Annotated in this window: 105 protein-coding genes and 1 pseudogene (2 of these 106 running past the window's edge); 66 read left to right on the plus strand and 40 right to left on the minus strand. The window is 60.3% G+C overall.

Annotated elements, in window-relative coordinates; translation table 11 throughout:
* The 8 genes from ACP0KA_RS19035 to ACP0KA_RS19070 form a co-directional block, all read left to right on the plus strand.
* A protein-coding gene (locus ACP0KA_RS19035) for an alpha/beta fold hydrolase (protein WP_424630291.1) crosses the window boundary here: on the plus strand, positions 1–596 show its 3' portion. Its footprint begins 232 nt before the window's first position; only the last 596 of its 828 coding nucleotides appear in the window; its start codon lies beyond the left edge, outside the window; it ends in the stop codon at positions 594–596.
* Positions 597–728: 132 nt separating this feature from the next.
* Entirely contained in the window at positions 729–1331 is a 603-nt protein-coding gene (locus tag ACP0KA_RS19040; RefSeq protein ID WP_424630292.1) for a 5'-methylthioadenosine nucleosidase, read from the plus strand.
* A gap of 20 nt (positions 1332–1351) precedes the next feature.
* Positions 1352–2221, plus strand: coding sequence for an alpha/beta fold hydrolase (locus ACP0KA_RS19045; RefSeq protein ID WP_424630293.1), 870 nt, complete (start codon positions 1352–1354; stop codon positions 2219–2221).
* Between the two features lie 185 nt (positions 2222–2406).
* The gene (locus tag ACP0KA_RS19050) at positions 2407–3258 is read left to right on the plus strand and encodes an alpha/beta fold hydrolase (RefSeq protein ID WP_424630294.1); all 852 of its coding nucleotides are present in this window, start codon (positions 2407–2409) and stop codon (positions 3256–3258) included.
* A 7-nt stretch (positions 3259–3265) separates the two neighbouring features.
* Positions 3266–4081: an alpha/beta fold hydrolase gene (locus ACP0KA_RS19055; protein ID WP_424630295.1), complete on the plus strand. Its 816-nt coding sequence runs from the start codon at positions 3266–3268 to the stop codon at positions 4079–4081.
* Between the two features lie 137 nt (positions 4082–4218).
* Complete coding sequence (locus tag ACP0KA_RS19060; protein WP_424630296.1) at positions 4219–4674, plus strand: carboxymuconolactone decarboxylase family protein; 456 nt, start codon at positions 4219–4221, stop codon at positions 4672–4674.
* Between the two features lie 127 nt (positions 4675–4801).
* The gene (locus tag ACP0KA_RS19065; protein ID WP_424630297.1) at positions 4802–5122 is read left to right on the plus strand and encodes a DMT family transporter; all 321 of its coding nucleotides are present in this window, start codon (positions 4802–4804) and stop codon (positions 5120–5122) included.
* A 199-nt stretch (positions 5123–5321) separates the two neighbouring features.
* Positions 5322–6359 carry a DUF1214 domain-containing protein gene (locus tag ACP0KA_RS19070; RefSeq protein ID WP_424630298.1) on the plus strand — a complete coding sequence of 346 codons (1038 nt, stop codon included), beginning with the start codon at positions 5322–5324 and terminating at the stop codon, positions 6357–6359.
* Positions 6360–6370: 11 nt separating this feature from the next.
* Here ACP0KA_RS19070 and ACP0KA_RS19075 read toward each other — a convergent pair whose 3' ends face one another.
* The 4 genes from ACP0KA_RS19075 to ACP0KA_RS19090 all read right to left on the minus strand — a co-directional run bounded on the left by ACP0KA_RS19075 (position 6371) and on the right by ACP0KA_RS19090 (position 8984).
* Positions 6371–6541: a hypothetical protein gene (locus ACP0KA_RS19075; protein WP_424630299.1), complete on the minus strand. Its 171-nt coding sequence runs from the start codon at positions 6539–6541 to the stop codon at positions 6371–6373.
* Between the two features lie 154 nt (positions 6542–6695).
* Positions 6696–7394, minus strand: a complete 699-nt coding sequence (locus tag ACP0KA_RS19080; RefSeq protein ID WP_424630300.1) for a hypothetical protein — start codon at positions 7392–7394, stop codon at positions 6696–6698.
* Positions 7395–7528: 134 nt separating this feature from the next.
* A complete protein-coding gene (gene dmeF, locus ACP0KA_RS19085; protein ID WP_424630301.1) occupies positions 7529–8542 on the minus strand; it encodes a CDF family Co(II)/Ni(II) efflux transporter DmeF in 1014 nt (337 codons plus the stop codon).
* Between the two features lie 226 nt (positions 8543–8768).
* Positions 8769–8984 carry a hypothetical protein gene (locus ACP0KA_RS19090; protein ID WP_424630302.1) on the minus strand — a complete coding sequence of 72 codons (216 nt, stop codon included), beginning with the start codon at positions 8982–8984 and terminating at the stop codon, positions 8769–8771.
* Between ACP0KA_RS19090 and ACP0KA_RS19095 the strand changes: the two genes are divergently transcribed.
* Positions 8983–9456, plus strand: coding sequence for a hypothetical protein (locus ACP0KA_RS19095; RefSeq protein ID WP_424630303.1), 474 nt, complete (start codon positions 8983–8985; stop codon positions 9454–9456). The genes ACP0KA_RS19090 and ACP0KA_RS19095 overlap by 2 nt on opposite strands.
* A gap of 35 nt (positions 9457–9491) precedes the next feature.
* Here ACP0KA_RS19095 and ACP0KA_RS19100 read toward each other — a convergent pair whose 3' ends face one another.
* Positions 9492–9809: a hypothetical protein gene (locus tag ACP0KA_RS19100; protein ID WP_424630304.1), complete on the minus strand. Its 318-nt coding sequence runs from the start codon at positions 9807–9809 to the stop codon at positions 9492–9494.
* A gap of 196 nt (positions 9810–10005) precedes the next feature.
* Here ACP0KA_RS19100 and ACP0KA_RS19105 point away from each other — a divergent pair, with 196 nt between their 5' ends.
* The 6 genes from ACP0KA_RS19105 (at position 10006) to ACP0KA_RS19130 (ending at position 13858) form a co-directional block, all read left to right on the plus strand.
* The gene (locus tag ACP0KA_RS19105; RefSeq protein ID WP_424630305.1) at positions 10006–10329 is read left to right on the plus strand and encodes an ArsR/SmtB family transcription factor; all 324 of its coding nucleotides are present in this window, start codon (positions 10006–10008) and stop codon (positions 10327–10329) included.
* Between the two features lie 68 nt (positions 10330–10397).
* Positions 10398–10625: a hypothetical protein gene (locus ACP0KA_RS19110; protein ID WP_424630306.1), complete on the plus strand. Its 228-nt coding sequence runs from the start codon at positions 10398–10400 to the stop codon at positions 10623–10625.
* A complete protein-coding gene (locus ACP0KA_RS19115; RefSeq protein ID WP_424630307.1) occupies positions 10622–11050 on the plus strand; it encodes a DUF1801 domain-containing protein in 429 nt (142 codons plus the stop codon). The genes ACP0KA_RS19110 and ACP0KA_RS19115 overlap by 4 nt, the downstream gene beginning before the upstream one ends.
* Positions 11047–11490, plus strand: coding sequence for an SRPBCC family protein (locus ACP0KA_RS19120; protein WP_424630308.1), 444 nt, complete (start codon positions 11047–11049; stop codon positions 11488–11490). The genes ACP0KA_RS19115 and ACP0KA_RS19120 overlap by 4 nt, the downstream gene beginning before the upstream one ends.
* Positions 11491–11612: 122 nt before the next feature.
* Positions 11613–11882 (plus strand): hypothetical protein, encoded by a 270-nt coding sequence (locus ACP0KA_RS19125; RefSeq protein WP_424630309.1) that lies wholly within the window; start codon positions 11613–11615, stop codon positions 11880–11882.
* Between the two features lie 116 nt (positions 11883–11998).
* Positions 11999–13858, plus strand: coding sequence for an acyltransferase family protein (locus ACP0KA_RS19130; RefSeq protein WP_424630310.1), 1860 nt, complete (start codon positions 11999–12001; stop codon positions 13856–13858).
* Between the two features lie 65 nt (positions 13859–13923).
* On the opposite strand, the gene ACP0KA_RS19135 is transcribed toward ACP0KA_RS19130, so the two are convergent.
* Both ACP0KA_RS19135 and ACP0KA_RS19140 read right to left on the minus strand, forming a co-directional pair.
* Positions 13924–14376, minus strand: a complete 453-nt coding sequence (locus tag ACP0KA_RS19135; protein WP_424630311.1) for a DUF805 domain-containing protein — start codon at positions 14374–14376, stop codon at positions 13924–13926.
* A gap of 239 nt (positions 14377–14615) precedes the next feature.
* Positions 14616–15011 (minus strand): YybH family protein, encoded by a 396-nt coding sequence (locus ACP0KA_RS19140; protein ID WP_424630312.1) that lies wholly within the window; start codon positions 15009–15011, stop codon positions 14616–14618.
* Positions 15012–15490: 479 nt separating this feature from the next.
* Between ACP0KA_RS19140 and ACP0KA_RS19145 the strand changes: the two genes are divergently transcribed.
* Entirely contained in the window at positions 15491–16267 is a 777-nt protein-coding gene (locus ACP0KA_RS19145) for an HpcH/HpaI aldolase family protein (RefSeq protein WP_424630313.1), read from the plus strand.
* A 101-nt stretch (positions 16268–16368) separates the two neighbouring features.
* Here ACP0KA_RS19145 and ACP0KA_RS19150 read toward each other — a convergent pair whose 3' ends face one another.
* The gene (locus ACP0KA_RS19150) at positions 16369–17325 is read right to left on the minus strand and encodes a LysR family transcriptional regulator (protein WP_424630314.1); all 957 of its coding nucleotides are present in this window, start codon (positions 17323–17325) and stop codon (positions 16369–16371) included.
* A 221-nt stretch (positions 17326–17546) separates the two neighbouring features.
* On the opposite strand from ACP0KA_RS19150, the gene ACP0KA_RS19155 reads away from it, so the two are divergent.
* The 7 genes from ACP0KA_RS19155 to ACP0KA_RS19185 all read left to right on the plus strand — a co-directional run bounded on the left by ACP0KA_RS19155 (position 17547) and on the right by ACP0KA_RS19185 (position 24081).
* The gene (locus ACP0KA_RS19155) at positions 17547–18083 is read left to right on the plus strand and encodes an OsmC family protein (RefSeq protein WP_424630315.1); all 537 of its coding nucleotides are present in this window, start codon (positions 17547–17549) and stop codon (positions 18081–18083) included.
* 690 nt (positions 18084–18773) lie between these two features.
* Complete coding sequence (locus ACP0KA_RS19160; protein WP_424630316.1) at positions 18774–20339, plus strand: amidase; 1566 nt, start codon at positions 18774–18776, stop codon at positions 20337–20339.
* Positions 20340–20420: 81 nt separating this feature from the next.
* Positions 20421–20618 carry a DUF3311 domain-containing protein gene (locus ACP0KA_RS19165; protein WP_424630317.1) on the plus strand — a complete coding sequence of 66 codons (198 nt, stop codon included), beginning with the start codon at positions 20421–20423 and terminating at the stop codon, positions 20616–20618.
* A gap of 21 nt (positions 20619–20639) precedes the next feature.
* Positions 20640–22091: a sodium:solute symporter family protein gene (locus tag ACP0KA_RS19170; protein WP_424630318.1), complete on the plus strand. Its 1452-nt coding sequence runs from the start codon at positions 20640–20642 to the stop codon at positions 22089–22091.
* 420 nt (positions 22092–22511) lie between these two features.
* Positions 22512–23438, plus strand: coding sequence for a LysR family transcriptional regulator (locus tag ACP0KA_RS19175; protein ID WP_424630319.1), 927 nt, complete (start codon positions 22512–22514; stop codon positions 23436–23438).
* Positions 23439–23625: 187 nt separating this feature from the next.
* Positions 23626–23835, plus strand: a complete 210-nt coding sequence (locus ACP0KA_RS19180; RefSeq protein ID WP_424630320.1) for a hypothetical protein — start codon at positions 23626–23628, stop codon at positions 23833–23835.
* Between the two features lie 12 nt (positions 23836–23847).
* Positions 23848–24081 carry a hypothetical protein gene (locus ACP0KA_RS19185; RefSeq protein ID WP_424630321.1) on the plus strand — a complete coding sequence of 78 codons (234 nt, stop codon included), beginning with the start codon at positions 23848–23850 and terminating at the stop codon, positions 24079–24081.
* Between the two features lie 74 nt (positions 24082–24155).
* On the opposite strand, the gene ACP0KA_RS19190 is transcribed toward ACP0KA_RS19185, so the two are convergent.
* Both ACP0KA_RS19190 and ACP0KA_RS19195 read right to left on the minus strand, forming a co-directional pair.
* The gene (locus ACP0KA_RS19190) at positions 24156–24749 is read right to left on the minus strand and encodes a thiamine pyrophosphate-dependent enzyme (RefSeq protein ID WP_424630322.1); all 594 of its coding nucleotides are present in this window, start codon (positions 24747–24749) and stop codon (positions 24156–24158) included.
* Positions 24749–25291, minus strand: a complete 543-nt coding sequence (locus ACP0KA_RS19195; RefSeq protein ID WP_424630323.1) for a phosphonopyruvate decarboxylase — start codon at positions 25289–25291, stop codon at positions 24749–24751. The genes ACP0KA_RS19190 and ACP0KA_RS19195 overlap by 1 nt, the downstream gene beginning before the upstream one ends.
* 276 nt (positions 25292–25567) lie before the next feature.
* Here ACP0KA_RS19195 and ACP0KA_RS19200 point away from each other — a divergent pair, with 276 nt between their 5' ends.
* The 12 genes from ACP0KA_RS19200 (at position 25568) to ACP0KA_RS19255 (ending at position 38275) form a co-directional block, all read left to right on the plus strand.
* The gene (locus tag ACP0KA_RS19200; protein ID WP_424630324.1) at positions 25568–26995 is read left to right on the plus strand and encodes an aldehyde dehydrogenase family protein; all 1428 of its coding nucleotides are present in this window, start codon (positions 25568–25570) and stop codon (positions 26993–26995) included.
* A 70-nt stretch (positions 26996–27065) separates the two neighbouring features.
* Positions 27066–27968, plus strand: coding sequence for an NAD(P)-dependent oxidoreductase (locus ACP0KA_RS19205; protein WP_424630325.1), 903 nt, complete (start codon positions 27066–27068; stop codon positions 27966–27968).
* A gap of 212 nt (positions 27969–28180) precedes the next feature.
* Complete coding sequence (locus ACP0KA_RS19210; RefSeq protein ID WP_424630326.1) at positions 28181–29407, plus strand: ABC transporter substrate-binding protein; 1227 nt, start codon at positions 28181–28183, stop codon at positions 29405–29407.
* Between the two features lie 502 nt (positions 29408–29909).
* A complete protein-coding gene (locus tag ACP0KA_RS19215) occupies positions 29910–31079 on the plus strand; it encodes a branched-chain amino acid ABC transporter substrate-binding protein (protein WP_424630327.1) in 1170 nt (389 codons plus the stop codon).
* Between the two features lie 67 nt (positions 31080–31146).
* Positions 31147–32067: a branched-chain amino acid ABC transporter permease gene (locus ACP0KA_RS19220; protein ID WP_424630328.1), complete on the plus strand. Its 921-nt coding sequence runs from the start codon at positions 31147–31149 to the stop codon at positions 32065–32067.
* The gene (locus ACP0KA_RS19225; protein WP_424630329.1) at positions 32054–33229 is read left to right on the plus strand and encodes a branched-chain amino acid ABC transporter permease; all 1176 of its coding nucleotides are present in this window, start codon (positions 32054–32056) and stop codon (positions 33227–33229) included. Before ACP0KA_RS19220 ends, ACP0KA_RS19225 begins: the two co-directional genes overlap by 14 nt.
* A gap of 80 nt (positions 33230–33309) precedes the next feature.
* Complete coding sequence (locus ACP0KA_RS19230) at positions 33310–34038, plus strand: ABC transporter ATP-binding protein (RefSeq protein ID WP_424630330.1); 729 nt, start codon at positions 33310–33312, stop codon at positions 34036–34038.
* Positions 34035–34745, plus strand: coding sequence for an ABC transporter ATP-binding protein (locus ACP0KA_RS19235; RefSeq protein ID WP_424630331.1), 711 nt, complete (start codon positions 34035–34037; stop codon positions 34743–34745). The genes ACP0KA_RS19230 and ACP0KA_RS19235 overlap by 4 nt, the downstream gene beginning before the upstream one ends.
* A 231-nt stretch (positions 34746–34976) precedes the next feature.
* The gene (locus tag ACP0KA_RS19240) at positions 34977–36365 is read left to right on the plus strand and encodes a hypothetical protein (RefSeq protein ID WP_424630332.1); all 1389 of its coding nucleotides are present in this window, start codon (positions 34977–34979) and stop codon (positions 36363–36365) included.
* Positions 36366–36386: 21 nt separating this feature from the next.
* Positions 36387–36971, plus strand: coding sequence for a protein-S-isoprenylcysteine O-methyltransferase (locus tag ACP0KA_RS19245; RefSeq protein ID WP_424630333.1), 585 nt, complete (start codon positions 36387–36389; stop codon positions 36969–36971).
* Between the two features lie 279 nt (positions 36972–37250).
* Complete coding sequence (locus ACP0KA_RS19250; RefSeq protein WP_424630334.1) at positions 37251–37445, plus strand: hypothetical protein; 195 nt, start codon at positions 37251–37253, stop codon at positions 37443–37445.
* 173 nt (positions 37446–37618) lie between these two features.
* On the plus strand, positions 37619–38275 hold the full coding sequence (locus tag ACP0KA_RS19255; RefSeq protein ID WP_424630335.1) for a hypothetical protein: 657 nt from the start codon (positions 37619–37621) through the stop codon (positions 38273–38275).
* A gap of 126 nt (positions 38276–38401) precedes the next feature.
* Here the strand turns inward: ACP0KA_RS19255 and ACP0KA_RS19260 are convergent, their stop codons facing one another.
* The 5 genes and pseudogenes from ACP0KA_RS19260 to ACP0KA_RS19280 all read right to left on the minus strand — a co-directional run bounded on the left by ACP0KA_RS19260 (position 38402) and on the right by ACP0KA_RS19280 (position 43724).
* Positions 38402–39271: an amidohydrolase family protein gene (locus ACP0KA_RS19260; protein WP_424630336.1), complete on the minus strand. Its 870-nt coding sequence runs from the start codon at positions 39269–39271 to the stop codon at positions 38402–38404.
* 11 nt (positions 39272–39282) lie between these two features.
* Complete coding sequence (locus ACP0KA_RS19265; RefSeq protein WP_424630337.1) at positions 39283–41259, minus strand: TRAP transporter large permease subunit; 1977 nt, start codon at positions 41257–41259, stop codon at positions 39283–39285.
* Positions 41252–42262, minus strand: a complete 1011-nt coding sequence (locus tag ACP0KA_RS19270; protein ID WP_424630338.1) for a TRAP transporter substrate-binding protein — start codon at positions 42260–42262, stop codon at positions 41252–41254. Before ACP0KA_RS19270 ends, ACP0KA_RS19265 begins: the two co-directional genes overlap by 8 nt.
* 278 nt (positions 42263–42540) lie before the next feature.
* Positions 42541–42922 (minus strand): annotated as a pseudogene (locus tag ACP0KA_RS19275) (nuclear transport factor 2 family protein).
* A 145-nt stretch (positions 42923–43067) separates the two neighbouring features.
* Positions 43068–43724 (minus strand): TetR/AcrR family transcriptional regulator, encoded by a 657-nt coding sequence (locus ACP0KA_RS19280; protein WP_424630339.1) that lies wholly within the window; start codon positions 43722–43724, stop codon positions 43068–43070.
* Between the two features lie 396 nt (positions 43725–44120).
* On the opposite strand from ACP0KA_RS19280, the gene ACP0KA_RS19285 reads away from it, so the two are divergent.
* From ACP0KA_RS19285 to ACP0KA_RS19295, 3 genes are read left to right on the plus strand one after another with little or no spacing between them, the layout of a single operon-like run.
* Positions 44121–45164 carry an HlyD family secretion protein gene (locus ACP0KA_RS19285; RefSeq protein WP_424631658.1) on the plus strand — a complete coding sequence of 348 codons (1044 nt, stop codon included), beginning with the start codon at positions 44121–44123 and terminating at the stop codon, positions 45162–45164.
* A complete protein-coding gene (locus ACP0KA_RS19290; protein ID WP_424630340.1) occupies positions 45161–46654 on the plus strand; it encodes an MFS transporter in 1494 nt (497 codons plus the stop codon). The genes ACP0KA_RS19285 and ACP0KA_RS19290 overlap by 4 nt, the downstream gene beginning before the upstream one ends.
* Before the next feature lie 11 nt (positions 46655–46665).
* On the plus strand, positions 46666–47613 hold the full coding sequence (locus ACP0KA_RS19295; RefSeq protein WP_424630341.1) for an aldo/keto reductase: 948 nt from the start codon (positions 46666–46668) through the stop codon (positions 47611–47613).
* Between the two features lie 274 nt (positions 47614–47887).
* Here ACP0KA_RS19295 and ACP0KA_RS19300 read toward each other — a convergent pair whose 3' ends face one another.
* Positions 47888–48694 carry a helix-turn-helix transcriptional regulator gene (locus ACP0KA_RS19300; protein ID WP_424630342.1) on the minus strand — a complete coding sequence of 269 codons (807 nt, stop codon included), beginning with the start codon at positions 48692–48694 and terminating at the stop codon, positions 47888–47890.
* A gap of 99 nt (positions 48695–48793) precedes the next feature.
* Between ACP0KA_RS19300 and ACP0KA_RS19305 the strand changes: the two genes are divergently transcribed.
* Both ACP0KA_RS19305 and ACP0KA_RS19310 read left to right on the plus strand, forming a co-directional pair.
* Entirely contained in the window at positions 48794–49867 is a 1074-nt protein-coding gene (locus ACP0KA_RS19305; RefSeq protein ID WP_424630343.1) for a zinc-binding dehydrogenase, read from the plus strand.
* 24 nt (positions 49868–49891) lie between these two features.
* Positions 49892–50254 (plus strand): VOC family protein, encoded by a 363-nt coding sequence (locus ACP0KA_RS19310; protein WP_424630344.1) that lies wholly within the window; start codon positions 49892–49894, stop codon positions 50252–50254.
* Positions 50255–51061: 807 nt separating this feature from the next.
* Here the strand turns inward: ACP0KA_RS19310 and ACP0KA_RS19315 are convergent.
* Together ACP0KA_RS19315 and ACP0KA_RS19320 are read right to left on the minus strand one after the other, a co-directional pair.
* A complete protein-coding gene (locus ACP0KA_RS19315) occupies positions 51062–51661 on the minus strand; it encodes an inner membrane-spanning protein YciB (RefSeq protein ID WP_424630345.1) in 600 nt (199 codons plus the stop codon).
* A gap of 88 nt (positions 51662–51749) precedes the next feature.
* Positions 51750–52445, minus strand: coding sequence for a cupin domain-containing protein (locus ACP0KA_RS19320; protein WP_424630346.1), 696 nt, complete (start codon positions 52443–52445; stop codon positions 51750–51752).
* Positions 52446–52746: 301 nt separating this feature from the next.
* Here ACP0KA_RS19320 and ACP0KA_RS19325 point away from each other — a divergent pair, with 301 nt between their 5' ends.
* Together ACP0KA_RS19325 and ACP0KA_RS19330 are read left to right on the plus strand one after the other, a co-directional pair.
* The gene (locus ACP0KA_RS19325; protein ID WP_424630347.1) at positions 52747–55929 is read left to right on the plus strand and encodes an efflux RND transporter permease subunit; all 3183 of its coding nucleotides are present in this window, start codon (positions 52747–52749) and stop codon (positions 55927–55929) included.
* Positions 55926–57203 carry an efflux RND transporter periplasmic adaptor subunit gene (locus tag ACP0KA_RS19330; protein ID WP_424630348.1) on the plus strand — a complete coding sequence of 426 codons (1278 nt, stop codon included), beginning with the start codon at positions 55926–55928 and terminating at the stop codon, positions 57201–57203. Before ACP0KA_RS19325 ends, ACP0KA_RS19330 begins: the two co-directional genes overlap by 4 nt.
* A gap of 29 nt (positions 57204–57232) precedes the next feature.
* On the opposite strand, the gene ACP0KA_RS19335 is transcribed toward ACP0KA_RS19330, so the two are convergent.
* Both ACP0KA_RS19335 and ACP0KA_RS19340 read right to left on the minus strand, forming a co-directional pair.
* Positions 57233–58990, minus strand: a complete 1758-nt coding sequence (locus ACP0KA_RS19335) for an MOSC domain-containing protein (protein ID WP_424630349.1) — start codon at positions 58988–58990, stop codon at positions 57233–57235.
* A 42-nt stretch (positions 58991–59032) separates the two neighbouring features.
* The gene (locus tag ACP0KA_RS19340) at positions 59033–59944 is read right to left on the minus strand and encodes a DUF427 domain-containing protein (RefSeq protein WP_424630350.1); all 912 of its coding nucleotides are present in this window, start codon (positions 59942–59944) and stop codon (positions 59033–59035) included.
* A 790-nt stretch (positions 59945–60734) separates the two neighbouring features.
* Here ACP0KA_RS19340 and ACP0KA_RS19345 point away from each other — a divergent pair.
* The 5 genes from ACP0KA_RS19345 to ACP0KA_RS19365 all read left to right on the plus strand — a co-directional run bounded on the left by ACP0KA_RS19345 (position 60735) and on the right by ACP0KA_RS19365 (position 65489).
* A complete protein-coding gene (locus ACP0KA_RS19345) occupies positions 60735–61202 on the plus strand; it encodes a hypothetical protein (RefSeq protein WP_424630351.1) in 468 nt (155 codons plus the stop codon).
* Positions 61203–61289: 87 nt separating this feature from the next.
* Entirely contained in the window at positions 61290–62837 is a 1548-nt protein-coding gene (locus ACP0KA_RS19350) for an ABC transporter substrate-binding protein (protein WP_424630352.1), read from the plus strand.
* 147 nt (positions 62838–62984) lie between these two features.
* Complete coding sequence (locus ACP0KA_RS19355) at positions 62985–63725, plus strand: DUF1127 domain-containing protein (protein WP_424630353.1); 741 nt, start codon at positions 62985–62987, stop codon at positions 63723–63725.
* On the plus strand, positions 63722–63901 hold the full coding sequence (locus tag ACP0KA_RS19360; protein ID WP_424630354.1) for a hypothetical protein: 180 nt from the start codon (positions 63722–63724) through the stop codon (positions 63899–63901). Before ACP0KA_RS19355 ends, ACP0KA_RS19360 begins: the two co-directional genes overlap by 4 nt.
* Before the next feature lie 238 nt (positions 63902–64139).
* Positions 64140–65489, plus strand: a complete 1350-nt coding sequence (locus ACP0KA_RS19365) for an NAD(P)/FAD-dependent oxidoreductase (RefSeq protein WP_424630355.1) — start codon at positions 64140–64142, stop codon at positions 65487–65489.
* A gap of 557 nt (positions 65490–66046) precedes the next feature.
* On the opposite strand, the gene ACP0KA_RS19370 is transcribed toward ACP0KA_RS19365, so the two are convergent.
* Positions 66047–68023, minus strand: a complete 1977-nt coding sequence (locus ACP0KA_RS19370) for an alkyl/aryl-sulfatase (protein ID WP_424630356.1) — start codon at positions 68021–68023, stop codon at positions 66047–66049.
* Between the two features lie 448 nt (positions 68024–68471).
* The gene (locus tag ACP0KA_RS19375) at positions 68472–68921 is read right to left on the minus strand and encodes a DUF488 domain-containing protein (RefSeq protein ID WP_424630357.1); all 450 of its coding nucleotides are present in this window, start codon (positions 68919–68921) and stop codon (positions 68472–68474) included.
* Between the two features lie 335 nt (positions 68922–69256).
* On the opposite strand from ACP0KA_RS19375, the gene ACP0KA_RS19380 reads away from it, so the two are divergent.
* Together ACP0KA_RS19380 and ACP0KA_RS19385 are read left to right on the plus strand one after the other, a co-directional pair.
* A complete protein-coding gene (locus ACP0KA_RS19380) occupies positions 69257–70249 on the plus strand; it encodes an alpha/beta hydrolase (RefSeq protein ID WP_424630358.1) in 993 nt (330 codons plus the stop codon).
* A gap of 35 nt (positions 70250–70284) precedes the next feature.
* Positions 70285–71016, plus strand: coding sequence for an antibiotic biosynthesis monooxygenase family protein (locus ACP0KA_RS19385; RefSeq protein ID WP_424630359.1), 732 nt, complete (start codon positions 70285–70287; stop codon positions 71014–71016).
* A 48-nt stretch (positions 71017–71064) separates the two neighbouring features.
* Here the strand turns inward: ACP0KA_RS19385 and ACP0KA_RS19390 are convergent, their stop codons facing one another.
* Positions 71065–71325 (minus strand): hypothetical protein, encoded by a 261-nt coding sequence (locus ACP0KA_RS19390; protein ID WP_424630360.1) that lies wholly within the window; start codon positions 71323–71325, stop codon positions 71065–71067.
* Between the two features lie 292 nt (positions 71326–71617).
* Here ACP0KA_RS19390 and ACP0KA_RS19395 point away from each other — a divergent pair, with 292 nt between their 5' ends.
* Positions 71618–73693: a hypothetical protein gene (locus ACP0KA_RS19395; protein ID WP_424631659.1), complete on the plus strand. Its 2076-nt coding sequence runs from the start codon at positions 71618–71620 to the stop codon at positions 73691–73693.
* 108 nt (positions 73694–73801) lie between these two features.
* On the opposite strand, the gene ACP0KA_RS19400 is transcribed toward ACP0KA_RS19395, so the two are convergent.
* The gene (locus ACP0KA_RS19400) at positions 73802–74212 is read right to left on the minus strand and encodes a flagellar basal body rod protein FlgC (RefSeq protein WP_424630361.1); all 411 of its coding nucleotides are present in this window, start codon (positions 74210–74212) and stop codon (positions 73802–73804) included.
* 531 nt (positions 74213–74743) lie between these two features.
* Here ACP0KA_RS19400 and ACP0KA_RS19405 point away from each other — a divergent pair.
* Positions 74744–75406 (plus strand): hypothetical protein, encoded by a 663-nt coding sequence (locus ACP0KA_RS19405; protein ID WP_424630362.1) that lies wholly within the window; start codon positions 74744–74746, stop codon positions 75404–75406.
* Between the two features lie 244 nt (positions 75407–75650).
* Here the strand turns inward: ACP0KA_RS19405 and ACP0KA_RS19410 are convergent, their stop codons facing one another.
* The 3 genes from ACP0KA_RS19410 to ACP0KA_RS19420 all read right to left on the minus strand — a co-directional run bounded on the left by ACP0KA_RS19410 (position 75651) and on the right by ACP0KA_RS19420 (position 78753).
* Positions 75651–75878 (minus strand): hypothetical protein, encoded by a 228-nt coding sequence (locus ACP0KA_RS19410; RefSeq protein ID WP_424630363.1) that lies wholly within the window; start codon positions 75876–75878, stop codon positions 75651–75653.
* A 221-nt stretch (positions 75879–76099) separates the two neighbouring features.
* The gene (locus ACP0KA_RS19415) at positions 76100–78166 is read right to left on the minus strand and encodes an ATP-dependent helicase (protein WP_424631660.1); all 2067 of its coding nucleotides are present in this window, start codon (positions 78164–78166) and stop codon (positions 76100–76102) included.
* Between the two features lie 137 nt (positions 78167–78303).
* A complete protein-coding gene (locus tag ACP0KA_RS19420; RefSeq protein WP_424630364.1) occupies positions 78304–78753 on the minus strand; it encodes a winged helix-turn-helix transcriptional regulator in 450 nt (149 codons plus the stop codon).
* 88 nt (positions 78754–78841) lie between these two features.
* Here ACP0KA_RS19420 and ACP0KA_RS19425 point away from each other — a divergent pair, with 88 nt between their 5' ends.
* On the plus strand, positions 78842–80017 hold the full coding sequence (locus ACP0KA_RS19425) for an alkene reductase (protein WP_424630365.1): 1176 nt from the start codon (positions 78842–78844) through the stop codon (positions 80015–80017).
* Between the two features lie 85 nt (positions 80018–80102).
* On the opposite strand, the gene ACP0KA_RS19430 is transcribed toward ACP0KA_RS19425, so the two are convergent.
* A complete protein-coding gene (locus ACP0KA_RS19430) occupies positions 80103–80294 on the minus strand; it encodes a hypothetical protein (RefSeq protein WP_424630366.1) in 192 nt (63 codons plus the stop codon).
* 239 nt (positions 80295–80533) lie between these two features.
* Between ACP0KA_RS19430 and ACP0KA_RS19435 the strand changes: the two genes are divergently transcribed.
* The 6 genes from ACP0KA_RS19435 to ACP0KA_RS19460 all read left to right on the plus strand — a co-directional run bounded on the left by ACP0KA_RS19435 (position 80534) and on the right by ACP0KA_RS19460 (position 86371).
* Complete coding sequence (locus ACP0KA_RS19435) at positions 80534–81370, plus strand: SDR family NAD(P)-dependent oxidoreductase (RefSeq protein WP_424630367.1); 837 nt, start codon at positions 80534–80536, stop codon at positions 81368–81370.
* Between the two features lie 183 nt (positions 81371–81553).
* The gene (locus ACP0KA_RS19440; protein ID WP_424631661.1) at positions 81554–82237 is read left to right on the plus strand and encodes a site-2 protease family protein; all 684 of its coding nucleotides are present in this window, start codon (positions 81554–81556) and stop codon (positions 82235–82237) included.
* A gap of 206 nt (positions 82238–82443) precedes the next feature.
* Positions 82444–82758: a hypothetical protein gene (locus tag ACP0KA_RS19445; protein WP_424630368.1), complete on the plus strand. Its 315-nt coding sequence runs from the start codon at positions 82444–82446 to the stop codon at positions 82756–82758.
* Between the two features lie 468 nt (positions 82759–83226).
* Positions 83227–84738, plus strand: coding sequence for a sensor histidine kinase (locus ACP0KA_RS19450; protein ID WP_424630369.1), 1512 nt, complete (start codon positions 83227–83229; stop codon positions 84736–84738).
* Positions 84735–85124: a response regulator gene (locus ACP0KA_RS19455; RefSeq protein WP_424630370.1), complete on the plus strand. Its 390-nt coding sequence runs from the start codon at positions 84735–84737 to the stop codon at positions 85122–85124. Before ACP0KA_RS19450 ends, ACP0KA_RS19455 begins: the two co-directional genes overlap by 4 nt.
* The gene (locus ACP0KA_RS19460) at positions 85121–86371 is read left to right on the plus strand and encodes an adenylate/guanylate cyclase domain-containing protein (protein WP_424630371.1); all 1251 of its coding nucleotides are present in this window, start codon (positions 85121–85123) and stop codon (positions 86369–86371) included. The genes ACP0KA_RS19455 and ACP0KA_RS19460 overlap by 4 nt, the downstream gene beginning before the upstream one ends.
* A gap of 284 nt (positions 86372–86655) precedes the next feature.
* On the opposite strand, the gene ACP0KA_RS19465 is transcribed toward ACP0KA_RS19460, so the two are convergent.
* The 4 genes from ACP0KA_RS19465 to ACP0KA_RS19480 all read right to left on the minus strand — a co-directional run bounded on the left by ACP0KA_RS19465 (position 86656) and on the right by ACP0KA_RS19480 (position 90294).
* Positions 86656–86916 (minus strand): hypothetical protein, encoded by a 261-nt coding sequence (locus ACP0KA_RS19465; protein WP_424630372.1) that lies wholly within the window; start codon positions 86914–86916, stop codon positions 86656–86658.
* Positions 86917–87085: 169 nt separating this feature from the next.
* A complete protein-coding gene (locus ACP0KA_RS19470; RefSeq protein WP_424630373.1) occupies positions 87086–88834 on the minus strand; it encodes an adenylate/guanylate cyclase domain-containing protein in 1749 nt (582 codons plus the stop codon).
* Between the two features lie 114 nt (positions 88835–88948).
* A complete protein-coding gene (locus ACP0KA_RS19475) occupies positions 88949–89920 on the minus strand; it encodes an ABC transporter substrate-binding protein (RefSeq protein WP_424631662.1) in 972 nt (323 codons plus the stop codon).
* 200 nt (positions 89921–90120) lie between these two features.
* Positions 90121–90294: a hypothetical protein gene (locus tag ACP0KA_RS19480; RefSeq protein ID WP_424630374.1), complete on the minus strand. Its 174-nt coding sequence runs from the start codon at positions 90292–90294 to the stop codon at positions 90121–90123.
* Between the two features lie 311 nt (positions 90295–90605).
* Between ACP0KA_RS19480 and ACP0KA_RS19485 the strand changes: the two genes are divergently transcribed.
* Positions 90606–91556, plus strand: a complete 951-nt coding sequence (locus tag ACP0KA_RS19485) for an oxygenase MpaB family protein (RefSeq protein WP_424630375.1) — start codon at positions 90606–90608, stop codon at positions 91554–91556.
* Positions 91557–91625: 69 nt separating this feature from the next.
* On the opposite strand, the gene ACP0KA_RS19490 is transcribed toward ACP0KA_RS19485, so the two are convergent.
* Positions 91626–91916 (minus strand): hypothetical protein, encoded by a 291-nt coding sequence (locus tag ACP0KA_RS19490; protein ID WP_424630376.1) that lies wholly within the window; start codon positions 91914–91916, stop codon positions 91626–91628.
* A gap of 209 nt (positions 91917–92125) precedes the next feature.
* Between ACP0KA_RS19490 and ACP0KA_RS19495 the strand changes: the two genes are divergently transcribed.
* The 3 genes from ACP0KA_RS19495 to ACP0KA_RS19505 all read left to right on the plus strand — a co-directional run bounded on the left by ACP0KA_RS19495 (position 92126) and on the right by ACP0KA_RS19505 (position 96341).
* Positions 92126–93682 (plus strand): S10 family peptidase, encoded by a 1557-nt coding sequence (locus ACP0KA_RS19495; RefSeq protein ID WP_424630377.1) that lies wholly within the window; start codon positions 92126–92128, stop codon positions 93680–93682.
* A gap of 234 nt (positions 93683–93916) precedes the next feature.
* Positions 93917–94966, plus strand: coding sequence for an SAM-dependent methyltransferase (locus ACP0KA_RS19500; RefSeq protein WP_424630378.1), 1050 nt, complete (start codon positions 93917–93919; stop codon positions 94964–94966).
* A gap of 175 nt (positions 94967–95141) precedes the next feature.
* Positions 95142–96341 (plus strand): adenylate/guanylate cyclase domain-containing protein, encoded by a 1200-nt coding sequence (locus tag ACP0KA_RS19505; protein ID WP_424630379.1) that lies wholly within the window; start codon positions 95142–95144, stop codon positions 96339–96341.
* Positions 96342–96482: 141 nt separating this feature from the next.
* Here the strand turns inward: ACP0KA_RS19505 and ACP0KA_RS19510 are convergent, their stop codons facing one another.
* The 6 genes from ACP0KA_RS19510 to ACP0KA_RS19535 all read right to left on the minus strand — a co-directional run bounded on the left by ACP0KA_RS19510 (position 96483) and on the right by ACP0KA_RS19535 (position 102453).
* Complete coding sequence (locus tag ACP0KA_RS19510; protein ID WP_424630380.1) at positions 96483–96965, minus strand: PaaI family thioesterase; 483 nt, start codon at positions 96963–96965, stop codon at positions 96483–96485.
* A 130-nt stretch (positions 96966–97095) separates the two neighbouring features.
* The gene (locus tag ACP0KA_RS19515; RefSeq protein WP_424630381.1) at positions 97096–97851 is read right to left on the minus strand and encodes a F0F1 ATP synthase subunit A; all 756 of its coding nucleotides are present in this window, start codon (positions 97849–97851) and stop codon (positions 97096–97098) included.
* A gap of 130 nt (positions 97852–97981) precedes the next feature.
* Entirely contained in the window at positions 97982–98848 is an 867-nt protein-coding gene (locus ACP0KA_RS19520) for an MBL fold metallo-hydrolase (protein WP_424630382.1), read from the minus strand.
* A gap of 92 nt (positions 98849–98940) precedes the next feature.
* Positions 98941–100137 carry a CaiB/BaiF CoA transferase family protein gene (locus ACP0KA_RS19525; protein WP_424630383.1) on the minus strand — a complete coding sequence of 399 codons (1197 nt, stop codon included), beginning with the start codon at positions 100135–100137 and terminating at the stop codon, positions 98941–98943.
* A 52-nt stretch (positions 100138–100189) separates the two neighbouring features.
* Entirely contained in the window at positions 100190–101410 is a 1221-nt protein-coding gene (locus ACP0KA_RS19530) for an FAD-dependent monooxygenase (RefSeq protein WP_424630384.1), read from the minus strand.
* 53 nt (positions 101411–101463) lie between these two features.
* Positions 101464–102453, minus strand: coding sequence for a Bug family tripartite tricarboxylate transporter substrate binding protein (locus tag ACP0KA_RS19535; protein ID WP_424630385.1), 990 nt, complete (start codon positions 102451–102453; stop codon positions 101464–101466).
* A gap of 129 nt (positions 102454–102582) precedes the next feature.
* Here ACP0KA_RS19535 and ACP0KA_RS19540 point away from each other — a divergent pair, with 129 nt between their 5' ends.
* On the plus strand, positions 102583–103482 hold the full coding sequence (locus tag ACP0KA_RS19540) for a LysR family transcriptional regulator (RefSeq protein ID WP_424630386.1): 900 nt from the start codon (positions 102583–102585) through the stop codon (positions 103480–103482).
* A gap of 9 nt (positions 103483–103491) precedes the next feature.
* On the opposite strand, the gene ACP0KA_RS19545 is transcribed toward ACP0KA_RS19540, so the two are convergent.
* Positions 103492–105216, minus strand: a complete 1725-nt coding sequence (locus tag ACP0KA_RS19545) for a winged helix-turn-helix domain-containing protein (protein ID WP_424630387.1) — start codon at positions 105214–105216, stop codon at positions 103492–103494.
* A 354-nt stretch (positions 105217–105570) separates the two neighbouring features.
* Between ACP0KA_RS19545 and ACP0KA_RS19550 the strand changes: the two genes are divergently transcribed.
* The 3 genes from ACP0KA_RS19550 to ACP0KA_RS19560 form a co-directional block, all read left to right on the plus strand.
* Complete coding sequence (locus ACP0KA_RS19550; protein ID WP_424630388.1) at positions 105571–110004, plus strand: autotransporter domain-containing protein; 4434 nt, start codon at positions 105571–105573, stop codon at positions 110002–110004.
* Between the two features lie 17 nt (positions 110005–110021).
* Positions 110022–115070 carry an autotransporter domain-containing protein gene (locus ACP0KA_RS19555; RefSeq protein ID WP_424630389.1) on the plus strand — a complete coding sequence of 1683 codons (5049 nt, stop codon included), beginning with the start codon at positions 110022–110024 and terminating at the stop codon, positions 115068–115070.
* A gap of 221 nt (positions 115071–115291) precedes the next feature.
* A protein-coding gene (locus tag ACP0KA_RS19560) for a DUF1330 domain-containing protein (protein ID WP_424630390.1) crosses the window boundary here: on the plus strand, positions 115292–115343 show its 5' end (the start). Its footprint extends 350 nt past the window's final position; 52 of the gene's 402 nt are visible here — the first part of the coding sequence; its start codon is at positions 115292–115294; the stop codon falls past the right edge of the window.

Raw genomic sequence — 115343 nt, forward strand, 5'->3', positions numbered from 1 at the left:
CGCTTCCGGGACTGGCTGATGCTGCGATCGAGCTCCTCGGCAAGCTCGGCATCGATGAGGTCATTCTGTTTGGCTGGTCGCTCGGCGGACATATCGCAATTGAGATGGCGTCGCGCTTTCCAGGTGTGAAGGGTATGATGGTGGTCGGCGCGCCGCCCGTGGGGCGCGACAATTTCGCCGAGGGTTTCACGGGTTCTCCGCAAACGGGCGCTGCCGGCCGCGAACATCTCACGCAGGAGGAGATCAAGGGTTACATCGGCGCGATCTTCGGCGCCTCCGCTGAGCCTTTCCTGATCGAGGCTGTCAAACGCTGTGATGGCCGCTTCCGCAAGCGCTTGTTCGAAGGGCTCCGCGAGGGATTGGGGATAGATCCGCGTCGTGCGGTCGAGACCAAGTCGATCCCGCTCGCGGTGATCAACGGCGGCGCGGACAGGATCATCAATCTCGATTACTTCGACACAATCCCCTATGCCAATCTGTGGGAAGGCCGTTGTCATCGCCTCGGCGCGTGCGGCCACGCGCCGTTCTGGGAAGCACCGGATGATTTCAATCCCTATCTCGAACGCTTTCTGAACGACGTTGGCGTGAAGTCATAAATTCAAAGCCGCGGCCGACCTTCGCCTTGAAGACGTTACCGCTGTAACGCAGAACCCAAAAACCGCAATCGGGGCGCAATGTGCGTCATGTGTATTTGCCCGCTCGATTACCTTTGCAGCGGGACGTACATCATGAATTTTGGGGACAACGCAGTGCGGAAGCGCCCGATCCTGATCGTGACCGCACTGACGAGCGAGCTGGACGCCGGGCGCGCCATCGATGGCGTGGAAGTTGCGTTTATCGGCGTTGGAAAAGTCAACGCGGCGCTGGCGACGGCGCAGGCGCTTCTCAGCGAAAAGCGAGCCCTTGTCGTCAACTATGGCACCTGCGGCAAGATCAGCAAGAACCTCCACGGCCTGATTGAAATCTCGCGGGTGATCCAGCGCGACATGATGGCAATGCCGCTCGCGCCGCGCGGTGTCACACCGTTCTGTGAAGACAGTCTGAACAGCCACATCCTGGACTCGGGCCACGTCGGCTGGGTCTGCGGCACCGGCGACAGTTTCGTGATGTCGGACGATCCGTGGCTGACCGAAAACAAAGTCGATGTCGTCGATATGGAGCTGTTTGCCATCGCCAGCGCCTGCAAGCGCTTCGGCGTGCCGTGGCGTGCGTTCAAGCATGTCACCGACTCTGCGGATGACGATGCCCACGATGAGTGGGAGGCGAATTGCGGGATCGGGGCAGAACTCTTTTGGGAGCGGCTGAACGCAATGCTTGTTTGCGATGCTTGAGTCAATCAGCGGAGAAAGCAATGAATGAATTGATCCAGCTGCGGCGGCCGATGAACGATAACGGGCCAGACAACATCGTGGCCTTGCACGGTTCGCTGAGTTCAGGGCAACAATGGGCCAAATTGATCGAGGCTTGCGGCAGGAAATATCACGTTGTTGCTCCCGACCTCGAGGGTTACGGCAGCAATTCACTTTGCCTTGAGCCTGCACCCTCACGGCTGGACACAGAGGCCGAGTATCTCTCGGAAAAACTGGAGGCCCTTGCAGGCCCGATCCATCTCGTTGGACATTCGTTCGGTGGTTCGATCGCATTCAAGCTTGCGACCAGCGGACGTTATGCGCACCGGGTGCGGAGCCTGACACTTATCGAGCCCGTATTGCCGTCGATCCTGTTCGAATTGGACGCCGATCGTCCTTACTACGAACTCTTTGCCCATGAGTGCGTTCGCGTCTGCACGCCGCTATGGCGCGGGCAAAAGCGGCTCGCTTTGCAGAGGTTCTTGACGTTCTGGAATGGGCGTCGATCCTGGGACATCCTGCCGCCCAACACCAGGGTGGCGATGCTGGAGCGCGTCAACAAGGTTGGCGGCGATTTCTCGGCGGCCTTCGAGGAAATGGGAGTAGGCGAGGCGGCCCGGCGATTGACGGTGCCGACATTGCTGCTTTCAGGAGGGAATTCCCCACTGCCGGCGCAGCAGATCGTGAAGCGTCTGACATCGGCAATTCCGAACGCGCGGCACGTCCATATGCCGGAAGCAGGCCACATGCTGTGCGTCACACACGCTGCCAAACTCAACCCGACGATCCTGCAACATGTCGATATGGCTCAGGCGCAATCTGGAACCGCGTTGCATTTGATGGCCGCGTTGGGGACGGCATTCGCTCAGTAAGGCCAATATCGACGGTTGAGTTCTCGCCGTCGCAGCTCAGCAAGGACACCTGCCAACATGGTTGCATCGCGTACTGCGGATGACGATACGCGTGAGGAGTGGAGCGCCAGCGGCGCCTACCTCTTTTGGAATCGGTTGAACGCAATGCTTGTTTGCGACGCGTAAATGGACCAGCGGAGAAAGCAATGACTGTGATATACCTGCAACCGCCCGTGATCGACAACTCAACGGACAACATCGTGGCCTTGCACTGCTCGCTGAGCTCCGGGCAGCAATGGGCCAAACTTTTTGACGCGAGCGGGGGCAGATATCACGCTGTCGCTCCCGATATCTCGGGCTACGGCAGGGATGCGCCTTGTTCTGATCCCGCGCCGTCAAGACTGGATATGGAGGTCGAGCATCTCTCCGAGGAGTTGAGCGCGCTCACAGGCCCGATTCATCTCGTAGGACATTCGTTCGGTGGCGCGGTCGCATTCAAGCTCGCGACCCGTGGGCGTTATACGCACCGGATTCGAAGCCTGACATTGATCGAGCCCGTATTGCCGGCGATTTTGCTCGAACAAGATGATGATCGCCCCTTGTACGAACTCTTTGCCCGGGGGGCTGCACATATCTGTGCGCCGCTATGGTCCGGCGATAGAGAGCTTTCCCTGGAGAGATTCCTTACGTTCTGGAACGGGCCGCGATCTTGGGACAGCCTATCACCGAACAGGAAGGTGGCCTTGCTGGAGCGGGTCACCAAGCTTGCCGGCGATTTCTCGGCGATCTTCGACGAAACGGGCGTATGCGTGGCTGCCCGGCGTCTCATGGTGCCGACATTGCTATTCTCAGGGGGGAAGTCGCCGCTCCCCACGCAGCAGATCGTGAAGCGGCTCGCATCTATGATGCCGCACTCCCGGCACGTTCATCTCCCGGAAGCAGGCCATATGTTGTCGGTCACGCATGCTTCCGAGATCAACCCGCAGATCCTGCAATTCATCGATGTCGCGCAGTCGAAGTCCGCAGGGGCTTCGTTAGGGGCGAAGGCAGGAGCGTAACGCCTCGATGACTGCGTTGAAAGATGTACAGCTGCCGGTAAACGACAATGTACCGGATAACGTCGTGGCCTTGCACTGCTCGCTGGGCTCCGGGCAGCAATGGGCCGAACTCATTGAAGCGTGCGGCACCAGATACAACGCCGTAGCGCCTGACATCCGGGGGTACGGCGGGAACACGCCTTGGCTTGATCCCGCGCCGTCCACGCTGGAGATCGAGGCCGAGCATGTTTCCGAGAAACTGGACGCGCTTACCGGCCCGATTCATCTTTTGGGACATTCGTTCGGTGGTGCTGTCGCGTTCAAGCTCGCGACCAGCGGACGTCATGCGCACCGGGTTCGGAGCTTGACACTTATCGAGCCGGTATTGCCGTTGATCTTGCTTGAACAAGATACCGATCGCGCCATGTACGAACTCTTTATTCGAGAGTGCGAGTATATTTGTTCGCCGATATGGTCAGGCGAGAAGGAGCTCGCTGTAAAAAGGTTCCTCAGATATTGGCACGGGGCGGGATATTGGGAACGGCTGTCATCGCACAAGAAGGTGGCCTTCCTCGAACGTGCCAACAAGCTTGCCGGAGATTTTGCGGCAGTCTTTGGTGAAGCGGGGATTGGCGAGGCAGCCCGGCGGCTGACGGTGCCGACATTGCTGTTTTCAGGAGGTGCGTCACCGCTGGCGATGCAGCAGTTTGTGAAGCGTCTTGCGTCAATCATGCCGCAGGCCCGGCACATACACCTTCCAGCGGCGGATCACCTGTTGCCAATCACGTATGCGTCCGAAATCAACCCGAGTATCCTGGAGCTTATCGAGGTTGCTCACGTGTAGTTCAGGGGCGATCTCTCGGTAAGATCGAAGCAACCAGAATCATGGTCTAGTCCATATGGCGCATCATGGTCCTTCCTGAGTGGGCCAAGATGCCGCATGATCGAATCCTGAAACGAACCAATTTCAAGGATTCAATCATGAGCAATCGTATCGATTACGCCAAGGCGGCGCCTGAGGGTTACAAGGCTTTTGGAGGCGTCTACGTCGCGGTTCAGAAAAGCGGCCTGCCGAAAGAGCTGATCAATCTTGTCTATCTGCGGGTGTCGCAGATCAACGGCTGCGCCTACTGCATCGACATGCATTCCCGCGATCTGCTGAAGGACGGCCTCGCGGTGGACAAGCTAGTGCTGGTGCCGGTGTGGCACGAATCCCGCGACGTCTTTACGCAACGCGAACGTGCAGCGCTCGCGTGGGCTGAGACCGTCACGCGTGTGTCCGAGACTGGCGTTCCCGATGCGGACTACGACGCGGCCAAAGCCGAGTTCAGCGACAAGGAGCTTGCCGATCTCACCTATGCGATCGGTTTGATGAACGCCTTCAATCGCCTTGGCGTGTCGTTCCGCGTGCCGCCCGCCGCCGCCGTGAAAGCTTGAAGCATGATACGCGAGCGCTGCGCGGGTGGTGATCCAGTCGCCCTCGCTCGCGCCTTGAAGCCATGGCCGGTGTCAAAGCTGCGCCGGGTGAGGGCGCTCGGTTGCATAACGAAGGACACTTTCACAGATGGCATGGACATTGCTGAGCATCGCCGGCCTTTTCGAAATCGCATTTGCGCTCGGCATGAAGTGGTCGGCGGGTTTCACGCAACTGATCCCCGGGCTGTTCACCGTCGTCACCGGCCTGTCGAGCGTCTATCTTCTGTCGCTCGCGCTCCGAACCTTGCCGGTGGGAACAGCCTACGCTGTCTGGACCGGCATCGGCGCGGCAGGCACCGCGATTCTGGGAATGGTGATATTGGGCGACTCCGCTGCGCCCACCCGGATCTTTTGCATCGCGCTCATTCTGGCAGGCGTGATCGGACTGAAGCTGATCACGGGAAACTGAGGGTGATGCACGCACCGGAAGGCCTATCGGCATCACGGCCGGTGGACTATCTTGGTTGAGTTTTGTCGCGTCCATCCGGCATGCGGACATCGCCAGCCGGACGGGGGTGGGTTGCGGAGTTGTCGCGGACGAATTTGCGTGCATTGAATTCGTGCCGTGACCAGCGAAAGCTTCCGCGTTGTGACGCAAGGAGGCGGATGTGCGTAACATCATCCGGAATGCCTCTTCTGTGCTGCTGGCGTTGGTTTGCCTGCCTATGCTTGTCACGGGCGCAGCGGCGCAATTCAAGAACAGGCCGGTCCCTGTCAACGTGCACAACTTCATCCGTGCCGAGACCGATCTTTATTTCAGCCGCCTCGCGGTGGCCGGCTTCGGCAAGTTCAACCATCGCCGCACGCCTGTGCCGATCGACGATCAGACCGTGGTACGGATGAACCGCGACACGCTCTATTCCTCCGGGATATTCGATCTCGATGCTGCGCCGGTGACCGTTACGCTGCCCGATGCGGGCGGGCGCTTCATGTCGCTGCAGGTGATTTCGCAGGATCATTATTCGCCCGACGTGATCTATGCACCGGGCCGTTTCACCTTTGACCGCGCCAAAGTCGGCACGCGTTACATGGCTCTGATCATCCGCACCTTCGTCAACGCTGATGATGCGAAGGATGTTGCCATCGCCAACCGGCTGCAGGATGCGGTGATGGTGGGGCAGGACACCGTCGGCGTGTTCGAAGTCCCGCTATGGGATGCTCCCTCGCAGGACAGGGTGCGCGGCGCGCTGTTTGCGCTGGCGATGCTCGGCAATGTGGTGAATCGGTTCGGCAAGAAAGGCGAGGTCGATCCGTTCGATCACCTGATCGGCACCGCGACCGGATGGGGCGGCAATCCGCGTACGGCGGCGGAATATCAGAACGTCTATCCGTTCCGTGGCGACGGTGAGAGCGCGTACCGACTGACCTTGAAGGACGTGCCGGTGGACGGCTTCTGGTCGGTCAGCGTCTACAATGCGCAAGGCTTTTTCGAGAAGAACGACCTCAATGCCTATTCGCTCAACAACCTCACCGCGAAGAGAAATAGCGATGGTGCGGTGACGATCCAGTTCGGTGACTGTACGAAGGACACGCCCAACTGCCTGCCTGTCATGCCTGGATGGAGTTTCACCATGCGCTTCTACCGCCCGGGAAAGGGAATCCTCGACGGCAGCTGGAAGGTGCCAACGTTGCAGCCGGTGGAGTGAGGAGTTTCACGTCAAACAGGCGGCGCGCGCTCGGGGGGCGGTTCAGGCTCGTTGTTTTCGCGATCGACGTAATGCAGCACGTCACTCCTGCGGTCGAGCGCTGTGGCGATGACCCAGCCAACCGCGACGAGAAAGCCCACAACAATGACGGCAACTAGCAAGTCCGACACTCCGAAAGGCATTGCCTTCACTCCTGCCGGTCAAATGTTCAATCGCGTCCTCTAGTTTAACCTCACCGGGCAACCTTAACAGAGGTGGCGGAATGTCGCTGGAATTTTTAAACCGTAAGGTTGTTGCGGGGGCATAATCCAGGTGGCGTGCAGGGCATCCTCAGCGTCAGTGATCGTTCACTTTCGACGAAGCCGGAGGCCAGTTCGGTTCCTCAAAATCGATGGGTTCAAACGTTGTGCTGATCGATTGAAAGGTAACGTCTGGACTTGGATTGCCGACCAACAATCTCAAGTCGGGGAAATACCATGAAAATATTGTGTGTGCTTGGCCGGTTTTTCTCTCCGTAAGGGTTGTCTCTCCCATATGCGCGATAAAGGAACAGGGGCTCACGAGGATATTGTCCGTCTTCCGGTATTTATAAAAGACATCGTAAGAGCGGACGAGATCTAATTCTTTACCACCGATACGCTCGAATTTTTCTTTGAAGACGAAACTAAGATCGATGCGATAGTCCACCTGTTTGGGATCGATGCCCTCAATCTCGTTTGTCCAGCGATCGATGTACGAGTGGGAATCTCTTTTAAAGTATTGACGTTCAACTGCCACAAGAGAGCCGTTCAGCGAGATTCCTTTGCGAATGAAGGATGTGGTTGAATTTACGCGGCCGGATATCGCATCTGACCCCGATGGGTCTCTGACTAGCTGAACAGTGTGCAACTCGCGCCAGACCGAATGATCCTTTGTGAACCTGATCTGATACGGGATCAGCGTCGTCCTGATGGCGTCGCAATCCAGAGAGTCAGCCCGAACTTCAGTCGCGCCGGCAAGATACCCTGCGGCGCAGAAAAGAATAAAGTAACGCACGGCTTAGCGCCTCCAACAATGCTACGCAAAGTAGCATGGAGGCTTATGTCGTTGCCACAAGCTGCATGCGCCTGATGAAAGTTATCCGCGATATCGTGCGCGCCTCGATAGCTCTATCGCATGCTGCATACGCTTCACGCCGCTTCATCATGATGATGCGGGCAGGAATGTACCTCCACGGTGACGTGCGACAGGCCCTCTAAGCCGCGCAGGCGTTCCTTGTAGATGGCAGGCGGCTGCGGGCGGTCTGAGACGAGGGCTGCGATCACGCCGGTGTGGCCGGGGCCGAGACGCCACAGATGCAGGTCCGACACCTTGTCACCGTTCACTTCCAGCCGCGTGCGGATGGTCTTGGACAGCGAGGCGTTCGGCACGGTGTCGAGCAGCACCGCACCTGACGAGCGGATCAGGCTGGCGGCCCATGAAATGATAACGATCGCACCGACGAGACCCATGGCCGGGTCCATCCATGTCAGTCCGTAATACTTGCCGGCCAGCAACGCGACGATGGCGAGTACCGATGTCAGCGCGTCCGCCAGCACATGGACATAAGCCGCGCGCATGTTGCTGTCGTGATGGCTATGATGCGCGTGGTGATCATCATGATCGTGCGCGTCGTGATGATGATCGTCGTGGGCATGATCATGATGATCGTGGTGATGATGACCGTGATCATGACCATGATGATGCCCGCCGTCGTGCAGCAGTGCGGCGCTGGCGATGTTGACCACAAGGCCGAGTACGGCGATGGGCAGTGCCTCGGAGAAGGCAATCGTCACAGGTGTGAACAGCCGTGTCACGCTTTCATAGCCGATCAGCAGCGCGATCATTGCCAGGATCAGCGCGCTGGCGAAACCTGCCAGCTCACCGAGCTTGCCGGTGCCGAAGGAAAAGCGTGGATCATGCGCGTGCGCGCGGGCAAAGCGATAGGCGAGTGCGGCAATGGTCAGCGCGGCGGCATGGGTCGACATATGCCAGCCGTCTGCCATCAGCGCCATGGAGCCGAATAGCGTGCCGCCGACGATTTCCGCCACCATCATTGCTGCGGTCAGGATCACAACGGCCCATGTGCGTCGCTCGTTGCGGTCGTGCGACTGCCCAAGAAACACGTGATCGTGGGTCCAGGTTTCCATGGAGTGGCTGTGCATCAGGCTGTTCCTTGCAAATGCTTCGCATGCGCGCACGGCAAAGGCCGCGCGGCTTTCTCAACACTTTATATAGCGCACGTTTGTGGCGTTGCGTGTGCGTCAACCGCATCGCCCCGCCGCCTCACGACATGTCTGCCGGAAGGCGGCGGGACAGCGGAACGCGCGGGGGTGCGGGTGGGGGTTCGCAGCGCGTTCAACCGTTGTCACTTTCAGCCGTTGCAAATCTTCAGCCGTTATAAGCCTTCAGCCGTCCGTGCCGCAGGCCGCGCGTATAGCCTTGCGATACTTTCGTCTCCAGCTCGTACTCGAGATATTCGTTCACAAGGATCAGCATGCGGACGGTGGCACGCAGATCACCTCCCGCCATGGCGATGGCTTCATCAGCGGCCGCATCAAGGCGATCCAATTCCGATGGGGGATTTGGCTCAGGGGAAGCCGACATGGCGCTGGTCCGATATTGGAATGGTATGCGCCAATGTTCTCCTTTTGTTCTTATGGAGTCAAGCGGAGTCTTGGCCTGTTTTTTCCCGCTCGTAGCCCAGCCTCAATCCTGGTCATGGGCTCTTCTGAACGTCATCAAGCCATGCCAGAACCGCGACATCATGATGGGATGGCTGCGATTCCTCAAACCGGTGGGCGCTTACGTTGCCAGCGTGGCCGTCAGCGTGTTTGTCGCCTGGCACGGATTCGCCGAACTATATCGCTGGTACACAACTGGCCAGTTGCTCACCCGTTTTGACAGCGGGACGCGCTGGGCGCACTGGCAGCTCATCACCTTCGAAAGTCACCCGTTCAACTTCGTCATGACGTTCGGCATCGATGCGGTGATCGCTGCAATCGGATTGGCGGCCTGTGTGGCGCACTGTCTGATCATCCGCCGGTGGTGGATGAACAAGCCGAAGCCGGCTGAGTAAGGCAGCCTCGTAGCTCGATTTGTCTGAGTCGCGGCTTAAGTTTCTTTCGTCGCCTTCGAGATCACGAAGAGATGCGACAGCGCGACGATGATGGAAAAGAGAAGCAGCCCAAGTTCTGCGCCGTGCATCTTTTCGGGCGTGTAAGTCATCGAGGCCCAGATGAAGCCCCGGACAATGACCATCAACGCTACCGTTCCCCATAGCGCCCATCGTTTGGGGGCGGACCATGTCGGCTTGCCATCGAGACCCCACTGCATGGCAATGCGATCACCCTTGATGCGCGGTTCGAAATAGAGATTGCACGCGATGACAAAGCCAACGGCAATCAAAAACACGAAATCTGCGGCGAGCATCGGCGGAGCTTTCTTTAGGCGAAGCCGCTTCAGGTGGCAGCGTCTTATCTCTCCCGGAACATGTCGCCAGTAACCTCGTCGTCCGCAACATGCCGCGCCCGAGGTGGTTAGGCGTTTGCTAACATCCGCCACTTGACTCACCCATAACCACTCAGTTATACGTAAACCCATAACCACTGAGTTATTGATTGACCCGATGTCCGACGCCCAAGACACCCTGTTCAGAACCCTGGCGGATCCGACCCGGCGGGCGATTTTTGAGCGCTTGTGCCGCGACGGCGAGCAGACGGTCGGCGCGCTGACGGCGCGGGCGGGGGTGTCTCAGCCGGCAGTCTCGAAACATCTCGGCGTGCTGAAGCAGGCCGGGCTCGTGCGCGATCGTCATGAAGGCCGACAGACGCATTACAGCGCGCAGCTGAATGCGCTGACGCCGCTGATCGACTGGGCCAGACAATTGCCCGGCTTCTGGGAGAACAAGCTCGACGGCCTCGAAGATCTGCTCAAGAGGATGGACCAATAAGCCAGCAAGCGATTGCCCGGCGAAAAGATGTGAGTGCGCAACGAGCCGCGCGAAACAAGTAGGGAGAGTTGAATATGAGTCTGTGGATTCGGCAGAGCCATCGCTGGCTGTCCATCATCTTCACGCTGACGGTCGTTGCCAATTTCGCCGCGCGCGCCTTCGGTGAACCGCCGGCGTGGATCACCTATTCGCCGCTGCTGCCGCTGTTCCTGCTGCTGTTCAGCGGGCTCTATATGTTTGTGCTGCCTTACGTCACGAAGCCTCGTAGCGCCGCCGCGGGGGAGCACGCGCGATGAGCGAGTCTTCATCGAAAATGATCGACGGACGGATCAAGGAACTGGGCGACTGGCGCGGCGAGACGCTCGCGCGTGTCCGCGCCATCATCAAGCAGGCCGATCCCGACGTGATCGAGGAATGGAAGTGGCGCGGCGTGCCGGTGTGGGAGCACGACGGCATCATCTGCACCGGCGAGACCTACAAGGCTGCCGTAAAGCTGACGTTTGCCAAGGGCGCGTCGCTGGACGATCCTTTGAGGCTGTTCAATTCAAGCCTCGAGGGCAACACGCGGCGCGCCATTGACATCCATGAAGGCGAAAAGATCAACGAGAAGGCGCTGAAGGCGCTCATCCGTGCAGCGGTGGATCTGAACACGTCATCTCGGGCCAAGAAGACAACGGCCAAAAAAGCAGTGAAGACACCAGCGACGAAGAAGGACACGTGATGACCACTGCCACTGAAACGCTCTCCGTCGTTATCGAGCGCGACATTCCGCATCCCCCGGAAAAGATCTGGCGCGCGCTCACGCAGCCGCATCTGATCTCGGAGTGGCTGATGAAGAACGACTTCGTGCCGGCGGTGGGTCACCGCTTCAACCTGAGCATGGACCCGCAACCTGCCATGCCCATCGTGCTTGATTGCGAAGTCCTGACCATCGAGCCGAACAGGACACTGTCCTACACTTGGGATTTTGCCAACGAGAACCCGGCCTTCGCGCTGAAGAGCGTGGTGACCTTCACGCTCACGCCGACGGAGCAGGGTACGCACCTGCGCGTGGAGCAGGCGGGCTTCCGGCCCGATCAGAAGCAGGCCTATGGCGGCGCCAAATTTGGCTGGCAGAAATACCTCGCCAGCCTGGAGGAGATTTCGGCGCGACAAGATTGAACCGGCCGGATCGATCGGCGAGAACTGACACCTACCGGTCATCATTCGGTTGCTGCGGATCGAACATCCATCTGCTATGAGAGCCCCGCCTTGTGGCGGGGTTTTCATTTGCGGACGCACGAATGAGCAGGCTGGTCATCGCGATCATCATGGCGGTTGTTGCCGGGACGGCGCAGGCCGAAAGGCTCGTGCAGTCGCCGCTCTCGCCGCGCGCGACCGGCATCTTCATGCCGTCTTTCGCGCCACCCGAGGCCGTGACCTGCGCGGAGCGATATCAGTCGGTCTGCGCGCGTCCGTGCACCACCTGGGCCGGCGCGCAGCCGGACTTCCAGTTCTCCTACGACGTTTGCGTCGCCAAGTGTCCGCGCCCGATCCGTGGCACATGCAGGTGAGGAGTTAGATTCAGCACGCCGTATTACCTGTTGCATTGGGGTCTCGCCGCGCAAAGAAAAGTTCTGCGGAACCGCGCCTGAGTGGCCAAAACGGGCATGGTGTGCATAGTGGCGGGATGCGATCCGTCTCGGGACATCGTCGCGACATCGATTGGCTGAGAGCCGTCGCCGTTATTACGGTGATCGGGTTTCATTTTGAAATTCCCGGTTTTCGGGGCGGCTTCGTTGGCGTCGACATCTTCTTTGTGATTTCGGGTCTGTTGATCGGCCGGATCATCCAGTCGGAAATGGCGGCCGGAACGTTCTCGTTCCTGGCGTTTTACGAGCGCCGCATTCGCCGGCTTATTCCCGCGCTCTACGTCATGCTGATCATTGTCGCGGTGGTGGGTGGCGGTGTGCTGTTCGGGGCCGAGCGGTCGGATTTCCTGCGCTCCATTCTCGGCGTCGCCACCTTCACGTCGAACATCATGTTCTGGTCGCAGAGCGGATATTTCGCTCGCGCAGCCGCGGAGAAACCGCTGCTTCACACCTGGTCGCTCGGTATCGAGGAGCAGTTTTACATTCTGCTGCCGCTCGTGCTGTGGCTGCTGTTTCGCATTCAGAACATCGTCGTTCGCCGCGCATGCATCGCCGCCACGGCTGTCTGTTCGCTCATTCTCAGCCAATGGCTTTTGCAGCGGGACACCGCCGGCGCTTTCTTTCTCCTTCAGTCCCGTGCGTGGGAATTGCTCGCAGGCGTGATGCTGACATGGCTGCCCGCGATGCGGCTTGGCTGGATCGCGCATGCCTTGCGCGTCATGGGCCTGATGCTCGTTGTCGTTGCGGTGTTGTCCTACACGCCGCGTAGTCCATTCCCCGGCCTCAATGCTCTGCTGCCGGTTGCGGGCGCGGCCTTGTTCCTTTCGGCAGGGCCCACGTCCTTGCGCGCGCGCCCTGTCGAACTCATCGGCCAGATGTCCTATTCACTCTATCTCTGGCATTGGCCGATCTTCACGCTCGCAAAGCTTTCTTCCGTCACGCAGACCGTAGCCGCAGCAGAAAAGCTGGCTCTGTTCGCGCTGCTCGCTGCAGCGGCCTCCGCATCCTACTTCCTGATCGAGCGCCGCTTTCGCTACGCGCGCGTTCGGCAGCGGACCGTTTTCGTCGGCTCCGCTGCAGCGACCGCGCTGCTCGTGGCAGTCGCCGTTCTCGGAACAAGCAGTGCGATTGTGTCCGGCACACGGACTGCGCTCAAGTACGATGCGCCTTTGGGACCGATCGACGTGGGTTCCTGTTTTGCGCAGGATTGGGTGAACAACAAGCACCCTGAATGCTTTTCCTTCGACAAGGAGAAGCAGGTCGTCTTGCTGTGGGGCGACAGCTTTGCGGCTCAATACTACCCTGGGCTGAAAGGCGAAATCACCGACAACACGGCTCTGCTGCAAGCGACGGCCGGCGCATGCTTTCCGACGTTCCAGCCGGTGTTCAAGCAAAGAGATTTCTGCGACGCCCTCGCGAGCCAAGTCGGGAGCTTTCTGGAAGTCACTCCAGCGCGATTACTGATCATGTCGGCGGATTGGTGGGGCTACAGCCGGCAAGTCGGAACTGCGAAGTTCATCGCGAGTCTCAAAGCGACGATCGCGGCGGCAAGGGGGCCTGTCGTGCTCATTGGTCCGTCTGCTCAGTTCAGAGGTTGGCTACCGTCCATCCTCGGCCGCGCGTATGCGCGCACTAGAAAACTGCCGGCGTCACAAGACATTCTGGTGGATGATCTCGCGAAACTGGATCGCGAGATGAAATCGGCATTCTCGTCAATCGAGGGCGTCACTTACGTCTCGGCACTGGATATCATTTGTCCGCACGAGGATTGCCCTCTCGTTATCGGGAACGACGTTCCTCTGACTTGGGACCACGCCCACTTGACGCTGGAGGGCTCAAAGTACACGGCCCATCTCATGGCGCCGCTGATTTTTTCGCGCAAAGTCGCGGAGCCGTAGGTGCTGCGTTTCGATGATTTCGCAGGATAGCTGATCGCCACGACGCGACAGGTGAAGACCGCGTGTCATCGCATCGCGGTTTGCATCGATGGTGAATGGTCGCCGCTGGGCCAAAACAAAAGTACGGCGCTGCCGGTGATCTTAAGCAGCCCGCCAACAATGGTCCCGGAGAAACGTTCATGTCCGATTGACCACTCAGGAAAGTAGGTCGCGACAGCGCAATCAACGAGGATGGCGGCGATCCATGCCGGGACAACACAGACCGGATCCCATCCGATGTCCCGAATTCGCATGCAGTTGAGTGAAAGATTGATCAGGAAGAACGTGATGAACGCGACCATCATCGGCCATGTCTGGATATGCGCGAACGAGGCGGTTTTTGCTGTCATTATCGGGTGAAGGCCGGCCATGATCAGGATCGTGAAAGCGATCCATGCAACGATGAACAAGGCCACATTGGCCTTGAAATAAGCCAGCCGGCCCATCCGCGCGTTGAAACCGAAAATGTAATCCAACATGTTTCGATCGCCCTCACATGATGAAATGTTCGGGAGATCAGGCGGTCTCTCCAAAATGGATCGACCACAAGTCGCCCTCGCGCAATATTCAACCATCGAGTGCCTTAATGTCGGATGCGGCGATCGTCTCAAATTTTAAGTATTGAGGCAGAAGGCTCAGGATCGTTGCGAGAAGACACAGCCGCACATTCCGACGCGCGACTGCGTCGGCTCTTGGTGCCAAGCTCTGACACCGCGTGTCACGCGTCGAGCAGGGCGGTGCCATAAAAGTTGTCGATGACGCAAAGCCATTTGCCATGGCCACTTTTACGAAAAACATGCGTCGCACGTCCCACGATGGAGGTACTGACGCCGTCGGCATCCACCGTGTCAACGATGCTCTCCATGATGACGAGCGCGGTGTTGCCGCTTTCGATCACCTTCATGTTGCCTTGCCTGATTGTCATCTGGCGCTTGAAGTGATCGGCGATGGCGACAAGCGTCTTCTGGATCCGCTCTTTGCCGGTGACACTCTGTCCCGGCCTTACCACCATCGTGGCGTCCTCAGCGTAGAACGCCATCACCGCCTCGAAATCTTCGGCCATGATGGCGCGATCCGCGGCTTCGATCACTTGTCTCAGTTCATGCTCTGACATGTCCGTCTCTCGTTGGGCCTTTCGAGACGGACAACAAAAAACCCGCCTCGGGGCGGGTTGCTCATCTTAGGAAAGGACGCGCGATCACCCACCATTCAATGAATGGTGCGAATAATCCGCAAGGCGCTGGTGCGACGTTTGTCCATGCGGGCCATGTATCACATTCGGGCACGCAGTCCAATCGCCCGGACATATAATGTTGTCGACTTCATTCACGTGGGCTGTCTAAGCGGCAAAAGATGATATGTTGCACGCCGATTACCGTCCGCTGGGCAGTCTGGTGTCCCGAATCCAAAGTTCGCTTTATCGTGCAGCGCGCTCCGTAGCGAACTTTGGATTCGAGAGGACACCAGTAGATTTATAATACCAGTGTGGTTTAGGTTCAGAAGTTCGCCGGAAGGACTCGCAAGGAAAATTGAGCGAACTTCTGAACCACCACACTGGCGGTCCGGTTTGTCTGAACGAAAGGTCCCCGCACGATGGAAATGCCGCGTAACCGCTTCAAGTCCGCGATCAAGCAGGGCAAGTTGCAGATCGGCCTGTGGAATAGCCTCTGCAGCCCGTTTGCGACTGACGTGATCGCCGACAGCGGATTCGACTGGATCCTGCTCGACACCGAGCATGCGCCGAACGAAATTCCGAACGTGCTGGGGCAATTGCAAGCGCTCTCCACCAGCACCGCGACGCCCATCGTGCGGCCGGCGTGGAATGACACAGTCCTGCTGAAACGCGTGCTCGACATCGGCGCACAAGCGGTGCTGGTGCCGTTCGTGCAGAATGCGGAAGAGGCGAAGCGCGCGGTTGCGGCGTGTCAGTATCCGCCATCGGGCGTGCGCGGTGTCACCGGCTCGGGCCGGGCCAGCCGCTTCGGCCGCGTGAAGGATTACCTGAAGCACGCCAACGATGAAATCTGCGTGCTGGTGCAGGTCGAGACCTCGGAAGCGATCAGCCACCTTGAAGAGATCGCGGCGGTGCCGGGCATCGACGGTATCTTCGTGGGGCCTGCAGACCTCGCAGCCTCCATGGGCCACATCGGCAATTCTGCGCATCCGGATGTGCAGGCCGCTATTCAAGACGTGGTGACGCGCCTGAAGAAAGTCGGCAAGCCCGCCGGCATCCTCACGCCGAACGAGGCGGAAGCTGATCGCTACATCGATTGGGGTTACACTTTTGTGGCTGTCGGCAGCGACTTGGGCCTCTTGTCAAAGAACGCCGACGCACTGGCCAAGCGCTTTGCTGCGGCCAAGAAGGGTTGAGAAAATACCGACGTGAACGCGTAGTGCGGTTTCGGATCCGGCGGGGTGTGAGCTCCGCCGGATTTGTTAAGGCACCGCGCGCGTCGTGCGAAATCGCACGGCTACCGAGCCCGCCGTTTGGCATCATTCGAGCCGGCTCCGGCTTGCAGACTGGCTCTCCATTTTCCGGCTTTGATCTGCTTGAGCGTGAGCGCCTCGATGCATTTGATCAGCTCCTGAATCGCGGGCGTGTGCTCACGGTCGCGGGAAATGGCGAGCATCCATTTGACTGACATGCCCCGAATGGGAATAGCTGTCAGCAGGCCTAACGACACATCGTGTTGAACTGCCGCTCTTGGCAGGATGGCGGATCCAACGCCTCGCCTGGCAAGCTCAAGCAGCATCAAGAGGGTATTGGTTTCCGCGGCGATGTTTGGCTGAAGATCGAGTTGCTGAAAGGCGACATCGACCCGCCAGCGAATGTAATTGGGAAGTCTATACAGGACGAGCGGCAGTGCTGAGATGTCGGACATCGTCAGCCGCGATTTGGACGGCGAACAGGCCGGAGCACTTGCAAGCACCATTTCCTCGATCGCCAGGATTTTAACCGACGTGTTTCTCAGGTGCGATCGCGTCGAAAACATCAACGCCATGTCAAGTTCGCCGTCGATGAGCTTCTCGCCGACGAGATTGCTGATCCCTTCGTGAATGAAGAGATTCACCCGCGGAAACTTCCTGCAGTACATTTCGATGAGCGGCCCGTTGATGACGGCCACCAGGGAAGGCGGTAACCCGATCGCCACGCTCCCGCTCGGTTCACGATCGAGCGCTGCAACATCCTCTTGCAACTCATCAAGCTGCCGAACCACGCTCAGCGCCCTGGTGCTCAGCGTGAGCCCTGCGGGCGTAAGGCTGATTCCGCGCTGATGTCGGACGAACAGCTGCGCGTGGAGCTCGCGCTCTAATAGAGCGATGCGTCTGCTGAGCGTTGGCTGGGTCAGGTTCAATACCTGTGCAGCTCTCCCGAAACTTCCGAGTTCGGCGATCCTCAGAAAGCAGCGTAGCGACTGGGCATCCATCAATCACCCCGGAAGCGCGTAAGCAACACCGATACAGAAGTGCCGGAAGTCGCCGTTCAACTGCATTGTCCAGGCGTGAGTGCGCCTGGAAACGCGCGTTGATCATACAGAAAATGCATCACAGCGATAGCTGGTTTGTCGGATTTCAATGGGCACCTGATCCCTATAGTGGCCTCGCTTGTCGATACCGCGGCGATGCTGCAATTGATGGAGGGCGTCTCATGAATGTGACTGTGAAGCCAGAATACATCGAGGCCGATGGCACAACATTGACCGGAAGGTTTCCGGTCAGCTTCGAGTTGGAGGGATATTCCTCGGGAAAAAGAAGAAACGATGTCAAGGTCGGGATGGTGGAACCGGCGCGTCTGCAACTCTGGGATCTTGCAAGCGATGAAGGAAGGTTTCATGGAGGCGACGAAACCGCGCCCAAACCGCTCGCACTCTTCACGGCCGGAGTAGTCACCTGTTTCATGACTCAGATGCGTACTTTCGCGCGACAGTGCGGCGTGCAGGTTCGTGGGTTGAACACGAAGGCCAGGTTTGAATGGTACGCGCAACGTAACGGTCAGGACCCTTACGTCGCGCACCCCAACAAATTCGTGCTCGATATTGAATTCGATACTGACTCTTCGCTGGAAGCACAGAAGCATCTGATCAGAACCGCTGCAAAAGGCTGCTTCGCGGAACAGATCCTGTCAGTTGACCTGGTGCACCGCCTCAAGCATGGCGATGAATGGGTTGTGTGCGAACTCGATTAGCTCTTTGGCCGTCGAGGACAAGCGCCCGCTTAGGTCGCGAGAGCAGTCTATGCCTGTTCGCGGGTCGGCATCAGTGAGTTGTGTTGGTGCCGGCAGCGAACCCGCTCAAAAACAAAAAACAAAAAAATCTAAGGAAGAGCATCCATATTGTCCGCGCCCGATCGGCACGCGAACCTGATAAGCGAAGCCTTATCACCTGAAGCTTGCCTCGGTCGGATTGCTGCGACGTGGGTTTGCGCGCAAGCGTCCCAGATATCGATACAGCAGCACAATCCATTGTTGATCTCGCTGATTGAGACAATTGCCGTTGGTGAGTGGGATCGCGATTCATCTCGCGAGAGCTCAGCGAACATTCGTAAAAGAAATCGGGTGGCGTTTGTGAGGTCAGATGCATGAGTCGCATCGCGATCGTGCGCATCACACTGGTTCATTCATTTCAGTTTCTGAAATTTTCAGCGCGCGCATTCCATGAATTGAAATTTCGATTGCGATGAGCAGCAAAGTCAGCAGAAAAAAATCGTTCTTTCTTTATCGATGATTGACTCGCGATGCGCTCTTCCTAGAGTGATCGCACGCAATCTCTTATCTGAAAATTTCACTGCTTATGTAGCGCTGACAATGACGTTCCCATTGTGGAGCGGCTGCCCGTTCGCTCGTCGAAATTCATCCGGTTGTCGAAGGAATATCGTCATGGCTGGCAATGATTTGAAGCAAGATAAAACTGCAGTTGAAAATGAGCTGACGCGACGCGATTTCATCGACCGCTCTCTCGCGGTGGGCGCCTCGGCGGCAGCCGCGACAGCTTTCCCTGAAAGCGTATTCGCGGCGAAAGCAAATGAACCGATGCCGATGTCGATCAGCGAAGCCGGCAAGCGGATGCGGGATGGCTCACTGTCGTGCGTCGATCTGACGAAAGCCTATTACCACTACATCGAGATGTATCAGCCGAAGCTGAACATGTTCATCTCGCAGCTCAAAGACGAGGCATTGAAGACAGCGGCCGAGCGCGATGCCGAGCTTAAGCGGGGCAAAGATCGTGGCCCGCTGCACGGCATTCCGATCCTGGTGAAGGATCTCTACGATATGGCGGGGACGATCACCACGGTCGGATCCAAAGCCTTTGTCGATCGCCGTTCCACCGAGGATGCGACGTCAGTGCACCACCTGTTGGAGGCGGGCGTCGTTGTCCTCGGCAAGACCAACATGAATGAATTCGCCGCGGGCGTGTCCGGCACCAACGCCTATTTCGGCGACTGCCATAATCCCTGGGCGCTCGATCGTTCGCCGGGAGGATCGTCAAGCGGCAATGGTGCGGCGTTGGCCGCAGGCATCGGCTTCGGCGGCACATCCAGCGACACCGGAGGTTCGATCCGCGTGCCCGCGAGCTGGTGTGGCATCGCCGGCATCCGCCCGACCTATGGCCTCGTCAGCCTGCACGGACTTTTCCCGCGTGCTTATAGTCTGGACTGTGCAGGTCCGCTGGCCCGCAACGTGTTCGATCTCGCGCTGCTGTTGGACGCGATGGCAGGCTATGACCCTCTCGACAAGTCTTCCGCGCTGGCACAGCGGACGAAATCCTATACCGAGGATATCAGGGGTGGCGTGAAGGGCGTCACCTTCGCGACGGTGAAGAACTATACATACAAGAATGTCGACAAGCCGGTGGCCGACGCCGTGGCGGCCGCGGCCGAGAAGCTCAAAGGTCTTGGCGCCAAGGTGACCGAGATCGAGATCAAACCGCTGGAAGGCGAGCTCGACTACAACAAGCTATTCACTAACATCCTTCTCTATGAGTTCAACCAGATCCTCGGTGAAAAATATAACAGCACGCCGAATGCGGCTGAACTCTACGGCCCGATCGTGACCAACAATATCGCGGTTGGATCGAAGGTCTCGCGCGAAACCTATGAACGCACCATGGCCGAGCGGCCTGCGATCATCGCGCAGTTGAAAGAGGCCTTTAGTCATGTCGATGCACTGTTGATGCCGGCACTCCCAACCACGGCTCCGCTGTTGAAAGCCTCTGCGCAGGATTACGGGCGCGGGCGGCAATTCACGATTCCCTTCAGTTACGCGGCGCTTCCCTCAGCGGTGGTGCCGTGCGGATTTGATCCTGAGGGATTGCCGATCGGGCTCCAGATCGTCGGCAATCACTTCAGCGAGGCCGCGCTGTTGCGGATGGCTTACGCCTATGAACAGGCGACGGACTTTCACACCAAGTGTCCGCCGCTCTTCGCAAAGACCGTTCCTGCTTAAGGGGGCCGCCAACGTGCTGCACCAACTTGCAGCTCAAATCAGCCGTTCATAAAAAACGAAAAACAACGCGGGAGAAAATCCATGTTGAGGGCCGCAATAGGCTTGGGAATTCCCTTTACGGCAGTTGTTCTGCTGCTTCCTTACATCAATACGTTTGACTTCACGTTTCTCAACATCCCGTTCCTTTATCTCTGGATGTTCTCCTGGTTGATCCTGACAAGCGTGTGTCTGTGCAGCTGCTGGTGGTTTTTTGACCGGCATAGGCCCGAAGAACATTGAACGGACGGCGGGGAGTTCACCATGGCAACAATTGTTTTTGCAGCTTTGATTGTCCTGTCGCTTGCGCTCGCCCTTGCTTCAAAAGGCGGCCACCATCCCAATAGCGCGAAGGATTTCTTTATCGCGTCCAGGCAATTCGGAAGCTGGCTGGTTTTCTTTCTTGTCGTTGGCGAAGTCTACAGCATCGGGACAATCATCGGCTTCCCCGGAGGGATTTATGCCAAGGGAGGAACATACGGCATCTGGTTTCTGGGCTACATTCTGCTGGCTTATCCAGTCGGCTATTTTCTCAATCCCTGGATATGGCGGGCCGGCAAGCGCTATGACGCAGTGACTTTGCCGGATGTGTTCAAGGGCCACTTTGCTGGCCAATATGGACGCCGCGCGCTGGAGCTGACTGCAACGATTGCGGCGATTACGTTTCTTGTTCCTTGGGGGCAGATCCAGTTCGGCGGCATCATTGTCGCATTGCATGGCCTTGGCTGGGATATCGACTCCCGCGCCTTGGCCGTTGTGGCCGCCATTCTCGCATTTTGTTATGTGGCCATCTCCGGCATTCGCGCGCCGGCCTACGTCGCCATTCTCAAAGACATTCTGATGATGGCGGCGATCGTCATCACGGGGATGGCCGCGGTCACGGCCGTCGGCGGCGTCAGTCCCATTTTTGAGGCGGCCAAATCCGCTGCAAACAACCATCTGGACCAGCAAGAGTTGCGATTCACGATGTCGACCATCCTTTTTCAAGCTCTCGGATTTTGGCTCCTGCCTTTCAATGTCCAGGGGATTTTCACGGCCAGATCGGAGCAAACGGTCCGCCGCACGCAAATGGTCATGCCGCTCTACATGCTCATGTTTCCGTTTTTGGTGGTCACGGCCTACTACGCTTTAGAACATCATGTTGTCGGCGGTGGAGCGGCGAACAATGCGTTCATTGCGGCGGCTGTTCATCTGTTGCCGGGATGGGCGATCGGCATCATCGCCGCGGGGGCGTCGCTGTCCGGATTGCTCGTGCTTGCCGGAATCTGCCTGGCGATCGGACCGTTGGTCTCGCGCAATCTGTTCAGTCACATTCCCGAGCAGAAGCAGCGCGGCGTCACGAAAGTGATCGTCGCCGGCTATCTGCTTGTTTCGATTGCTCTCACGCTGTTCGCGCCAACCTTGCTCCTGACGGTCAACAACACGGCGTTCTTTGGCATGACTCAGTTCTTCCCGGGAGTGCTTTGTGTGCTTTTCTTCAAACGCGCCAATCCGATTGCCATCGCTGTGGGGATGGTCGTGGCCGATGTGCTGTGCATCGCGTTTTACGTGATGCAGACGCCGCTCTATGGGATCAACATTGGCCTGGTAGGCCTCATCATCAATATCTGTATCGTGGCGGCGGGCAGTTTTGCAGCGCTGATCTTGAAAGGTGAAATGCCCAATCCGATACCTGTGGCGTATCAACCGGCGAAAGTGCTGCAACCTTCAGAGTGACGGATAACGAGTCGTGCGGCGGCAGCCAAGGAGCGGGGCCGCTCGCGGCGCATGGTTCAATCTCGATTGAGCAGGATGTGTTCAGCAGCTCAGGCGATTGTTCGCCCTGACGCGCGTGGCTACGTCAGGGAGAGCCAAAGTACCGTAATTGCGGCCGCTGCGCCGCCAAGCCCGAGGACCCAGTCCAGGGGTTCGAGGAGGCGCGGAGGCTCTTGTAACTCATTGTCATTCATCAGATGCGAACGGGCGGGGGCTTGAATTGTTCCCCGATCCCTTCCGCTGCACTGCACACATGGAAGGCGCACGCCCAGAGAATTCCGCGCATGAGCCATGAGACGGTGAGGCTCAAAATCGCATCGTCACCAAGAGCAAAATGTTATAACGCTGGCCGCTGATTTACCAGTTGGGCAAGGCGTCTTCGTGGATCTCCGTCAACTTCGAACGTTCCGGTCAGTGGCGGAGCTCGGAAGCCTCAGCAAGGCTGCGGACAGGCTTCGCGTCGCGCAGCCCGCACTCAGCCGCCAGATCAAATTGCTCGAGCACGAACTGCGGGTCGAGCTGTTCACCCGCAATGGGCGCGGCATGGTGCTCACCAGCGCGGGGCAGCTTCTGCTCGACCGCACCGCGGGTCTTGTCCGTCAGATCGAGCAGGTGCGCGACGATCTGCAATCCGCCGGCGGTACGCCGTCGGGCAGGGTGGTGCTGGGCCTTGTGCCGACCGTGAGCCGCGTGCTCTCTGCGCGCTTCGCACGCCGCGTCATCGAGACGCTGCCGGATATCTCGCTGCTCGTGGTCGAGAGCTATGGCGGTCATCTGGTCGAATGGATTCATCGCGGCGAGATGGATCTCGCCATTACTTATGGTCCGTCGGTCGATTTGCATCTGACGGTCGAGACGCTTGGCCGCGAGGATATCGTTGCCGTCGGTCCGCCCGGCAGCGGCTTGAAGGAGCGCGGCGAGGTCAATATCGGCTGGATCGCCGAACAAAAACTGGTGTTGCCGAGTCATTCCCATGGCCTGCGCACGTTGATCGAGCGCGCTGCGGCACGCAAGAACTTGCAGCTTCAAATCTTGATGGAGGCGGATTCGTTTCGCGTGCTGACCAGCATTGTGGAAGAGGGCATCGGTTTCACGTTGCTGCCGCCGTCGGCCGTGCGCACCGAAGTGGCGGAGGGCAGGCTTGAGGCCGCGACCATCGCAAAGCCCAGCATCACGCGCGAACTCATCCTCGCGTCGCCCGCCGACCGGCCGGCGTCGGTGGCGACGACGACGATCTCCGCGTTGATCCGCAGCGAAATCGAAAGCATTGCTGCGGAAGGGTTGTGGAATATCCGGATGGACAACTAGTGCGGCGGTTCTAACGTTCGCATCCCGCCCCGGCGGGCACTCTGGCGAACGTTAATGTCGGCGTGTCGCAACACGATATGACAAACTCGCGGAGACAGCGCCCTAGCAAAGTTACGTTCTCATGCGATAAAGTCCTCGCATAATGATCGGGACGGAATTGCCAATCAAAATCCATTAGGAGAGCGCTTTGCGTAAATTTCAGCAATCGGTGCGCGCGTTGGGCGCGTTCTTCGCTTTCTGTGGCCTCGCGGGGCAACCGGCCTTTGCCGATGGATCCGTGTCGTCCTTGCGCATGGGCTATGGTGCGCGCAATCCGGCCGAATTTGCGCAATTCCAGTCGGTGATACAGCAGTATAATGCGTCCGGTGAGCGCTTTCGCATTGACAGTCACTGTTAATCCGCCTGCACCATGTTTCTTTCGATACGCAATGTCTGCGTCTCGCCGGGGGCGACGCTATTGTTTCACGCTGGCGGCAACAGGCAAAAGGGCATCAGCCCCGGCTACACGCAACAAATGCTCAGCACCTACAATGCCGCCTTGCAGCAGTATGTCACTGCCAACCATTTTATGGATACGTTCGACTTTCATTCGATTTCAGGTCGCGACATCATCAAGCGCTTCGGCTACCGAGCCTGCCGGTAGGCAAGCTGGCGGAGAACCCAACTTCTAGATCACCACACGAGTGCAGGGACTCCGCCTGATGAGGTCGCGCCCGATCACGTCACCGCAAAGCCGAGGTGCTGGCGCATCCGGTTCTTGACGTAGGTGCCGTCACGCGGCGGCAGCACACGTTCAGGATTGCCCGGTGCGATCATGATTCGCGCGAAGCGCGTGCCGTTGCCCCTGTCGTACATTTTCGGACGGAAATCGGCGACGCCTTTCATGTCCGTGATCTGCGTCACGGAGGCGAAGCCTGCGCCTTGCGCAATCAGATCGAGACGTGCGCCGAGGCCTGAATGGCTGAGCTGCATGCCGGTCTCGCCGAAGTGTCCGTTGTCGAGCACGACAATCGAGAGGTTGGCGGGCTTCTTTGCGGCCGCGGTGAGCAGACCGCCGATGCCCATCAGGGCTTCGCCGTCGCCGGTAATCACCGCCACCGGACGCTGCGGTCGTGCCAGCGCAAGGCCGAGGCCGACCATCGCCGCGCCACCCATCGCGCCCCAGAGATAGAAGTTGCCGTCATGCTCGCCCGCGGCGAACACGTCGTAGGAGGGCGAGCCCAATCCGGTGACGACCAGCAGATCTTTCCGATCGGCGAGGAGAGTCTTGACGGCCTCGCGGCGATCCAGCGTTCCGAATGTTGCAGTCATCACTTGCTCGTCCACTTCTTGCGGCCAATCATACGCTGCGAAATCAGCACCGCGACCTGTTGATCGCCCTCAAAAGCCAGGCTGGCAGCGTTGGAGACCACGTCGCCCGCTTCTTCGGCATTGTGAATGCGAAACACGGTCACGCCCATCAGCTCGAATGCGCCTTGCGTCGCGCTGCCCATGGGGATCTGCCACGGATTGAACTCGGCCCATTCGCCGCGCATGGTGACGATGGTCAGCAGCGGCAAGCGGCAGGAGTTCATCAGCGACAGCATGTTGACGCAATTGCCGACGCCGCTCGATTGCATCAGCAGCGCGGAGCGGTTGCCGCCGAGCCAGGCTCCGGCGCACAGCGCCACGCCTTCTTCCTCGGTGGTGAGCACCGTGGTCTGAATGTCTTTGTCCTGATGCGACAGGTTGATCAGCCGCGAGTGGCCGGCATCAGGCACGTAGCAGACCTGACGGACGTCAAAACTCTTCAAGGTGTTGTAAATATCGAGTGGCCAGTCGCGGCCCGTCGTCGTCTCAGCAACAGCGTCCATCACATCCTCGTGGAACCTGAGCACTCGCGGTGCCCGACCTTAACGTCCGATTCGGCCGTCAAGCTATCTGTGGGAAGCGAACTTCTGAACCACCACACTGGTATGGCATCGTTTCCGGCCACGCACCTTCGCATCTCATTCGAGCTGTCATGCCGATCTTTTATAGGTGGCCAAGGCATCCGGCGGGGTACGACTGGCTGCAAATGACGGCCTGCGGCTTTGAATCCTTAAGCGAATTCCCGGCCAGGTTGAGTTTCCAAAAGCGGAGAGGCGAGAATGACGATCCAAGGACATCTGATTGCAGGCGAGTGGGTCGGCGGGTCATCAGCGATGGATAACGTCAATCCGTCCGATACCAACGACATCATCGGTGCGTTTGCGCTGGGAACGGCAACGGATGTCAAGAACGCCATCGCTGCGGCCCGCGCTGCAGCGCCCGCATGGGCGCGCTCGACCACGCAGGTGCGGTCGGACATCCTGTACAAGGTCTCATCGGAATTGCTCGATCGGCGGGAAGAGCTCGGCGAACTGCTGGCGCGCGAGGAAGGCAAGACCCGCGCGGAGGGCATTGGCGAAGTGACCCGCGCGGCGCAGGTGTTTCGCTTTTTTGCCGGAGAAACCGTGCGTATCGCCGGTGAGAAGGTGGCGTCGGTGCGCCCCGGTATCGATGTCGAGATCACCCGCGAGCCGGCCGGCGTCATCGGCATCATCACGCCGTGGAATTTCCCCATCGCCATTCCGGCCTGGAAGATCGCGCCGGCGCTCGCTTACGGCAACACGGTGGTGTTCAAGCCGGCCGAACTGACGCCGGCCAGCGGTCGCATGCTGGTGGACATTATTCAGAAGGCTGGCGCGCCTGCGGGCGTCGTGAATCTGGTGATGGGCACCGGCCCGGTCGTCGGTCAGGCCATTATCGATGGCGTCGATGCCGTGACGTTCACGGGTTCGGTGGCCACCGGCCGCAAGGTGGTGCAGGCCGCCGCCGCGCGGATGATCCGCGTGCAGTGCGAAATGGGCGGCAAGAATCCACTGGTCGTGCTCGACGACGCCGACTTCGACACCGCTGTCAATTGTGCGGTGGATGGATCGTTCTTCCAGACCGGCCAGCGCTGCACCGCCTCGAGCCGCCTGATCGTGACCGAGGGCATTCACGATCGCTTCGTTGCGGCGGTCGCCGAGCGGCTCGACAAGCTGGTGATCGACCACAGCCTGAAGCCGACAACCCAGGTCGGCCCGGTGGTGGACCAGCGCCAGCTCGATCAGGACCTGAAATACATCGACATCGGTGAAAAGGAAGGCGCGAAGAAGCGCGTCAGCGGTCAGCGCCTCAACCGCGAAACGCCGGGCTTCTATCTGTCGCCGACGCTGTTCACCGAGACCAACAACGCGATGCGGATCAACCGCGAGGAAATCTTCGGACCGGTCGCCTCCGTGATCCGCGTCAAGAACTACGACGAGGCGCTGCATGTCGCCAACGACACTGATTTCGGCCTGTCCGCCGGCATCGTCACCACATCGCAGAAGCATGCCCGCCACTTCCAGGCCAACATCCAGTCCGGCCTGACCATGGTCAACCTCGCCACCGCCGGCCTCGACTATCACGTGCCGTTTGGCGGCCGGAAGGGATCGAGCTACGGTCCGCGCGAGCAGGGCCGCTATGCAGCAGAGTTTTACACCATCGTCAAAACGTCCTACGTCGCTTAAAGAGCGGCGATGATGATGACGCGTGTGGCAACCGCTGCCTGCAAGACAAAATAAAAAGGAGAGAGACGAAATGGAACAGATCGGGTTTATCGGATTGGGCCGCATGGGCCGCCCCATGGCCTCCAATCTTGTCCGGAAGGGCTTCCGCCTCACGGTCAACGATATCAACCTGGACGCCGTGAAGGAGCTTGAACTGCTTCAGGCCAGCAGCGCCCCCACCGTCGCCGAAGTCACGAAGAAGTCCGACATTATCGTCACCATGCTGCCGAACTCCGCCGTCGTGGAAGACGTGATCACGCGCATGGACGGCATCATCGCCAATGCGAAGCCCGGCTCGCTGATCCTTGATATGAGCACCATCGATCCGAACACCACGGATCGCCTGGCACAGGCAGCGGCAGCCAAGGGCATCGGCTTTGTCGATGCGCCGGTGGGCCGTCTCGCCAGCCATGCTGACCGCGGTGAATCACTCTTTATGGTTGGCGGCTCGGTGAAGGATTTCGAGCGCGTGAAGCCGCTGCTCGAGGCCATGGGCACCACGATCTATCACTGCGGCGACGTCGGCACCGGCACCCGCACCAAGATCGTCAACAACTTCCTCGCGGTCTCCTCCTGCCAGATGAACGCGGAAGCGCTCGCGCTGTCGCAGCGCTTCGGCCTCAACCTCGAACGCACACTCGACGTGCTGTACGGCACCACCGCGGTGAACGGCCAATTGAAGATTGCGTGGCCGACCAAGGTGCTGGTGGACGATATCGAACCGGGCTTCACCATCGATCTCGCGCACAAGGACCTGACGCTGGTGATCGATTCCGCCAACGCGGCCAAGGTGCCGATGCCGATGGCGGCTGCCGCACGCGAAGCCTTCAGCACCGCACGCTCCCGTGGCTTCGGCGGCAAGGACTTCTCCGCCATGGTGGACGCGCTGTGCGATCTCGCCGGGATCAAGAAGCCAAGATTGCCCAAGAAGTAACGGACTATCCACGAGATAAGCTGTTGCCCTCCTGAAAAAGCCTCCGGCCGAAAGCCGGAGGCTTTTTTGTTTTCGGCATTCCGCGGCAGGCATCGCAGGAATGAATAGCAGTTATCACGGCTCGGCATTTTGAGATCGTCGGCAGACATCCACAAAGTGCGAGCAAAGGCGAACCAACCGCCCAACAAAAGTCATCGTGAGGAAACGTCCCTATGAACCTGTCCCGCCGCAGCCTGATGCTGGGCTCCGCCGCTGTTGCCGCCGGCGCGTTCGCTCGCCCGGCCTTCTCGCAGACGCCGACCATCAAGATCGGCGTGCTTGCCGACTTCTCCGGTCTTTACACGGATCTGTTAGGCCCTCCGGGCGTCGAATGCGCCAAGCAGGCGGTGGAAGAATTTACCGCCAAGGAAAAAGGCTTCGGGGTCGAGGTCGTTTTCGGCGATCACCAGAACAAGGCCGATGTCGGCTCCGCCATCGTGCGCCGCTGGCTCGATAACGAAAGTGTCGACATGGTCATCGCCGGGCCGAATTCCTCGGTCGGTCTGGCGGCATCGTTCATCTGCAAGGAACGTGACAAGGCGTGTCTGGGCGTCGCGGTCACCTCGACCGATTTCACCGGCAAGCAATGCACGCCGGTCACCGTCAACTGGACCTATGACGGCTATATGTTCTCGAAGGGCGTCGCGCTCGAGATCGTCAAGGGCGGCGGCAAGAAGTGGTTCTTCCTCTCCACCGACAACGCGTTCGGCCTGTCGCTGACCGAGGAAACCAGCCGCTTTGTCGAACAGGCCGGCGGCAAGGTGCTCGGCAATGCCAAGGTGCCGCTCAACGCATCGGACTTCTCGTCATTCCTGCTGGCGGCGCAGAACAGCGGTGCCGACACCCTCGGCCTGTCGATCGGCGGATCGGATCTCGCAACCTGTTTGAAGCAGGGCGGCGAGTTCGGCATCACCAACAAGATGAAAGTCGCGGCGCTGGTGACCTTCCTCAACGACATTCACTCCGTCGGCCTCAACACCATGCAGGGCTTGTTGTTCTCCAACAGCTTCTATTGGGACCTGAACGATCGCACCCGCGCGTTCACCAAGCGCGTGCTGCCGCGCATGAACGGAACCTATCCGGGCATGACGCATGCCGGCTGCTACGGTGTGACGCTGCATTATCTCAAGGCGGTGGCGGCGCTGGGCGCTGCGGCGGCCAAGAAGAGCGGGGCGGCGACGGTGGCCAAGATGAAAGAGCTGCCATCGGATGACGACGCGTTCGGCCCCGGTTCGATCCGCGCCGACGGCCGCGCCGTGCTGCCGGCTTACCTGTTGCAGGTGAAGAAGCCCACCGAGAGTAAAGGCCCGTGGGATTACTGCAAGGTGGTTTCGACCACCTCCGCGGTCGAAGCCACCAAGCCGCTCAATGAGGTCGGCTGTCCGCTGGTGAAGACCTGACGCGTTTTGGCGAGCATGACCGGCATAATGCCGGTCATGGTTTAATTCGGCTGTTCAGTCTTCGCCGCACGCAATCCTGATTTGCGCCACGCCCCCGTCGGTAGCGGTCCGGGTGAGCAGACCTGTCGATTTAACGCGAAAAATCAGCTTTTCCTCCGATGCCCGCGTTGCGGACGCTCTGCTGCTGCGGCTCCGTGCCACGTATCGGCCAGCCCGCCCAGCGCAGTTCGCGGCGATGGTGAGTTGCGTAAGCCGTTCAAACCATTAATACTCCGCGCCTCGCGAACCAAGGCTGGGATACTCTCGTGTCCCGGTTTTGGCATTCGTATGAATTTGGGGCTAGCTCGTTTACGAGTGTCAGAACCTAAGAGACACTGGAAGAATATAAATCTAGTGCGGTTTTGGATCTGACGTTCGTATGACGGACCAGCGGTGAATACTGATACGAACGTCAGATCCACCGCACTGGCCGCTCGCGCACTCAGGTGGGAGGATAAGCGAAATGATGAAGAAGACCGGCGGCCTGATCGCCATGATGGTAGCTGCTTTGCTTGCGGGAGTTGGCACTCCGGCCGAAGCGAAGGACAAGGTCAAGGTCGGTTTCATCGGCCCGCTGACCGGCGGCAATTCGGTGGTCGGCATCGGCGGCCGCAATTCGGCGGATCTCGCCGTTCGCCTGCACAACGCCGATCCGAAGAGCAAATACGACTACGAACTCGTCGTTCTCGATGACGAGTGCAAGCCCAACGTGGCGGTGCAGGTGGCCACCAAGATGGCGACCGATCGCAGCGTGATCGCAGCCGCGACGCATTACTGCTCCGCCACGGCCATCGCCACGGTTGATGTCTACGGGAAATTCAACCTGCCGATCATCGTCTGGGGCGCCGTGCTGCCCGACATTACCTACCGCAAGAAGATCGCGGAGGTGCATCGCGTCAATGGCACGATGATCAACCAGAACGAAGCGAATGCCGAACTGCTGACCAAGCTCGGCTACAAGAACTTTGCCGTCATTCACGACACCACCGACTACGGCAAGGGGCACGAAAAGTATTTCAGGGAGTCCCTGGAGAAGCGTGGCGGCAAGATTGTCGGTACGTTTGGCGTCACTGCCGACCAGCAGGATTTCACCGCCGAACTTACCCAGATCAAGGCGCTCAATCCCGAAGTGATCTATTTCGGCGGTTTGACGCCGATCGGCGTGCGCATCCGTTCGCAGATGGACAAGCTCGGCATCAAGGCGGTGTTCGACGGCACCTCCGGCATTGTTTCCGATGCCTATATCCAGGGCCTGGGCCCGCTCGCCGAAGGCACGCTGGCGTTCCGCGAGGGCGCGCCGACCGAGAAGCTGCCTGGCGGCAAGATGTTCCTCGAGAAATACGCCGAGCAGAAGTATGACGGCGCGCCGGAAGCCTACGGACCCTTCGCATTCGCTGCGATGGACCTGATCATCGACACGATCGAAAAGGTCGGGCCGGATCGCAAGAAGGTCGTGGCCGAATTGGCGAAGGTGGACAACCGCGACTCCATCGTCGGCAAGGTCACCTTCGACGATCACGGCCAGAACACCGTTCCTGTCGTCACCAAATATGTGGTGCAGGACGGCAAGTTCATCGAGTGGGACGACAGCGAATACGCCTCCGGCAAGCGCAAGCTCCCCGGACAGAAGTAAATCCATCTTGAGCGGAGCGGAGTCGTCAGATTCCGTTCCGCTTTTTTCTTTTATCGGGAGTGACGACATGGATGCCGGGCTGATTGCCCAATACATCATGAACGGGCTGATGCTCGGCACGATGTATGCGCTGGTTGCGGTCGGGTTCACGTTGTTTTTCGGCGTGCTCGATGTCATCAAGTTCTCGCATGGTGACGTGCTCACCGTCGGCGCCTTTGTTGCGCTGGCGACCTTCGGCGGGCTGAAGGCCGTCGGTCTGGATTCCAACCCGATCCTGCTGATCGTCATGCTTGTCGTTGCGGTGTTCGCAACCGCGCTGCTCGGCATGGTCATTGCCCGCACCATGGTGCTGCCGCTGCGATCGGCGCCGCCGCTCAACACGCTGCTGATCACGCTGATGCTCGGCACGGTGCTGCGCGAGATGGTGCGGCTGTTCTATCCGGAAGGCGCGAATCCGAAGCCGTTTCCGGCGCTGCTGCCATCCGGCTCGATCAATATCGGTAGCTTCAACCTGCGTTACGACAACCTCATCATGCTGGCCGCCGGCCTCGGCGTGATCGTCGGATTGCAGCTGCTGCTCAACCGGACGCGGCTTGGGCTCGCCATCCGCGCCGTCGCGCAGGACGATGAGACCGCACGCACCATGGGGATCAATTTCACGGTGGTGGTCCTGATCACGTTCGCCATCGGTTCGGGACTGGCGGCCTTCGCCGGCATCATGAACGGGCTCTATTATAACGAGATCAATTTCGGCATCGGTCTTCTGCTCGGCGTCATCGGCTTTGCCGCGGCCATTCTCGGCGGGCTCGGCAGCATTTATGGCGCGATTCTCGGCGGCTTCCTGTTCGCCGCGCTGCAGACCATCGGCGCGGTGGCGCTGCCGTTTGCCAGTGCCTACAAGGATGTGTTCGCCTTCACCGTCGTCATCATCTTCATGGCTTGGCGTCCGACCGGCCTGATCCAGGAAAAGATCAGTGAGCGGGTCTGACATGACTGAAACGAAACTATCCCAAGCGCCGTTGTGGCCGAGCCTCGCCGCACTGGTCCTTGCCACCGGCTATCTCATCGCGCTGCTGGCGGTCGAGGAACAGAACCTGATCATCGGCCTGTTGGCTGCAGCGATTGTCGCGGTTCTCGCGGCAAACTATTTCGGTGCGTTCGGCGCCATTGGCCGCAGCTTCGCGGATCATGAAGGCACTTTCAGCCTGTTCGCGGTGGTCGCGGCCTTCGCGCTTGCCGCTTATTTTCACGACAACCACTTCGTTTTGCTGCTGGTCGTCACCGTGATCCTCACCATCGTGGCGACGCTCGGCCTGAACGTGCAGTTTGGCTATTCGGGCATCGTCAATTTCGCCGGGGCATCGTTCTTCGGCATCGGCGCTTATACGGCGGCCGTGCTCAACGCTCATACGGCGGTACCGACACTGCTGGTGGTGCTGATCGGCGGGGTATGCGCGGCGCTGATCGGCTCGCTGCTGCTGCTGCCGGTGCTGCGCACCCGCGGCCACTATGCGGCACTGGTGACCATCGCTTTCGCACTGCTGTTTAAGACCTTCCTTGAAGTCAACGACGTGCTCGGTGGTCCGCAGGGCCTGCAGGTCGGCGGCATGAGCATCTTCGGCTGGTCGTTCAACGACAACATCTCGATTGGTAGTATCGATCTGTCGTTCTATCTGAACTATTTCCTGATCAGCATGCTGTTGCTGATCGGCGCCTTCGTGCTGGTGCAGCGGCTGGAGCGGAGCTGGATCGGTCTCAACCTCGATGCGCTGCGGCTCGATGAGACCGCGGCCGGCTGCTTCGGCCTCAATATCGCGCGCTGGAAGATCGTCGCGTTCACGCTTGGCAATCTGTTGATCGGCATGGCGGGCGCGCTGTTCGGCATGGTCGGGAGCTTCATTGCACCGAACAACTACACCTTCGCGGATTCGCTGATCCTGGTGTCGATCTTGCTGCTTGGCGGAATCGGCAACGTCTGGGGGATGATCGTGGCGACGATCATCGTCGTGATCGTGCCGGAAAAACTGCAGACCATTCAGGAATATCGCTTCCTGATCTACGCCGTGCTGGTCATTGCGGTGCTGCTGTTCCGGCCGGATGGGTTGCTGCCGCGTCCGGTGCGGCGCTACTTTCCGGGAGCGCAGCCATGAGTGAAGCCATGACGGCCGCGGCCCCGACCACAAACCCGGCCATTCTTGAAGCGCGCGGGCTGACCCGCAGGTTCGGGGGCGTGGTCGCGCTCGACAGTCTCGACCTGAGCGTCAACGCCAACGAAATTCTCGGCCTGATCGGGCCGAACGGCTCCGGCAAAACCACCTTCTTCAATGTCATCACCGGCATCTATCGGCCGAATGGCGGCACGGTGACCTTCGAGGACGCTGATGTCACCGGCGCGTCGTCGCAGAAGATGTATCACGCCGGCGTCGCGCGCACCTTCCAGCGCTCGCGCCTGTCGCTGCCGCTGTCGCTGTTCGACAACATCATGATCGGCAACCACAAGCGGCTCAATCAGGGACTCTGGTTCAACCTGATGCAGCGAAGCGCCTTCAAGGACGAGTTCGAGACAAACTATCAAGCGGCGAGGGCGCTGCTGGAAATCTTCTCGCCGCCGCTGGTGAAGCGGATGTTCGATCCGGTCGGCGCGTTGCCGATGATCGACCGTCGCCGAATCGAGATATGCCGCGCGCTGATCAGCGCGCCGCGGCTGCTGCTGCTCGACGAGCCGTCCGCCGGCATGACCCATGACGAGACCGCCGAACTGATGAACGACATCCTGCTGGTGCGTGACCAGAACCGCAACCTGACCATCGTCATCGTCGAGCACGAAATGGGCGTGATCGAGCGGATCACCAACCGCTGCGTCGTGCTGAATTTCGGACGCAAGATCGCGGACGGACCCTATCGCAGCGTCGCCGCCGACCCGCTGGTGCAGGAAGCCTATCTGGGGGCGTCGGTATGAGCGGCAAATTGATGATCGAGAACGTCTACTCGGCCTACGACAAGGCCGATGTCCTCGAAGGGGTCTCCCTGACCATCGAGCCCGGCAGGGTCACCTGTCTGCTCGGCTCCAACGGCTCGGGCAAGACCACGCTGATCCGCTCGATCCTTGGTCTCACGCCGGCGCGCTCCGGCCGCATCATGTTCGACGGGGTGGATATCGCAGCGTTGCCGACCCACAAGGTGGTGGCCGCCGGCATCGCCTGCATTCCGGAAGGCCGCCGGGTATTTCCGAAATTCACCGTCGAGGAAAACCTGCGCCTCGGCGCTTATCAGGAGACCTCGGCATCACTCATTCGGTCGCGCATGGATGAAGTCTACTCCCTGTTTCCGCGGCTGGCCGAACGGCGGACCCAGTTGGCCGGCACAATGTCGGGCGGCGAGCAGGCGATGGTCTCGATCGGTCGCGGGCTGATGCGCGCGCCGAAGCTGTTGTTGATCGACGAGCCGTCGCTCGGGCTGTCGCCGCGGTTCGTGAAGGAGAACTTTAATATCGTCCGGCAAATCAACGAGCGGGGCATCACCGTCTTTCTCGTCGAGCAGAACGTGCATCAGACGCTGGCGATCTCTCACTATGGTTATGTGTTGTCCAAGGGACGGGTCGTCGCCGGCGGCACGCCGGAGGAACTGGCGAGCCGGGACGAGGTGAAGGAAGCCTATTTCGGGTAGGGCTGCGGATGGCCTTGAGGTGCGGAAACGTGCGTGGCAGTGTGCTCCCTCCGGCGGATTTTGATTTGCCGCAAAGCTTGTTTCGAGGAGGGGCTCAGTCTGCTCGAGGGTCGACCTGCTGACTGTAATCGAGATCACGGCCACGATGTTTAAGGCGACCGCAGACTAGGCGTGCAAGCAGGTCGCTAAAGTACCTAATAACGCTCTTCATAACGACGCTTCGTCAAGCACTTGGACAATTCTCAATATTTACCGGTGCGGCACGTTTGCCTTCTGCTGATGCCAGTGCGCAGCGCTTTGATTGAATCGCCTGGATTAAGTTTTCGATTTGAAGTTACCGGATTGAAGGAAGCTCGCTACGATTCATTTTTAAGTTCGACATTGAGGGGCGCGATGACAGACGACCCGCTTATCCGAACGAGACTGGTCTTTCATCTTGGCGGTTATGATCCGCATATGTTGCCGGAGAAATCATATCGCCGGTTTATCCGTGAGCTGAAACGATTTGAGAAAACCTGGTGCGCGGCCGCCGCAGTTTCGCCACTGAGCGTCGCGGCTGATGAGGCGACATGGCAGATCACGACAACGGGCCCCAATTGGCGTGTTGAGACACGTTATTGTCTGGTGCGCTGGGATGACATCATCAAGGCTGTTGCGCGTCGGCCCTGGTGGCAGCGCTTTCCCCTCAGTCAGGTGGCGTTTCTTGATTTTACCGCGGCAGGCGCGCTGTGGGGTTACATACGTACCAATTGGCGCTATGCGCTCTTCTTTCTTTATCCATTCCTGCTTTTCGATATTTTCATCATCATTGCCTGGTTTACGGGGGATTTTCTTACCAAAGTGAGCGGTTCAATTTGGATCGGGGTGATCGCGGGGCTCTTGATGCTCGTTGCCCTGGTGCGAGGACCGTCCCGGTGGCTCGGCATTGTCACGTTGTTCGACGATTGGATATTCTCCACTAACTACATCCATGCAGGCTATCCTGTCCTTGAAAAAAGATTCGACTTTATTGCGAAGGATATTGATACCGCTGCTCGCAGCGCTCACGTGGATGAGATCCTCGTCGTTGGCCACAGCCTCGGCGCGGTGCTCGCGATCGACCTTCTGGACCGCGTGCTGAAGGGCAATCCTTCCATTGGCGTAAGCTTGCCACGCGTGGCATTTCTGTCCGTGGGCTCGTCGATCCTTAAGATCGGACTGCACCGGGGAGCTAGACGTTTCCGTGGTTCGCTTCAGCGTGTGGCCGCGGCCTCCGGAATATTCTGGGCCGAGTATCAGGCGTTGACGGACGTGATGAATTTCTACAAGACCAATCCGGTATCTGAGGTGGGGCTGACGGCCATTGACCGTCCTGCGGTGCGGATCGTGAAAATCAGAAACATGCTGGATCCAGCTTCCTATCGTCGTATCCGCCGCAATTTCTACCGGGTGCATAATCAGTTCATCAGCGGCAACGAGCGCCGCACACCGTACGATTATTTCATGCTGGTCTGCGGTCCGTTATCAGCAAGGCAGCAGGTCGAATCGCCGGATGGCGCAGCTTCGGCATTCGACGCGAACGGCGCATTGATCGGCTCCGATCCGGATCATCACGAGCCAAATCATCATGCCGCTGCCTGAGCAAGCAGGGATGGACTGACGTTGACGCCATCAATTGCAAAGGTGATTTTCGCGCTTCTCGCCTTGGGCTGGTACGTGATCCGCTTCCCCTACGAGCGAAGATCCCGTCGCACGCCTGTGGTGCGCAACGCGCGTGGTCCGCGCGAGATTGCGTTGTTATTGGTTTCACTCACGGGCTTGGGCATTCTGCCCTTTGTCTACATTGCGACCGGCTTTCCGCGCTTTGCGGGCTATTCCTTCCGGCCGGCCCAGGCGTGGCTTGGCCTTGTCGTGGCGATCGCCGCGCTCGTGATGTTTCGCTTGACCCACAAAGCGCTTGGGCGGAATTGGTCCGTCAGTCTTGAAGTTCGCGAAAGTCACACGCTGATTTCGGACGGTGTTTATCGCTACCTACGGCACCCGATGTATACGGCCTTCTGGCTGTGGGCCATTGCGCAAGCCTTGCTGCTTCCGAACTGGTTCGCCGGCTGCGCTGGTCTCGTTGGCTTCGGCATTCTGTTCTTTGGCCGCGTGGCGAAAGAGGAAGCGTTGATGCTGGAGAGTTTCGGCGAGGATTATCGGAAATATATGTCCCGGACCTGCCGCGTGATTCCGTGGATTTACTAGCGCCGCGGTCGGCGCATTGCACCTTCACTGTGCATCGCAGGCAAAAGTGCGGCAAATGATTGTCCGCGAAGCGGTACGATCATCCTGAAGGCGTGCAGGATTTCGAATGGGCGTGTCATTTCGGGCACATGCCTCAGAAAACGCGCGTAGGGTCGTCCAATCGGGACGCTTTTAGTTGTCTGGAAACCATGCTGTGGCAAGCTTTCCGAGCGTAAATCGCCGCAAATGGGGTTTTCGAACACTGCTGAAGTTCTCCGTCCTTATCTAAGGAGATAGTTCATGCTGAAAGCTCTCATCGCAACGGGCGCAGTGCTCGCGATGGTAACTGCCGCTACCGCTGCCGATCTTCCACGCGCTCAACCTGTGTACTCACAGGCGCCCGTTGGAAAAATGCCAATCGGCAAATATCCGGTTGGGAAGTATCCAGTCGGAAAGTATCCGACTGCTGCTGCTCCCGTCGTAACCAAGGGGTAATCGATATCCACGCTCCGGATGGCGTGCCTCCTAGGTACGTCTCCGGGCGGGGATGCGAGTCTTTTGGGGATTCCAGTCCTTTGGACTCGGGTTCTTCTGATTCATGTCTCTGGAATTCCTTCTGAAAAGCGGTCCTCTCGGACGGCTTTGAAATTGGGGAGCTGACAGTGCAGATGACTTCAAGGAAAGGGAGCCGTAGAGGCTTTTCCCTGACAGGTATTTGTGTGCTCGCGGCTTCGATCTGTGCGGGCACAGGAATCGCTTCCGCGCAGCAACTCGCGGCGCGCGGCGAGCCTGAAAGAGGTAGCCAGGCCGCGACGACGTCGGAGACGTTCGACAGACAGGCCCACAAGCCGCGGCAGCAATATCCGTACTACGTCGATTTCCGTGCGCGGACTGCGGCGAGTTATGGTCATGCGTTTGTCTGGTATGGCCGCAGGACTGACCGGATGGTTGAAGTGGCCGGGCTGCATCCGCGCGGAGAAAGCACGGTGCCTTACGTTCTCGGCCATGTGCTGCCGGTGCCGTCGGAAACGGGCGCAAGTTACGGTGATCTGGATGCTCAATATCTGACGAGCAGCTATCGCGTCTATCTCAGCGAGGCGGACGGAAAACGGGTCTTCGCATACATCAAGAAGCTGCAGAACAGTTCGCCGGTGTGGAATGCTGTGACGTACAACTGCACGGCGTTTATCGGCGACATTGCGAAGTATATGGGTTTGAAGACGCCATACACGCACCTGCTGTACCCGGAGGAGTGGGTCGACAATCTCCGCAAGATCAACGGCAACCGCAAGGTGGTGCAGCTCGCCCCCGAGCGCGGGTCATGATCTGGCTCGCTGACGCGATTGTTTAACGGGGAGGCGAAAGTAGCAACGGAGGGGGACAAACGATCGGTGGGCGGTAAGCCCGCCGGTCGTTTGTGTATGCAATAACTGGAAAAAAAGCAGGCCAGGCTACGCCTTGTCGAACCCGTAAAACACCGTCGCATTGTCGACCAGGATCTTGCGGCGGAGTTCATCGCTCGGCGCCCAGTCCTGCAGCAGGTTAAGCAGCGGCGTGGTCTTGGGCATCTGCTTCATCTGACCGACATGCGGCCAGTCGCTCCCCCACACGATCCTGTCCGGGTTCACCTCGACCATTACCCGCGCCATCGGAAGCAGTCCGTCATAGTGCTCGGCCTGACCGGCAGCGCGATAGGCGCCGGAAAATTTCGCCCATGAATTGCCGTTGCTCAGCAGCCGCAACAGCGCCTGAAACGCCGGGTGCTGGACGCCGTCGCTCGGATTGATGAAGGCGAAGTGATCGACCGACACCGGACAGGAGAGTTTGGCAAGGCGATCTTCCAGCTCGATCAATTGCGGCCCTTTGAGCAGAAACTCCAGATGCCATCCGCGCGCGCGGCAGCGATCCGCGTCGTGCTCAAGACCGCTTAAATCGAGGCCGCCGGGGTGGGCGAGAATGTAGCGGATGCCGCGCACGCCTTGCTGGTGCAGTCTGTCGAGATCACTGTCGGTCAGATCAGGCGCCGGCACGATGATGGCGCGAAACGGCATTCCCAAGGCGGCGCCGAATTCGAGCTGGCAGCGGTTGTCCGTGCCATAAACGCTAGGCTGGATGCCGACGACGCGTTGGATGCCGAGGGCCTTGTAGAGCTTGCGGACGGCGTCGACGTTCGCCTCCGGCGGCGTGTAGTCCCGATCGTCGACATACGGATACTGCGGTGCGGTGCCGAACATATGCATATGGCAGTCGGTGGCATTAGCCGGCATCGCAAAGGACGGCGCAGTTGGATTGGCGTCGGGGGCCAGGCAGAGTTGGGTCATCCTACGTTTCTCTATTTGCTTTGTAGAAGGGAGGGAATGACGTGGGTGAACCACGGCACGAAGGCCACGACCAGCACGCCGATTATCAGGACAATGAAGTAGGGCAGCATCGCCTTGCTGGTCGCCTCCAGCCGGCTCTCCGAGACTGAGCAGGAGACGTAGAATCCGATGCCGATCGGCGGAATGAAGATGCCGACGCCCATCGCGAGGATCATGATCATGCTGTAGTGGATGATGTCGATGCCGTACTGCGTGGCGATCGGCATCAACAGCGGGCCTAAGATGATCAGCGCGGGCAGGCCTTCCAGCAATGACCCGACCACCATCAGGAGCACGATCGAGCCGAGAATGAAGACGATGCGGTTGTCGCCGAGCGAATGCAGGATCGCGGCGAGATTGGCTGGAAGATTCGCCGCCGTCAGCGTCCAGCCGAACGAGAAGGCAGCCGCAATGATGAAAAGCACCATGCCGGCGAGCAGGCACGATTCCACGGCGATGGTGTACAGCGTCTTCAGATCGACCGCGCGATAGATCACGTACGCCAGCACCAGACCGTACAGCACGGCGACGGCGGAGACTTCCGTAGGCGTGGCGATGCCGAAGCGGATGCCGACCACCATGATCACCGGCATCACCAATGGCAGGACCGCGCCGCCGCTGGCGCGGAGCAGTTCTGGCCATGTCGCGCGAGGGATCGACGTGACACCGTTGTTGCGCGACAGAACGTAGTTGAGGATCATCAGCAACGTGGCGATGACGGCGGCGGGCAGCAGGCCTGCGATGAACAGCGTTCCGATCGAGATCGGCGCCACTGAGCCCAGCACCAGCATGGCAAGACTCGGCGGGATCGTCTCGGACATCGCAGCCGAAGACGCCAGCACGGCGGCGCCTTGCTCAGGTCTGTAGCCTTGCTTCTTCAACTCGCGCCGCAGCACCGAACCGACCGCCACCACGTCGGCGATCTTCGAGCCCGAGATGCCGGAGATCATGTAGATCGTCAGCACCACCACCTGCAGCAGGCCGCCGCGCATGTGGCCCACCAGCGTCATAGCAAAGCGCACCAGGCGGAGGCTGATGCCGCCTTTTTCCATGATGAGACCGGCCCAGATGAAGAACGGCAGGGTGAGCAGAATGAAGTTCGTGGTGCCGTCGAATGTATTTTGGGCTGCGGCAATCAGCGGGGCAACGCCGCTGATCAACAGGAACATCACCGATCCGAGCAGCATGGCGAAGGAGACCGGGAGGCCCAGCAGCACGGCGAGCAGGAAGGCAATCAGCATGACGCCCAGCGCCGTGCCATTGCTGAGCCGCAGCGCGGGCACGATGCTGGCGGCGTAGACAATGCCAATCAGCACCGCGACCCCGATTGCGGCGGGAAACACCTGCCGTGGCGCGTATTCGAGGGTGAGGCGTTCGAGCGCGAAGATCACGCACAGCGCCAAGCCGATGGTCAACGGCAGCATCAGCCACGCCGAATTGATGTCGAGGATCGGTGTGTTCGACATCGACGCGATCGACAGCAGATTGAGCGACACGTAACCGACCACGGCGGCCACCACGAGCACCAGAAGGTCGATCCCGATGGCAACGGATAGACGCAGCGAGGCCGGCATCTTGGCCGTCAGGAATTCCACGGTGGAGTGATGCCGCGCGCGATAGGCCAGTGCGCCGCCGATGAAGGCGATCAGCGACAGAAACATCTTCGCGGCTTCATCGGACCACAGCAGCGACTGATGAAACCAGAACCGCGAGCCGATCTCGGTCAGAACGATACCAAGCTCGATCACCAGCGCAGCGACCAGCACGGCCCGGCAGACCGCATCGAGGCCGTTGAGTGTGCGCCGGACGGAGGATGCGATCGGGCCATCCCGCACTGAATGCGCGGCGGGATCGACCGATCCCGCCGCCAACTCGTGATGCACTGAGTCTTGATGCACTAAGTCTTGCACTAAGTCCTGCCCCGCTGAGAGCGCGGCCTGATCAGCCATGCCCGACTTCCTTGAGCACCGCGTCGTAGATATCGGCGCCGATGATATCCTTGAACTGCGGATAAACGCTCTCGGTGGCCTTGCGATAGGCGGCCTGATCGATGTCGACGAGCGTCATGCCCTTGGCTTTGAACTTGCCGGCGATTTCATCGCTCTTCGCCGCAATGGTCGTGCGCCAGTCCTTGGTCAGTCCGACAGAAGCCTCGCGAATCGCCTTCTGCGCGGAAGCGGGCAGGGTGTCGAACTTGGCTTTGCTCGCCATCATCACGCCGGCATTATAGACCTGATTGGTCAGGTTGACCGTGTTGACGATCTCGTCCTGCTTGGTCGCCGCGACCGAAATCATCGGCGTCTCGACGGCATCGATGACGTGTTGCGACAGCGCGAGATAAACTTCCGTGAGATCGATAGCGACCGGGCTTGCACCGAGCGCCTTGAATGTGCCGGCGAAGATCGCGCCGGGCTGCACGCGGATCTTGAGGCCTTTGATCCCGTCAGGCGTTGCGGCCTTCTTGTCCCGCGTGGAGATGACGCGCCAGGCCCAGTGACCGTAGCCGAGGCCGTAGATGCCCTTTGAGGGCATCATGTCGAGCAGCTTGGTGCCGATGGGGCCGTCCAGCACGCGCTCGGCGGAAGCCGAGTTGGGGAACAGGAAAGGCAGGTCCACCACCTGGAATTTCGGAAACACGGTGTCGATGAAGCCGGAGGTGTGGGCGCAGAAATCGATGATGCCGGTCTGCAGTCCGGTCATGATGTTGGTGCCGCTGCCCAACTGGCCGATGCTGAACACCTGGATCTCGATCTCACCGTCCGTGCGTTTGGAGACGTCCCCGGCAAAACGCTTCAACACGTCATAGAGCGGGTGGGCCTGGGTATCCGCGAAGGTCAGTTTGAGCGTGTGGGTCGGCGTTTTGGCCCAGCCGGTGCGGCCGACAAAAGGCATTGTGATGGATGCGGCAGCACCCGTCGCGCCGATCTGCAAGAATTTGCGCCGTTCAATCATGGTCGTTCGTCTCCCTGAAAATGCCTCCGATCTTTCGCCGGTCGGCATGTGTGAATGTCGTTAGTCGATAGACGTTATTCCTTGAAACCGTGCGACGGCGGGCGGAGGCCTGCACCGGCAGATGGATGGCAATGTTGTGGGTTGAAGGATTGACTGCTGAAGCGATTTTGCTTTCGTCGTTGGAGTCTTGTGGCCAGCTTATCGGCGATGTTGGAAAAAGCTAGTCCCCTCACAAAGGGGGCATATCACTTCGCATCGCTTGGCGATCTTTCGCGAACTTAGCCGGCATGCTCGACGAGGTGTCCACGTGAGGGAGCAGGGTCAAATGGATCGGCAAAGTATTGCGTTTCGCGCGCCACCATCCCGTCGCGGAATTCCATGATGCTGACCGTGTAAGATGGTTTGCCGTCATAGCTCAGGATGAACTCCGTCACCCAGAGATTGCCGCTGCCGACCATTCGCTGAACTGTGAAGTGTTTTGTGTTGGGCTGGAGGCGTCGGCTCTCCTGAATGTTGCGCCGGCCGCGGATTCGTTCACCTGATTGCGGATAATTAAGTACGGCATCGTCACAGTAGATGTCGTGTTCCAGCCTCAAAGTCGCTGGCGTCCGAAGCTTCCCAGTGGTGCTGCAGTGCAAGGCGAACGGTTTGATCATCCATCTCACTCTCCCACGTGGGAAACCAATCGCAACGATGGCGTTGCGTCCAGCGCTTGTCCTGCACAGCTTCGACGATATGCCTGCGAAGCGCTAGCGCCAACGCGCCGGACTCACGCCCTAGTGATGCCATCGACCTCGCATGAGTTTTAGGCAGGAGCCGGATCAGGCGGCCGCGTCATGCATCCGCCGATGACACTCACCGCCTTGCGTGCAATCTCTCGCAGTTCGTCCCGTGGCGTTCCGGCGCGGGCGCGAATTGCGATGGTGTGCATCGTAGCCGATGCCAACACAGCGAGCGCCGCCGGATCGGCGTCCTTCTTCAATTCGCCTTGTTCTCGGGCCCTGCGGAAACGCGCCTCAAAATCCGCATCCATCGCATGAAGCCCGGCGGCGACGCTCTTGCGGATCTGAGGATCCTCGACAGCCTCGGTGACCGCGGTTCCGACGACGAAGCAGCCGCGCCGGGCGCCCTTCACCGGCAAATAGAGCGACAGGGCCGCTTCATACGCTTGCATCAGCGCTTTACGTAGGGGCGCATCACCTGCGAGAGCGTCGCGCGTCTCGGTCAAGGTGGCCTCCCAATAACGCGCCAGGGCTTCGAGATAGAGGGCGTGCTTGTTGCCGAAGGCCGCGTAGAGACTGGGCGGATTCATGCCGGTCGCGGACGAGATGCTCTCGAGCGACGTGCCGGAATAGCCCGTCTTCCAGAACGCGTCCGTTGCGTGTTGGAGCGCGGCCTGCCGGTCGTAGTCACGCGGGCGCCCGCGGCGCTTGAGCCCAGTATCGCTTTTCTTTTGAGCCATGTTCCGAACCACCCCACAAATGCATGCCACATATTTGTAGCGAATAATACAAAATCAAGGCTTGAATGCCAAGCCCCGCCGCAATAATTGTAGCGTACGTTACAAAAATGGATTGAGACGAGGTTCGCCATGAGTTTGATTTTTTCGCCTTTCGGGTGGTGGATGAGCTTGGGTACGAAACCCCATGGCGGCGGCGACGTACTGGTGTTTCCTGTTCCCGATCCACGTCAGACTGCTGAGCCTGAGTCTGAGACCGTGAACACCAGTGCCACGCCCGCGCAGATGCCAAATCCTGCAAAGGAGGCGCCGCGCCAGAGGGTCGCCGACGGCTCGGTGTCGCCCCGAGCGGCCCCGACGGATCGCCGAGGAATGCGCGAGCGATTGCGTCGTCCTCTGATGCTCGCATTGCCGATCGCGCTGGCCGTGTTCGGCGGCGCTTATTATCTTGCCGAAGAACCCTATGTATCGACCGACAACGCTTTCGTCCGCGCGGCCAAGGTCTCTATCAATGCCCGAGTCGCGGGGCAGGCCGTCGCAATCGCCGTGCGCGACAATCAGCGGGTCCGGCAGGGGCAGGTCTTGTTCCGGATCGATCCGGAGCCGTACCAGATGGCGGTGGATCAAGCCGAAGCCCGCCTCGTCAGCACGCGTCTGCAGATCGATGCGCTGAAAGCAACGCTGCGCCAGCAACGCGCCGAACTGCAATCGGCCCGGGATTCGGCCGCGTTTAGCGAACGCGAATTCGATCGTAAGAAAGCCCTGGTTGCTTCCGATTTCACGCCGAAGGCTGCGTTCGATCGCGCCGATACCGATCTCAAGGTGGCCCGTCAGCGGATCGTATCGATAGAGCAGCAGATTGCGAGCACGGTGGTCGCGCTGGCCGGTGATCCGGACATCGAGATCGACCGCCACCCGACGGTCCGCGCCGCCAAATCGCAACTCGATCGCGCCCGGCTCGATCTCTCTTATTCGGTCGTGCGGGCACCTGACGACGGGATCGTCACGAAGGTGGATAATTTGCAGGTGGGTGACTTCGTCAATCCGGGCGCCGCCGTGTTCACGCTGCTGTCGAGCCGGGAAATCTGGATCGAGGCGAATTTCCGCGAGACCGGACTGACCCACATGCGTCCGGGGCAAGACGCAACAATCGATGTTGATGTGTATCCGGGGCGGACCTTCAAGGCGCACGTGGTCAGCATGAGCCCCGGCACGGGATCCGATTTCGCCGTGCTGCCGCCGGAGAATGCAACCGGCAATTGGGTCAAGGTTGTCCAGCGCTTGCCGGTGCGCCTCGAACTTGATGAGGCCGACCCGAACCGCCCGCTGTTCTCGGGGATCAGCGTCACCGCGCGAGTGGACACGCGTCAGCGCAGTTCCTGGCTTGGCCTGCTTGTGTTCAGTCTGCTTCAGCCCGCGGTCGCGATGGAGTCAAAAAAGTGAGCTCGCACATACCAGGCGTTCCGGTCGATGGACATCGCGCCATTACTGTGGCGGCGCTGACGGCGACCTATATGGAGGCGGTGAACGTCTCGCTGCCGAATGCAGCGTTGCCGCATATGCAGGGCACGCTCTCCATGGCCAATGACGAAGTCGGCTGGGTGTTTACCTCTTATATCGTGGCGGGCGCTGTCACGATGCCGATGGCGCGCTGGTTGGCAGGGCGTTTCGGTCGGAGGCTGGTCCTTCAATCCGCGCTTGGCGTCTTCGCGCTTGGCCTTGTGCTCGACACGTGGGCAACGACGACCCTCCAGTTCGTGCTCGCGCGGATCGTGCAGGGGGCGGCGAGCGGCGCGCTCGCGCCAGTATCGATGGCGATCCTGCTTGATGTGTTCCCGCCGCAGCGCCATGCCCGGATCGGCCTCACGGCAACAGTGTGCTTCCTGCTCGGGATCAGCAGCGGCGCGAGCATCGGCGGCTGGATCAGCGAGTATTGGGGCTGGCACTCGATCTTCTATATCAGCCTGCCGGTGGTGGCCTTCATTTTCCTCGTGATGACCCTTGCACTCCCCGAGAAGAGAGCGGAGCGCAGTCCGCCGTTCGATTTCTTCGGTTTGGCGATGCTCCTGCTCGGGTTGATCGGCCTGCAGATGGTGCTCGACCGGGGGGAACGGCTGGAGTGGTTCAACTCGGCGGAGATCTGGGTCGAAGCGATTACCTCGGTCTCCGGATTCTATCTTTTCATCGTGCACGTGCTGACGCGCGAGGTGCATTTTCTCGACAAGGCGCTGTTCAAGAACCGCAACTTTCTTCTGTCGGCAATCATGGTGTTCGCTGTCGGCTTCGTTCTGCTGCCGACATTGGCTTTAACTTCGCCGATGCTGGAGGAATTGCTCGACTATCCGGTCGACACCACGGGCTACATGACGCTGGCGCGCGGCGTGACGCTTGTCGGCGGCGTGGCGCTGATGAGCTTCGCGCCACCATGGATCGACAGCCGGCTGTTCATGATCGGCGGCATGGCGATGGTCATCTATGCCAACTGGATGATGCTTGGCTATTCGCCCGAAATGGACTGGCGGTTCGTGTTCGTTGCTGGCCTGCTCCAGGGCGGCGGTCTCGGCATGTTGCTGCCGGCGCTCACCAAGATGGCGTTCAGCACGCTTGATCCGAAGTTCAGACCGGAGGCGACTGCGCTCTTCGGCATGTCGCGCGTCTATGGAAGCGCGATCGGCATCGCGATCGTCCAGATCTTTTTCTACAACAACACCCAGGCCATGCATCTTGCGCTCGCAAAGCACCTGACGCCCTACAGCGCCGCCGTCCATGTCGTGGGTTCGATCACCAAGCCGGGGCTTGCCGCGTTTAATGGCATGGTCACCCACCAGGCGGCCTTCGTTGCGGTGGTCGATCAATTCAAGATCCTGATGCTCGTGATGCTGGTCGTGAGCCCGCTCGTGCTGCTTCTCAATAAACCTCAGCCTGCCAAATAGAGGAGTGCCCTATGACAATGACTGACACGCTTCGCGATACGCGTATTCGCCTCAATCATGGATCCGTCCTCATGCCTGCCGCAGGGTTCGGCACGTTGATCCCCGATCCGGTTGCGACGAAGCAAGCGGTCAAGACGGCGCTGCAAGTGGGATACCGGCATTTCGACACGGCCGAGCGATACCGCAACGAAGCCGTCGTCGGCGAGGCGATGCGCGAGATCTTCGCGGCCGGAGCAATCCAGCGCGAGGATGTGTTCGTGACCGCCAAGATTTGGAACACCAATCATCGTCCCGAACGCGTCAAACCTGCTTTCGACGCAAGCCGTAAGCGGCTCCAGGTCGGGACGGTCGATTGCTATATCATCCATACGCCCTTTGCCTTCAAACCGGGCGATGATCAGGATCCGCGGGATGAGAAGGGCCTCGTCATCTACGATCGCGGCGTGACGTTGCTCGAAACCTGGCAGGCGCTCGAGCGCCTGGTGGATGAGGGGCACTGCCGATCGATCGGCTTGTCGGATGTGACGCTGGAGAAACTGCGGGAGATCGTGTCAGTTGCGCGGATTAAGCCGTCCGTCGTGCAGGTGGAATCACACCCTTATCTTCCTGAATGGGAGCTGCTCGACTTCTGCAAGGAGCACGGCATCGTCCTGCAGGCATTTGCGCCGCTGGGGCATGCCATGCAGCCAAATGTCCTCACCGATCCGATCATTGAGCGCATCGCCCAGCGTCTGCACAAGACGCCCGCCCAGGTGGCACTGGCCTGGGCTTTGCAGCGCGGCACGGCATTTCTGACGACGTCGAAGACGCCTCATCGCATCGAGGAGAATTTCGACGTATCGCTCCTGCCAGACGATGCGATGCGCGAGATTCGGGAAGAGATCACAACAACCATTCGGTTCAACCCCGTCGTGGAGACCGGCGTGCCTGGATTTATTCCACGGCCGACCGAGGCTTGACCCAACGAAGTGAGGCGCACGGGCCTGGCGAGAAAGCAACGTTGCGATCGCCTTCATCCAGTGCGCCGCTGCCCTCGATACGCATGTGCCCCTCGGGTGCCGGGCCGGGCACGACGAACTCAGCATGATGGGACGCGAGATGTTGGACTTGTTTCTGCTTGTGAGTTGTCACCGTGTGATGCGCGCGGAGCTGAGATATGGTTTTCGCCGGCTGCGTTTTGTCTGGAAGAAGCTGCGTATCTCGATGGACGCATAAGCGAATTTATACACGCGCTCAGCTCCTCCGCTTGGTGCTGCGGCCTTTCGGCTGGCCATAGATCACAAGCGTCAGGCGCGGATCGTCGTTGGTCTGAAATGTTGCATAGGTTGTCTTGATGGTTCCGAAGGTGGGGTGTCGCATCACCTTCTCACCGGACGATCGGATGCGGATGCCATGTTCTTTCCACCAGCGCCGAAACTCGGGACTTAGCGATTTCAGTTCTTCCACCAGTTCGACGAACTCCGGCGCATCGGACCAGAAATCGTAATTCACGCGGAAGCTTTCCAGCATGCCGCGCGCTTCTTGCTCCCAGTGAGGATAGCGTTCCCGCATCTCGGGGGCGGTGAACATCTGGTAGAGGGAGTTGCGCTGCTTGGCCGGAAGCTTCGCGTAGTCGCGGAACAGTTTGACCGCATGGCGATTCCAGCACAGCACATCGAAGCGCGCGCCGATGACATAGGCCGGCACGTTCATGCCGTTGACCATCTCGATGAGATGGGCTGGCACGGTTTCTTTCGTGAACTTCCGGCGCGCCGGGCCGAAGGCCAGGCTGTTGAGATGAATCTTATCGGCGGGGGTGAGGCGAAGCGCCTTGGCGAGGGCATCCACCGTGGCACGCGAGGGAAGTGAATCGCGCCCTTGTTCGAGCCGTACATACCAGTCCACGGAAATACCTGCGAGTTCGGCGACTTCTTCGCGGCGCAGTCCCGGCGTCCGCCGCCGCGCAGTGACGGAAAGGCCGCAGTCGGCCGGGTTCAGCCGCTCGCGGCGCTGACGCAGCAATTCGCCGATTTGCCGGCTGGTGGTCTGGGTTTGGGTCATCGTTCTAGCCTAGCACTATCCTAGGATAAATCTCCCCCTGAATATCACCTGGGGCGGTCGCTACGTTTCCTTCGACTATTGCATTAAAGGACCGACGATATGAAAGCATGGCAGATCGAACGCCTTGGCGGGGCGACCGCGTTCAACGAGGTGCCGATGCCCGAGCCGCGTGCCGGGAGTGTCGTCGTCCGGATCGAAGCATCGGCTCTGATGTCCTATCTGAAGGACTATGTGGACGGCAAACTGCCGGTGTACGATCCACCGGAAGGCTGGTTCACCCCTGGCGGAAACGCGGTCGGCACCGTTCATGCGGTCGGCCGGGATGTCTGGCACATTCATCCGGGCCAGCGGGTTTTCGTGTCGTCGCACGTCGTTGCCGACGAGTGTGTCAGCGAGCCTGCGCAGATTCTGCAGGGCGTGACCGCCATGGGAGCACCCGGCAAACCCCTGCGGCAGGACTGGCGCGACGGCACACTTGCGCAATATGTGCTCGTTCCCAAATTGTCGGTGACGCCGCTGGATGGCCTCGATGGATTTGACGCTGCGCAACTCGCGGTGCTGACGCGATTTGCCGTGCCCTATGGCGGGCTGCTGCGTGGACGGTTGACCGCGGGCGAAACTCTGATTGTCACCGGTGCCACCGGCGCCTATGGCGGCGCCGCCATCCTGTTGGCGCTGGCGTTAGGGGCAGGGTGCGTGGTCGCCGCCGGACGGAATCAACGCAAGCTCGAGAGCATCACGCGAGCCGGAGGATCGCGCGTCGTCCCGGTCATCCTGTCGGGCGACATCGACAACGACGCGGAGAGACTGCGCGCGGCCGCGGGCGGTGGTGCGGACATCGCCTTTGACATGGTCGGCGGTGCCCGCGATCCGAATGCGACATTGGCCGCGCTGCGCGCCTTGAGGCGCGAGGGCCGGCTTGTGTTAATGGGCAGCATGTCGGTGCCGCTGCCGATTTCCTACATGGACGTGATGATGAACAGCCTCGAAGTCATCGGACAATTCATGTACCCGCACGATGTCTATCGCAAGCTCGTCACACTCGTTCGTTCCGGGCAGCTCGATATCAGGGCCATCCGGCCGCGCACGTTCTTGCTCGACGACATCGCCAAAGCGATGGACGCGGCAGCCGAGGCAAGCGCCCTCGAATGCGCCGTCGTCACCCCGACCTGACGTTCCCACGAAGGAGTTTATCTCATGCGCATTCTGCAGCACGCCTTCCGCACCTATGTCGAGCCCGCCATGCTCGACCAGACCATCGCTTTCTATGAACAGGCTCAGGGCATGGCCTGCGAGCGGCGCGTCAAGATTGTCGAGACCGGTGTGGAGGCGGCGAAGGTCGGCGGATTTCTCATTCTGTCCGGCACGAAGGAGCAGCTCGCGCCTGCGCGGCATGTGCACGCGATTTTCTATGTCGACTCGCTGGATGCCTTCATCCCGTGGCTGGGCGACAACGGCGCTGAAATTCTGGATGGCCCGCGTCACGTCACGCGCGGCAGGAATCTCACGGCAAGGAATCCGGATGGCCTTGTTGTCGAGTATTTCGAGGCTGCGTCCTGACGTACCGCAGCTTTCGTGTGGTCATTGGGAGCCCGACGATCACCACGGGCATCGCGATGGGCGTGGTGCGCCGGAGCTAAGCAGCGCGGGCTTTGGTTAAGGAACTATCGTTCACGGAAGTGTCATCAGGAGCCCGCACCAAGGATTCCGAAATCTTTAATAAATTCGTCCGCACTATTCTCGCGACGAGGCGATCTCGGGAGGATTGTCATGCGTATCGCGAGAGAGATGGTTGCGGAAGGCTTCCTGGCTATTGCGTTGACAGGCTATGCCGGGCTTTGCGCCGCGTTGCTGGAATTAGCCTTTACGCACTGAGGTCACAGGGCTTGCGGCCATGATGGGCACCAGAGACAAGCGGCCCGTCATGCGCTTGGGTATATTTTATCGATCTGGAAAGTTCTGCTGCTTTCGCAGTTCGTATTCAGCCCAAATTTTTGCATATCTTTCCTTGCGGTAGGAATAGGAGACGTATCCGATTGCTCCAGTCAGCGATATAAAGAGTATAAGGGCCACACAGACGAATATCGTTGAAGACACGATTTTTGTGTAAAGGCTTCTCACACGAAGCCTCAACGGCTTCTTTCTGTTCATGCGTGCTGGCAGCGAGCCTCGTGCTTTCATTCGAGAACAGGTCTCCGCTTGCAAGTTCTGGAAGGGGTGTCTCGTACTTCTCCCGGAGGCAGGTGTGCCATAGCAACTTTTAGTCCCCATTAGCAGGTTGATTAAAATCTAAAGCAGTGCTCGTGGGACCTGGAAGCCCGCTGATGGCGAGCGTATTCCAATTGCAGTGATGAAAAGATTGACATGTCACTGCCGTCCCGTCGCCGCGAGCAAAGCGTCACGTTCGACCGCCGGCATGGCGCGCACACGACGCCTTGCGATCAGGCGTAACGCGGCAAATCCGCCAAGGAACACCACCACCTTGCTGACGATGCCATAGACCGGCATGAACCAGGCCCATGTCTCGAGGCTGCAGGTCAGCGCGACGAACGCATTCACGGCGGCGGAGACGAACATCAGGCCCGCCCACACGAAGCCGACCACCACGGCAACATCGGGCACGACCGTCCGTGCGATCTGAGGCAGGTAGCGATTGAGCCAGCCCGGCTTGAGCATCACAATGCCGATGATCGCGTAGATCACGCTCGGCTTGAACAGCACGAAGCGGGGATCGTTGGTCAGCAGCGTCGCAGTACCGGCCGCCACGACCAGAAACAGGCTCAGCCATTCCATGGCCTCGATCGGCCTTTGGCGGATGAGCTGGAATCCGATCTGCGAAAGACCGAACACGATGCCGAGGCCGACCGAGAGGACGGTATTGTGCGTCAGCAGAAACAGGACGAGAAAGACCAGGGTCGACGCCAGGTCGAGGAGCAGCGTTCGGGCGGCGTTCAGGAAATCCTTCATCGGGTGTTGGCCCCTTGTCGCGCGACAGACGCGTCTCGCTCACGATGCCATAGATGATTTGTCGCCTGCGGAAAAGCGGTCGTTGCACTTACTGCGGCGGATGAATTATGACGCCGTATTGCGCGGCGATGACCGTGATCGCGGCGAGTGAGGGCATGTGTTCGCTGCCGGCGGCGTCGAAGGCTGCGAACATGCTGTCGAGGTTGGCACCGGGGATCGCGAGCACCAGCAGACGCGCTTCATGCGTCCCGATATTGCGATAGGCGTGCCGGAGGTTGCGCGGGGCAAAGACAAATCCTCCGGCATGAAGGTGCAATGGCTCATCCGCGCCTTCGATTTCGAACAACACGTCACCCCTCAGTACATAGAAGGCTTCGTCCTCGAGGGTATGGGTGTGCGGCGGGGCGCCGGCACCGGGCGGCACGATCGATTCCCACAGCGAGAATTGTTGACCGGTCTCGCCGGCCAGTGCCTTGTAGATGTGTGTCACGCCGAGCACGTCGAGCGTGGGCCCGGTATCGCGTTCCCGAAAGAGTGGGCCTAATTGCGTCGCGTGTGGAGCACTGGTCATGGCAGTCCCTCCGCGGATCGGGTTGCAAGGTCTGGCAGGATAGACCGGCGCAACGTTGCCGGTGAGACGGAAGCGGGCTTGGTCCCGCTCCATGGTGTCGCAGCGTGCGCGGGCGTGGTGAAAGGTGGAAGCTTTCGGCGGACGCTCGGCGTCGACGCGAACAGTGAATGCCGCTCGCGTCTTCCATGCAACTTGCGGTGCCCAATCGGTCAATCGTCGCTCTCACATGGCGCGATAAGAATCCCGCTCAACGCTCCGTGAATTGTCGTGAGATGTCGCGCTTAAACTCGATGTGAGAATCCTAAACTGTCTTTTACTTGAGCCTTTGCACTGCACTCCCCATGTTGCAATGCACGGTGCGCGTGACGATACCGATTCGCAAAGTCGACCTCTCGAAGTCGAATGATGGTACGCGCGCTCCGTCAGGGTGAGGAAGCTTGTTCTGATGAGGTGATGACATTCGCCGGGGCCGGCCGTGCTGTGCGGCCGGATCTCGTCAGAATAGGCGTGCACTATGGGTATTGTCCGCTTCGCGTTACGCTTCCCTTACACGTTTTATGTGGTGGCCGCGCTCATTCTGTTTCTCGGTGTCGTCGCTAGCCGCGCAATGCCGACGGATATCTTTCCCGAGATCCGAATTCCCGTCGTCACTGTGATCTGGACTGAAACCGGGCTCAGCACGCCGGAGATGGAACAGCGCGTCACCACCTACAGCCAGTATGCCATCAGCGCCAACGTGAACGGCATCAAGGACATCGAGGCGCAGACGTTCAACGGCATCTCGGTTCAGAAAATTTACTTCCAGTCTGATGTCAATCTCGACCTTGCCATTTCGCAGATCGTCGCCGCAACCAATTCGATCCGTGCGCTGCTGCCGCCTGGAATCCAGCCGCCTATCGTGGTGCAGTTCAACGCATCGAGCGTGCCGGTGCTGCAGATCAGCCTGACTTCCAACAAGCTCAGCGAACAACAGCTCTACGACTACGGCATCTACCGCATAAGGCAGCAATTGGCACCGATCCCAGGCATCACGCTCCCGACGCCGTCGGGCGGCAAATACCGCCAGATCATGGTCGACATCGATCCAACGAAACTCGTCGCCAAAGGCCTGACACCGCTGGACGTCGTGAACGCCGTCAACGCGCAGAACCTGACGCTGCCCGCCGGCACAGCGAAAATTGGTGACAGGCAATATACCGTGCGCACCAACGCGACGCCCGCGACCATCGAGGATCTCAACGACATTCCGATCAAGGTGGTGGATGGTGCGACGGTGTTCGTGAAGGACGTCGGCCAGGTGCATGACGGCTGGCTGGTGCAGCAGAACGTGGTGCGCCAGAATGGCCGCCGATCGGTGCTGCTCAGCATCATCAAGAACGGCAACGCCTCGACGCTGAAGGTCGTCAACGCGGTGAAGGATGCGCTGGTGTCGGCACGGGCCGCGGCACCTCCCGGCCTCAACATCAGCGAATTGTTCGACCAGTCGGTCTTTGTCAAGGACTCCATTGCGGGCGTGCTGCGCGAAGGCGCGATCGCGGCAGGCCTCACCGCACTGATGATCCTGTTGTTCCTCGGCTCGTGGCGCTCGACGCTGGTGGTGATGATCTCGATTCCGTTGTCGATCCTGACGTCGATCGTGGTGCTGTGGGCGATGGGCGAAACGCTCAACACCATGACGCTGGGCGGCCTTGCCCTGGCGGTGGGTATTCTCGTGGATGACTCCACGGTGACGATCGAGAACACGCACCGTCTGCTCACGGAAGACCATCAGCCGTTGCCGCTGGCGACATTGCACGGCGCAGCAGGCATTGCCATTCCCACGCTGGTGTCGACGCTGGCGATTAGTTGCGTCTTCACCTCGGTGATCTTCCTTCATGGCCCTGCGAAATATCTGTTTACGCCGCTTGGACTTGCCGTGGTGTTCGCCATGCTGGCGTCCTACGGCCTGTCGCGCACGCTGACGCCCATCACCATCGGCCTGTTGCTGAAGAACGAGCGCCACGATGCCACGTCGCGCAACTGGTTCGCGCGAGCGCATCATGCGTTTGAGCACGGATTCGAACACATGCGGCAGGGCTATGTCGCGCTGCTCAATATGCTGCTGCATCGGCGCGTGATCATTCCAATCATCAGCGTTCTGGTCCTTGGGCTTGGGGGCACCATGCTCACACTGGTCGGTCGCGATTTCTTCCCGGCAATCGACGGTGGACAGATCCAGTTGCACGTCCGCGCACCGGCCGGTACGCGCATCGAGAGAACCGAGAAGATCTTCCAGGCTGTCGAAGACAAAATCCGTCAAGTCATTCCAGCGAAGGACCGACAGCTGATCGTCGACAACATCGGCCTTCCGGCCCGCAGTTATAATCTGGCCTTCACCGACGGTTCGACCATCGGCGTCAATGACGGCGTCATTCTTGTGTCCCTTAAAGAGGGACATGCGCCGACCGCGGGCTATGTGCGCAAGCTACGCGAGGTGCTGCCGGCCGCGTTTCCCGAGGACCAGTTCTATTTCCAGGCGGCCGATATCGTGACCCAGATTCTGAATTTCGGTCTTCCGGCGCAGATCGATGTCCGCACCGTCGGCTATGACCGCGCCAACAATCTGAAAGTGGCGGACGAGCTGCGCCAGCGCATCGCTGCGATCCCGGGCATTGCGGACGCGCATTTGCAACAGGAGGTCGATGGGCCGGCGTTTTACGCCAACATCGACCGCGCCCGCGCCGCGCAGCTTGGACTGAATGCACAGACCATCGCCAACAATGTCAATGTGAGCCTGAGTTCGTCCGAGCAGGTAGCGCCGAATTTCTGGACCGATCCCAAGTCCGGCATTCCGTATTATCTCGCAGTGCAGACGCCGGAACGCGACGTCAGCTCCCTGAACGATTTGCGCAACACCCCGGTGTCAACATCGCTGTCGTCGACGGTCAGCGGCGGCCCGGTGCCTGGATTGCTCAGCAATGTCGCTACGCTGAAGCGTGACACTGTGCCGACGAATTCCAATCAGGCCAATATTCAGCCGGTCTACGAAGTCTATGCCAGCGCGCAGGGGAAAGACCTCGGCAGCATCTCGGCGCAGATCAACCACATCGTCAGCGATCTGCAGAAGCAGATGAAGCCCGGCAACAGCATTCAGGTCATCGGCCAGATCCAGAGCATGAATGACGCCTTTATGGATCTCGGCATTGGACTCCTGTTCGCGGCGGTGTTCGTCTACATGCTGATGGTGGTGAACTACCAGAATTTCGGCGATCCGTTCGTCGTCATTCTTGCGCTGCCGGCCACGCTGTGCGGCATTCTCACCATGCTGTTCATCACCGGCACCACGTTGAACGTGCCGTCCTTGATGGGTGCCATCATGGCAACCGGCGTGGCCTCCGCAAATTCCATCCTGCTGGTGACGTTCGCGCGCGAGCAGCAGCTCGCGGGCCGGACGTCGTTCGAGGCTGCCATCGATGCCGGGCACACCCGTATCCGTCCCGTGTTGATGACGGCGGCTGCAATGATTGTCGGCATGATCCCGATGGCCATCGGCGGCGCAGGTGAGGAGCAGAATGCGGCGTTGGCACGCGCCGTGATCGGCGGACTGTTGTTCGCAACACCAACGACATTGCTGGTCGTGCCGTATCTGTTCGCCTGGTTGCGAAGAGGCAATGACGGACAGACCGCGCATGGCGTGTTCGAGGAGGGCACGATATGAATTCGATGGATCCACTGACACCACCTTATATCCCTGTCCCCGAGGAGAGCCGCGAGATAAACCGGGAGACCAGGCCGGACTCGGCGCCCGCGCAGCACAAAGGGCGCGGCGCGCGGGTGTTCGGCCTCGGTGTTCTCGGCCTGCTTGTGGTCGGGCTCGCCTTCGGTGCGCGAAATCACTACGAGCAGAACCTTGCGGTGGCGGCGGCTGCTGAAGCGCAGCGCGATCTCACCCCTCAAGTGCGTGTCGCAACCGTGAAGCCGAGCGGCTACGATGCTGTCGTGAGCCTGCCCGCCACGACATCAGCGTTCGCGGTGGCCAATATCTTCGCGCGGGCCAGCGGCTACATTGATAAACGAGAAGTCGACATCGGCGATCATGTCAAGAAAGGCCAACTGCTCGCCGACATTGTCGCGCCGGAGCTCGATCACCAGATCGCCCAGGCGGAAGCGACATTGGGCCAGCTCAAGGCGGCGCTGCAGCAGGCGCAGGCCAATATGGAGCTTGCGAACGTGACGTGGAAGCGCGACGAGCCGCTGGTGAAGCAAGGCTGGGTGACTCCGCAACAGGGCACGACCGACGTGCAGACGCTGAAGGCCGATCAGGCCGCGGTCGGCGTCGCGCAGGCCAATGTGAACGCCCAGGATGCGCAATTGCTGGTGCTGCATCAGCAGAAGCTGTATCAGCAGGTGGTGGCGCCGTTTGACGGCGTGATCACGCAACGCAATGTGGATGTCGGCAGCCTGGTGCAGGCCGATGCCACCAGCGGCACATTCATGTTCACGCTGATGCAAGGCAATGTGATCCGCACACAGGTGTATGTGCCGCAAGATCAGGCGTTCGGTCTGCATCCGGGCGCGGATGCCGTGATCCGCGTTCCTGAAATTCCGAACCGCACGTTCCCCGGCAAGGTGACGCGCATTGCTGATGCCTTGCAGCCGGGCTCGCGCACGCTGCTCACCGAAATCGATATCCCGAATCCCGATGGCGTACTGACGCCGGGGATTTACTGCACGGTCGAATTGCACATCCCGCAGGCGGCCGCCAGTGTCACTGTGCCCGCGGACTCGATCATCTTCAACGCGAGCGGCGTGCATGTGGCCGTGGTGCAGAATGGGGTCGCGCATCTGCGCAAGGTCAACGTGGCGCGTGATCTCGGCACCGAGGTCGAACTGCGCGACGGCGTGAAGCAGGGCGAGAGCGTCATCCTCAATCCATCGGTCGATCTCGCCGAAGGAGCGAAGGTGAAGACGGCGGTGGACAGGAATACGTAAGGGGCGGGTTCTCTCGGCGGCCCATCTCCTTACAAATCGATCACCACATCGCCCTGCGGCCGTGAGCAGCAGATTAGCACGTTGCCGGCGGCCGGGGCATCGATGGGATCGGGCTGGTAGGCGACGGTCCCGGCCACGAGTCCTGACTCACAGTTGTGACAGACGCCGGTACGGCACGACCATCGCACGGGAACGTCGCACGCTTCCGCAAGCTCAAGCAGACTCTGAAATTGCGGACTCCAGTTGACGTTCAGGCCGCTGCGCGCGAACGATACCAGCGGTCCGGTGCCCGCAGGTGCAGCGGGCGGATGAGGCGGCTTGGCGGGCGTAGCCGCGATGCCCGGCGTGCTGGAAGGGCCCGCGCCGAACAGCTCGGTATGGATGCGGTCCGCCGCGATGCCCCACGCGGCAAGGCCGGCGGTGAGATCGCTCATGAAAGCCGACGGTCCGCAGATGAAAAAATCCGCATCGTGCGGCACGCCGAGCTCTTGCAGCATCGCGATGTTCAGGCGGCCACGCGCATCGAAACCGACGCCCGGTTGATCTTCCGCGTCGGGTGCGCTGTAGCGGATGTGGCTGTGGCCGTTGGCCAGGTCCTCGATGAGCGTGCGGGCTTCCGTGGCGAACGGATGCTCGCGGCCGTTGCGGGCGCCGTAGATCCACCACACCTCCCGCGGTGACGCTTCCACCACCAGCGTGTGAAGCATCGCGATGACAGGTGTTGCGCCGATCCCTGCGCTCAGCAGCACAACGGGTGAGTTCCCCGAGCGAAGTGTGAAGCTGCCGCGCGGCGCGCTCACATCGAGCACGTCGCCGACCTTGACCGTCGCGTTGATGTAGGCGCCGGCCACGCCATGCGGCTCCTGTTTCACGCTGATGCGATAGCTGCGCACATTGGGTTCTGCCGAGAGGGAGTAGCTGCGCAGGATCGCGGGCGTATCCGGCGAGCGTATGAGCCGCAGCACGACGAACTGGCCGGGATTGGCCGCCGCGAGCGGGAGCCCATCCGTGGGCTCAAGCTCCAGCGACACCACATCGCTGCTTTCGCGTATTTTGTTCGACACCCGGAGCGAGCGGAAGCCAGCCCATGCCGGTGGCGGCGAGAGGGCAGGGCCCAGTCCCGCGTTTCCTGTGATGCCGGCTTGCTCCTGGTCGCGCAGCGCCTGAAAAGACGCACGCCAGCCTGCGCTCAGGGATGAAATCCGCAACGCGCGTTCAAGCTGATCACGCGGGTGACCGGGCTTGTAGAGCAGCGCATTGACCTCGGACACGCTCATGCGCTCCGGCCCTGTCGAGACCTTTATGATCTCGTCACCGGCCGTGACGTCGCCTTCTTCCACGACGCGAAAATAGAAGCCGGGCCGGTTGTGCGCCACCAGGAGTGCCGCCATGCGCGGCTCGTTCATGCGGATGCCGACGCGGTAGCAGGTGACGCGCGGCTGCGAGACCTCGAACAGCGCCTTGCCGATGCGATAGCGATCGCCGATGCACACCTCCTGGTCGGAGGGGCCGTCGATGGTGAAATTCTCGCCGAATTGTCCGAAAGCGAAGTCGTTGCGGCCCAACTCGCGTTGCCAGTAACGATAAGAGTCGATCTGATAGACGAAGACGGCGCGGTGCTCGCCGCCATGTCCGGCGAGGTCGCCTTGCCCGTCGCCATCGACGTTAAGCCGCCGCACCATCCGCGGGCCCTGAACCGCGGTCTTCCACACGCTGGTGAAGACGGTGCGGCCTTGCCAATCCATATTCCGCGGCATGCCGACATTCACGGAGAGCAGTGACGGCATCTGACGTCCTTTCGTGCTGACCCGCAGTTCGCCCGATTGGCTTCAAGCCCAGGGAGTCTCTGTGATATCCGAACCTTCGGTTACGGGCGAAGCGGCGCGTCCGGCGATTTCCTCCACGGTAAGACTGCGGTCGATGCCGTGCTCGACCACGGTCTGGCCCGGCTCCTGTTTGAGCTGAACGCCATCGAGATGCACCCGCACTTTATCCGGCTCGAAAGAGATCAGGCCGGAGATGCGCGCGACTTCAGTCCACGCGTTCGGATAGCACCATGCGGCGCGGCGTGCGTCGCCGATGTCGTAATAACTGGCAATGCCTTTGTAGGGGCAGAAGGTCTGTCCTTCCACGGGCTTGATCTGAGCCTCCTCGATGTCGGCGCGCGGGACATACCAGCGCGGCGCGAAACCGGATTCGAACAGCACCAATGGGCGTTTGCTATCCGCCACGAGGTGGTCGCCGCTGCGGACCTGCAAATGGCGCGAGGTCTGGCGAATGTCGATGCGATGATAGGCGTCGGCGGCATGGCCGACGATGCGCTCGTCTTCCTCAAAAAATGCGTCCATGGCGGGCCACGCGAACGCGACGCGTCCTTGCAGCTCGCGGGCGTGGGCGGGCAGCTGTGCGAATTGCCATGCTGCGCGCTGTTTTCGGTGTTCGCCTGCGCGCACGGTAAACCACGAGGTCGGCCCAAGGTCGCGATGTTGCGAGGTGAATGTGTCGGGCTCCAGCGTGCCGGCAACAATGCTGTCTTGCGGGAAGTAAGCCACGGGATAACGACCGGGCTCGTGAAGCAGAACGACGTCCTCGCTGTCGGCGATCCAGGCTCCGTTGAAGCGCACGCGCATGCGCCGCCGCAACGGCTCGGCGTAGAGCAGCCGTTCCGGCAAAGGATCCGGAACGAGAAAGCGGCCGACGCGTCCCAGTGAAAGAGGCCCTTGCTGCCAGGACAATCCCATTGCTGTTTCCTTACAATGCCTCCGGCTCATGTCGCGGAGAGGTGAGGGGAAATATGGAAGTCAATTGATGGCGTATCGATGATGCCAGCACTGGCGACGAGTTACTTCTTCCGATTGAGGGCGTGAACACATCCATCGCACGTTTGATCGATACCAAATCCTCGTTGCAGCGAGATCGCGCGACAAGTTTATGCTGGGAATGTTGGCCGTCGCGACCACACGTATGTGAAGTTGTGCAATCGACGGCTGCGTGAACGGCATCAACACAGCCGACAATTGCCGTCGGAAAAAGCACGATCTCAGTTTGGCCCGGTTTCCGACTTATTAATGTCTGTTCATAGTTCCATCACATCTCGGTGACTCCCCGTCGCGTTCGAGGCGGCATCTGCTGAGGGATGGAGACGGCAGAGTCACATACAGGTGCGCGCGGCCTCGCGACAGTTTTGCCAGCCGCGTGATTAGTTCTTGGAATGCAAATTTAACATCCAACGCTTCGCTTTAAATTCCACGACAATGACAACCAGCATCACCTGCGGACAGGTGCTTTCCCGTGCGGCGCAATTCGTCGCTTGGAGGAAGGTCTCTCTCGCGTTCAAGGAAACGTTCAACGGCCACATGGCTGCGTCGCCGATCGGCGACTGCGGAGCAATGGTCATGCGTTATTGAGGAGTAGCGTATGAGTACCCTGAGTTCAGACGACCATCTCACCCCCCACAATCCGTTATATTATGCGCCGCGCCGGTTGCGTGAAAAACCGCAGCGGTCGTCAGCTTCGTCTGCAGAAGCAAGATTGGAACGTCTTCGGCGGCTCAATTCCCCACCACCTGTGCATGACGTTTTGCTTGAACAAGCGGTCGCCGAAGCGTTGAGCCGTCCGCACGAGCCCGAGGTCCGTCGCGAGGCGCCTGGATTTGAACGGCAACGGCGAAGCGGCTGGCTTCGCGTCGTCGTTCGCTCCGCTGCCGCCGTCGGCATCGCAGCCGTCGTTGCATTTCTCATCGTCGTCATGGTTCCTGTCGCGCAAGACCATGCAGGGCAGGCCGACGGCTCCAGCCTTTCCATGTCCGGGATATTGAATTCGGTCAAAGCTGCTTTTGATCCGCCTCGGCAAAAAGCCGCTGACGTGAAACCTGCTCGGTCTGAAGTTGAGACACTCCTTGCGTCAAGCCGGAGCACGCCTGTTGCGACGAAGGAGCAATCCGACACGCTGCTTCAGCAGTTTTTGCAATGGCAGGGAAAGCCGGCCGAAGTGCACTGATGACTTCTTGCTGACAATTGAGACAGGGGAACAATTGACGATGCGTCACGACAGGTCCAGTCTGAGTTCGGTCTCGTGGAGGCAGCGATGACCTCTCGTTGGATTGCTTTCGCATTTGGCGTTGTGCTCGCAGGCTCCGCGAGTGCGGCGCCGGGTGACAAGGTCGATGTCGTCCGCGAGCTTGCGGGGCGCGTCGGGCCGGTTGTCGGCGCGGCGTTGGCCTGTCCGGACATCGCGCGGCCCCGCATACGGGCTATCGTCAATAAATTCGCGTCGGTAATCAGGGAAGCCTCGGCCAACGAGACTGAACGCACGGACCTGACGCAGCAGCTCGATCGCACGGTCGCGGACGGCCGCAACGCCGTCACCGCGGGACAAATGGATTGCGGATCGGCGGACCGCCGGCTCGCCGATCTCGAACGGTCACTGGGGGGACCAGCTTCGCCCGCGGCAAACGCGCCGGCTGTGCCTTCGCCGTCCATTGCGGCAGCCGCACCGGCTGCAACCGGCTCACCGGTTCGTGGTGTAACCGATCGGGAAATCAAGTTCGGAATTTCCGCACCATTCTCCGGCCCCGCCAAGGAATTGGGCCGTCAGATGAAACTCGGCATCGACACGGCGTTCAGCCGCGTCAATGACGCCGGGGGCGTGGACGGCAGGATGCTGCGGCTCGTTGCGGCGGATGACGGCTATGAGCCGACGCGCACCGCGGAAACGATGAAGCAGCTCTACGAGAAAGAGCAGGTTTTCGGCATCATCGGCAATGTCGGCACACCCACCGCGGCTGTCGCGGTGCCATATGCGCTCGAACGAAAGTTATTGTTCTTCGGCGCGTTCTCAGGTTCGAACGTGCTGCGGCGCGATCCACCCGACCGCTACGTATTCAACTATCGTGCAAGCTACGCGGAGGAAACCGACGCTGTGGTGCACTATCTCGTGAAGGTGCGCCGGCTACAGCCCAGGCAGATCGCGGTTTTCGCCCAGCAGGATGCGTATGGCGATTCAGGATTCGCCGGCGTCGCCAAGGCGATGCGCGCGCTCAATCCGCGTGACAGCACGGTGCTGCGGCTGAACTACAAGCGAAATACCGTGGATGTGGATGATGCGATCAATCAACTGAAGGCGCAGAAGACGCCCATCAAGGCGGTCGTGATGGTGGCGACCTATCGGGCGGCTGCAAAATTTATCGAGAAAACGCACAGCCTCATACCCGGACTGATCTACACCAATGTGTCGTTCGTGGGCAGCACGGCGTTGGCGGATGAATTGATGCTGTTGGGTTCGCGTTACGCCAACGGGGTGATCGTGACGCAGGTGGTGCCGGCGGTGTCGGGCTATTCATCTTCGATTCTCGAATACAAAACCGCACTCGCCAAGTATTTCCCCGGGGAGGCGCCGGATTACGTCTCCCTCGAGGGCTACATTGCGGCAAACCTGCTGGTGGAGGCTCTCAAGCGTAACGGTCCCCAACTCGATACCGAGAAGCTGGTCAATACTCTGGAGAGTATGACCAATGTCGATATGGGGCTCGGCACACCGCTCAGCTTTGGCCGTTCGGAGCATCAGGCCTCTCACAAAGTGTGGGGGACGGCGTTGGATGAGACCGGGAAGTACCAGGCCATCGAACTGGAGTAGTTCAAGATCACCTCGCATCGTCGCCCCGTCCGTCATGGCGAAAACATGGCGGTGAGGTTGCGGGCGTAGTCTTATTGTTCCGGCCCGTGACGACCCCGTAACAGCAACCCGCGAGATTTCTCCCCGACAGAGCGATGGGAGAATCTGATGTCGAACGAATGCTCGCCGATGGCGGACAGGGTTGTGGCGCTTCACAAGACGACGAATCGCGAAGCGGGCGGCGTTGCTGCTGCCGGGCCGTGCGCTACGGTGCGCGGAGGCGTGTCGCGGGCTGCGCTTTATCTCGCGCATATTAATGGGCATCCTCAAGGATTGCCGCCGCCGCAACCAGTACCGGAGCGATCGGAGAAATCCTTCTGGTCTTCAGCGTTGGACTTCCTCGTAGAAGGCTTTGCGAACTGCGGCACACCGCTGTACCCCGTCGCGTATCTCGACGCCGGTGGGGCTCTGATCGAGGCGGACATCCCGGTGCGTGAGGCGAGCGCTGCGAATGAGCGGCGCAGAGCGTTGTTCCTTGTGCCGAATGGCGTGCAAAGGGCTGAAGACGGCAACCACGCGGTGAATGTCCTTGCGATGGCGGCGCAGACCTTTCTCGAATCCCCGTATCGCAATCCCACCAATCGAGGCCCTTCGAGTCGAGGTGTTGCTGATGGAACGCTGACCAGTTCGGACGCGCTCTCGCCGCGGGAGATCGAACGGCCAGCGCCATGGAATTGGCTGAGATCGTGCTGGGAGACCGTGATGAGCCTTCACGCGCATATGCGGCGCGAGCGGGAGATCAGGAAGGCGATCGATGAATTGGCTGAACTCGACGACTTCAGCCTGAAGGACATCGGCATTCATCACCGGGACCAGATCGAACACGCCGTGAGGAACAGTGAACCATGATGGCTGATGTGATCAGCATTGCGGTCGTCGGAATGCATTTTAGCCGCGCTGCCGTCTCCAGCGGGGCGATGTGGCGGATGATTTACCCCATTGGCAGGCATCTGTCGGTCGTGGGGTTCTGCGTTCTGCTGCAGATCAAGGCGCAGAACTTTCTGCTGAGCGCGTGCTGGACCTGACAGGCGCGCGCTCATGTACGGAGAGGGATGTCGCCTCCGATGGACAGCATCGGGGGCGACGTCGCCGTTTTGGCATATGACTTTTGTGAATTCTTTTTCGTATTTTTGCATTGGATGAACTGTGCGCCGTCGCGGCCGACGTGTGTTACCGCCGTAGCTGTTCTGCCCTCAAACTGAAATTCGCCCGCAATCCGGTTCGGTTGATTTGCTTGCTCCGAAATGAGGGAGCTTAAGCAAGATGAGCAATATCTTTGGCCGGCGGGCCGTTGTGATCGGCGCGGGGTTCAGTGGTCTGCCGGTGGCAGCGGTCCTGGCAAAGTATTTCGAGCAGGTCGTCATCCTGGAGCGCGACCAGCTGGACAATCATCCGGCATCGCGAGTGGGCACGCCGCAAGACCGGCATCCGCATCTTCTGCTCGCGGGCGGGCTCAATGCGCTCGACGAGATTTGTCCCGGCTACAGCAATGAACTGGAGTCCGCGGGGGCCGTAGCGATCAGCCTCTGGCGGGACGCGCATTTCGAACGCGCGGATATCGGTGTGTTGCCGAAGCGCGATTTCGGCACTCCGGTTCTCCTGGCATCGCGGCCGCTGTTCGAGTTCGTCCTGCGGCGCAAAGTGCTGGCGATCGGCAATATCGAATTGCGCACGCAATGCAGGGTCATGTCCGTGCTGTCGTTCGATGGAGCGGTGCGGGGTGTCAGATTCGAGTCTGAATCGCACGCAGTGGAAACGCTCGAGGCTGATCTCGTCGTGGACGCCTCCGGTCGCGCGCGGCCTACGCTGGAGCTGCTCGACGAACTGGACTACGACCGCCCGGACAACTCCGAGGTCGGGCCCGATATCACGTATTCGACTGTGGTCGTAAAGATTCCACCGCAAGCGGCGCCGCATGCGCAAATCGTGCGGACGTTCGCAAATCTGCCGGAGTCGGGCGTCAACGCCGCGATCGGACCGATCGAAGGCGGGGAGTCGATTGCATTCATTGTCACGCCCGTTGACGTTCCGCGTCCGAATACGTGGGAGGCGTATCTAGACTTGCTGCGCGGACTGATCACGCCGACGCTCTTTAACATTCTGCGTCAGGCCAAGACGCCGAAATGCATCGATCATTTCGGTTTCCCCACCAGCGTGTGGCGGCACTTCGAACAAATGTCGCGGTTGCCGCGCGGCATTCTTCCCGTTGGCGACTCGATCTGCCGGTTCAATCCGACCTACGGCCAGGGCATGTCCGTCGCAGCTCAGGAAGCAAGACTGCTGCAGGACGTTTTGGCGAGCGCGACCGCCGAGCCGGATCCGGTGGGCGCTATGCAGGCCGAATTCCTGGCACGCGTTGCCGCGATCTTGCAGACGCCCTGGGATATGTCGACGAACACCGACTTTGCTTTCCCCAAGACGCGCGGACAACGGCCGGAGAATTTCGCAGACATGCAGGAATTCGATGCCGCGCTCTTCCGCGCGGCGGTTGTCGATCCGGTCGTCCAGCGTGCATTCGTGGATGTCGCGCAGCTTCTGCAGCCGGGCAGCATCCTGCAGGAGCCGGATATCAAGGAACGTATTGCGGCGGCGTCTGCCCGCGTATTTGCGTGAATGGTTCAAACAAGCACGCACGCCGGTGACCGCCGGCGTGCTCAATCCCGCTGCTCTTCACATGCGACGGTCTTCAATGAATTGTCGGTGATATGCCTTCACGAAGTTTGCGAAGGTCCAGCATAGTTTGCTGCGTGTCCTTCAATAGGGCACGCATATGTTTCGGTTCACCCATGAAACACCTGCGGATCGCGAGGCAGTTTCGTAACAGGCTTGGCCGCGCGGCAGTTGCGCGCTCGTGAGGCGGAATAGCATTGAGACGAGTCAGAAGATCGGCCATTTCAGCAAGGGCCTGCCACAAGTCGCCCTTCGCCTGTGACTCGCGCATTGGAGTTACGCCTTTCTCGAAAATTCCACCGCTGAGGGGCGTGGCGAAGTATTTTTTCGGAGTACTGGGTCATTTCTCGAAAAGGTCTTCGAACGTATCAAGCCGCTTCCGAATATTCCTGTGAGCTCTGTTTTGTGCAATTGCTTGCAGAGCCTTCAGCTAAACGAATCTCGAAACGTTACCGGCGAACGCGCTTGAAGTCACGCCCGCCGATAATACTAGCCAAAAACTATGGAGTCACGATGTTGAACCAGAACTCGAAGTTATCGAGTGAGGAGACGACATCGCGCAGCTTGGCTTGATCACCGCTGATCTTCACGCGGCCAGCGGAAATTGCATCATCGAGCTTGGTCTGCTGCAGGATGATGTTGTTCAGTGTATCCCGCGACAGCGTAATGGTCGCATCGACGTTGTCAGCCCTCTTGTTCGCGGTGTGGTTCAAAACGCCGTTCTCAAGTTCGACAAAGTAGCTACCGTCCTTCCCGAAATCGAAGTTTAGCTTGGCGTGAGCGTTTCCAGCCTTTTCGCTGTTCAGGCGAACGCCGAGATAGTCGAAGAACATCTCGACGGACATCGTGCGCACCGTGTCCGGACTTGCGGTGTTCGGTGTCGGCAGCTTGGCAACGCCATTCCGCAACTCCTGGGCGCCAGTCAGATAGAAGTTGCGCCACGGCCCAGACTCGGCCTGGTAGCCCAACTGCTCAAGCGCATCGGCTTCGAGGTTCTTTGCCTCCTTATTGCTGGGATCGGCAAATACAACATGGTGAATGACCTGAGCCACCCAGCGATACTCGCCCTTATCATACGCGGCCTTGGCCTTGTTCAGAACCTCGCTCGGGCCACCCATGAACTCGACGTACTTCTTGCTCCCTTCGACCGGAGGCAACTGGTGCAGGGTGGCGGGATTGCCATCGAACCAGCCGAGATAGAGCACGTAGGTCGCCGCGACGTCGTGATAGACAGAGCCGTAATAGCCACGGTTCGCCCAGACATTCGCGAGGCTGTCCGGCATCTTGAAGGCATCGGCGATCTCCCGCATCGTCATGCCTTGATTGACCATGCGAAGCGTCTCGTCGTTGATGAAGCGGTAGAGGTCTCGCTGGCTTCTCAGCAGCGCCGTTGTCTTGTCTTTACCCCAGGTTGGCCAGTGATGCTGGGCGAACAGGACCTCGATCTTGTCGCCCCACATCGTTAGCGCCTGGTTCAGGTACTTCGACCACGGAAGCGGCTCACGAATCTTGGCGCCGCGCAGCGAATACGTGTTGTGGAGCGTGTGAGTTGCGTCTTCGGCCGCCTCCATCGCTTTCTTTTCCTCGATGAACCACATCATTTCGGCCGGGGCTTCCGACCCCGGGGCCATGAGGAATTCGTAGGTCAGTCCGTCAATGTTTTCTTTTTGCCCTGTTTCCTTGATGATATTGGTGGGCGCAATAAGCGTCACTGTGCCTGCGGAAGTTGTGGTGCCGAGGCCGGCTCCGACCTGACCCTTGGGATCGGGCTTCAGCAGATTACCGTACATGTAGCTTGCACGCCGGCTCATGGCCGTGCCGGCCATGACGTTTTCTGCCACAGCGGCTTCGAGGAAGCCTTCCGGTGCGTAGATCCTGACCTTGCCGGAGTTCACGTCGTCCTCGTTGGTCACGCCGCGCACGCCGCCGTAGTGGTCGACATGGCTGTGCGTATAGATCACAGCCTTGACGGGCTTCTTTGGCCGATTGGCGTAATAGAGATCGAGAGCAACCTTCGCGGTTTCTTGCGAGATCAACGGGTCGACGACTGTAATGCCCTCGCGGCCCTCAATGATGGTCATATTCGACAGGTCTTGGTTACGGACCTGGTAGATGCCGTCCGTCACCTCGAACAGACCAGAGATGTTGATCAACCGGGATTGTCGCCACAGGCTCGGGTTGACGGTGTCCGGCGCGGTCTCGTCTTTGATAAAGCCGTATTGTTGTGGATTCCAGATCGTGTTGCCCGCGCTTCCCTTGATCACGTCCGATGGGAGAGGGGCGATGAAACCCTTTTTAGCGGCGTCGAAGTCGGAGGTGTCGTTGAACGGCAGCTGTTTGAGCAAGGCTGAATTCGCCTGCTTTGTTGCTTGAGCTGCGTCTTTGCGTGGATCTTGAATCTGTGCTGTAGCGGCCTGCACAAGACCGGCGGTTACAATTCCGAGGATCGATAGTTTAGCGAAGGAAACGCGAGACATAGTTCACTCCCTTGCTTACTGATCGCGATTGATTTGTCACCTCTTGCGCCTGAGACGTAGGTCCAAAACATCGCTTAAAAGCATTTGTTCCGCGAAGTTGAAATCAACATTTTTGGGGGCGAGATGTCGCACGGAAGAGTCAAACTAACAAAATTGACTTAGGCAAAAGGCTCGTCGCCTGCTTGCGTTCAACGCCAAAAGGCATAAGACAAAGCTGCCCGGCGACGTGCGGCCACCAGGCATGAGAGTCTTCAATCTGTTCGTTCGATGTAAGGGGCGTTGTTAGCGCAGATCGGCGTCGAGACAGACCTGGCCTTCGGTACCGAGCGCGGCAAAAGCTTTCAGCGCCGGACCATAGTATGTACGGAAAACATGGCGCGAAGAAACTGCTGGCGCAGGCCTCGGCGCTATTGCCGGCGTAGCGCGCCGAACCCAACGTTGGCCCCCGTCACTTCTTGGCCTTCTGTTTTTCAAGAAAGCTCGCGAGCACCACGGCATGATTGATCGCCGGATCATGTGCCGCATAAAGCAGCGTGCTGTTTCGCGATCCAATCCTTTGCAGGAGTTCGGGAACAACAGGATTGTGCTTCAATTCGTGGAGGTAACGCGTTTTGAATTCGGTAAACCGGTCTTCGCGATGATCGAACCATTTTCGGAGCTCTGGCGTCGGCGCAATCTCCTTGCACCATTGGTCGAGTGCAGCTGCTTCCTTGCGGACGCCCCGAGGCCACAGCCGGTCGACCAGGATGCGAAGTCCATCACCGGTGGCGGGCTTCTCGTAGATTCGTTTGGTTTTGATCGAACTCATCGAACTGCAGCGCTCCAATGATTCAAGCGGCAGCAGGTCTGCCTCCTGCGAGCCCGCCGCTTCTTCAATGTCCTGACCGCGAGCGACCACGGCCGTTCCAATTGTTGCAAGGATTTCTTCGGCAAACCAGCCATTCTCTGTGAGCGGATGGAGATATTTTGTTTTACCCGATGACCGCGCTGATAACGATCGGACTCCGGGCCTCGCAGCGGCTGCCGACTTGACGCGGGCCGATTTGCGGCAAATCCGGGTCAAATCCCGTCGCGCCGATCAAATATATCGTGTCACGATACTTCGACCGAAATCGAAGCAATCGAAGGAAACCGGCGCCTAGACTTGGCGTTGTTCACGATGTCGGTCTCGGCGTTGCCCGGTTGATGTTTGCACAAACGTCCACCGTTTCGCTTGAAGTGTCAGGAGCGCGAATGACGGATTTCTCAAAGGCGCCGCAACTCGATCCGCATGAGCAACATTTTCGTATTCCGGGGCCGCGCGAGGGATTGTCGCTGTTTCTCCGGTTTCTGCCCGCCGCGACAACGGAGTTTCATCCGCGCCGTGCGGTGCTCTACGTTCACGGCGCGACATTTCCGTCTGCGCTGTCGGTGGCGCACCGGTTCGATGGAAAGTCATGGCGTGATGCGCTGAATGAGGCGGGTTTCGACGTCTGGGGTCTCGATTTCTATGGTTTTGGGCACTCCGATCGCTATCCGGAGATGAGCCAACCGGCGGCGGACTCCGGTCCGCTCTGCGTCGCGACGGATGCTTCGGAACAATTGGGCGCGGCAGTTCGATTCATCTTGGGTCATCAGAACTTGAAGGCGCTGTCACTCGTGTCGCACTCATGGGGATCGATGCCCACTTGCCTGTTTGCCGGCAACCATCCGGCGCTGGTCGACCGGCTTGTCTTGTTTGCGCCGATCGCGCGGCGCGAACCGCGACGTTACGAGCAGCCACCGGCTTTTCCTGCCTGGCGCGTTGTGACGGTTGAGGACCAATGGAACCGGTTCGTCGAAGACGTTCCGGCGCACGAACAGCCGGTTCTCTCGCGCGTTCACTTCGATGAATGGGGGCCGCGTTATCTCGACAGCGATCCGGAGAGCCGCTCGCGCGATCCCGCCGGAGTGAAGACGCCGCTTGGGCCCTTCAGCGAAATCATCAAGGCCTGGCATGGCCAGCTTGCTTATGACCCCGCGGCCGTGCGCGCCCCTGTCGTCATTATTCGCGGCGAATGGGACGGGCTGATCCCGGACGCCGACGCGCGCTGGCTGTTTGATGCCTTAAAGCATGCGCCCGTGAAGCGGGACATCAAGATCGGCCGCGGCACGCATTTGATGCATCTGGAGACGATGCGGTTTGCGCTGTGGCGCGAATGTGCCGAATTTTTGCGCGGGGAAGACGCCGCGCCGATACCTGTCTGAACAGCAGCTGCCTAACAGCAAGATGGAGCCGGACCATGTTCTCTGTAATCTTTGAAGTGCTTCCCAACGAAGGCAAGAAAGACGCGTATCTCGATCTGGCCAAGCACCTCAAACCTATCCTGGAGTCGATCGACGGTTTCGTCGACAATGAGCGCTTCGAGAGCAAACTGCAGCCCGGGTGGGTGCTGTCCCATTCAACCTGGCGTGACGAAAAATCGGTGATCCGCTGGCGCACCAACGGCGAACATCACGCGATTCAGGAAAAAGGCCGCTTCAAGATATTCCAGGACTATCACTTACGCGTGGGGGACGTGACCTCTGACACCAATCCTCCGGCCGCCGCCCCGGTGCATGAGCGCCGCTTCGACGAGACCGAGGTGGGAGCAGCGAAGGTCGTCACGTTCACGGAGATCACGCCAGCGAAGGGTACCGAGTTTGCGGCCCAATTCGATCTGTTGCCGAGCCATCTCGGACTCGACACCAACAGCAAGGCTGTTGCCGAACACGAGGTCTACACCAGCATTTACAATCCGGGGAAGCTGGCGCTGCTCGTGGCATGGACCGACCCGAAGGCGGCCGAGGCCTGGTCGCCAAGAAAGATCGACGGCACGGCCGAACTGCGCCACCGCAAGGTGCGGGTCGTGCGTGACTATGGCCGGTTCGATCGCCGGGAAGCGCCGCAGTTCTATCCGGATGCCCAAGGTGGTGAGACCAAGCACGCCGCGGCGAAGGGCACCGCGAACAAGCAGCCGGCGCCAGCGCACTGAGGGGAGACGTCCGCGCCGGAGGGGGCTGGCCGGAATCCGGCCTCCCTATCAAGCCTTCACCCGGTGCACCTCGGTCGTTCCGGGCTCGTCGGGTAATTCGCGGACCTCAAAATTGGCGCCCAGATCGGTGTGCAGGCATTGTGACGGCGTCGCAGCCTCATCGTTGTGAGTCTCGCGACCTAAGGAGGGATATGCCGCTTCCATCAACTTTGCCTCGAACACTTGACGATCGTTGACCGGCATCCCGTCGCAAATGCTGAGGATGTAATCGCGATAGGGCTGGCTGGTCGCTTCACGTTCCTTGGTCATTCAGGCTCGAATCCATTTTGTCGCGGGTTTCCTCTCTTTATCCGGCCCGAGCTCGGCGATCATCAATTGATCGAAGGGCTCGGGAAATCGATCGGTCGGTCTTCGATAGACCCTGTGGGATTTCGGCGCGTTTGGCACGCCTGTGGGCGGCGAAAGGCCGGTAAAGAACCTTCGGGCCGCAAAATCGCCTTCAAAAGGGCTGACTGATTACCGTTAGTTGCGTATCTTGGAATCCAGCCCCGTTGCGGGGCCGCATGCAGTTTGGGGAACCTCCAGCAAGGGCATGATCCAGATGCTTTTCGCACGCCGGTTGACTGTTGCCGCGACAGCGGGATCGCTGATCGCAGGTGGATTTTTCGTATCTCTCTTTTCAGGTGAAGCGCACGCCCAAACGGCGGTAGGCGCTCAAGCTGCAGCCGGGTCCCAGGCCAGCGCCTGCAGGGACGCGATCGAACTGACCGTGATGCCGTCGCCGCTCTCGCCATGGAAGGGTGCGCCGCTGCGCGTCATGGCGGTGACCGAGAAGCCGATGGCAGGCACGTTTTCGCTGATCGCGCCGGATGGCAGCGTCGCGGTGAAATCGGCTGAGCGGCACGGCGGGTCGCCTTATGCGTGGTTCGCCGAAGTGGCTGCGCCCGCCGCCGGCACCTGGCATGCGACGCTGTCGCTGGATCAGGGACCCGCGGACTGCCGCACCATCACCAACGACATCACCGTGAGCGCAAAGAAGCCCGCGGGCGTACCCACGACGCATGACAGCTTCTGGAAAGTGCGCGGCAGCTGGAATGCCACCACGGAGACGCTGTTCGCGGCGTGGATCGAGAAGCTGTTCGACGCGCCACCGGATCAGGACTTGTCTTGGAAGGTGTGGCACGAAGTGCTGCACGACAAGTCGCGCAACTTCCTGTTCAATTACCTCGGCCGCGGTGAAGACGATGCCAAGAGCGGCCTGAAGCCCGATTGCGCCGACTTCGTCTATTTCCTGCGCGCCTATTTCGCCTACAAGATGGGGCTGCCGTTCGGCTATTCGAATTGCTCGCGCGGTGTCGGTGGCAAGCCGCCCAAGTGCTACCAATGGTTTGACATCGAGCATCCCGAACAGACGCGTCCGCCCGCGCCGCCGGAGCAGCAGGACATCATGGCGCAGACGGCGCCTCAGGCGCCCGGCGCGGCGCCGGCTTCGCGCACGCCCGCACCGGCGAAACCAAAGCCGATCCTTGGCATCTTTGCCGCCGCGCAACCCGCCGAGTTACCGCTGCCGGAAGTCGTTACGCCGCCCGAGCCGAAGCCACAACCGAAGCGTCCGTCGAACTTCAACGAATATCTGCGCGCGGTGGGCGATGTCGTGCATTCCGGCACCACGCGTGTCTCGGGTGGGGACGACAACACCGATTTCTACACGGTGGCGCTGACGCAGCAGTCGCTGCGCCCGGGCACGGTGTATGCCGATCCCTATGGTCACGTGCTGATGCTGGTGCATCGCGTGCCGGAAGTGAACGGCAAGCCAGGAGTCTTCCTCGCGGTGGATGCCGAGCCTGACGGATCGATCACGCGCAAGCGGTTCTGGCGCGGCAATTTCCTGTTCGCCCATGATCCCGCGCTCGGCAGCTCCGGCTTCAAGCATTTCCGGCCGATCGTGCGCGACAAGGCCGGCGGGTTGCGGCGGCTGAGCAATGCCGAGATCGCCAAGAATGCGAGCTACGGCGATTTCTCGCTCGATCAGGCGCACATGAACCCGGAAGATTTTTACGATCGCATGGACGACGTGATGTCGCCAGAGCCGCTCGATCCGGTGAAGGCGATGACGGACGCCATCGAAAGCCTGCATGAGCAGGTGAAGACGCGCGTGACGTCGGTGGAGAACGGACGGAAATATTCGGAGAAGAAACCCGGCGAGATCGCGATGCCGAACGGGCCGTCGATTTTCCAGACCTCGGGACCGTGGGAGGATTACTCCACACCGGCCCGCGATTTCCGCCTGCTGATCGCCATCGATGTGGTGCGGGGCTTCCCCGATCGCGTGGTGCGGCGCGCATCCCACTTCACCATGCCGAACGGTCAGGGCGCGGAGGCGGTCAAAGGGCAATTGCAGAGCGTGCTGGCGTCCGAGCTTGCCTCGCGCAAGATCTCCTACACCCGCAGCGACGGCTCACAGTGGACATTGTCGCTGAAGGACGTGCTCGACCGCATGCAGGATTTCGAGATGGCGTATAATCCGAACGATTGCGCCGAGCTGCGGTGGGGTGCGGTGGAAAACAGTGCGGAGGCCGCGACGTGCAAGCGCCGCGCGTCGCCGGCGCAGAAGGCGAAGATGTCGTCGGACTATCGCAACTGGTTCCGCGAGCGGCACTGGCCGACACGGGCGTAAGCGCTTAACCGGATAAATCGCGCATAATCCGAAAGCGACGTGAATGACCTGTGGCGATTATCCGGCGCTCATCGGCGAGCGAGTAGCCCAACCGTCCTGTGCTTGGCCTCAAGCCATGATATTAAGCAGCGTCTTGGTCATCCGGTCGTCCGCCTTCATCACTGTCGCATTGGCGGCAAAACTGTAGCTTGCGATCATCTGGCCGACCATCTCCTGGGAGAGGTCGACATTGGGCGCGGCGACAAGGCCGTTTTGGTTGGCGAAGGGCGCTTGCGGATCTGAGACCGCGGTCGTGGACGGCGTGGCCGTCGTGACGGTCGTCTGGGTGCCGCCGCCGGCGTTCTCGGTCTGAACAACCTCAAGCGGTGCGTAAGCCCCTGGCGCCCCGGCCGGCACCGTGCCGTCGGTGTTGGGCAGCGCGCCCGTGCTCATGACATTGGCGACGTTCGAGGCGGATACTTCGAGGCGGCGGGTTGCCGCCTTCATGCCGGACAGTGCGATCGTCGAGATGCTGCTCATCAAGGGCTCGTCTGACAGATTTTCTAGCCTTCGCTTGTAGGCACACCCGCCATAAGCAAGCTTCAATGTCGGTGACCGAATTCCAGCGGTGGGCATAACCGGTTGTTAACCAATGATGATCGCCGACAAACCCATGATGCATCCCAGCCGTCTGGCGGAGACTGCGTCCGTCGGATGAGTGATGCCATATCATTTGCGATGCATTGTTCTGTTCGGGCCAGCGATCTCGCTCAGCGCTGCGATAGACCCCGCGGTTCGCGAACTGGGCTGGAAGCCGGATCTTCGATCCGCTTTGGCGCAAATGAATGCTGTTTCTATGTGAAACGGCACATGGAGCGTGCCATCACCACTAAAAACATCGCTGTATTTTGGCGCCCGCCAAGCCCTTTCAGCAGGGCATTTATCGTCCAATTCGTTGGACACTGAGTTCGGGTTTTAACGTCTGTCCATCTGATCATCCGCGCCGTATTCCTCAAGGACGAAAGATGCGCGTCCAACTTCGCTCCCTCCATAAGGTCGCAGAAGCAGTGGATGACAAAGGACATGATCGCCATGAATGCACCAGCGCAAACCCCATTCACTTTCGAGCGCGCGAAGCAGGAATTTCGAAGCGCTTGGAACGACCGCAACTATACGCGTTTCGAACTACCGCCAGTTGATGTGAACAGTGTGCTGCGCGAACGCTACACCGTCGAGCCGGCGGGATCGGCGATGACCCTGACGCAACTCTGGGACATGGAAACGAAGAAGGCTTGGGACCCCGCAACCTACATCCCTTACGTCGTCTCCCGGGGGCGCTCCTGGGGGCGTCACGCATTAGAGGAGGGGTGCGAGCGCTTCTTCCGGATCTCGGAGCAGGCTGCCTGGATCGATTCAAGCCGGGGCGAGGTCATTGAGGATGTCTCGATCAGCCATAATGAGCGACGCATTTTCTTTCTCGGCCTGCCGCGGATTGTTGATGACCGGGGCGAGACAATTCGCGCAGGCGATTTTCAGCCGCTTTTTCACGTCGAGCACGCCGCTGAAGGCTCGGAGGAGCGTCCGCTCAACATCTGGCGGATCGTGGTGTTGACCGAGGGCGAGGACGACCGCTTCAAGCGGCCGTTCGAGCAGATGATCGCCGCCGGCTATCTCCCCGGTTTCGTCGAAGAATACCTGCGGCGCGACATGGGCGTTCGGATTGAGCGGCGCTGACCCGACGATCTTGGGAACGGCAACTCAAGCGCCTGCACTGCGGTCACCGCGTTTGATTTTAAGCCGATCTGAACAGAGACAAGCACACGCCAGAATGTCGGCGATTGCCGGAGGCGGCATGCAAACGCCAAGCACCGAGCGTCTCGGCCAAAATGTGTACGACCGAGACACACGGTGCTTTGGCTGGGTGTAGCGCAGCTGAAAAATGCTGCGAGCATCCGCGGCTAAATATCGAGTTCGCTATTCAGTAAACCCTGCGACGGACGACAACGGTCCCGCGTGGAGCGACAACAGCTCGCCGGGTGACAACAGCACGCGGGGCGACCACGACAGGGCGTGGAGCGACAACAACGGGACGTGCGGCGACGCATCCCGCCCGATAAACACCGGCGGCGCAAACCACGGCAGTGGCTTCCGTCGTCGTGAAGGCGATAAAGCCTCCGACCAGCAGCAGAGGAATCAGATGTTTCATCGCGAATATCCTCCTTAGGTTTTGAAATCAAAAAAGCTCGATACGGTCACAAAGACTGGTAGCGAGCGGCGGCTTTCCCGAAAAAAAAGGGGCCGAACGCTTAAGAAGCTGCCGGTTTAAAGGGGAAGTCAACCAGCAAGAATCGCGCGAGATGAGCGATGGCCGCCAGGCGGACGAACACGAAAGCCGCGGTGACGCGTTTCGTCTGAAAACGCTATGAGTTACCGCCACATGCCGCGCATGCGGGCGCCGATGTCGATCTTCGGGCCGTTGCTTTGGGTGCGCGCCGTGCCAGCTGAGACCTGCGGCCAGCTGGTGCGCTCGAACATCGACGTCAGCGCCTCGGGAATGAAGCGTGTTCGCGACGCATAGACATGCCGGTCGCCTTGCGCATGCTGGCCGTGGGTGAAGAAGCGTTGCGGCACAGTCAGATGCAGATCGTCCTTCGCACGCGTCATGGCGACGTAGAGCAGGCGGCGTTCTTCTTCCAGTTCGGCGCTGGTGCCTGCGCCAAGGTCTGACGGCATGCAGCCATCGACGACATTCATCACATAGACCGACTTCCATTCCTGGCCCTTGGCGGAATGGATCGTCGAGAGGATCAGGTAATCCTCGTCGCGCAATGGCACGCCGGCCTGGTCGCTGGTGGCGTCGGGCGGATCGAGCGTCAGCTCGGTGAGGAAGCGTTCCCGTGAGGGATAGCCGCTGGCGATCTGCTCGAGCTGAAGCAAATCTGCGTGGCGCACCTCGGCATCTTCATGGATGCGATCGAGATGCGGTTCATACCAGAGCCGCGCGCGTTCGAGATCGACCGGCCATTCCGAGTAGCGCAAATTGCCAACGGTTTCGATGAAGCCTTTCCAGTCTGCGCCGGCACGCGGCGGCTGCGGCAAGTCGCACAGCGCACTGAGCGGATCGGCTGCTTCTGCCATGCGCTCCAGCACGCGCTGTGCCGACGCAGGCCCTACGCCCGGCAGCAGGTGAAGAACCCGGAAGCCTGCGACGCGATCGCGGGGGTTTTCGACAAAGCGCAGCAGCGCCAACATGTCCTTGACATGGGCGGCGTCGAGAAATTTGAGCCCGCCGAATTTCACGAACGGAATGTTGCGGCGGGTCAGCTCGATTTCCAGCGGCCCGCTGTGGGATGAGGTGCGAAACAGCACCGCCTGATGCTTCAGGAGATTGCCTTCTTCGCGGCTCTCCAATACGCGCTCGACGATGTAGCGCGCCTGCTCGACCTCGTCGCGCACGGTGACGAGCTGCGGCTTGTGCGTGGAGGTGCGCTCGGTCCAGAGATTTTTGGTGAAGCGTTCTTTTGCAAGGCCAATGACGGCATTCGCCGCCGACAACACCGGTTGCGTCGAGCGATAGTTGCGGTCGAGCGTGACGATGTCAGCGCGCGGATTGAAGTGATCCGGAAAGTCCAGAATGTTGCGCACGGTGGCGGCGCGAAAGGAATAAATCGACTGCGCGTCATCGCCCACCACAGTGAGGCCATGGCCGCCCGGCTTCAGCGCCAGCAGGATCGACGATTGCAGGCGGTTGGTGTCCTGATATTCGTCGACCATCACATGATCGAAACGGCCGCCGATGTCGTCCGCCATCGTGGGATCGGAAACCATCTGCGCCCAGTAGAGCAGCAGATCGTCGTAATCGAGCACGTTCTGCTTCTGCTTGGCTTCGACATAGGCGGCGAACAATTCTTTCAGCTCATTGGCCCAGCCCGAGCACCACGGGAAGAATTGCCCGAGCACTTGCTCGATCGGCAATTCGGCATTCACGCAACGCGAGTAGATCGACAGGCAGGTTCCCTTGGTGGGGAAGCGGCTCTCGGTCTTGGAGAACCCGCGCTCGTGCCGGATCAGGTTCATGAGGTCGGCGGAATCCTCGCGGTCGTGAATCGTGAACGACGGATCGAGGCCGATCTGGTCGGAATAGTCGCGCAGCAGCCGCGCGCCGATGCCGTGAAACGTGCCGGCCCAGGTCAGCGCGTCGGTCATGACGCCGGCATTGTCGCCCAGCACCTTGCGGGCGATGCGCTCGACCCGCTTGGTCATCTCATTGGCGGCGCGGCGCGAGAACGTCATCAGCAGGATACGCCGCGGATCGGCGCCATTGATAATGAGATGGGCCACACGATGCGCCAGCGTGTTGGTTTTTCCGGAACCGGCACCGGCAATCACCAGCAGCGGTGGTCCGACCGTGCCGTTGGTTCCAACGCCGTGCTCGACAGCCCGCCGCTGCTCTGGATTCAACGTCTCCAGATATGAAGTTGCAGCCGCTGCCAACACCGAATCATCCCCCTGCCTGAGAGGGAGAGTCCACGATTTGTTCTGCAAGCGCAACGAACCGGCGCGTTCAGCGAAAGGCAAAAGTGGAGCGGCGCCGAGGCGCTTGAAAGCTCAATGCGAAGGACGGAAGCGCATTATCTGTTCGAGAATCCAGCCTGACGCCTCTTGGCTGTGGCTGTCCGAGATGTGCTCTCGGTTTTCTCGCGCGCTTTGGTACGCTCTCGCGTGACAGCACTGCATGGCAGAAGTCGATCGACCTCATCGAGCTCCTTGGCGTGGTGGGCTCCCCATTCGATGAGGGAATCCAACACGGGCCTCAGGCTTTCGCCGAGCGGGGTGAGCAGATATTCGATCCCCTGAGAATCCACGGCGCTGGGTTGCCGGCTCACCACGCCGTGTTCTTCAAGCGCGCGGAGTTGCTCGATCAAGACCTTCTGCGAGATGCCGACAATGCGGTTTTCCAGATCGCAGGTGCGTTGCGGGCCATCCATCAGCGCATAAAGAATGACAGCCTTCCACCGTCCGGAGAGGACCTTGAGTGCGCGCTCGACCGGCAAGCCCGGCAATCTCTTGATGATTTTCATCTGTCGACCACTGACCAAACGGTGTGTAGAGGCGGGCGCCTGCCGAAACTACGTAAGCCTTCGATCAAACCCGACCGGAGGAAGATCTATGGCCAACCTGTTCGAATCTCAACTGCTTGGCGGCACAGTTCCGTTGAAGAACCGCATTGTCATGCCGCCCATGACCCGTACGCGAACGTCCGAGGGCGAGCTTCCGACCGATGGTGACATCCCGAACGGGATGATGGCCACCTATTACGGCCAGCGGGCTGGTGCGGGCCTGATCATTTCCGAGGTCAACGACGTGGATCAGTCCAGCCACGGTTACGCGAGGATCCCCGGAATTCACTCGGAAGCTCAAATGCGAGGCTGGCGCCTGGTAACCGATGAGGTTCACCGGCGTGGCGGCACGATGTTCATGCAGTTGTGGCACGTCGGCAGGCTGGCCCATTCCTCGATCCTGCCGCACGGCCAAGCCCCGGTGGGCGTGACCGCGGAAAGGGCTGAGGGTTCAGAGGTATTCGCCCACGGTCCGGACGGACGATTGCGTTTTATGCCTGTGGAGACCCCGAGACCTCTCAGCACCGATGAGGTGTCGGCCATGGTTGATACCTTCGCCAAAGCCGCTGCCAATGCACGGAAGGTCGGGTTCGATGGCGTCGAACTTCATGCGGCCAACGGCTATCTGATCGAGCAGTTCATGAACTCGGTGCTCAATACCCGCACCGACCGCTACGGCGGCAGCATGGACAATCGCACGCGTTTCCTGATGGACATCGTCGATGCGGTGGTGGCTGAATTCGGCCCGGGGCGTGTGGGTGTTCGTCTGTCTCCCTTCGGCAAGTACGGCTCCATGCCGGCGGACCCTCTTGTCGAGGACACGTTTCTGTATGTTGTCGAGCAACTCGGGCGCCGCGGCGTGGCCTACATCCATCTGCTCTACGAGCTGTTGCCTGAAGGAAACATGGAGACGGGCGTGTTCAAGCCTCGGTATCTCGACCACGCGCTGCTTGCCAAGGCCCGGGCGTTGTTTCCAGGCGCCTTCATCTGGTGTGGCGGCTTCAATGATCGCGCCCGCGCCCAGGACGCGCTCGACACCGGGTTGGTGGACCTGATCGCCTTCGGCAGGCCGTATATCGCAAACCCGGACCTCGTTGAGCGTCTCAAGAACGGCTGGCCGTTGGCCGTCGCGGACCGATCAGCTTATTACACCCGCAATGGCGAGGTGGGTTACACGGACTTTCCCACCTATCGATCGGTGACGCTGGACGCGGCGGCCAGCTGACCACGGCGGATCGATCAGGCGCTCGTTCCGGGCCGCATCATGCGCCGTGTCGCGTTCAGGCAAGAAGGCGGTTTCGCAAGCGCTCTTACGCGTGATCGCCATTCTCGCGATGCAAATTCGGAAACAGGTACACCAGCGGAAGCGCGAGCGGCGCGATGATGACTGCAATCCAGGCCCAGACCTTGAAGCTGCGGCCGCGGCGTTCGGCAATACGCCCGGCGAGATACACCGAATAGAAACACCCGATCGTCAGCACCGCCCAGAAGATGGTTTCCATCGTGCAAGCTCCGATGACTATCCGCACCAAAGCATAGGATAAAGCTGGTCGCGCGGAGGGAGATCGTCAAGGCCTGAGCCGGCCAACCGAGCGGGCTTGAACGCTCTGCCGTGACCATCACCGGACATGACGCAGACCGGCCGAGATCGATGCGAATGACCCCGCCTGGGATCGTCGTTGCTCGACGGCCGCCCACTATTGTGATGAGTGGTGTCGGCTGTTTGGATTGGGGAAAGTCAATGCAGGACCTTGCCGGAAAGACCGCATTCGTCACAGGCGGCGCAAGCGGCATTGGCTTGGCGCTCGGTCAAGCCTTGGCGGAGGCGGGCATCAATGTGATGCTGGCCGATATCGAGCAGGGCGCTTTGACGGCGGCTGTCGAACGCCTTCGCGGTTTCGGCGGGAAAGTGCGCGGGGTTCTTTGCGACGTGACCGATCCGGACAGCGTGGAGCAAGCCGCGAACGAAACGTGCGAGATATTCGGAAAAGTCCATATCCTCTGTAACAACGCGGGCGTCGCCGGGGGCAGCGGCATCGAGGACATTTCGCTCGATACCTGGCGGTGGGTGATCGATGTCAATCTGATGGGCGTCGTCCACGGTGTTCGCAGCTTCTTGCCGCGGATACGTGCCCATGGTGAAGGTGGTCATATCGTCAACACGGCCTCAATGGCCGGCCTGGAAAGCGGGCTGGGATTCAGCCCTTACGCGACCAGTAAATTTGCGGTCGTTGCGATGTCGGAAGGTCTGGCGCTTCAGCTTCATCCGCTTGGAATTGGCGTGACCGTGCTTTGTCCGGGCTTTGTGCGCACGCAGATCGGTGGAAGCGCGTGCAACAGACCTGAGCGGTATGGGCCGGCGCCGGTGCTGGATCCGGCAAGCCCTGCGGGACAACTGGCTGCCGAGAGTGCACGGCTGCAACAGGCCGGCATCGACCCAGCCGATGTCGCCAAGCGCACTCTGAGCGCCATCAGAAACGACGAGCTCTACGTCTTCACGCATCCTGAAATGCATGACGATGTGAAGAAGCGGTTTGCCGCCATTGAAGCCGCTATGGATGAGGCGGCGACGCGCTAGAGGCTTTCCTGCGGGTTGCGATACCCCCAGGCGGGCTCATCCTTTGGCATTAAGGACGAAACTGGAATTCCTTAATTGTGATCGACGATGGACTGGCAAACCGGCCCGCTTGGTGTTGAGTGGTGATGTTTTGATAGAGTTGATTGCTCGCATACGGCCCGGGCATCAGGGAGAAAGTCATTGCTGTCCAACCCCACAATCTACCAGGTCTCGATCTGGCTTCTCCCGGTTCTCATCGCGATTACATTTCACGAGGCCGCTCACGGGTATGTTGCGCGTCAGCTTGGCGACGATACCGCATCGAAACTCGGGCGCGTTACGCTCAATCCGATCAAGCATATCGATCCGTTTGGCACCATCCTGCTGCCGGCGGTGCTGTTGTTGTCGCACTCGCCATTCCTGTTTGGCTACGCCAAGCCTGTACCGGTGAATTTCCGCGCGTTGAATCACCCACGACTCGATATGGTTTGGGTCGCGGCGGCTGGGCCGGCCATGAACATCCTGCTGGCCACGCTCGCCGCGTTGGCATTCCATCTTGTCGCCTATGCACCGGACGCTGCCGCACAGTGGATCGCCGACAATCTCAAGAACGCGCTGATCATCAACATCGTCCTTGCCGTCTTCAACATGATGCCGTTGCCGCCGTTGGATGGAGGCCGCATTGCTGTTGGATTGCTGCCCGATTTCCTGGCGCTGCCGCTGGCGCGGCTTGAGCCTTACGGAATGCTGATCCTGATCGGCATCTTGATCATTCTTCCCATCGTTGGGCGCGAAACGGGATTTGACCTGGACTTCATTTCCCAGATTCTGCGGGTCGCAACGAGCTTCATACTGCGATTGATCTTGCTGGTCACAGGAAACGCTTAGAGCCTCGCATCCCGATAAGTGCATCATTGAGTGTGTCATTGCGTCACGTCGTCAGTTCCCCTTGCAGCTTTCATTCATCTGTCTCGAACAATCGCTGTACGAGTTGTTCCTGAAAAAAATCCGCTCTCTGCAAATTCATATCGCGATGTTCCGGCAACGATCTCGCGCGCGTGATGTTGACCCACGAAGAGGGAAAGGAGTCACATATGCGAAAGTTAGCAATCACAGCTGCAGCAGTTGCGGCACTTGCGACAGCGGTTTCGGCAACCTCTCCAGCGGAAGCGCGCGGCGGACGCGGCGCAGCTGGCGCTGCAATCGGTTTAGGTTTAGCTGCGGGCGCCTTGGGCGCGGCAGCGGCTGCTAACTCAGGGTACTACGGACCGGGTTACGGCTATTACGGCGGTGGACCATACTATCGTGGTTCATATGCCTATTACGGCGGTCCTGCTTACTATGGCGGCGGACCTCGCTACTATCGCCATCGTTACTATCGCCACCACTACCGTCACCATCACTGGTAAGTAGGGCGGTGAGGAAGAAGCCCGGAGCAATCCGGGCTTTTTCTCGTGCTGCGGATCAGCGAGGGATGGGCCTGTCGGAATGTTATCGCGGCATCGAACCAAGGAATTCGCTTCCTGCGACACGCATCAAGCAAGTGCAGGAAAGCCACATCGACGCGAAATGAATCTTGGGGTCTGGCGGTCGAGGGGGAAAGACTGCCATAAAGAGGTGGGGGAGAGGTTCTCGATCGGATCTCTCTAGAGGGCGGGGGAAAAAGTCGTCTCGGCATTCGGGACGACTTTGACCCGTTTCCGGCTATGCCGTTGGGCGCCGGAACGTGCATGATCGTCCGCATCGCCAAGCAAGCCGGTAACTGCCCAAACCGCTGATTTCCTTATATTCTATTTTCCGGCACTTTATTTATGTGCCACCATGGCGGTGTATTTATCGTCCGATGATTTCGCAAATTTTAGGGTCTCATTTCACGAATGACCTCAGCCATTTCCGACTTAGCTTCGGCCAACAGCAGCAACGCTGAATTACAGCGTCAGCTCACTGAGCGTACCGCGGAGCGCGATGGGCTTTTGAAGCAGAACGCGCTGCTCCTCAGCGAGATGAAGGAGGCGCTCGAGCGGCAAACCGCGACAGCGGATATTCTGAAAGTCATCGCCAGTTCGCCCGACGATATGCAGCCGGTGTTCGAGGCCATCGCGCAGCGCGGCAATCGCATGGTCGGCGGCATGTCGACCGCCGTCTTTGCTCACATCGACGACACGGTCTATCTCAGGGCGTTCTCGCCGGTCAGTCCGGCTGCCGACGCCGCGCTGAAGTCGATGTTCCCGATGAAGCTGGAGCAACTGGCCTTTCGCGAGATATTGAGCCGGGGCCAGATTCACAGCATTCCCGATACCGATCTCGATCCGATGTTGCGGGATCTGGGGCGCGCGCGCGGCTTCCGCAGCATCTTGTTTTTGCCGCTGATCAGCGATCAGATGCATATCGGCTCGATTACGATCACCCGCGCGGAGCCCGGCGTGTTCACCGACCATCATGTGCAGATCATGCACGCTTTCGCGGACCAGGCGGCCATCGCAATTTCAAATGCCCGCCTGCTTCAACAGGTTCAGGAACGCACGAGAGAGCTGTCCGAGTCACTCAATGAATTGCGCGCCGCGCAGGACCGTCTGGTGCAGACCGAGAAGCTTGCTTCGCTCGGCCAGTTGACTGCCGGCATTGCGCACGAAATCAAGAACCCGCTCAATTTCGTCAACAATTTCTCGTCGTTATCTCGTGAGCTGGTCGACGAGTTGAATGAAACCATCGAACCGCTCGAGATTGAAGAAAAGACGCGCCGGCAAATCGCCGAGGTGACGGCGATGTTGAAGGGCAACCTCGAAAAGATCGTCCAGCACGGGAGGCGCGCCGATTCCATCGTCAAGAACATGCTGCTTCACTCACGCACCGGTCCAGGCGAGCAACGGCCCGTCGACATCAATGCGGTGATCGAGGAAAGCCTGACTCTTGCTTACCATGGTGCGCGGGCCGAGAAGCCCGGGTTCAACATCACACTCCAGCGCGATCTCGATCCGAATGCAGGGCTGATCAATCTTTATCCGCAGGAGATCACGCGCGTATTCCTCAACCTGATCTCGAATGGCTTCTACGCGGCCAATCAGCGAAAGGGCATGGATCCCGCGGCGGACTTCGAGCCGACTATGAGCGTCGCAACGAAAGGCAAGGGCGACAATGTCGAAATCCGCATTCGCGACAATGGCACCGGCATTGCGGACGACGTGAAAGAAAAGATCTTCGATCCGTTCTTTACCACCAAGCCTGCGGGTGAGGGCACCGGTCTCGGGCTGTCCATGAGTCACGATATCATCGTGAAGCAGCATGGCGGCAGCATCGGTGTCGTGACGCAGCCCGGCGAATTCACCGAGTTTCTCATTGTGCTGCCACGGACACGTATTGGCCTAGAGCAAGCGGGGGGTACGTCGTGAGTGTTCTCATCCTCGTTGTTGACGATGAAGCAGATGTTGAAGATCTCTTTCGGCAGCGCTTCCGCCGCGATCTGCGGGCCGAACGTTTTCAAATGGAGTTTGCTTGCTCCGCCGCTGATGCGCTGGCGCGCGTTGCGGAGGCGTCTGCACGGTCTTTGATCCTCATCTTGTCCGACATCAATATGCCCGGCATGACCGGCCTCGATATGCTGCCTCAGGTGAAGAAAATCAGGCCCGACGTTCCGGTGATCATGATCACCGCCTATGGGGACGATCGTACCAGACAACAGGCCATCGAGAGGGGGGCGATGCAATTACTCACCAAGCCTGTCGATTTCGACGTTCTTCGCCGGGCGATCGATACCAGGATAGAGCAAGTCGCATGACGTCCACGATTCTGGTCGTGGACGACGAGCCCGACCTCGAGACACTGGTTCTACAGAAATTCCGCAAGCAGGTCGGCGAGGGCGGGATCAAGTTTCTCTTTGCGCGCGACGGCGTCGAGGCGCTTCATTCCATCCAGAGCAATCCGGATGTCGATATCGTCATGTCCGACATCAACATGCCCCGCATGGACGGGCTGGCGCTGCTTCAGAAATTGCAGGAAATGGATGACAAGAAATCGACCATCATCATTTCCGCCTACGGCGATATGGGCAACATCCGCGCTGCGATGAACTGCGGCGCGTTCGATTTTCTGACGAAGCCGATCGATTTTGCAGACCTCGAACATACCATCAGCAAGACGTTGCGGCATGTCGAGGGAATCCGGCAGGCGAGGCGGGAACAGGTCGAGGCCGAGCGGGCCTATGCCGCGCTATCGCGCTTCTTTTCACCGCAGCTCGTCAGCAGGCTTGTCGCGAGAGACAAAGGCGCTGAGGTCACGATTCATTGGCGCGATGTCACCGCGATGTTCACGGATATATCCGGGTTTACCTCCCTGGTGGACACGACGTCGCCTGAAGTATTAGGCATTCTGATCAATGAGTATGTGAGCGGGATGACCGAGGTTGTCTTCGCTTATGAAGGCACCGTCGCCAAGGTGATCGGGGACGCGATCCATGTCCTGTTCAATGCCCCTGGCGACCAGCCTGATCATGCCGCGAGGGGAATCGCGTGCGCGCACGCGCTCGACAATTGGGCGCAGAACTTTCGCGAGCGCTGGAGAGCGAAAAGCGTCGCGTTCGGGGCAACGCGGATCGGGCTACACGCAGGGCCGGCGCTTGTTGGAAATTTTGGCGGTGAGCGTCTTTTCGATTACGCAGCCTATGGCGACACCATCAATACGGCCGCGCGGCTCGAAGCTGCAAACAAGGTGCTGGGGACCCGCATCTGCGTGAGTGAAGCCGTAGCGGGCAGCTATCCGGAGTTTATCGGACGGCCGATCGGCGACCTGGTGTTGCGTGGACGGAGTGAAACGTTGCGGGCTTACGAGCCATTGACCAGGGAAAGCTTCGATAGTCCTTTGACCGCGCGCTATTCGGAGGCATTCGCCAAGCTCAGCACGGAAGATCCTTCCGTGATGCCGGCCTTCGCAGCCCTGTTTGGCGAGCACCCGGGCGATGCGCTCGCTGGCTTCCATCTGCGCAGGCTCTTGAATGGCGAAAAGGGCACGCGCATTAACGTTGCGTGACGTCGCTGCTCAGTCGTCTTTCGAGAGATCTGAGGGCTTAGTGGGAACCTCAAAGGTGCCGCCTTCTCCGTGCACAAGGTCTCGATCCTCATCTCCGGTTTCCGGAGCGCCCACGATCCGGGTTCGGTCGGCCTTGCGGCTCTTATCCTTTCGAGGAAACGCTTCGTGCAGGTCCTTTGATGTCTGCATTTCAATATCTCCAATGCAGGCATCGTCAGCAGGCCGGAAAGCCTGCTAACGGGAATAACGCCTCACTAAAGCCATTCATGGGGCTTTCTCGGGCTTCAGTCGTCGTGATCGATGATCACCTTGCGATCCGGTTCGGGCTCCCGGTGTTTCTTGATGATGACTGTCTTGTCCCTCGGCTCGCGTTCCTTGATGACCGTCGTTCGATCATGCTCATGATAGCGATCCGGCGCAGCACCGACGGTGACGCCTGCACCATGCGGCCCTACACCGACCCCCACGCCGACTTCGTCCGCGCTGGCCGGAACCACGGCGAGAAGGCTGGCTGCGGCCGCTGTAAGAACAAGAATATTTTTCATCGCATGTCTCCCTCAATCGCGTATGCGATGATTAACCGCACACCACCGGCGGACGTTCCGAGCAAAGATCAGTGGCGGGGATGGAACGAATCTCTGTTCCGGTGTGCAGCCTCAATGTCGACGAGGATGCTGGGAGAGAGAACTCTTCAGATAAGGCGCGGCCTGTTTTCTATTTCGACAAGCCGGCGGCAAATACTGCAGCGGGCGCGAACACCGCCACGGGCTGGTCGAAGCCCTTAAAGGTTCGCGAATCCAGTTCGATCAAAGGCACGCGCGTCGCAACGGCGGCAGCTGCAACGCGATCAATCAGGATTTCGGAATCCGCAGCACTTCCACACAAGCGCGATGCGAGGTTCACAACGTTGCCGATCGCACTGTAATCGAGGCGGCTTTCGGATCCGATCCGCCCGACAGTGGCGGGGCCCATGGCCAGTCCCACGCCAAAGCCGAGCCGGTGGTTCAGCTCGCGCCAGCTCTCGAGAAGTTTCTGCACGCTCGCTTGCATGTCGTGCGCCATAGCCACGGCCCGCAACGCCGGGTCTGTGCAGGAGACTGGTGCGTTGACCAGCACCATCGCGCCATCACCTGTGAAGTTGACAAGCGTTGCTTCGTGCGCGCTGACGACCTTTTCAATCGCATCGTAGTATTCCTGCAAGACGCTCATGATGATGTCGGGTTCGGCTTGCGCGGAGAAGGCCGTGAAGCCGCGCAAGTCGCAAAACACCACGACCACTTCAACGCGTCGTCCATCGAGAACGCTATCGTCACCTGTGCGATCGATCAGTTCCGCCACTTGCGGCGCGAGAAATCGCTTGAGCCGGTCGATGCGTTCCGAGCGCTCCTGCGAAACCGCCAGCTCGCCGGCCATCTCATTGAAGCGCGTGGCGAGCCGCTCGAATTCGTCGTTGGTTTTGAGATTGATCCGATGCTCGAAGTGTCCCGCGCCAATTTTTGTCACACCTTCTTCCAGCAGGCGTATCGGTTCGATCATGCGTTTGGTCAGCCAGTAGGCGAGCCCCGCGGCGAGCGCCGTACCGGCCACGAGCAATGACGCCGTACGCAAAAGGGCCGCATAGATCGGAGCGAATGCTTCGCTCAGCGGTTGCTTGATGATGACACTCCAATCGACGCCGGGGACTTGCGTCATCGCCGCCAGCACTCTGTTGCCTCGAACGTCGTGCCCCACCGCCGCCTGATCCGGCCGGGCAAGAATGGCTGTCCGCACGCTCTGGAGCGGGCGTTGCACGGCCTCATCCGCCCGCAAGACCAGGCTGATATCCGGATGCGCCACGAGGCGGCCCGGCCGGTCGAGCACGAACGCGTCTCCGGTTTTTCCGATCCGGATTCCCGAGATCACATCCCAAATGAACTTGAGATTCACTTCCGCGACGGCCACGCCATTCGCGGCGCGGTTTCCAGCGACTGCGATGGTCATGAACGGCTCCGAGCCGCCATGATAGGTCACAGGCCCAAACCACACCCGATCGGCACGGGCTCCGAGCACAGCGGGTTTGGCGGCATGGTCGTCAAAGCTCTCAATTCTGTTCAAGCCGATGCGGGACACGAACAGGCGTTCGCGTCCACCGGCATCGACCAAGGTGAGGCTCTCGATGGCGGGGACTTGCCGCAGCAGGCGCAAGGCGTCGAGCCTGTGCCTGTCGCCGGTATCTTCCGTCCATGGCAGCAAGACGGTCCAGGCGAGCTGGTCCTGAATGCCTTCGATGAAATCATGGATCTTCACGGCCGCGTATCGGGCTTCCGCATTCAAGAGATCGTTCAACCGCGCGCGCTGATCGTGATAGCCGAACCACGCTTCGCTTCCGCCTGCGATGAGCAGCGGCACGACGACCGCGGCAAAGAGGGCGTAGAAATACTTCTTGAAGAGTGAGGTGCGTTGGACGGCGAGCGGATTGGACATCGCGTTAGCTCGCAAGTTAGCCTGGAAGGCGGCTCATCGGTCCAGTGCCACGAATTTGAAGTTCTTCCGGATGAAGCCGCAAAGACTGCGCGAACTTCGGAATCGGAACACTCATCATTCGATCACCGCATCGGCACTGCTCAAGACCCAAGGTGGAAACGATATGCCGAGGCCATGGGCAGCTTTCAGATTGATGAAAAGTTCAACTTTGGTGACACGCTGCACCGGAAGATCCGACGGCTTTTCGCCCTTGAGGATACGGCCAGCGTAGATCCCGGCATGACGGTGGGACTGATGGAAGTCACCGCCGTAACTCATCAGGCCTCCCGCTTTGGGAAAATCGCGGGATTGCGTCATCGCGGCGACCGCGTAGCGGACGGCGAAGGCGGCCAACTGCTGGCTGCGAAAAGCGAAGTAGGGGTCCGAGCTGAAGACGAGTCCGCCCGCCCGCATGTCGCGCGCAGCGATGAACATGGCTTCAAACTCCTGCTCATCGTTGGCTTTCAGGACAGCAAGCTCCAGTCCCAGGCTCGTGGCTGCTGTCTCGAGGTTTTTCAGCTGCGAGTTTGAGGTCGGGCTTGTCGGGTTGAGCGCGAAGGCGAAGATCTTGCTGTCTGCGCGCACCTCATGCAGGAACTCGAGGCGTTTGCGCGACACTTCGACACTCAGGCTCGACACGCCTGTGAGATTGCCGCCCGGCCGGGACAGGCTATCCACCACGCCAAGCGCGATGGGATCGCCACCCATTTCGAAGACCACCGGAATCGTCGACGTCGCCGATTTTGCCGCAAGCGCAACTTCAGCTCCGCCCGCACCGACGATCACATTCACCGAACGGCTTGCGAGCTCCTTGGCGAGAGCGGGCAGGCGGTTGTAGTGCCCATCGGCCCATTGATAGTCGATCGTGACATTTCGCCCTTCAATGTAACCGGTTTCGGCGAGACCTTCGCGGAATGCCTTGAGGCGACTGCTGAAGCGGTCCGGGTTTTCAGGGCCTAGATATCCCAGGACCGGCATCGCTTGAGCGAAGGTTGGACCCATCCATGCCAGCGCACCGGCGATGGCGATAAAATCACGCCGCCGCACTCGGTCCGGGGTTTGGGCAAGGGCGACAGGTTCGGAACGCACGGTTGTCTCTCCATCCAACCAACGTCTCTCAGTCACGCGCTCACAGGATACTCCAGCTGCCCGGCTTACGGAACTGGCTGTTCATGAGATGATTCAGCGCGGCGCGCCGGATCATGAACTGGAAATGGCGCGAGGAGACATCCGCTGGCCGAGGAGGCTTACTTGATGATCCCGATCATTCGGCGGACGAGGGTTTTAATATTGACCCTTTTCTTCTTCGGCACCTTGACCGAGAGACTTCCCTTAACGCCGTCTGGGGTCGAGAAGATCGCGAAATACGATCGCATCTTCTTGTCTTTCGAACGCATCAATCTCGTAATAACGGAATACATGGCGTGCTCGTTATTGCGCTACGAAATTTCTAAAGGATAGGGAGAGGTTGCCATGTCGAGGCGGGGTTGTCGAATCCGTCCCTTTCGGCAACGTGTTCCAGGCGTCCACTTGCTATTTGTAGGGTTAATTCTGGCGGTTTATCGCCCGACAAATTGACCGATGGAGCGGAAATACCTTCCGCAGTCAGAGGCCCGGTCTTACATTTTCTCGCATGTCATGGCCTTTGAACGCCCCGTTCAGTATCATCAGGGCATTGCTGCGACGACGGCGTTCATAATTGTTCCCGCTGCGGCTGACGAGAGGTGCGCCCTTGGTATCCCACAGCGAGCTGGAAGCCGCTCTTGAGGTCGTCCGGGCTAAGGCCGCCGGTTCGGTGGAGGGCATCTTCGGCCCGGCTTCGGTGACATGGCGGGTCGATCGCGAAGCCATCCTTTTTCTGGGCGGCGGCCGTGCCCTGCTGCTTCAACTGGCGCACCCTTGGGTGGCCGCGGCTGTCGCCCAGCACTCGCGAACATTTGCCGACCCGATTGGCCGCTTTCACCGTACCTTCGACGTCGTCTTCACAATGGTGTTCGGCTCACGCGATAACGCTCTTGCTGCGGCCAGACGCTTGTACCAGCGACACGGATCGATCGTCGGCGTCATGCCGGAAGCAGCCGGTCCCTTCGCTGCCGGTTCATCCTATCGCGCGAACGAGGTCTCGGCGCTGCGCTGGGTTCACGCGACTCTCGTCGACACCGCTCTCATGGTCCACGATCTTGTGTTGCCTCCTTTGTCAGTCGACGAGCGCGAGCAATATTGGGCTGAATCCAAGCTGTATGGGGCGTTGTTCGGTTTAAGGCCGGATGATTTGCCGGCGGACTGGGCCTCTTTCGTCACCTACAACGCGGCCATGATGCAATCGGATGTTCTCACCGTCAGCGGCGCGGCGCGGAAGGTGGCCGGACAGATTTTTTCCGGGGGACGGCCATGGCTGCGACCGCCGCGATGGTACAGGGCCATCACGGCGCAGATGTTGCCGGAGCAATTGCGCGAAGGCTTCGGCTTCACCTTCGACGACCACGACAGGAAAGCGGCGGATCGCGCGCTGAGCCGGATACGACGCATCTATCCCAAACTGCCCGAGCGCATTCGCACCGTCGGCCCCTATCAGGAGGCCCAGGCGCGGCTGCAGGGACAGCCCCACCTCGACTGGGCGACCCGATGTCTCAACAAGGCCTGGATCGGACGGCCACAACTCGGCGACACTTGGACCCAGTGAAGCGCGTGCTAATCGTTACGGCGCGCGCATCTAGCCCTGGTCGCCAACACGATCGGATCGATCGGTCGATCAGTGTTTAGGCGCAAGCGTGATGACAACGCCTGTCAGTTCGGGCTCGTGTAGTTTCAAGCTCGACTGCGTGTCATCGCTCCAGTTGGCAAGATTGACGATCTGTCCCGCTTCGGCGTCCTGGTCCGAGGCTCCCGCAGGCTCCAGGACGTTCAGGCCGGTGTTGTTCAAGAAGAACGTGTGATCCCCGAAAACGCTGTTCAGTTGGGGAACCGCAGGGTGAGTGTCGGGGATAACCTGGGCGTCAAACTGGCTGAGGGTTCGGGTGACCTGATCTGAGTTCAGTTTCATCGTTTTCCTTCCTGACTTCGGCGCAAGATAGAGACGCTAGACAAATTCCACGCGGGGCCGGCCGTTCCCCGACGCGTGCGGCAGTTAAGTGCCTTCGAATTCAGTTCAAGGCCGAAACGCCGGCAGGACTCATAAGATCGCCGAATTGACATAATTCAGCGCGTTTTCGAGCGAAGCGTCTGCGATCACGATGACCCCGAAGAGGTAGGATGATGCACAGTGCCCGCGTCATAATTTCAGCGATGCTTCTTGCTTGTTTCTCTCATCTTGCGCAGGCGCAAGATGCTGCATCACAAGCCACCGAGAGCAAGCAGCCGCCTGGCCATTCCAAGCAGAGCGGTGCATCGTCGCCCGGCGTTCTCGGTCTCTTGCCGGTCGACTCCGTCACAGAACACAGCCTCAACGTTGGCGGCCAAACCCTGCCGTACAAGGCCACGGCAGGGACGCTGAATCTCTATCAACAGGACGGCAACCGATCGGCGGCGATTTTTTACACCAGTTATGTGGTGAATAACCAAGGCGCGGACCGTCCGCTGACATTCGTCTTCAATGGCGGGCCTGGTGCGGCATCTGCTTTCCTGCACCTCGGTCTGGTTGGTCCCAAGATTCTCGATTTTGGTCCGTCGGGACATGACGGAGCGAATGCCAGATTGGTCGATAACCCGCAAAGCTGGCTCGCCTTCACTGATCTGGTGTTGATCGATCCGGTGGGGACGGGCTGGAGCCGTGCCGTTAATGCCGACAAGGCGAAGGAGTTCTATGGGGTGCGGCAGGATGCACAGGCCATCGCCAAGACCATCGCGCTCTACATCGCGAACGGCGGCCGCGTTTCCTCTCCGATCTATTTGTTCGGCGAAAGTTACGGCGGGCTGCGTGCGGCGAAGGTCGCGAGCGTGCTTCAGCAGGACCAGGGCATCGCTGTGTCAGGCATGTTGATGCTGTCGCCGCTTCTCGAAGGACCGCTCACGTTCGGCGCCAATCGCTTTGCGTTGGGCGCAGCGCTTGAGCTTCCATCGCTGGCGGCCGCAGAGATGGACCGAACGAATGCGTTTTCAAAGGACGGCATCGCAGCCGCCGAACAATTTGCGATGCGTGATTATCTGGTCACGCTCGCGGGGTCGCCTCCGAGCGGTGCGGCCGCGGATACGTTCTATGACCGCGTTGCCAAGTTGACAGGCATGCCGATCGAGACGATCCGTCAAACACGCGGCTTCATACGCGATGAGTTCGTCAAACATCTGCGGCGAGGCGATCGTGCTGTTGTCAGTCACTACGATGCCGCATTTTCCGCGCCCGATCCGTTTCCTGAATCAAGCGCAGCGAAAAACGATGATCCCATACTCGATGGCTTCGTTCGCAGCTATGGAGGAGCCTTCGTCCACTATGCCCGCGATCAGCTCGGTTTCAAGACCGAGATGACGTATATCCTCCTTGCCGATGATATCAACGGGAAGTGGGATTGGGGCCGCGGCTCTCGCTCCCAGGTGAGCGCCAGCGATGATCTCCGTCAGCTCTTATCGGTAAATCCCTCGATGCGGGTGCTGATCGCAGGAGGCTACAGCGATCTGGTGGTGCCTTATTCAGTCAACAGATACGTTGTCGATCACCTGCCGGACAACATCAAGCACCGCGTGACCTTCGACGTCTATCGCGGTGGCCACATGCTCTACACAAAGCCATCGTCGCGGACTGAATTTACGGCCGACGCAAAGGCGTTTTATGCCGGTCATGGCCGCACCGCGCAGGATGGCGGCTCGGTGCGGTAATCTGTTGGCGGTCTGTGCTTACTTTCGCGAGCCAAAATAATTTGCCCAACGGCCTCCGGAACCACCGGGGGCTTCCCGCGTCATCCAAGACGTCATCCAATAGCGAGCCAGTTCTCTTGTGTTCTCCAAGACAAGCATACTAGCATATTGCGCACGGTGCTGTCTGGCCGTGTGACCCGATCGACGTGAGAAATTCCATCATTTTCAGAGCGTTCAGTGGGGACAGGAGCGACCTTGAACATTGTTTCGACGCTTCTATTGGCCGTGGTGATCATCATCGCGCTGTTCGTGGCTTACAACGCTCTTCATTATGTGCTGTTTCTCCTGGTGACCCGGCCGAAGGATGCAAGCGAGATCGGTCACGAATTGAATCCGTTCGAGCAGGCGCAGTTGATCGAGTGGACACCAAAGCCGGACGACTTTCTCAAGCACGACGACGAGACACGGACATATGATGACGTGTTCGGCACGTATCGCGACGAGCAGGCGAACTACAGCACGTGCATTTTCCCACGGCTGGCATTCTCGCGTCCCTATGAGGCCGAATACGTTCTTTTGAATCTGAGGGACGGGATGCGGGTGTTGGACCTCGGATGTGGATCCGGTGCCGCGGCGTATTACCTCGCCAGCCGTTGCAATATCGAAATCGTGTGCGTGACCAACTCACCCGTGCAGGCGGACATCTGCCGGCGGAAATTTGCAAAACTCGGCGGGCGCGGGCAGGTGATTGTTACCGACTTCGACAGCCTGGATCTGCCGAGTGAAAGTTTCGACGCCATTTATTCACTGGAATCCATCGGCTATACCAAAGACATGGATGCGTGGCTGGAGCGCTGCTGGCGAATGCTGAAGCCGGGGGGGAGCCTTCTGATTCAGACACCCGGCGCGCTGGATCATTGCCGGCGTAAAGAGGATTACCACAGCGTCACTGTTTTCTTCGACAACTGGCGCTACAATTTTGTCGGCGCCAATGTTCTCGTCTACAAGCTGCGCCGGCTCGGCTTCGGCCCGATCCGTTATCGGCGACTGCCGTTCTGGGCCTGGGGCCTCACGTGGAATTTCCTTCAGCATCTCGTGTTGTGGAAGTATCGGCTGAAGATGCGCACATTCGTCGAACTGGAACGGATCATCTGGCGCAGTTCGAAGGTGTTCATCTTCACCAACCCGTACAGCACGGTGCTAGCCACCAAGCTGGAGACAGCATCTTGTCCGCAGCGGGTCGTTGCATCCTCAGATGCACAGTCTTCAGAAGCGCTAAGTCACGTTGCCGAGGCCGGTGACTAAAGCAACCTTCGTTGTCTCCGGGCAAGGCCGGCATCACCCGTTGCAGGTTCCGCTGGGCGCCGCTTCCCTGAACTCCGATCCGCATAAGCAGGCTGCGGTCAACCCTGTTGACGTGTCGAGTGGGGACACGACATATCCTGTACACTCGCTATCAGTCGCCGCTTAGGAGCACGCTATGAACGCGCCACCCCACATCGATCCCGTCACCCCGGCGTCCGATGGCGACCTTGTGCACTGGCTGATCCACCACACGCGCGGTGAGCGCTTCCTCGACAATATTTTCACTGAGTTGTGTGTCCGGCTTCAGCAGGAGGGCATTCCCGTCAAGCGGGCGTCGCTTCATATGCTGATCCAACACCCGCAGTGGATCGGCGCCCGGATTACCTGGGGCGACGGGATGGCTGAGGCCGAGCTTGAGAGAGTTGACCACGAGGTCACGGAGCGATCCGAATACATCGGCAGCCCCGTCAACGAAATCCGTGAGGGGGCCTCCGAGGTGCGTGAGAATCTCGAACGCGATCCCTCGCTCGGCCGCAAGCACGCCGTCTATGACGGGATGCGAGCGAAAGGGCTGACCGATTATGTGGCGTGGCCGATGTATCATTCGCTCGGCAAGCTCCATGTCGTGACCTTCGCGACCGACCGGCGTGGCGGTTTCGAAGCGGCGCATATCGGCGGTCTCTCGCGACTGTTGCCGGTTCTGGCGCTGGTCAGCGAAATTCGGGTCAAGAACCGGCTGGCGCGGACGCTGCTGGAAACCTATGTCGGGTCGCACGCCAGTGAGCTCATTTTGGCCGGCGCCACCCGGCGCGGAAGCGGGATGACGGTCAGCGCCGCGATCATGATCTGTGATCTGCGTGATTTCACCCGGATCTCCGATAACTGGCCGCGCGATGACGTCATTGATCTTCTGAACGATTATTTCGATGCCATGGCGGCGCCGATCGAGCGGCACGGCGGGGAAATCCTGAAATTCATCGGCGACGGTCTGCTCGCCATTTTCCCGCTCAGCGAGCCCTCGGCCTGTGCAAATTTGCTGCGCGCCGTGAGTGAGGCCCGTCAGGCCATGGTTGCGCTGAACGAAAAGAACAGCGAGACCGGCCGAGCGCCGCTGAATTACGGCATCGGCGTCCACGTGGGAGACGTCATGTACGGCAATATCGGGTCGCGCGAGCGGCTTGACTTCACGGTCATCGGTCCGGCGGTCAACATGGCTTCGCGTCTCGAAGGCCTCACCAAGCAGTTGGGCAAAACCGTGCTGCTATCTCGGGCGTTTGCCGACTTTGTTGGAAACGATTTCGTTCTCGAACGCGTCGGGGAATATCCGGTGCGAGGCTTCAGTGACCCGATCGAGCTGTTCGCGTATCACGGCTGAAGGTCGGGCTATCGTCAGATGCCGATGGCACCATATGCGCCGTGTTCGCGTTAACGGAGGCTGGTCTCGGCTGACTCAAGCCATCATAAGGAGCTTGAAATGACGAGTGCCTCCTCGTCTGGCAGGCGTCGCTTGCCATCTTCAGGCGGCGCCGGTCTTAAAGACGAAAAAAGTTGCCGATCCATGGGCGAGCAGCGCGCCTTTGCTGTCGAACACGCGGCCTTCGGCTGAAGCCGTGCTCTTTCCCGAGTGCAACACTGTTGCCTCGCATCGAATGGTGCCGAGCGCGCGCACAGGTTTGATAAACGCCACATTCAACGCGATCGTCGAGTAGGCATAGCCCGCGTCCAGCATGGTGTGCACCGCGCAGCCCATGGTCGTGTCCAGCAGCAATGACGCCCAGCCGCCGTGCACGATGCCGATATGATTGTTGAACTGCGAAGACGGCGTGCCTTCGAACGTGACGCGGCCGCGCTCGACCAGCACCGGATTGACATTGGTAATCTCTGCGAAGGGCGGAGGCGGCACCTTGCCGTCCAACAACCCCTGGATGATGTCCAGTCCGGGCATACGGCTTGCGAGCTCAAGCGACATCGCCACTGGCGATTGAGTTGACGCTGTCACCGGATCCTCCTTCGAGCCAATTATGATATGATAGTAATAATATAATCGATCGAAGGTGGTCAATGGCGAAACCAGCAGGCATGGCTTCAACGCCCGCCGCGCTGAGCCGACCGTTGTCCGCTGGACCTGCTTAATGTCCGGGATGAATGGCGTCGTTGAGATAGATGCAGGTGAGAATGGCAAACACGTAGGCCTGCAGGAAGGCCACCAATAATTCAAGCGCGGTCAGCCCGACCGTCATCGCCAACGGGAACACACCACCGATCCAGCCGACTGCGCCGAGCGAAGCACCGAGCATGACGACGAAGCCCGCGAATACCTTGAGCGCGACATGGCCGGCCAGCATGTTGGCGAACAGTCGAACGCTATGCGACACCGGCCGTGACAGAAAAGAAATGATCTCGATCGTGACGACGAGCGGCAGGATGTAGAACGGCATACCTTGCGGAACGAACATTTTAAAGAATTTCAGGCCGTTCTTGTAGAAGCCGTAGATCAGCACCGTGATGAACACGAGCAACGCGAATGCGGCCGTGACGATGATATGGCTCGCGACCGTGAAGGCGTAGGGAAAAATGCCGATCACGTTCGAGACCAAGATGAACATGAAGATCGAGTACACCAGTGCGAAGAACTTCATGCCATCTTCGCCAGCAGTGGAGCGGATCATGTTCGCGACGAACACATAGGTGAGTTCGGCTGCAGACTGGAAACGGCCTGGAACCAGTTGCTGGCGCTTCAAGCCTGTCACCGCGAGCAAGGAAATCACCGCGACCGTGAGCAGCATGTAGGCCGAGGAGTTGGTGAACGCGATCGTCTGCCCGCCGATCTCGCCGATCGTGAAGATGTTGTTGATGTTGAACTGGTGGATCGGATCGAGCGTCATGGCATGGCTCTTTGTTGACGGAGCCCCGTTACGCTATGTCTGCAGATTTCCAGAATAAACAAGGTCGATGAATGGAACCGCTCGGCATTGATTTAGGTCAATGCCGAGAGCCCGCACGGCCTGCCGTCGGCTAAGGGACGAGCCGATAACCTTGGCCGCACCGTTCCAGGTGCACGAGTCCAGGCGGTCCGACATGCATGCCCATGACGGGAATGTTGTCCGTGGTCACGATTTCAAAGATGCGACGTCGCGAGCCGGCAGCCTTTGCTGGATCGAGGTCGAAAACGACTCCGGCGTCCGGAAAAGCCGTTTGAACTTCCGGGACGTGGACGGTGTCTCCCCAGATCAACAGGCTGTCCTTGCCGGAATTGATCAGACAGGTGGTGTGGCCGGGCGTGTGACCCGGCGCAGCCAACGCCGCCATGCCTGGAAATACGCTGTCATCGTTAAACAGGCGCAGGCGATCGCGATAGGGCGCAAGTTGCTGGCGAGGGGCCTCAAAAAACAGCGCGCGCTGGCTTTCGTGAGCCTGCTGCATGGTCGCGTCGTCCATCCAGTGAGCGACCTCCGCAGCATGCACAGCCACTTCGGCGTTTGGGAAGCGTGCCTCGCCGTTGTTCGTCAAGCCGCCAATATGATCGGGATGGATGTGTGTCAGAAAGACCGTATCGATATCCGTCGCAGCGATGCCCGCCGCGTCGAGGCTGGATGCGAGCGTGCCGGCGCGCCGTCCCATATATGAACCGCTTCCGGTGTCGATCAGCATGGTGCGGCCTATGGTCTGCACCACGAATGCGTTGACGTAAACGACAGGAGGATAGCGGTTCGCGGCCCGAAGCACGTCAGCGGCTGCGTCGGGTTCAACATTGCGCAGAATGCCTTCGCCGCCTTTGATATAACCATCGGAGAGCGCGATGACCGTGACGTCGCCAATCTGAATGCGATAGGGGGCTTGAGCCGGCTCGCTGACTGTGACCGGTTCGGTTTTCTCGCTCATCGCGCCGTCCATCTTCATTCCGGGAGTGCGGTTGTGATCTGCCCGGCCGACCGATACGGCGTGCCGGGCAGGTCGCTATTTTCCTCGGCTCGTCACTTGCGGCGGCTTGTGGCGACCACACCGGTTTCCGTCAGCTGATCGATGGCGGTGGAGTCGAAGCCATGCTCGGACAACACTTCGCGCGCGTGCTGAGAGAACTTCGGCGGTTTCGATTTCAAGCCGCCGGGGGTTCGCTGCAGCCGAATGGGCGTCCCGATACCGCGATACCAGTCATCCTCGTAGATGATGCCTCGCGCTTTGGTGTGCTCGCTTTCCGCCGCCTGCTTGGTATCCAGAACAGGTCCGCAGACCAGCCCGGCGCGCAGCAGATCCAGCGCAAAGGCCTCGCCATCCACATCGCTGAGCCGTTCGGTGATGAGCTCGTTGAGCGCCACGCGGTTGGTCTGCCGGTCACCATTGGTCGCAAAGCGTGGATCGCGCCCGAGTTCGGGCCGGCCGATCGCATCGCAGAGCTTTCGGAACGCTTTGTCGTTGCCGACGCCCAACATCACGGGAACGGTGCGCGTCGGAAACATGCCATAGGGTACGAGGCTGGCGTGCTGGTTGCCGGTGCGCTTGGTCACCTTGCCCGACATGAAGAAGTTCGTGAAATGCGGGTGCATCAACGACATCGCCGCATCGTACAGCGTGATTTCGAGAAACTGTCCTTTACCGGATCGGACGCGTTCGAATGCAGCCAGCAGAATGCCGTTGACGCAGTAAAGCCCCGTCGAGATATCGACCACCGGAAGCCCGAGCCGCATCGGGCCGGGCTCATCCGCACCGTTGACGCTGGCGTGGCCGACCATGCCGCCGACGACGCTGTCGTAACCGGGGAAGCCTCCGAGCGGGCCATCGGCGCCGAAGCCGGACACCTTGCAATAGATCAGCCGCGGAAAGCACTCCTTCAGTTGGTCGTAACCGATGCCCCAGGCTTCCATTGAGCCTGGTTTGAAGTTTTCGATGAGAACGTCGGCGTCGGTCAGCAGCTTCAGCAACACCTCGCGTCCCTCGGGCTGCGTCAAGTCGAGCCCGATCGAACGCTTGTTGCGGTTGATGCCGAGAAAATACGCCGCGTCCTCCTCGTGAAACGGAGGGCCCCAATCGCGCACTTCGTCTCCCTGCGGAGGCTCTACCTTGATCACGTCGGCGCCGTGATCCGCCAGAAGTTGCGTGGCAAAGGGTCCGCCGAGCACGCGGCTGAGGTCGATCACCTTGAGCCCGTCCAGGGCTCGTCCTGACATGGTCATTCTTGCTTCTCGTTTTGAATTGCGGAGATCAGATCATGAGTTTGGTGACTGCTCACCACGCCGGCAGGCTGCGCCACTCATGGTCCTGCCCAAGCACCGCCTTTTCGGCGTCATAGCTGTAGAGCCAGTGCTGCTCGGGCGTGATGCGATCGCCGAAGGTTTCGTTCTTCTTTCGGAAACGCTCGTTGCGGCGCGCGACTTTATCGACGTCCGCGAGATGATACCAACCTTCGGCTTCGCGGGAATGCCGCACCATGCGGTTGGCGCGGTCCAGCCGCAATTCCTGATACCGCTTCAGGGCAGCTTCCGGGTCTGCCACACCGATCTGCAGCGCGCGCGAGAGAACCCAAGCGTCCTCGATGCTCTGGCCTGCACCGGAGGCGTGATAGGGCAGCATGGCGTGCGCGGCGTCGCCCATCAGTGCGATGCGGTTGTCAACCCAGCTTTCCAATGGGTTGCGATCATACATCGCCGTCGAGAAGATCTGCTTGGTTCTCTCGATGACGCGGGCGGGACGATCGTACCAACCGTTGAACGAGGAGAGGATCTCGTCTTTTGAAGCAGTCTGCGACCAGGATTCGCGTTTGTCGCCGGTCGTAGGCCCGGTTGCGAGCCAGTTGAACTTGCGGCCGCCGGAGACGAAATAATAGACGAACGACAGATTGGGCCCCATGTCGATATAAGCCGACACAGGAATGTTCAGGTCGGCGATGTCCTCGGCGTTGATGACGCCGCGCCATGCCACGAAACCGGATGCGCGCGGCGGATCCGGCCTGAAGATCTGCTCGCGCACGACGGAATGAATGCCGTCGGCGCCGATCAGAACATCCGCCCCGTACTTCTGGCCGTTTTCGCAAACGACGAAGACCCCGTTCGGCCCTTGTCCCACCGATGCGACCTTCTGGTTCATTTTGATCCGCTGCGGATTGAGGCGGCGGGCGAGGGCATCGATCAGGTCGGGACGATAGGCGTGATAGTAGGGGCTGCCGTAGATCTGCTCGACCTGCGGCTTGAGTGCCACGCGCAAAACTGTCTCGCCGGTGTCCCAGACGGAGTACTTGTGAAAATCCGGTTCGGCGCAGATGCCTTGCAGATCGTTGCCGAGGCCGAGCCACTTGAGAATGCGCACGGCGTTGGGGCTGAGCTGAATGCCCGCGCCCACCTCGCCGAACGAGGGAGCCTGCTCGAGCAGCAGATAGTCCAGCCCGGCTTTTTCCATGCTGAGCGCGAGTGCAGATCCGCCGATGCCGGCGCCAATGATGATCGTCTTCATGTGTTTACAATTCCGCTTCGTCAATTTTCGCGAACTGAGAGGCTTAAGATGATTTACTGCGTCTGAATGCCGGCTTCCTTGATCATGGCGCCCCATTTCTCGTATTCAGAGCGGAAGAAGGTGTTGAACTGCGCGGGCGTTCCACCAGCCACTTCGGAGCCCTGCGTCGTCAACGCCTTGCGGAATTCTTCCTTGGCCAGGCTCTTGTCCAAAGCGGATGACAACTTGTCGATGATCGGCTGCGGTGTGCCGGCACGCGCCAGCAACCCGAACCAGGTGTTGGCTTCAAACTTGGGCAATCCTGCTTCCGCCATGGTTGGGGTGTCCGGCGTCAACGCCCAGCGCTTGTCCGCCGTGATCGCGAGCGCGCGCAGATTGCCGGCCTGAACCTGTGGCAGCGCGGTGACGAGAACGTCGAACATCATGTCGACTTCACCGCCAATCAGGGCCGTGAGAGCCGGAGCGCTTCCCTTGAAAGGCACGTGCAGGATATCGACCTTCTCGCGCAGCTTGAACATCTCGCCGGCGAGATGCGCGGCGCTGCCATACCCGAACGAAGCGTAGGTCAGCTTGCCGGGTTGCTTACGGGCATAGTCGACGAGCTCCTGAAAGGTTTTCACCGGCAGGTCTTTTCTGACCACCAGAAGCAGCGGTGCAGTTGCAATGAGTTTGATCGGCGCGAAATCGTCGATCGGCTTGTAGGGCAGTTTCGGCTGGATATGCGGGGTCACCGTCAGCGGGCCCGCGGAGCTGAACAGCAGCGTTGTTCCGTCAGCCGGCGCCTTGCTCTCGATGTCGTGGGCGAGAATGCCGCCGGCGCCGGGTTTGTTTTCGACATAGAACGGTTGCCCGAGTTCGTCCGAGAGCTCCTTGGCGACCAGCCGCGCAATCGCGTCGGTCGATCCGCCCGCGGCATAGGGCACAATGATGCGAACCGGCTGCTTCGGATAAGCCACCTCGTCCGCGCCGAAGGAAGGGGATATTGCGGCTGCGAAAAGCGCCGCCAGAAGCGCCCATAATCTCGTGTTTGCCAAGCCAAACATACGTTTCTCCGTGTCTTGCCCGATCTTTCATCGACAACGCTGCTGCGATTTGCCGGGCTGAATTGCCTCTTAGCTCAATCCCCGATATGAAAAAAATTGAATGTTCTCATTCAGCCATGAGGAAATCTTATGAACGTTTCAATTCGCCATCTGCGCGCATTCGTCGCTATCAGCGAGTTGAAAAGCTTCACGCTGGCGGCGAGGCGGCTGCATGTCACCCAGTCCGCGCTCAGCCTTCTCATTCGGGATCTGGAGCGCGAACTGAAGGTACGGTTGATGGATCGCGGCCCGCGCGGGATCTCGCTCACTGCTGCCGGCATCGACTTCCTTCCGCCGGCGACCAAGGTGATCGAGGATCTGGAGTCCGCCGTGAGCGGAGCGGCCCAGCTTCGCGACCGCCGCCGCGGCATCGTTCGCGTCAGCTGCACGCCGCTTTATGCGTCAACGTTCGTCCCCGAAGTGGTTGCGGGATTTCGCGCGCGGTTTCCGAACATCGATATCCGTCTGCTGGATACGTTGAACGAGGAGGTGCTGCGGCGAATCCTGATCGGTGAAGCTGATCTCGGCGTCGCGCCGCAGCGGCCCACCCCGCCGGAAATCGAGGAGACGCGGTTGTTTGCGGACCGTATCGACGTGGTCTGTCCGCGGCACCATGAGCTTGCGAAACAGAAATTCGTCACCTGGAAGAAAGTGCTGAGCTATCCATTCATCAGCCTGACGCGGGATTTCACTGCTCGTCTGCAAACCGATCTGTCCGCGAAATCATCGTCTCTCGTGATCTCTCCGGTTCACGAGGTCTCATATCTCGCAACGGCGTTCGGGCTGGTTAAGATCGGCGAGGGTATTACGGCCCAACCTCTTGCTGCAAAACCGATGCTGGCGTCCTTCGGGTTGGTGTCGGTGCCGACCGTTCAGCCGATCATTCACCGGAACATCTCGCTGTTCACGCGCCGCGGTCATACGCTGTCGCCCGCAGCGGAAGGATTTCGCGATTTCGCTGTTGCCAACGCCGCGAAGTCCGTCATGTAGCAGCCAGCTTCATTTTTCCGGCAGGCCGGCGTCGACCATGAACTGGATGACTTTGTCGGTCGCTGCGAGATAAATCGGGCTGGTGTTTTTCGTCGGCGGTCCGACATTGAGCCGGGTCGTGCCGGGCACCATCTTCAAGCCCTCCTGCATGGCGGCCTTTGCCTCATCGAACTGGCCCGCTTGCTGATAGGCGGCGGCAAGCATCATCTGCGTGCGCCCGGACGCCTTCGTGATGGCGATCGAACGTTGGAACCACGGCACTGCGTCGGCGCCGCGCCCCATCAACTGGTTCGCCCATCCCGCGCCGAGCAGCCATGTCCAGCGAGACACGGCCGGTGTGTCGAAGCGGTCGGCTTGCTGGAATGTCGCGAGCGCATCTTCAAAGCGGCCGAGGAAGATCTGCCCGAGACCGACAAGATAAAGCGCGCCGCCGTTCCACGGATCGAAGCTCAAGACCCGCGCGCAGGCAACGAGACTTTCCAGAAAATGGTTGGTCGCGCTGAGAAAGCGGCAATAGGTCTCGAGCACGGGAATGGAGTTGGGTCGCGCCCGCAGTGCCCGCTCGAGTGTTGTACTCGCATGGGCCTCGGCTGCCATCGCATCGTTCGGGCTATACCAGCGCATCTGAATGCCGCGCAGTTGAAGGGCGGATAGCGCGACCGCGACGTTTACGCTGTCAGGTTTGTCGGCGAGTGCCTTTTGCAGGATCGTCTGCGCCATGCCGAAACGTTCGCGTGTTGTTTTATTGATCGAAGCGAGAGCCTGCTCGATAACGACTTTGGAATCGCCCATCGACACGCTGTCATTCGCAGCCGGAGACTTGTCAGCCTCCAATTGGTCGTTCAGGCGGCGCGCAAGCAGATGACCGGCGCCCGCCGCAAGCCGCGTTTGCTGAAGTTGTTCGTCCGTGTCGTTGGCGTCGACGGTAATGGTCGCGACCGATTGGACCTCGCCGGTGGCCCTTTTGACGATGCGCGAGCGCAAGGTCCACGATTGATCGACGCGCTGCAATTCGCCGCGGATTTCAAAATCGGCTGAAGCGGCCAGTGCGGTCTTGTTGTCGCCGCGCGCGCCTGGCGATTGCGGCGTGACAATCCTGATGTCGTCGATCCTGGCGAAACCATCGGCGAGGCGGCTGGTGACCTCGCCCGCCATTGCCCCGCCGCGCGGGTCGTTGCTAGCATCGACAATCGGTATCACGGCGATGACCGGCGGTGTTCGCTTGAAGATAAAGTCCGGCCTCAACACCAGCGCCGCGACTGCAAACCCGATGACCACACAGAAAACAGCCGCAGCAGCCGCCACGCGCCCACTCAAACCGAAGATCGATCGTTGGGGGTGTGACGGCGCGATGACAATCTCGGTCGGCGATGCGGGTAAGGCATCGATCGGCTGGACAGGGGAGATCGCATCGGGGGCTGGGGCAGGTTCTAAGACAGCCACCTCCGCCGTCAGCACATAGCCGCGGCCGGACACGAGCTTGATCATCTGCCGCTGGTCGTCCCCGAGCGCGGTGCGTAGCTCGCGGATACCCTGGAACAGGCTGTCCTCGCCGACGTGAACGTTCGGCCAGATTGCTTCCATTAATTCCTGCTTGCTGAGCACCCGGCCGGAATTGGTCGCGAACAGGCGCAGCATCTCGAAGGTCTTCGGCCGGAGCTTAACGCCCACCCCATCAGGCCCACGCAGCTCATCGCGCTGCTGGTCCAGCTCGAAACCGGCGAAACGAAACAAGGTGCCCCCCACCAACCGGCTTTTGCGCCGCTGAAATCCCTTAAAGCCGGCTCCAGCGCCGTCGACATCCTAAACCCGGAGCGTGAATCGCCTGTTGTCTGAAAGGCGGCTCTCGGAGCGCCTAAATACAACAAAACATATTGAAAATGGCGTTGAATTTAAAATTTCAGAAATTTTCAGAACGTCACCCACAGCCCTTTCAGGACTCTGCTTCCGTCCAATGCGATGAAGCTGACGCAGACTCACGTCTTTGAGGCTGTGGGGACAGTTGCGCGCGTATTTGGTCGCGCGTGAGGGCGTGCGTTGGGGCGGCTCAAGAGGCCGACTCTCATTGCGCGCAGGGGGACTGTAGCAATGGTAACGGATCGATTTGGCACGCGCCGGTTGCGCGCGGCTTTGCTGGCGTCAACGTCTTTGGTCATCGCCTTGGCATTGCCGGTCATCGGGACGACGCCTGCGATCGCCAGCGACATTCTGGTGTCCGACGCATCGCAATTGTCCGCGGCGATCGCGAACGCTGCGGCGGGCGACCGCATCCTGCTGCAAAACAATATCGCGCTCGGCACGACACTGCTGCCGCCCGTGCCGGCGAACATCACCATCGAGGGCAACGGCCACACCATCGATGCGCCGGGGGACAACCCGATATTCTCCCTCAACAGCACAGCGACGATTCAGAACGTCACTTTGGTCGGTGGCAATGGCCAGGGTGGCGCCGGCGGCGGTGGTGGAGACCAGGGAGACAGCGGTGGCGCTGGCAGCATCGGCGATCCTGCCAGCATCGGCGGCGCCGGTGGCAACGGGAGTGTCGGTGGCAACGGGGGTGTCGGCGGCAACGGGGGTGTCGGCGGGATTGGCTCCGCTAGCAGCACGGGCGGCACCGGTGGCGCGGGCGTTCTCGTCACGAATGGTGGATTCATCAATTCAGCGAGCGTGTTTGGTGGCACCGGCGGAACGGGCGGCGTCGGCGGTATAGGCGGCACGGGAGGCGCGGGCGGCACCGGCGGCGCTGGCGGTGTTGGCAGCGATGGCGGCCTTGTCGGTTATGGCGTTCCTGGCGGTCCTGGCGGCAATGGCGGCAATGGCGGCAACGGGGGGGGCGGCGGGACTGGCTCTGTTGGCAGCACGGGCGGCACCGGTGGCGCGGGCGTGTCGGTCACGAATGGTGGATTCATCAATTCCGCAAGTGTGTTTGGCGGCACCGGCGGAACGGGCGGCGTCGGCGGTATGGGCGGTATGGGCGGCACCGGCGGAACGGGCAGCGTTGGCGGTCCTGGCGGTCCTGGCGGACTGGGAGACATAGGCGGCACCGGTGGCACCGGCGGCGCCGGCGGCGATGGCGGCAATGGTGGTAATGCCGGAAACGGCGGCGCAGGCGGCGTCGGCGGTCATGGCGGCACGGGCGGCGCCGGCGTTGAAGTGACCAATGCTGCGACCGTGACGAACACAGCCTCCGGCACCATCACCGGAGGCAATGGAGGCGTCGGCGGCGCTGGCGGCATTGGCGGAACAGGTGGTTTCGGCGGCAGCGGCGGCAACGGCGGAGCAGGCGGAGCGGGCGGGGTCGCTCAGGGACTCTTTGGCACGGCGAGCGGTGGGGCTGGCGGCAGCGGTGGCAATGCCGGCATCGGTGGTAGCGGCGGCAATGGTGGCGGCGGCGGCAACGGCGGCACTGGCGGCGCTGGTGGCGCCGGCATCAATTTTGCCAATGGCGGTGTCCTGATCAATCAGGGGACGATCACCGGCGGCAATGGCGTCGGCGGCGGCAGCGGCGGTATCGCCGGTAACGGTGGCGCCGGCGGCGCTGGCGGCACCGGCGGTGCTGGTGGCGCGGGTGGTGTGAGCGTTGCTGTTCTTGGCAGCGTTAACGTTGTGGGCGGCGCGGGCGGTGTCGGCGGTACTGGCGGCGGCGGCGGCAGTGGCGGAAACGGTGTCTCAGCCGGCACCGGAGGCGCAGGTGGCACTGGCGGCGACGGCGGCGCGGGTGGCGAAGCCGCCATCTTTGACGACGTATCACCCGGCACTGCGACTGGCGGGAACGGCGGTGGCGGCGGTGCGGGTGGCACCGGCGGCGCCGGTGGCAACAGCAACGGCGGCGGCGGTGCCGGCACCGGCGGCTCCTTCGGCGCAGGTGGTCAGGGTGGTGCTGGTGGCGATGCCTTCAGCCAAGGCACGTCGACCCCTGGCAACTCCGGCTCGGGCGGCAGCTCGGGCTTCTCCGGCACGCTCGGCAGCAACAGCGGCTTCACGGGAACGACCGGCGCATCGGGCTCCGGCAATGCCGGCGGCGTCGGCGTCAGCGGCGCCGACCTGACCATCATCAACAGCGGCACGATTTCAGGCGGCCTGGCGAGCGACGGCGTCACGCGCGCCAACGCGATCACTTTTACCGGCGGCACCAACGTGCTCGAGCTTCAGGCCGGCTCGACCATCACCGGAAAGGTGTCGGCCTTCAGCAGCGCGGACACGCTTCGGCTGGGCGGCGCGACCAACTCCACGTTCGATCTCTCTCAGCTCGGTCCGGCCGGACAATATCAAGGCTTCGGCATTCTCGCGAAGTCGGGCAGCAGCACCTGGACGCTCAGCAACACGACCGGCACCACCATGGCGTGGCTCGTTTCCGAGGGCACGCTTGACCTGAACAACACGACGCAGACCGTCAGCCTGATGACCCTTGCGGGCGGCACGCTGCAAAACGGTTCGATCGATGGCGCCATCAACGCGACCGGCGGCACCATGAGCGGCATCTCGGGCACCGCAAGCCTGACCGTCACGAGCGGAACGACGCTCCTTAACGGCATCAATACCTATTCCGGCGGCACCACAATTAATGCGGGCACGCTGCAGCTCGCAGGCGCCGGCACGCTGGGTGACAGCAGCGCCACCACCACTGTCGCGGGCGGCACGCTCGATCTCGGCGGCACGACGCAGACGCAGAACGGCGGCGTGACGTTGACGGGCGGAAGTATCACCAACGGGACATTGTCGTCGTCCGGATCGTTCGACGTTCAGGCAGGCAGCATCGACGCGAGTCTCGCGGGCAGCGGTGCACTGATCAAGAGCGGCGCCGGCAACGTGACGCTGTCGGGCATCAACACCTATAACGGCGCCACCACCGTCAATGGCGGCACGCTGGCGGTGAACGGTTCGATCACGTCGTCAAGCGGCGTGATCGTCAACAACGGCGGCACGCTTGGTGGTAATGGTCAATTGCCGACGGCTGTCATCAACAGCGGTGGTACGCTGGCGCCAGGCAACTCCGTTGGCACCATCACCGTCAACGGCAACCTGACGTTCAACACCGGCAGCTTCTACAAGATCGAAGTGTCGCCAACCTCAGCCGATCGCACCAATGTGCTTGGCACCGCGACGCTCACCGGTGCGACCGTGCAGGCTGTGCAACTGCCGGGCAGCTTCCGTGCCCAGAGCTATACGATCCTCAACGCCACCGGCGGCTTCGGCGGAACGCAGTTCGCCGGCCTCACCGGTGACACGTTCGCGCCCGGCGCGCGTAATCCGCATCTGACTTACGACCTCAACAACGTCTATCTCAATCTCGATCCCGGCGCGATTGTTCTGCCGCAAGGGGCGAGCGGCAATCAGTCCAGTGTCGCGAGTGCGATCAACAAAGCCGTCGAGAGCGGCTTCACGCCGCCGGCTGGCTTCGACCCGCTGCTCAACGTGAGCGGTGCGAAGCTGACGAATGCGCTCAACCAGGTCTCTGGCCAGCCCGGCGCCACCACCACGCAGGGCTCGTTCAGCGCCATGCAGCAGTTCGTGACCATGATCAATCCGTTCTCCGGCAATGCGGGGAGCGGGCAAGGCGGCGTGACATCCTTTGGCGGCCAGGCCCTCGGCTACGCTGCAGCCAACGCGCCGGATGCCAAGACGCGCGCGGCCTATGCCGCGGTGATGCCGCCGTCGGCGCCTGCATCGCTGGATGAGCGCTGGGGCGTGTGGGCCTCCGGTTACGGCGGATCGAGCACGGTCAGCGGCAATTCTGCGAGCGGGGCGAGCAGCACCACCAGCCGTATCTATGGCAGCGTTGCAGGCGCCGACTATCGCTTCTCGCCGGATACTATTGTCGGCTTCGCACTGGGCGGCGCGGGCTTCAACTTCTCGGTGTCCGATGGGCTCGGCAGCGGGCGCGCGGATCTGTTCCAGGCCGGTGTCTATGGTCGGCATGCCATGGGCGCGGCTTACATCTCCGGCACGCTTGCTTACGGTCTGCAGGATGTCACCACGGACCGCACCGTCACCGTGTCGGGCTCCGACAAATTGCAGGCGAATTTCAAAGCCAACACCTTCACCGGGCGCGTGGAGGGCGGTTATCGCCTGATGCCATGGCCTGCGTTCGGGGCAACACCTTATGCAGCAGTGCAGGTCACGAGCTTTGATCTGCCGGGCTATCGCGAGCGCGCAACGTCGGGCAGCGGCCAATTCGCACTCTCTTATAACGCGCAGACCACCACCAATGTCCGCACCGAACTCGGTGCCCGCGCGGACAAGCTGTTTCTGCTGGACAGCGGGCTGTTCACACTCAGCGGACGTCTTGCCTGGGCGCATGACTCTAACACCGATCGCCCGGTGACCGCGGCGTTCCAATCGCTGCCCGGCTCGGCCTTCACGGTCAACGGCGCAAAGCCTGCCGCAGATTCCGCGCTGGTGACAGCAGGTGCCGAGATGAAATGGCTGAACGGCTTCTCGCTCGGCGCAAGCTTCGAGGGCGAGTTCTCCAGCACCACGCAAACCTACGCGGGAAAAAGCACGCTGCGCTACGCGTGGTAGGCAAGAGGGATATCACAATGACAACGAACCGTTTCAAAAGTACCCGCCGGTTGCGCGTGGCTTTGCTGACGTCAACTGCGTTGGTTTTGGCCTCGATGCTTGCAAGCACCTCTGCACAGGCGCAGGTGGTCCTCAACGTCACGGACGGCGCCAGCCTTTCAGCCGCGATCACGCAGGCCGATAGCAACGCGAGCACCAGCTACGTCATCAATTTCCAGAACAACATCACATTGACCGCCGCCGCAGCCGATACACTGGCGGCCTTCAACACCACCAGCAACGTCACCGTGAACGGCAACGGCTTCAAACTCGACGGCGGCGGCGTTCAGCGCGGCTTCTTTGTCTATTCGGGCACGGTTGCGATCAATGATCTCGCGATCGTCAATGCGAATGCGACCGGCGGCAATGGCGGGGGCGCTCTCACCGGCGCTGGCGGTGGCATGGGCGCGGGCGGAGCGCTGTTCGTCGCTGCCGGCGGCAACGTCACGGTGAGCAATGTGAGCTTGAACAGCAACAGTGCCGCCGGCGGTGCGGGTGGCTTTGGTTCTGGCTCAGGCTTCACCTCGGGCGCCGGCGGCGGCGGAATGGGCGGCAACGGCGGAGGATTAGGCGGCTTCGGCAACACCAGTGGCGGTGGGGGTGGTCTCGGCCTTGGTGCCGACGGTGGCGCCACCCCCGGTCAATCCGGTGCGGCAGGTATCGTGACCGGAACCGCTGGCGGCGGGGCCAGCTCCGACGGTGGCACTGGCGGCGCGAATGGCGGCGGCGGCGGAGCAAGCGCAGGCGCTTTGAGTGGCGCTGCCGGTGGCGGCGGTATCGGCGGAGCGGTAGCTAACGGTTATACCGCCGGTAACGGCGGCTTTGGTGGCGGCGGTGGCGCGACATACGGCTCATTTTTAAATCCATCTGCACCGGGAAATGGCGGGTTTGGCGGCGGCGGCGGCAGCAGCGGCGCTTTCGGCGGTGGCGCCGGCGGATTCGGTGGCGGCAGCGGCGGCCAGGCTGCGGGTGGTTTCGGCGGCGGCAGCAGCAGTCAGACTTCAAGCCAAGGTGGTGGCGGTGGTGCCGGCATGGGCGGCGCAATCTTTGTCCAGGATGGCGGCACGTTCAAAATCGCCGGATCCTTCAACGTTGATGGCAACTCTGTCAGCGGAGGCGCCGGCGGATCGGATATTTTTGCTGTTCTTAGTGGTGGTTCCCCAGCTCCTGACGGCTCTGCTTTTGGGTCCGGCCTTTTTCTCCAGGGTGCAGGAACGCTGGCGATCCAGCCGGGCAGCGGTCAGACGCAGACGATCAGTGACGTCATTGCCGATCAGGTGGGCGTGGTGGCGAACGGCTACGTGCCGTCCTCGCCACTTGCCGGCACCGAGATATGGGGTCTCAACGTTTCCGGTGGAGGCACGCTCGTGCTGGCCGGGGCCAACCTTTACAGCGGCGGGACGACAGTCTCCTCGACCACTGTCGTCGTCACCAACAACAGTTCGGTCGGCACCGGCGCGGTGACGCTCGACGGAGGCGTATTCAAGGCCGGCGCCGATGGGCTCGCCTTCGGCAACTCCTTCTTGCTCACCGCAACTGCGGGCAACACCATCGATACCAACGGCAACACGCTCACGCTCTCCGGCGTGATCAGCGATGCCGGTGGTAGTCCAGGCGCATTGACCAAAGCCGGCACCGGCACGTTGATCCTGAGTGGCGTCAACACGTATTCGGGCGGTACCACGATCAACGCGGGTACGCTGCAGATCGCGGGTGCCGGCACGTTGGGCAGCATCAGCGCTGCCACCACCGTTGCCGGCGGCACGCTCGATCTCGGCGGCACGACGCAAACTCAGAACGGCGGCGTGACGCTGACAAGCGGCAGCATCACCCACGGGGTGCTGGCGTCGTCTGGTCTGTTCGATGTTCGAGCGGGCAGTATCGATGCCATTCTCGCGGGCAGCGGTGCTCTGGAAAAGAACGGCACCGGCACGGTGACGCTGTCGGGTGACAATGCCTATACCGGCGGCACAACGATCAACGACGGCACGTTGCAGCTTGCAAGTGCCGGCACGCTGGGCGCGAACAGCAGCACCACCACTGTTGCGGGCGGCACGCTCGATCTCGGTGGCACGGCGCAAACTCAAAACGGCGGCGTGACGTTGACAAGCGGCAGCATCACCAACGGGACACTGTCGTCGTCGGGCCTGTTCGATGTTCGAGCGGGCAGCATTGATGCCATTCTCGCGGGCAGTGGTGCATTGGAAAAGAACGGCACCGGCACGGTGACGCTGTCGGGCGCCAATACCTACACCGGCGGCACCACCATCAACGCGGGCACATTGCAGCTTGGCAACAGCACTGGCGTCGGCTCTATTTTAGGCGCCATCACCGTCGGCAGCGGCACCACGTTCGATGTCGTCAACGCCGACACCAGCGGTATCACCAGCATCACGAACAACGGAACGACATATTTCCACAACAGCAGCACTGCCGGCGCCGCCACCATCAACAACCAGAACACAATTGAATTTCTCGACAGCAGCACCGCCGGCAACGCAACGATCACCATGGGTGGCTTTTTTTCCACCGGTCTGACTTTCCGCGACTCCAGTTCGGCTGGCAGCGCAACGATCACAAATTCGAACGGAAGTGCGGTATTTGCCAACACAAGCTCGGCTGGCAGCGCCAGGATTACCAACTTCGACAGCTTTTACTTCGCTGACGCCGCGACGGCTGGCCATGCGACGATCACCAATTTCAGCAATATATTTTTCAACAGCACGAGCACAGCCGGCAGCGCGGTCATCACCAACAACTCTAGTCTAAGCTTCTCCGGTAGCGCGACCGCCGGTAGCGCGACGATTACCAACAATGGTAGCGGCAGCAGCCTCGCGTTCTCCGACACTAGCACCGCGGGCAGCGCCAGCATTGTCAACAATGGTTACGTGGTGTTCGACGCCAACAGCACGGCGGGGAGCGCGACGATTGCCAACAATACTGGCGCTCGCGTCGGGTTCTACGGCAGCAGCACGGGAGGTAACGCGACCATCACCAACAATGCCGGTGTCACCCTCGGGTTTTTCGAAACCAGCACGGGAGGTAACGCCACCATCCTCAACAACGCTGGCGGCACGGTTGATTTCTCGCACAGCACGGGCCTTGCCGGTGATGGAAAGCTCAGTGTCGGCTCGATCGCAGGAGCGGGCGATGTTTATCTGGGCGCGCGGGAACTCACCGTCGGAGGCAACAACCTGAACACGACGGTGAGTGGTGTGATCGGCGACTGCGGCGCGGGCGCCACGGCGTGCAACGCGTACGCCTACGGCTTCAACAGGACCGGCGGCTCACTGGTGAAGACCGGCACCGGCACGCTGACGCTGTCGGGCGTCAACACCTATACCGGCGCAACCACGGTCAACGGCGGCACGCTGGCGGTGAACGGCGATCTGACGTTGTCGAGCGGCATCACCGTGAACGATGGTGGCGCACTTGGCGGCAGCGGCACGGTCGGCAGCACCGCGATCATGAGCGGCGGCACGCTCGCGCCGGGTAATTCCATCGGCACGTTGACCGTCAACGGCAGTCTCGTGTTCAGCACCGGCAGCTTCTACAAGGTCGAAGCGTCGCCGACCTCAGCCGATCGCACCAATGTGCTCGGCATTGCGACCCTGACCGGCGCGACGGTGCAGGCAGTCGCATTGCCGGGCAGCTTCCGTGCTCAGACCTACACCATTCTCAACGCCACTGGCGGCTTCGGCGGAACGCAGTTCGCCGGCATCACCGGCGACACGTTCGCGCCCGGCGCCCGCAACCCGCATCTGACTTACGATGCCAACAATGTCTTCCTTGTGCTCGATCCCGGCACGATTGCGCTGCCGGCCGGGACGGGCGGCAATCAGACCAATGTTGCCGGTGCCATCAACAAAGCAGTCGAGAGTGGTTTCACGCCGCCGGCCGGTTTCGATGCGCTGCTGAACATGAGCGGTGCGAAGCTGGCCAATGCACTGAACCAAGTGTCCGGCCAGCCCGGCGCCACCACCACGCAGGGCTCGTTCAGCGCCATGCAGCAGTTCGTGACCATGATCAATCCGTTCTCCGGCAGTGCGGGGAGTGGGCAAGGCGGCGTGATGTCCTTCGCCAGCGAGGCGTTGGGCTATGCTGCGGCCAATTCGCCCGATGCCAAGATGCGTGCAGCCTACGCCGCGGTGATGCCGCCGACTGCGCCTGCATCGCTGAATGAGCGCTGGGGCGTGTGGGCCTCCGCCTATGGCGGATCGAGCACGATCAGCGGCAATTCTGCGAGCGGTTCGAGCAGCACCACCAGCCGGATCTATGGATCTGTCGCGGGCGCCGACTATCGTTTCTCGCCGGATACAATTGTCGGCTTCGCGCTCGGCGGTGCAGGCTTCAACTTCGCTGTATCCGATGGCCTCGGCAGCGGCCGCGCCGATCTATTCCAGGCCGGTATCTATGGCCGTCATGCCATGGGTGCGGCGTATATCTCGGGCACGTTCGCCTACGGTTTGCAGGATGTCACCACGGATCGCACCGTCACGGTGTCGGGCTCTGATAAACTGCAAGCCAACTTCAAGGCAAACACGTTCACCGGACGCGTCGAGAGTGGCTATCGCTTCGCGCCATGGCCGGCGTTCGGCGCAACACCTTATGCAGCGGTGCAGGTCTCGAGCTTCGACCTGCCGGGCTATCGCGAGCGCGCAACGTCAGGCAGCGATCAGTTCGCGCTCGCCTACAATGCGCAGACAACCATGAACGTCCGCACCGAACTCGGCACGCGCGCGGACAAGCTGTTCCTGCGGGAGAATGGCCTGTTCACGCTCAGCGGACGTCTCGCCTGGGCGCACGACTCCAACACCGATCGTCCGGTGACGGCAACATTCCAGTCGTTGCCCGGCGCGAGCTTCACGGTGAACGGCGCCAAGCCTGCCGCCGACTCCGCCCTCGTGACAGCCGGCGCCGAGATGAAATGGCTGAACGGCTTCTCGCTCGGCGGAAGCTTCGAGGGCGAGTTCTCCAACACCACGCAAACCTACGCCGGCAAAACCACGCTGCGCTACGGGTGGTAGGGGGCAAGATGCTCTGTACCAGTGATGATGCCGTCTCACGCCTTGGCGTGATGAAGGCGTTTTAGATCACCCAAACGGCGTACAGGAACAAACAATGCGGCTCCCTGTTGAGGGGGAACCGCAGCCGGTTCGTCACGCGCACCGGTCGTCACCACGCGTGCCGTTTTGCCGGCTGAGGAGAAGTCGAAAATCCGTCTTGTCTGCAAACCAGGAGGCGTACCATGAAAGCTCGCATGATCGGTCTTGCCTTGTTGACGGGAATTGCCTTGGGTG

Origin of the sequence: Bradyrhizobium sp. SYSU BS000235 (genome assembly GCF_049747295.1) — a bacterium.
Taxonomy (GTDB): Bacteria; Pseudomonadota; Alphaproteobacteria; order Rhizobiales; family Xanthobacteraceae; genus Afipia.

Bases quoted from the DNA above. Each gene is read 5' to 3' on its own strand.
- ACP0KA_RS19040 (WP_424630292.1), top strand. From the start codon at position 729: ATGAATTTTGGGGACAACGCAGTGCGGAAGCGCCCGATCCTGATCGTG.
- ACP0KA_RS19045 (WP_424630293.1), top strand. From the start codon at position 1,352: ATGAATGAATTGATCCAGCTGCGGCGGCCGATGAACGATAACGGGCCA.
- ACP0KA_RS19050 (WP_424630294.1), top strand. From the start codon at position 2,407: ATGACTGTGATATACCTGCAACCGCCCGTGATCGACAACTCAACGGAC.
- ACP0KA_RS19055 (WP_424630295.1), top strand. From the start codon at position 3,266: ATGACTGCGTTGAAAGATGTACAGCTGCCGGTAAACGACAATGTACCG.
- ACP0KA_RS19060 (WP_424630296.1), top strand. From the start codon at position 4,219: ATGAGCAATCGTATCGATTACGCCAAGGCGGCGCCTGAGGGTTACAAG.
- ACP0KA_RS19065 (WP_424630297.1), top strand. From the start codon at position 4,802: ATGGCATGGACATTGCTGAGCATCGCCGGCCTTTTCGAAATCGCATTT.
- ACP0KA_RS19075 (WP_424630299.1), bottom strand. From the start codon at position 6,541: ATGCCTTTCGGAGTGTCGGACTTGCTAGTTGCCGTCATTGTTGTGGGC.
- dmeF (WP_424630301.1), bottom strand. From the start codon at position 8,542: ATGCACAGCCACTCCATGGAAACCTGGACCCACGATCACGTGTTTCTT.
- ACP0KA_RS19095 (WP_424630303.1), top strand. From the start codon at position 8,983: ATGGCGCTGGTCCGATATTGGAATGGTATGCGCCAATGTTCTCCTTTT.
- ACP0KA_RS19090 (WP_424630302.1), bottom strand. From the start codon at position 8,984: ATGTCGGCTTCCCCTGAGCCAAATCCCCCATCGGAATTGGATCGCCTT.
- ACP0KA_RS19100 (WP_424630304.1), bottom strand. From the start codon at position 9,809: ATGCTCGCCGCAGATTTCGTGTTTTTGATTGCCGTTGGCTTTGTCATC.
- ACP0KA_RS19105 (WP_424630305.1), top strand. From the start codon at position 10,006: ATGTCCGACGCCCAAGACACCCTGTTCAGAACCCTGGCGGATCCGACC.
- ACP0KA_RS19115 (WP_424630307.1), top strand. From the start codon at position 10,622: ATGAGCGAGTCTTCATCGAAAATGATCGACGGACGGATCAAGGAACTG.
- ACP0KA_RS19125 (WP_424630309.1), top strand. From the start codon at position 11,613: ATGAGCAGGCTGGTCATCGCGATCATCATGGCGGTTGTTGCCGGGACG.
- ACP0KA_RS19130 (WP_424630310.1), top strand. From the start codon at position 11,999: ATGCGATCCGTCTCGGGACATCGTCGCGACATCGATTGGCTGAGAGCC.
- ACP0KA_RS19135 (WP_424630311.1), bottom strand. From the start codon at position 14,376: ATGTTGGATTACATTTTCGGTTTCAACGCGCGGATGGGCCGGCTGGCT.
- ACP0KA_RS19140 (WP_424630312.1), bottom strand. From the start codon at position 15,011: ATGTCAGAGCATGAACTGAGACAAGTGATCGAAGCCGCGGATCGCGCC.
- ACP0KA_RS19145 (WP_424630313.1), top strand. From the start codon at position 15,491: ATGGAAATGCCGCGTAACCGCTTCAAGTCCGCGATCAAGCAGGGCAAG.
- ACP0KA_RS19150 (WP_424630314.1), bottom strand. From the start codon at position 17,325: ATGGATGCCCAGTCGCTACGCTGCTTTCTGAGGATCGCCGAACTCGGA.
- ACP0KA_RS19155 (WP_424630315.1), top strand. From the start codon at position 17,547: ATGAATGTGACTGTGAAGCCAGAATACATCGAGGCCGATGGCACAACA.
- ACP0KA_RS19160 (WP_424630316.1), top strand. From the start codon at position 18,774: ATGGCTGGCAATGATTTGAAGCAAGATAAAACTGCAGTTGAAAATGAG.
- ACP0KA_RS19165 (WP_424630317.1), top strand. From the start codon at position 20,421: ATGTTGAGGGCCGCAATAGGCTTGGGAATTCCCTTTACGGCAGTTGTT.
- ACP0KA_RS19170 (WP_424630318.1), top strand. From the start codon at position 20,640: ATGGCAACAATTGTTTTTGCAGCTTTGATTGTCCTGTCGCTTGCGCTC.
- ACP0KA_RS19185 (WP_424630321.1), top strand. From the start codon at position 23,848: ATGTTTCTTTCGATACGCAATGTCTGCGTCTCGCCGGGGGCGACGCTA.
- ACP0KA_RS19190 (WP_424630322.1), bottom strand. From the start codon at position 24,749: ATGACTGCAACATTCGGAACGCTGGATCGCCGCGAGGCCGTCAAGACT.
- ACP0KA_RS19195 (WP_424630323.1), bottom strand. From the start codon at position 25,291: ATGGACGCTGTTGCTGAGACGACGACGGGCCGCGACTGGCCACTCGAT.
- ACP0KA_RS19200 (WP_424630324.1), top strand. From the start codon at position 25,568: ATGACGATCCAAGGACATCTGATTGCAGGCGAGTGGGTCGGCGGGTCA.
- ACP0KA_RS19205 (WP_424630325.1), top strand. From the start codon at position 27,066: ATGGAACAGATCGGGTTTATCGGATTGGGCCGCATGGGCCGCCCCATG.
- ACP0KA_RS19210 (WP_424630326.1), top strand. From the start codon at position 28,181: ATGAACCTGTCCCGCCGCAGCCTGATGCTGGGCTCCGCCGCTGTTGCC.
- ACP0KA_RS19215 (WP_424630327.1), top strand. From the start codon at position 29,910: ATGATGAAGAAGACCGGCGGCCTGATCGCCATGATGGTAGCTGCTTTG.
- ACP0KA_RS19220 (WP_424630328.1), top strand. From the start codon at position 31,147: ATGGATGCCGGGCTGATTGCCCAATACATCATGAACGGGCTGATGCTC.
- ACP0KA_RS19235 (WP_424630331.1), top strand. From the start codon at position 34,035: ATGAGCGGCAAATTGATGATCGAGAACGTCTACTCGGCCTACGACAAG.
- ACP0KA_RS19250 (WP_424630334.1), top strand. From the start codon at position 37,251: ATGCTGAAAGCTCTCATCGCAACGGGCGCAGTGCTCGCGATGGTAACT.
- ACP0KA_RS19255 (WP_424630335.1), top strand. From the start codon at position 37,619: ATGACTTCAAGGAAAGGGAGCCGTAGAGGCTTTTCCCTGACAGGTATT.
- ACP0KA_RS19260 (WP_424630336.1), bottom strand. From the start codon at position 39,271: ATGACCCAACTCTGCCTGGCCCCCGACGCCAATCCAACTGCGCCGTCC.
- ACP0KA_RS19265 (WP_424630337.1), bottom strand. From the start codon at position 41,259: ATGGCTGATCAGGCCGCGCTCTCAGCGGGGCAGGACTTAGTGCAAGAC.
- ACP0KA_RS19270 (WP_424630338.1), bottom strand. From the start codon at position 42,262: ATGATTGAACGGCGCAAATTCTTGCAGATCGGCGCGACGGGTGCTGCC.
- ACP0KA_RS19280 (WP_424630339.1), bottom strand. From the start codon at position 43,724: ATGGCTCAAAAGAAAAGCGATACTGGGCTCAAGCGCCGCGGGCGCCCG.
- ACP0KA_RS19285 (WP_424631658.1), top strand. From the start codon at position 44,121: ATGCTCGCATTGCCGATCGCGCTGGCCGTGTTCGGCGGCGCTTATTAT.
- ACP0KA_RS19295 (WP_424630341.1), top strand. From the start codon at position 46,666: ATGACAATGACTGACACGCTTCGCGATACGCGTATTCGCCTCAATCAT.
- ACP0KA_RS19300 (WP_424630342.1), bottom strand. From the start codon at position 48,694: ATGACCCAAACCCAGACCACCAGCCGGCAAATCGGCGAATTGCTGCGT.
- ACP0KA_RS19305 (WP_424630343.1), top strand. From the start codon at position 48,794: ATGAAAGCATGGCAGATCGAACGCCTTGGCGGGGCGACCGCGTTCAAC.
- ACP0KA_RS19310 (WP_424630344.1), top strand. From the start codon at position 49,892: ATGCGCATTCTGCAGCACGCCTTCCGCACCTATGTCGAGCCCGCCATG.
- ACP0KA_RS19315 (WP_424630345.1), bottom strand. From the start codon at position 51,661: ATGAAGGATTTCCTGAACGCCGCCCGAACGCTGCTCCTCGACCTGGCG.
- ACP0KA_RS19325 (WP_424630347.1), top strand. From the start codon at position 52,747: ATGGGTATTGTCCGCTTCGCGTTACGCTTCCCTTACACGTTTTATGTG.
- ACP0KA_RS19330 (WP_424630348.1), top strand. From the start codon at position 55,926: ATGAATTCGATGGATCCACTGACACCACCTTATATCCCTGTCCCCGAG.
- ACP0KA_RS19335 (WP_424630349.1), bottom strand. From the start codon at position 58,990: ATGCCGTCACTGCTCTCCGTGAATGTCGGCATGCCGCGGAATATGGAT.
- ACP0KA_RS19340 (WP_424630350.1), bottom strand. From the start codon at position 59,944: ATGGGATTGTCCTGGCAGCAAGGGCCTCTTTCACTGGGACGCGTCGGC.
- ACP0KA_RS19350 (WP_424630352.1), top strand. From the start codon at position 61,290: ATGACCTCTCGTTGGATTGCTTTCGCATTTGGCGTTGTGCTCGCAGGC.
- ACP0KA_RS19355 (WP_424630353.1), top strand. From the start codon at position 62,985: ATGTCGAACGAATGCTCGCCGATGGCGGACAGGGTTGTGGCGCTTCAC.
- ACP0KA_RS19360 (WP_424630354.1), top strand. From the start codon at position 63,722: ATGATGGCTGATGTGATCAGCATTGCGGTCGTCGGAATGCATTTTAGC.
- ACP0KA_RS19365 (WP_424630355.1), top strand. From the start codon at position 64,140: ATGAGCAATATCTTTGGCCGGCGGGCCGTTGTGATCGGCGCGGGGTTC.
- ACP0KA_RS19370 (WP_424630356.1), bottom strand. From the start codon at position 68,023: ATGTCTCGCGTTTCCTTCGCTAAACTATCGATCCTCGGAATTGTAACC.
- ACP0KA_RS19380 (WP_424630358.1), top strand. From the start codon at position 69,257: ATGACGGATTTCTCAAAGGCGCCGCAACTCGATCCGCATGAGCAACAT.
- ACP0KA_RS19385 (WP_424630359.1), top strand. From the start codon at position 70,285: ATGTTCTCTGTAATCTTTGAAGTGCTTCCCAACGAAGGCAAGAAAGAC.
- ACP0KA_RS19390 (WP_424630360.1), bottom strand. From the start codon at position 71,325: ATGACCAAGGAACGTGAAGCGACCAGCCAGCCCTATCGCGATTACATC.
- ACP0KA_RS19395 (WP_424631659.1), top strand. From the start codon at position 71,618: ATGCTTTTCGCACGCCGGTTGACTGTTGCCGCGACAGCGGGATCGCTG.
- ACP0KA_RS19400 (WP_424630361.1), bottom strand. From the start codon at position 74,212: ATGAGCAGCATCTCGACGATCGCACTGTCCGGCATGAAGGCGGCAACC.
- ACP0KA_RS19405 (WP_424630362.1), top strand. From the start codon at position 74,744: ATGACAAAGGACATGATCGCCATGAATGCACCAGCGCAAACCCCATTC.
- ACP0KA_RS19410 (WP_424630363.1), bottom strand. From the start codon at position 75,878: ATGAAACATCTGATTCCTCTGCTGCTGGTCGGAGGCTTTATCGCCTTC.
- ACP0KA_RS19420 (WP_424630364.1), bottom strand. From the start codon at position 78,753: ATGAAAATCATCAAGAGATTGCCGGGCTTGCCGGTCGAGCGCGCACTC.
- ACP0KA_RS19425 (WP_424630365.1), top strand. From the start codon at position 78,842: ATGGCCAACCTGTTCGAATCTCAACTGCTTGGCGGCACAGTTCCGTTG.
- ACP0KA_RS19430 (WP_424630366.1), bottom strand. From the start codon at position 80,294: ATGGAAACCATCTTCTGGGCGGTGCTGACGATCGGGTGTTTCTATTCG.
- ACP0KA_RS19435 (WP_424630367.1), top strand. From the start codon at position 80,534: ATGCAGGACCTTGCCGGAAAGACCGCATTCGTCACAGGCGGCGCAAGC.
- ACP0KA_RS19445 (WP_424630368.1), top strand. From the start codon at position 82,444: ATGCGAAAGTTAGCAATCACAGCTGCAGCAGTTGCGGCACTTGCGACA.
- ACP0KA_RS19450 (WP_424630369.1), top strand. From the start codon at position 83,227: ATGACCTCAGCCATTTCCGACTTAGCTTCGGCCAACAGCAGCAACGCT.
- ACP0KA_RS19460 (WP_424630371.1), top strand. From the start codon at position 85,121: ATGACGTCCACGATTCTGGTCGTGGACGACGAGCCCGACCTCGAGACA.
- ACP0KA_RS19465 (WP_424630372.1), bottom strand. From the start codon at position 86,916: ATGAAAAATATTCTTGTTCTTACAGCGGCCGCAGCCAGCCTTCTCGCC.
- ACP0KA_RS19470 (WP_424630373.1), bottom strand. From the start codon at position 88,834: ATGTCCAATCCGCTCGCCGTCCAACGCACCTCACTCTTCAAGAAGTAT.
- ACP0KA_RS19480 (WP_424630374.1), bottom strand. From the start codon at position 90,294: ATGTATTCCGTTATTACGAGATTGATGCGTTCGAAAGACAAGAAGATG.
- ACP0KA_RS19490 (WP_424630376.1), bottom strand. From the start codon at position 91,916: ATGAAACTGAACTCAGATCAGGTCACCCGAACCCTCAGCCAGTTTGAC.
- ACP0KA_RS19495 (WP_424630377.1), top strand. From the start codon at position 92,126: ATGATGCACAGTGCCCGCGTCATAATTTCAGCGATGCTTCTTGCTTGT.
- ACP0KA_RS19505 (WP_424630379.1), top strand. From the start codon at position 95,142: ATGAACGCGCCACCCCACATCGATCCCGTCACCCCGGCGTCCGATGGC.
- ACP0KA_RS19515 (WP_424630381.1), bottom strand. From the start codon at position 97,851: ATGACGCTCGATCCGATCCACCAGTTCAACATCAACAACATCTTCACG.
- ACP0KA_RS19520 (WP_424630382.1), bottom strand. From the start codon at position 98,848: ATGAGCGAGAAAACCGAACCGGTCACAGTCAGCGAGCCGGCTCAAGCC.
- ACP0KA_RS19525 (WP_424630383.1), bottom strand. From the start codon at position 100,137: ATGACCATGTCAGGACGAGCCCTGGACGGGCTCAAGGTGATCGACCTC.
- ACP0KA_RS19530 (WP_424630384.1), bottom strand. From the start codon at position 101,410: ATGAAGACGATCATCATTGGCGCCGGCATCGGCGGATCTGCACTCGCG.
- ACP0KA_RS19535 (WP_424630385.1), bottom strand. From the start codon at position 102,453: ATGTTTGGCTTGGCAAACACGAGATTATGGGCGCTTCTGGCGGCGCTT.
- ACP0KA_RS19540 (WP_424630386.1), top strand. From the start codon at position 102,583: ATGAACGTTTCAATTCGCCATCTGCGCGCATTCGTCGCTATCAGCGAG.
- ACP0KA_RS19550 (WP_424630388.1), top strand. From the start codon at position 105,571: ATGGTAACGGATCGATTTGGCACGCGCCGGTTGCGCGCGGCTTTGCTG.
- ACP0KA_RS19555 (WP_424630389.1), top strand. From the start codon at position 110,022: ATGACAACGAACCGTTTCAAAAGTACCCGCCGGTTGCGCGTGGCTTTG.